The 100,579-nt window shown below is 37.9% G+C and carries 96 protein-coding genes, 3 pseudogenes and 1 riboswitch; of the genes and pseudogenes, 36 read left to right on the top strand and 63 right to left on the bottom strand.

Features of this window, described 5'->3' with window-relative positions:
- Positions 1 to 102: 102 nt before the first annotated feature.
- Together speB and speE are read right to left on the bottom strand one after the other, a co-directional pair.
- Complete coding sequence (gene speB, locus ACIQYS_RS15420; RefSeq protein WP_402981837.1) at positions 103 to 975, bottom strand: agmatinase; 873 nt, start codon at positions 973 to 975, stop codon at positions 103 to 105.
- 4 nt (positions 976 to 979) lie between these two features.
- Entirely contained in the window at positions 980 to 1,813 is an 834-nt protein-coding gene (gene speE, locus ACIQYS_RS15415) for a spermidine synthase (RefSeq protein ID WP_402981835.1), read from the bottom strand.
- Positions 1,814 to 1,982: 169 nt separating this feature from the next.
- Here speE and ACIQYS_RS15410 point away from each other — a divergent pair, with 169 nt between their 5' ends.
- The gene (locus ACIQYS_RS15410; RefSeq protein ID WP_402981833.1) at positions 1,983 to 4,055 is read left to right on the top strand and encodes a transglycosylase domain-containing protein; all 2,073 of its coding nucleotides are present in this window, start codon (positions 1,983 to 1,985) and stop codon (positions 4,053 to 4,055) included.
- A gap of 673 nt (positions 4,056 to 4,728) precedes the next feature.
- On the opposite strand, the gene ACIQYS_RS15405 is transcribed toward ACIQYS_RS15410, so the two are convergent.
- Entirely contained in the window at positions 4,729 to 5,253 is a 525-nt protein-coding gene (locus tag ACIQYS_RS15405; protein WP_402981831.1) for a YwhD family protein, read from the bottom strand.
- Positions 5,254 to 5,320: 67 nt separating this feature from the next.
- Here ACIQYS_RS15405 and ACIQYS_RS15400 point away from each other — a divergent pair, with 67 nt between their 5' ends.
- Positions 5,321 to 5,506, top strand: a complete 186-nt coding sequence (locus tag ACIQYS_RS15400) for a 2-hydroxymuconate tautomerase (RefSeq protein ID WP_142605285.1) — start codon at positions 5,321 to 5,323, stop codon at positions 5,504 to 5,506.
- Between the two features lie 364 nt (positions 5,507 to 5,870).
- Here the strand turns inward: ACIQYS_RS15400 and ACIQYS_RS15395 are convergent, their stop codons facing one another.
- From ACIQYS_RS15395 to ACIQYS_RS15380, 4 genes are all read right to left on the bottom strand, one after another.
- Positions 5,871 to 7,286 carry a YfcC family protein gene (locus ACIQYS_RS15395; protein WP_402981828.1) on the bottom strand — a complete coding sequence of 472 codons (1,416 nt, stop codon included), beginning with the start codon at positions 7,284 to 7,286 and terminating at the stop codon, positions 5,871 to 5,873.
- 495 nt (positions 7,287 to 7,781) lie between these two features.
- Entirely contained in the window at positions 7,782 to 8,501 is a 720-nt protein-coding gene (locus ACIQYS_RS15390) for a ZinT family metal-binding protein (protein ID WP_402981826.1), read from the bottom strand.
- Between the two features lie 97 nt (positions 8,502 to 8,598).
- The gene (gene rpmG / locus ACIQYS_RS15385; RefSeq protein WP_093277745.1) at positions 8,599 to 8,748 is read right to left on the bottom strand and encodes a 50S ribosomal protein L33; all 150 of its coding nucleotides are present in this window, start codon (positions 8,746 to 8,748) and stop codon (positions 8,599 to 8,601) included.
- 171 nt (positions 8,749 to 8,919) lie between these two features.
- Positions 8,920 to 10,107 (bottom strand): GTP-binding protein, encoded by a 1,188-nt coding sequence (locus tag ACIQYS_RS15380; RefSeq protein ID WP_402981823.1) that lies wholly within the window; start codon positions 10,105 to 10,107, stop codon positions 8,920 to 8,922.
- Between the two features lie 305 nt (positions 10,108 to 10,412).
- Here ACIQYS_RS15380 and ACIQYS_RS15375 point away from each other — a divergent pair, with 305 nt between their 5' ends.
- Both ACIQYS_RS15375 and ACIQYS_RS15370 read left to right on the top strand, forming a co-directional pair.
- The gene (locus ACIQYS_RS15375; RefSeq protein WP_402981821.1) at positions 10,413 to 11,597 is read left to right on the top strand and encodes a winged helix-turn-helix domain-containing protein; all 1,185 of its coding nucleotides are present in this window, start codon (positions 10,413 to 10,415) and stop codon (positions 11,595 to 11,597) included.
- Positions 11,598 to 11,703: 106 nt separating this feature from the next.
- The gene (locus tag ACIQYS_RS15370; RefSeq protein ID WP_402981819.1) at positions 11,704 to 12,969 is read left to right on the top strand and encodes an MFS transporter; all 1,266 of its coding nucleotides are present in this window, start codon (positions 11,704 to 11,706) and stop codon (positions 12,967 to 12,969) included.
- A gap of 140 nt (positions 12,970 to 13,109) precedes the next feature.
- On the opposite strand, the gene ACIQYS_RS15365 is transcribed toward ACIQYS_RS15370, so the two are convergent.
- The 3 genes from ACIQYS_RS15365 to ACIQYS_RS15355 form a co-directional block, all read right to left on the bottom strand.
- Entirely contained in the window at positions 13,110 to 13,625 is a 516-nt protein-coding gene (locus ACIQYS_RS15365; protein WP_402981817.1) for a YwgA family protein, read from the bottom strand.
- A gap of 159 nt (positions 13,626 to 13,784) precedes the next feature.
- Positions 13,785 to 15,080 carry an HD domain-containing protein gene (locus ACIQYS_RS15360; protein WP_402981815.1) on the bottom strand — a complete coding sequence of 432 codons (1,296 nt, stop codon included), beginning with the start codon at positions 15,078 to 15,080 and terminating at the stop codon, positions 13,785 to 13,787.
- A 94-nt stretch (positions 15,081 to 15,174) separates the two neighbouring features.
- Complete coding sequence (locus ACIQYS_RS15355; protein ID WP_402981813.1) at positions 15,175 to 15,402, bottom strand: YuzB family protein; 228 nt, start codon at positions 15,400 to 15,402, stop codon at positions 15,175 to 15,177.
- A 289-nt stretch (positions 15,403 to 15,691) separates the two neighbouring features.
- On the opposite strand from ACIQYS_RS15355, the gene ACIQYS_RS15350 reads away from it, so the two are divergent.
- A complete protein-coding gene (locus ACIQYS_RS15350; RefSeq protein ID WP_402981811.1) occupies positions 15,692 to 16,315 on the top strand; it encodes an RsfA family transcriptional regulator in 624 nt (207 codons plus the stop codon).
- Between the two features lie 17 nt (positions 16,316 to 16,332).
- Here the strand turns inward: ACIQYS_RS15350 and lipL are convergent, their stop codons facing one another.
- The gene (gene lipL, locus ACIQYS_RS15345; protein ID WP_402981809.1) at positions 16,333 to 17,175 is read right to left on the bottom strand and encodes an octanoyl-[GcvH]:protein N-octanoyltransferase; all 843 of its coding nucleotides are present in this window, start codon (positions 17,173 to 17,175) and stop codon (positions 16,333 to 16,335) included.
- A gap of 167 nt (positions 17,176 to 17,342) precedes the next feature.
- Between lipL and hemQ the strand changes: the two genes are divergently transcribed.
- The 3 genes and pseudogenes from hemQ to gerQ all read left to right on the top strand — a co-directional run bounded on the left by hemQ (position 17,343) and on the right by gerQ (position 18,885).
- On the top strand, positions 17,343 to 18,092 hold the full coding sequence (gene hemQ / locus ACIQYS_RS15340; protein ID WP_402981807.1) for a hydrogen peroxide-dependent heme synthase: 750 nt from the start codon (positions 17,343 to 17,345) through the stop codon (positions 18,090 to 18,092).
- A gap of 109 nt (positions 18,093 to 18,201) precedes the next feature.
- Positions 18,202 to 18,536 (top strand): annotated as a pseudogene (locus ACIQYS_RS15335) (cell wall hydrolase).
- Between the two features lie 25 nt (positions 18,537 to 18,561).
- Positions 18,562 to 18,885 carry a spore coat protein GerQ gene (gerQ, locus tag ACIQYS_RS15330; RefSeq protein ID WP_402981805.1) on the top strand — a complete coding sequence of 108 codons (324 nt, stop codon included), beginning with the start codon at positions 18,562 to 18,564 and terminating at the stop codon, positions 18,883 to 18,885.
- A 65-nt stretch (positions 18,886 to 18,950) separates the two neighbouring features.
- Here gerQ and ACIQYS_RS15325 read toward each other — a convergent pair whose 3' ends face one another.
- From ACIQYS_RS15325 to ACIQYS_RS15310, 4 genes are all read right to left on the bottom strand, one after another.
- On the bottom strand, positions 18,951 to 19,331 hold the full coding sequence (locus ACIQYS_RS15325) for a DUF423 domain-containing protein (RefSeq protein WP_402981803.1): 381 nt from the start codon (positions 19,329 to 19,331) through the stop codon (positions 18,951 to 18,953).
- 28 nt (positions 19,332 to 19,359) lie between these two features.
- Complete coding sequence (locus ACIQYS_RS15320; RefSeq protein WP_402981802.1) at positions 19,360 to 19,614, bottom strand: YwdI family protein; 255 nt, start codon at positions 19,612 to 19,614, stop codon at positions 19,360 to 19,362.
- Between the two features lie 213 nt (positions 19,615 to 19,827).
- Positions 19,828 to 20,481, bottom strand: coding sequence for a uracil-DNA glycosylase (locus ACIQYS_RS15315; protein ID WP_402981800.1), 654 nt, complete (start codon positions 20,479 to 20,481; stop codon positions 19,828 to 19,830).
- A gap of 7 nt (positions 20,482 to 20,488) precedes the next feature.
- Positions 20,489 to 21,238, bottom strand: a complete 750-nt coding sequence (locus tag ACIQYS_RS15310) for a DUF4230 domain-containing protein (protein WP_402981798.1) — start codon at positions 21,236 to 21,238, stop codon at positions 20,489 to 20,491.
- A gap of 104 nt (positions 21,239 to 21,342) precedes the next feature.
- Here ACIQYS_RS15310 and ACIQYS_RS15305 point away from each other — a divergent pair, with 104 nt between their 5' ends.
- The 5 genes from ACIQYS_RS15305 to ACIQYS_RS15285 all read left to right on the top strand — a co-directional run bounded on the left by ACIQYS_RS15305 (position 21,343) and on the right by ACIQYS_RS15285 (position 25,119).
- Positions 21,343 to 21,600 carry a hypothetical protein gene (locus tag ACIQYS_RS15305; RefSeq protein WP_402981796.1) on the top strand — a complete coding sequence of 86 codons (258 nt, stop codon included), beginning with the start codon at positions 21,343 to 21,345 and terminating at the stop codon, positions 21,598 to 21,600.
- Between the two features lie 67 nt (positions 21,601 to 21,667).
- The gene (thiD, locus tag ACIQYS_RS15300; protein WP_402981794.1) at positions 21,668 to 22,501 is read left to right on the top strand and encodes a bifunctional hydroxymethylpyrimidine kinase/phosphomethylpyrimidine kinase; all 834 of its coding nucleotides are present in this window, start codon (positions 21,668 to 21,670) and stop codon (positions 22,499 to 22,501) included.
- A gap of 119 nt (positions 22,502 to 22,620) precedes the next feature.
- Positions 22,621 to 22,971, top strand: a complete 351-nt coding sequence (locus ACIQYS_RS15295; RefSeq protein ID WP_402981792.1) for a YojF family protein — start codon at positions 22,621 to 22,623, stop codon at positions 22,969 to 22,971.
- Between the two features lie 13 nt (positions 22,972 to 22,984).
- On the top strand, positions 22,985 to 23,671 hold the full coding sequence (gene bshB2 / locus ACIQYS_RS15290) for a bacillithiol biosynthesis deacetylase BshB2 (protein WP_402981790.1): 687 nt from the start codon (positions 22,985 to 22,987) through the stop codon (positions 23,669 to 23,671).
- Positions 23,672 to 23,778: 107 nt separating this feature from the next.
- On the top strand, positions 23,779 to 25,119 hold the full coding sequence (locus tag ACIQYS_RS15285; protein WP_402981788.1) for a YjiH family protein: 1,341 nt from the start codon (positions 23,779 to 23,781) through the stop codon (positions 25,117 to 25,119).
- 24 nt (positions 25,120 to 25,143) lie between these two features.
- Here the strand turns inward: ACIQYS_RS15285 and ACIQYS_RS15280 are convergent, their stop codons facing one another.
- Complete coding sequence (locus tag ACIQYS_RS15280; RefSeq protein WP_402981786.1) at positions 25,144 to 26,103, bottom strand: L-threonine 3-dehydrogenase; 960 nt, start codon at positions 26,101 to 26,103, stop codon at positions 25,144 to 25,146.
- 175 nt (positions 26,104 to 26,278) lie between these two features.
- Between ACIQYS_RS15280 and ACIQYS_RS15275 the strand changes: the two genes are divergently transcribed.
- On the top strand, positions 26,279 to 26,914 hold the full coding sequence (locus ACIQYS_RS15275) for a hypothetical protein (RefSeq protein WP_402981784.1): 636 nt from the start codon (positions 26,279 to 26,281) through the stop codon (positions 26,912 to 26,914).
- 114 nt (positions 26,915 to 27,028) lie between these two features.
- Here the strand turns inward: ACIQYS_RS15275 and ACIQYS_RS15270 are convergent, their stop codons facing one another.
- The 9 genes from ACIQYS_RS15270 to ACIQYS_RS15230 all read right to left on the bottom strand — a co-directional run bounded on the left by ACIQYS_RS15270 (position 27,029) and on the right by ACIQYS_RS15230 (position 34,714).
- Positions 27,029 to 28,225: a glycine C-acetyltransferase gene (locus ACIQYS_RS15270; protein WP_402981782.1), complete on the bottom strand. Its 1,197-nt coding sequence runs from the start codon at positions 28,223 to 28,225 to the stop codon at positions 27,029 to 27,031.
- Between the two features lie 83 nt (positions 28,226 to 28,308).
- On the bottom strand, positions 28,309 to 29,370 hold the full coding sequence (locus ACIQYS_RS15265; protein ID WP_402981780.1) for a hypothetical protein: 1,062 nt from the start codon (positions 29,368 to 29,370) through the stop codon (positions 28,309 to 28,311).
- 933 nt (positions 29,371 to 30,303) lie between these two features.
- Positions 30,304 to 30,798 carry a Cys-tRNA(Pro) deacylase gene (ybaK, locus tag ACIQYS_RS15260; RefSeq protein WP_402981778.1) on the bottom strand — a complete coding sequence of 165 codons (495 nt, stop codon included), beginning with the start codon at positions 30,796 to 30,798 and terminating at the stop codon, positions 30,304 to 30,306.
- A gap of 10 nt (positions 30,799 to 30,808) precedes the next feature.
- Positions 30,809 to 31,453 carry a hypothetical protein gene (locus tag ACIQYS_RS15255; RefSeq protein WP_402981776.1) on the bottom strand — a complete coding sequence of 215 codons (645 nt, stop codon included), beginning with the start codon at positions 31,451 to 31,453 and terminating at the stop codon, positions 30,809 to 30,811.
- 186 nt (positions 31,454 to 31,639) lie between these two features.
- Positions 31,640 to 32,176 (bottom strand): thiol-disulfide oxidoreductase ResA, encoded by a 537-nt coding sequence (gene resA / locus ACIQYS_RS15250; protein WP_402981774.1) that lies wholly within the window; start codon positions 32,174 to 32,176, stop codon positions 31,640 to 31,642.
- Positions 32,177 to 32,193: 17 nt separating this feature from the next.
- Positions 32,194 to 32,598 carry a disulfide oxidoreductase gene (locus tag ACIQYS_RS15245; RefSeq protein WP_402981772.1) on the bottom strand — a complete coding sequence of 135 codons (405 nt, stop codon included), beginning with the start codon at positions 32,596 to 32,598 and terminating at the stop codon, positions 32,194 to 32,196.
- Positions 32,588 to 33,229 carry a DsbA family protein gene (locus tag ACIQYS_RS15240; RefSeq protein ID WP_402981770.1) on the bottom strand — a complete coding sequence of 214 codons (642 nt, stop codon included), beginning with the start codon at positions 33,227 to 33,229 and terminating at the stop codon, positions 32,588 to 32,590. The genes ACIQYS_RS15245 and ACIQYS_RS15240 overlap by 11 nt, the downstream gene beginning before the upstream one ends.
- 219 nt (positions 33,230 to 33,448) lie before the next feature.
- Positions 33,449 to 34,297 (bottom strand): M56 family metallopeptidase, encoded by an 849-nt coding sequence (locus ACIQYS_RS15235; RefSeq protein ID WP_402981768.1) that lies wholly within the window; start codon positions 34,295 to 34,297, stop codon positions 33,449 to 33,451.
- 3 nt (positions 34,298 to 34,300) lie between these two features.
- Complete coding sequence (locus tag ACIQYS_RS15230; protein ID WP_402981766.1) at positions 34,301 to 34,714, bottom strand: BlaI/MecI/CopY family transcriptional regulator; 414 nt, start codon at positions 34,712 to 34,714, stop codon at positions 34,301 to 34,303.
- A 156-nt stretch (positions 34,715 to 34,870) separates the two neighbouring features.
- On the opposite strand from ACIQYS_RS15230, the gene ACIQYS_RS15225 reads away from it, so the two are divergent.
- The gene (locus ACIQYS_RS15225; protein WP_402981764.1) at positions 34,871 to 35,812 is read left to right on the top strand and encodes a VOC family protein; all 942 of its coding nucleotides are present in this window, start codon (positions 34,871 to 34,873) and stop codon (positions 35,810 to 35,812) included.
- 61 nt (positions 35,813 to 35,873) lie between these two features.
- Here ACIQYS_RS15225 and ACIQYS_RS15220 read toward each other — a convergent pair whose 3' ends face one another.
- From ACIQYS_RS15220 to ACIQYS_RS15190, 7 genes are all read right to left on the bottom strand, one after another.
- Positions 35,874 to 38,063, bottom strand: coding sequence for a DNA topoisomerase III (locus tag ACIQYS_RS15220; protein WP_402981762.1), 2,190 nt, complete (start codon positions 38,061 to 38,063; stop codon positions 35,874 to 35,876).
- Between the two features lie 191 nt (positions 38,064 to 38,254).
- Entirely contained in the window at positions 38,255 to 38,860 is a 606-nt protein-coding gene (locus tag ACIQYS_RS15215; RefSeq protein ID WP_402981760.1) for a flavin reductase family protein, read from the bottom strand.
- Between the two features lie 16 nt (positions 38,861 to 38,876).
- The gene (locus ACIQYS_RS15210; RefSeq protein ID WP_402981758.1) at positions 38,877 to 39,815 is read right to left on the bottom strand and encodes a ring-cleaving dioxygenase; all 939 of its coding nucleotides are present in this window, start codon (positions 39,813 to 39,815) and stop codon (positions 38,877 to 38,879) included.
- A 46-nt stretch (positions 39,816 to 39,861) separates the two neighbouring features.
- Positions 39,862 to 40,803 carry a ring-cleaving dioxygenase gene (locus ACIQYS_RS15205; protein ID WP_402981756.1) on the bottom strand — a complete coding sequence of 314 codons (942 nt, stop codon included), beginning with the start codon at positions 40,801 to 40,803 and terminating at the stop codon, positions 39,862 to 39,864.
- A 150-nt stretch (positions 40,804 to 40,953) separates the two neighbouring features.
- Positions 40,954 to 41,559 carry an NADPH-dependent FMN reductase gene (locus ACIQYS_RS15200; RefSeq protein ID WP_402981754.1) on the bottom strand — a complete coding sequence of 202 codons (606 nt, stop codon included), beginning with the start codon at positions 41,557 to 41,559 and terminating at the stop codon, positions 40,954 to 40,956.
- A 4-nt stretch (positions 41,560 to 41,563) separates the two neighbouring features.
- Positions 41,564 to 41,758, bottom strand: coding sequence for a hypothetical protein (locus tag ACIQYS_RS15195; RefSeq protein ID WP_402981752.1), 195 nt, complete (start codon positions 41,756 to 41,758; stop codon positions 41,564 to 41,566).
- A 282-nt stretch (positions 41,759 to 42,040) separates the two neighbouring features.
- Positions 42,041 to 42,433 (bottom strand): DoxX family protein, encoded by a 393-nt coding sequence (locus ACIQYS_RS15190; RefSeq protein ID WP_402981750.1) that lies wholly within the window; start codon positions 42,431 to 42,433, stop codon positions 42,041 to 42,043.
- A 232-nt stretch (positions 42,434 to 42,665) separates the two neighbouring features.
- Between ACIQYS_RS15190 and ACIQYS_RS15185 the strand changes: the two genes are divergently transcribed.
- Positions 42,666 to 43,193 (top strand): helix-turn-helix domain-containing protein, encoded by a 528-nt coding sequence (locus ACIQYS_RS15185; RefSeq protein ID WP_402981748.1) that lies wholly within the window; start codon positions 42,666 to 42,668, stop codon positions 43,191 to 43,193.
- A 115-nt stretch (positions 43,194 to 43,308) separates the two neighbouring features.
- Here ACIQYS_RS15185 and ACIQYS_RS15180 read toward each other — a convergent pair whose 3' ends face one another.
- From ACIQYS_RS15180 to ACIQYS_RS15160, 5 genes and pseudogenes are all read right to left on the bottom strand, one after another.
- On the bottom strand, positions 43,309 to 43,962 hold the full coding sequence (locus ACIQYS_RS15180) for a PadR family transcriptional regulator (RefSeq protein WP_402981746.1): 654 nt from the start codon (positions 43,960 to 43,962) through the stop codon (positions 43,309 to 43,311).
- 17 nt (positions 43,963 to 43,979) lie between these two features.
- Positions 43,980 to 45,188 carry an MFS transporter gene (locus ACIQYS_RS15175; protein WP_402981744.1) on the bottom strand — a complete coding sequence of 403 codons (1,209 nt, stop codon included), beginning with the start codon at positions 45,186 to 45,188 and terminating at the stop codon, positions 43,980 to 43,982.
- Positions 45,189 to 45,320: 132 nt separating this feature from the next.
- Positions 45,321 to 45,467, bottom strand: a complete 147-nt coding sequence (locus tag ACIQYS_RS15170; protein ID WP_402981742.1) for a hypothetical protein — start codon at positions 45,465 to 45,467, stop codon at positions 45,321 to 45,323.
- Positions 45,468 to 45,492: 25 nt separating this feature from the next.
- A pseudogene (locus ACIQYS_RS15165) lies at positions 45,493 to 45,942 on the bottom strand (DUF5643 domain-containing protein); the annotation flags it as partial.
- 132 nt (positions 45,943 to 46,074) lie between these two features.
- Positions 46,075 to 47,520 (bottom strand): GMC oxidoreductase, encoded by a 1,446-nt coding sequence (locus ACIQYS_RS15160; protein ID WP_402981740.1) that lies wholly within the window; start codon positions 47,518 to 47,520, stop codon positions 46,075 to 46,077.
- Between the two features lie 377 nt (positions 47,521 to 47,897).
- Between ACIQYS_RS15160 and ACIQYS_RS15155 the strand changes: the two are divergent.
- Positions 47,898 to 48,221 (top strand): annotated as a pseudogene (locus ACIQYS_RS15155) (cupin domain-containing protein); the annotation flags it as partial.
- A gap of 244 nt (positions 48,222 to 48,465) precedes the next feature.
- Here ACIQYS_RS15155 and ACIQYS_RS15150 read toward each other — a convergent pair.
- From ACIQYS_RS15150 to ACIQYS_RS15135, 4 genes are all read right to left on the bottom strand, one after another.
- Positions 48,466 to 49,770: a DUF4179 domain-containing protein gene (locus ACIQYS_RS15150; RefSeq protein WP_402981738.1), complete on the bottom strand. Its 1,305-nt coding sequence runs from the start codon at positions 49,768 to 49,770 to the stop codon at positions 48,466 to 48,468.
- Positions 49,763 to 50,281 carry a sigma-70 family RNA polymerase sigma factor gene (locus tag ACIQYS_RS15145; RefSeq protein ID WP_402981736.1) on the bottom strand — a complete coding sequence of 173 codons (519 nt, stop codon included), beginning with the start codon at positions 50,279 to 50,281 and terminating at the stop codon, positions 49,763 to 49,765. Before ACIQYS_RS15145 ends, ACIQYS_RS15150 begins: the two co-directional genes overlap by 8 nt.
- A gap of 115 nt (positions 50,282 to 50,396) precedes the next feature.
- Entirely contained in the window at positions 50,397 to 50,960 is a 564-nt protein-coding gene (locus tag ACIQYS_RS15140; protein ID WP_402981734.1) for an NADPH-dependent FMN reductase, read from the bottom strand.
- Between the two features lie 114 nt (positions 50,961 to 51,074).
- The gene (locus ACIQYS_RS15135; protein WP_402981732.1) at positions 51,075 to 51,833 is read right to left on the bottom strand and encodes an NAD-dependent epimerase/dehydratase family protein; all 759 of its coding nucleotides are present in this window, start codon (positions 51,831 to 51,833) and stop codon (positions 51,075 to 51,077) included.
- A 404-nt stretch (positions 51,834 to 52,237) separates the two neighbouring features.
- On the opposite strand from ACIQYS_RS15135, the gene ACIQYS_RS15130 reads away from it, so the two are divergent.
- Genes ACIQYS_RS15130 through abc-f form a run of 3 tightly spaced genes read left to right on the top strand, consistent with a single transcriptional unit; the run spans position 52,238 to position 55,074 of the window.
- Positions 52,238 to 53,242: a hypothetical protein gene (locus ACIQYS_RS15130; RefSeq protein WP_402981730.1), complete on the top strand. Its 1,005-nt coding sequence runs from the start codon at positions 52,238 to 52,240 to the stop codon at positions 53,240 to 53,242.
- Between the two features lie 47 nt (positions 53,243 to 53,289).
- On the top strand, positions 53,290 to 53,472 hold the full coding sequence (locus ACIQYS_RS15125; protein ID WP_402981728.1) for an SE1832 family protein: 183 nt from the start codon (positions 53,290 to 53,292) through the stop codon (positions 53,470 to 53,472).
- A 33-nt stretch (positions 53,473 to 53,505) separates the two neighbouring features.
- Complete coding sequence (gene abc-f, locus ACIQYS_RS15120) at positions 53,506 to 55,074, top strand: ribosomal protection-like ABC-F family protein (RefSeq protein WP_402981726.1); 1,569 nt, start codon at positions 53,506 to 53,508, stop codon at positions 55,072 to 55,074.
- A gap of 945 nt (positions 55,075 to 56,019) precedes the next feature.
- Here the strand turns inward: abc-f and ACIQYS_RS15115 are convergent.
- Entirely contained in the window at positions 56,020 to 56,568 is a 549-nt protein-coding gene (locus ACIQYS_RS15115) for an RNA polymerase sigma factor (protein WP_402981841.1), read from the bottom strand.
- Positions 56,569 to 57,507: 939 nt separating this feature from the next.
- Positions 57,508 to 58,773 (bottom strand): hemolysin family protein, encoded by a 1,266-nt coding sequence (locus ACIQYS_RS15110; protein ID WP_402981724.1) that lies wholly within the window; start codon positions 58,771 to 58,773, stop codon positions 57,508 to 57,510.
- Positions 58,774 to 58,906: 133 nt separating this feature from the next.
- On the opposite strand from ACIQYS_RS15110, the gene ACIQYS_RS15105 reads away from it, so the two are divergent.
- Complete coding sequence (locus ACIQYS_RS15105; RefSeq protein ID WP_402981722.1) at positions 58,907 to 60,304, top strand: dipeptidase; 1,398 nt, start codon at positions 58,907 to 58,909, stop codon at positions 60,302 to 60,304.
- Between the two features lie 59 nt (positions 60,305 to 60,363).
- On the opposite strand, the gene ACIQYS_RS15100 is transcribed toward ACIQYS_RS15105, so the two are convergent.
- Entirely contained in the window at positions 60,364 to 60,936 is a 573-nt protein-coding gene (locus tag ACIQYS_RS15100; RefSeq protein ID WP_402981720.1) for a nitroreductase family protein, read from the bottom strand.
- A 111-nt stretch (positions 60,937 to 61,047) separates the two neighbouring features.
- Between ACIQYS_RS15100 and ACIQYS_RS15095 the strand changes: the two genes are divergently transcribed.
- Positions 61,048 to 61,614: a glycerol-3-phosphate acyltransferase gene (locus ACIQYS_RS15095; protein ID WP_402981717.1), complete on the top strand. Its 567-nt coding sequence runs from the start codon at positions 61,048 to 61,050 to the stop codon at positions 61,612 to 61,614.
- 109 nt (positions 61,615 to 61,723) lie between these two features.
- Entirely contained in the window at positions 61,724 to 62,575 is an 852-nt protein-coding gene (locus tag ACIQYS_RS15090; protein ID WP_402981714.1) for a DegV family protein, read from the top strand.
- 45 nt (positions 62,576 to 62,620) lie between these two features.
- Here ACIQYS_RS15090 and ACIQYS_RS15085 read toward each other — a convergent pair whose 3' ends face one another.
- Complete coding sequence (locus ACIQYS_RS15085) at positions 62,621 to 63,109, bottom strand: amidase domain-containing protein (protein WP_402981711.1); 489 nt, start codon at positions 63,107 to 63,109, stop codon at positions 62,621 to 62,623.
- Between the two features lie 176 nt (positions 63,110 to 63,285).
- Between ACIQYS_RS15085 and ACIQYS_RS15080 the strand changes: the two genes are divergently transcribed.
- Entirely contained in the window at positions 63,286 to 64,308 is a 1,023-nt protein-coding gene (locus tag ACIQYS_RS15080; RefSeq protein ID WP_402981708.1) for a DUF2804 domain-containing protein, read from the top strand.
- 419 nt (positions 64,309 to 64,727) lie between these two features.
- Here ACIQYS_RS15080 and ACIQYS_RS15075 read toward each other — a convergent pair whose 3' ends face one another.
- Positions 64,728 to 65,774, bottom strand: a complete 1,047-nt coding sequence (locus ACIQYS_RS15075; protein ID WP_402981705.1) for an NAD(P)/FAD-dependent oxidoreductase — start codon at positions 65,772 to 65,774, stop codon at positions 64,728 to 64,730.
- A gap of 117 nt (positions 65,775 to 65,891) precedes the next feature.
- Here ACIQYS_RS15075 and ACIQYS_RS15070 point away from each other — a divergent pair, with 117 nt between their 5' ends.
- The 4 genes from ACIQYS_RS15070 to ACIQYS_RS15055 all read left to right on the top strand — a co-directional run bounded on the left by ACIQYS_RS15070 (position 65,892) and on the right by ACIQYS_RS15055 (position 69,675).
- Entirely contained in the window at positions 65,892 to 66,683 is a 792-nt protein-coding gene (locus ACIQYS_RS15070; protein WP_402981702.1) for an ABC transporter ATP-binding protein, read from the top strand.
- A gap of 5 nt (positions 66,684 to 66,688) precedes the next feature.
- Positions 66,689 to 67,609, top strand: a complete 921-nt coding sequence (locus ACIQYS_RS15065) for an iron-hydroxamate ABC transporter substrate-binding protein (RefSeq protein WP_402981699.1) — start codon at positions 66,689 to 66,691, stop codon at positions 67,607 to 67,609.
- A gap of 63 nt (positions 67,610 to 67,672) precedes the next feature.
- On the top strand, positions 67,673 to 68,671 hold the full coding sequence (locus ACIQYS_RS15060; protein WP_402981696.1) for a FecCD family ABC transporter permease: 999 nt from the start codon (positions 67,673 to 67,675) through the stop codon (positions 68,669 to 68,671).
- A complete protein-coding gene (locus tag ACIQYS_RS15055) occupies positions 68,668 to 69,675 on the top strand; it encodes a FecCD family ABC transporter permease (protein WP_402981693.1) in 1,008 nt (335 codons plus the stop codon). Before ACIQYS_RS15060 ends, ACIQYS_RS15055 begins: the two co-directional genes overlap by 4 nt.
- A 38-nt stretch (positions 69,676 to 69,713) precedes the next feature.
- On the opposite strand, the gene ACIQYS_RS15050 is transcribed toward ACIQYS_RS15055, so the two are convergent.
- The 6 genes from ACIQYS_RS15050 to ACIQYS_RS15025 form a co-directional block, all read right to left on the bottom strand.
- The gene (locus tag ACIQYS_RS15050; protein ID WP_402981690.1) at positions 69,714 to 71,240 is read right to left on the bottom strand and encodes a methyl-accepting chemotaxis protein; all 1,527 of its coding nucleotides are present in this window, start codon (positions 71,238 to 71,240) and stop codon (positions 69,714 to 69,716) included.
- Between the two features lie 154 nt (positions 71,241 to 71,394).
- Positions 71,395 to 72,132 carry a glycerophosphodiester phosphodiesterase gene (locus tag ACIQYS_RS15045; RefSeq protein WP_402981687.1) on the bottom strand — a complete coding sequence of 246 codons (738 nt, stop codon included), beginning with the start codon at positions 72,130 to 72,132 and terminating at the stop codon, positions 71,395 to 71,397.
- A gap of 552 nt (positions 72,133 to 72,684) precedes the next feature.
- The gene (locus ACIQYS_RS15040) at positions 72,685 to 73,539 is read right to left on the bottom strand and encodes a GNAT family N-acetyltransferase (RefSeq protein ID WP_402981684.1); all 855 of its coding nucleotides are present in this window, start codon (positions 73,537 to 73,539) and stop codon (positions 72,685 to 72,687) included.
- Between the two features lie 10 nt (positions 73,540 to 73,549).
- Entirely contained in the window at positions 73,550 to 75,370 is a 1,821-nt protein-coding gene (locus ACIQYS_RS15035) for an ABC transporter ATP-binding protein (protein ID WP_402981839.1), read from the bottom strand.
- A complete protein-coding gene (locus tag ACIQYS_RS15030) occupies positions 75,354 to 77,090 on the bottom strand; it encodes an ABC transporter ATP-binding protein (protein WP_402981681.1) in 1,737 nt (578 codons plus the stop codon). The genes ACIQYS_RS15035 and ACIQYS_RS15030 overlap by 17 nt, the downstream gene beginning before the upstream one ends.
- Before the next feature lie 95 nt (positions 77,091 to 77,185).
- Entirely contained in the window at positions 77,186 to 78,106 is a 921-nt protein-coding gene (locus ACIQYS_RS15025) for a DMT family transporter (protein ID WP_402981678.1), read from the bottom strand.
- A gap of 148 nt (positions 78,107 to 78,254) precedes the next feature.
- Between ACIQYS_RS15025 and ACIQYS_RS15020 the strand changes: the two genes are divergently transcribed.
- Positions 78,255 to 80,270 carry an EAL domain-containing protein gene (locus ACIQYS_RS15020; RefSeq protein WP_402981675.1) on the top strand — a complete coding sequence of 672 codons (2,016 nt, stop codon included), beginning with the start codon at positions 78,255 to 78,257 and terminating at the stop codon, positions 80,268 to 80,270.
- Between the two features lie 33 nt (positions 80,271 to 80,303).
- Here the strand turns inward: ACIQYS_RS15020 and ACIQYS_RS15015 are convergent, their stop codons facing one another.
- Together ACIQYS_RS15015 and ACIQYS_RS15010 are read right to left on the bottom strand one after the other, a co-directional pair.
- Positions 80,304 to 80,753: a threonine/serine exporter family protein gene (locus ACIQYS_RS15015; RefSeq protein ID WP_402981672.1), complete on the bottom strand. Its 450-nt coding sequence runs from the start codon at positions 80,751 to 80,753 to the stop codon at positions 80,304 to 80,306.
- An 11-nt stretch (positions 80,754 to 80,764) separates the two neighbouring features.
- Complete coding sequence (locus tag ACIQYS_RS15010) at positions 80,765 to 81,508, bottom strand: threonine/serine exporter family protein (RefSeq protein ID WP_402981669.1); 744 nt, start codon at positions 81,506 to 81,508, stop codon at positions 80,765 to 80,767.
- A 149-nt stretch (positions 81,509 to 81,657) separates the two neighbouring features.
- On the opposite strand from ACIQYS_RS15010, the gene ACIQYS_RS15005 reads away from it, so the two are divergent.
- Positions 81,658 to 83,127, top strand: a complete 1,470-nt coding sequence (locus ACIQYS_RS15005; protein WP_402981666.1) for a polysaccharide deacetylase family protein — start codon at positions 81,658 to 81,660, stop codon at positions 83,125 to 83,127.
- Positions 83,128 to 83,187: 60 nt separating this feature from the next.
- Here the strand turns inward: ACIQYS_RS15005 and ACIQYS_RS15000 are convergent, their stop codons facing one another.
- Complete coding sequence (locus ACIQYS_RS15000) at positions 83,188 to 85,092, bottom strand: beta-propeller domain-containing protein (RefSeq protein WP_402981663.1); 1,905 nt, start codon at positions 85,090 to 85,092, stop codon at positions 83,188 to 83,190.
- 1,190 nt (positions 85,093 to 86,282) lie between these two features.
- Entirely contained in the window at positions 86,283 to 87,446 is a 1,164-nt protein-coding gene (locus tag ACIQYS_RS14995; protein WP_402981660.1) for a saccharopine dehydrogenase family protein, read from the bottom strand.
- 277 nt (positions 87,447 to 87,723) lie between these two features.
- On the opposite strand from ACIQYS_RS14995, the gene ACIQYS_RS14990 reads away from it, so the two are divergent.
- A complete protein-coding gene (locus ACIQYS_RS14990) occupies positions 87,724 to 88,524 on the top strand; it encodes a TIGR00266 family protein (RefSeq protein ID WP_402981657.1) in 801 nt (266 codons plus the stop codon).
- 228 nt (positions 88,525 to 88,752) lie between these two features.
- Positions 88,753 to 88,950 (top strand): hypothetical protein, encoded by a 198-nt coding sequence (locus tag ACIQYS_RS14985; protein WP_402981654.1) that lies wholly within the window; start codon positions 88,753 to 88,755, stop codon positions 88,948 to 88,950.
- Positions 88,951 to 89,009: 59 nt separating this feature from the next.
- On the opposite strand, the gene ACIQYS_RS14980 is transcribed toward ACIQYS_RS14985, so the two are convergent.
- On the bottom strand, positions 89,010 to 90,206 hold the full coding sequence (locus ACIQYS_RS14980) for a M20 metallopeptidase family protein (protein ID WP_402981651.1): 1,197 nt from the start codon (positions 90,204 to 90,206) through the stop codon (positions 89,010 to 89,012).
- 167 nt (positions 90,207 to 90,373) lie between these two features.
- Positions 90,374 to 90,480, top strand: a riboswitch (SAM riboswitch).
- 83 nt (positions 90,481 to 90,563) lie between these two features.
- Between ACIQYS_RS14980 and ACIQYS_RS14975 the strand changes: the two genes are divergently transcribed.
- From ACIQYS_RS14975 to ACIQYS_RS14965, 3 genes are read left to right on the top strand one after another with little or no spacing between them, the layout of a single operon-like run.
- A complete protein-coding gene (locus ACIQYS_RS14975) occupies positions 90,564 to 91,685 on the top strand; it encodes a methionine biosynthesis PLP-dependent protein (protein ID WP_402981648.1) in 1,122 nt (373 codons plus the stop codon).
- Entirely contained in the window at positions 91,682 to 92,869 is a 1,188-nt protein-coding gene (gene metC, locus ACIQYS_RS14970) for a cystathionine beta-lyase (RefSeq protein WP_402981645.1), read from the top strand. The genes ACIQYS_RS14975 and metC overlap by 4 nt, the downstream gene beginning before the upstream one ends.
- A 1-nt stretch (position 92,870) precedes the next feature.
- Entirely contained in the window at positions 92,871 to 93,977 is a 1,107-nt protein-coding gene (locus tag ACIQYS_RS14965; protein WP_402981642.1) for a 5-methyltetrahydropteroyltriglutamate--homocysteine S-methyltransferase, read from the top strand.
- A 120-nt stretch (positions 93,978 to 94,097) separates the two neighbouring features.
- Here ACIQYS_RS14965 and ACIQYS_RS14960 read toward each other — a convergent pair whose 3' ends face one another.
- The 3 genes from ACIQYS_RS14960 to ACIQYS_RS14950 form a co-directional block, all read right to left on the bottom strand.
- Positions 94,098 to 94,661 (bottom strand): class D sortase, encoded by a 564-nt coding sequence (locus ACIQYS_RS14960; protein ID WP_402981639.1) that lies wholly within the window; start codon positions 94,659 to 94,661, stop codon positions 94,098 to 94,100.
- A gap of 15 nt (positions 94,662 to 94,676) precedes the next feature.
- Positions 94,677 to 96,311, bottom strand: a complete 1,635-nt coding sequence (locus ACIQYS_RS14955) for a hypothetical protein (RefSeq protein WP_402981636.1) — start codon at positions 96,309 to 96,311, stop codon at positions 94,677 to 94,679.
- A 316-nt stretch (positions 96,312 to 96,627) separates the two neighbouring features.
- Positions 96,628 to 97,398, bottom strand: coding sequence for a hypothetical protein (locus ACIQYS_RS14950; RefSeq protein WP_402981633.1), 771 nt, complete (start codon positions 97,396 to 97,398; stop codon positions 96,628 to 96,630).
- Positions 97,399 to 97,556: 158 nt separating this feature from the next.
- Here ACIQYS_RS14950 and ACIQYS_RS14945 point away from each other — a divergent pair, with 158 nt between their 5' ends.
- Positions 97,557 to 97,859 (top strand): hypothetical protein, encoded by a 303-nt coding sequence (locus ACIQYS_RS14945; RefSeq protein WP_402981630.1) that lies wholly within the window; start codon positions 97,557 to 97,559, stop codon positions 97,857 to 97,859.
- Between the two features lie 56 nt (positions 97,860 to 97,915).
- Here the strand turns inward: ACIQYS_RS14945 and ACIQYS_RS14940 are convergent, their stop codons facing one another.
- Genes ACIQYS_RS14940 through ACIQYS_RS14930 form a run of 3 tightly spaced genes read right to left on the bottom strand, consistent with a single transcriptional unit; the run spans position 97,916 to position 100,297 of the window.
- Positions 97,916 to 99,199 (bottom strand): diguanylate cyclase domain-containing protein, encoded by a 1,284-nt coding sequence (locus ACIQYS_RS14940; RefSeq protein ID WP_402981627.1) that lies wholly within the window; start codon positions 99,197 to 99,199, stop codon positions 97,916 to 97,918.
- 51 nt (positions 99,200 to 99,250) lie between these two features.
- Complete coding sequence (locus ACIQYS_RS14935; protein ID WP_402981624.1) at positions 99,251 to 99,871, bottom strand: nitroreductase family protein; 621 nt, start codon at positions 99,869 to 99,871, stop codon at positions 99,251 to 99,253.
- 3 nt (positions 99,872 to 99,874) lie between these two features.
- Positions 99,875 to 100,297 (bottom strand): MarR family winged helix-turn-helix transcriptional regulator, encoded by a 423-nt coding sequence (locus tag ACIQYS_RS14930; RefSeq protein ID WP_402981621.1) that lies wholly within the window; start codon positions 100,295 to 100,297, stop codon positions 99,875 to 99,877.
- Positions 100,298 to 100,579 lie beyond the last annotated feature (282 nt).

Below are 100,579 nucleotides of genomic sequence, written 5' to 3'. Positions count from 1 at the left end.
TTTTTTTAATGCCTAAAAACAAAGCCCTGGAAATTTTACTGTTCGTAAAATTTCCAGGGCTTTTCATTTTTCAAGGTGGGTTTTGTCCCAGCCTCTTCCTAATTACTTAACCCAACCTAAAATCATTTCACGTAGTAACTTCGATGCAGTATTTGCAGTTTGCTCTGATGAATCGTAAATCGGAGCAACTTCTACTAAGTCGAAGCCGACTACGTTCACGCCAGAGTTTGCAATTGCATGAATAGAAGCAAGTAACTCACGGCTAGTGATTCCACCGCAATCCACTGTTCCAGTGCCAGGTGCATGTGCTGGGTCTAATACGTCAATATCAATCGTCACATATACTGGACGGTCATCAAGCGTTGGTAGCACTTCTTTCAATGGTTCTAATACGTCGAACTTCGAAATATGCATCCCATTTTCTTTCGCCCAATCGAACTCTTCTTTCATTCCAGAACGGATTCCAAATGAATAAACGTTTTTTGGACCAATATATTCGGCAATTTTACGAATAGGTGTCGAGTGAGAAAGAGGCTCTCCTTCATATTCCACACGTAAATCTGTATGTGCATCCATATGAATAATCGCAAGGTCTTTATAGTTGTCCGCCACTGTTTTCATAACCGGCCATGACACTAAATGTTCGCCGCCCATGCCGACTGGAATTTTCCCATCTTGCATTAACTGGCGAATAAAACCTGCGATCAAATCCAAACTTTTCGATGCATTTCCAAAAGGAAGTGGAATATCTCCGGCATCAAAGTAATTCACGTCATCTAGCTCGCGATCTAAGTACGGACTGTACTCCTCTAGACCAATCGATACTTCTCGAATACGCTGTGGACCAAAACGTGAGCCCGGACGGTAACTTACTGTCCAGTCCATTGGCATTCCGTAAATAACTGCTTGCGCTTCATCGTAGTTTTGCTTGCTTTTAATAAATACATTTCCTGAATAAGCTTCGTCAAATCGCATCGGCTTATTCTCCTGCTAAGTCTTTCACAAATTTCGGCAATACGAATGCTGCTTTGTGAAGCTCTTTTGTGTAATATTTTGTGTCGATTTCATGGAACTGCTCGTCCGGCACTTGAAGTGGATCGTATTTTTTCGATCCAATTGTAAAGCACCATAGTCCACTTGGGTACGTAGGAATATTCGCTAAGTACATATTTGTAATAGGGAAGATTTCTTTTACATCTTTTTGTACTTGTCGGATTAAGTCCGCTTTGAACCAAGGGTTGTCCGATTGTGCAACGAATAATCCGTCTTCTTTTAAAGCTTTTGAAATTCCAGCATAGAAACCTTTAGTAAATAAGTTTACTGCAGGACCTACTGGTTCAGTAGAATCTACCATAATAACATCGTATTCGTTTTCGGATTCTGCAATATGCATGAAACCGTCGCCTACTTGTACATCGACGCGTGGGTTTTCTAATTCACATGCAATTTCCGGTAAATATTTCTTCGAATACTCGATAACTTTTCCATCTATATCAACAAGTGTTGCTTTTTTTACTTTCGGGTGTTTCATAATTTCACGAATTACGCCACCGTCTCCGCCACCAACAACTAATACATTCTCAGGGTTTGGATGAGTAAATAAAGGTACGTGTGCCACCATTTCATGGTATACGAACTCATCTTTTTGAGACGTCATGACCATGCCGTCTAAAAAGAGCATATTCCCCCACTCTTCTGTTTCTGCCATTTCTAATAATTGAAAATCCGTTTGTTCTGTATGAAGTGTTCGTTTTACCTTCATCGTAATTCCAAAATTCTCTGTTTGTTTTTCTGTAAACCAAAATCCAGCCATCTATCTATCTCCTTTGTGAATACGTTATATCTATAGTGTATCAAAAAATTAATACAAAAAAAGTATAGAGCTTTTTGACAAAAGTGCAATACTTTTTTCTTTTTCCGTTTAATTTGAATCTATTGTTCTCATACTAATAAAAAACATCCAGCAGGACGGAGGAGATTTTATGGGGCGTGTACAATACCGGAAAAAAGCCACTCGATCTAAACGCATGAAAAGAGTTTTTTTACTAAGTATCGTTGCTAGCTTTGCATTAATTGGTGCACTTGTTACGCTCCGAGTTTACGCTCAAATCGTTGGTGCCCCTATCATTCAAGTACCTATTTCTTCCGTCTTTTTAGATGATCAAGGAAATGTGATTGGGGATCGATTTGAAGATCAGAGACGCTATTGGGTTTCATTAGACAATATTTCTCCATTCGTGCCACAAGCGATTATTGCAGTCGAGGACCAGGAATTTTATAAGCATCACGGGTTTGATTATACACGAATTGCTTCTGCACTTTTAAAGGATATAAAAGCAAGGCGAAAAGTCGAAGGTGCTAGTACAATTACACAACAATATGCAAGAAACCTATTTTTGACGCATGAAAAGTCTTGGACTCGGAAGATTAATGAAGCATTATACGCTTACCGTTTAGAAGTTTTTTATGAAAAAGATGATTTGCTGGAAGGATTTTTGAATACCGTTTATTTTGGGCATGGTATGTATGGTGTGGAGGCAGCGAGTCGGTTTTATTTTGGAAAAAGCGCAAAAGATTTAACGCTTGCAGAGTCTGCTCTATTAATGGGTATTCCAAAAGGTCCTACTTATTATTCCCCATTAGTCGATGAACAAAAAGCGGTAAACCGGCAACAACTTATTTTAAAATTAATGGAAAATCAACAATTTATCACGGCAGAGCAACGAGAACGTGCCGTTAAAGAGCAATATGTTTTAAAAACAGAAGATTCGCTTGTTACGAAAAAAACAGCCCCTTACTTTTTAGAAGAAGTTTGGAAAGAAGCAACCGATATTCTTCAGAAAAAGGGTCGTAGAATTGAAGAAGGTGGATGGACTATCGAGACGACTTTGAATAGAAGTCATCAACAAATAGCTGAAGAGGTCATCGATAAGTGGATGCCAGAAGGAGAGTTACAAATTGGGTTCGTCAGTATCGAACCGAAAACGGGATACGTAACTGCAATGGTTGGAGGACGTGATTTTAGTGAAAGTCCATTCAACCGCGTAACCCAAGCAAAAAGGCAACCTGGTTCGACGATCAAACCTTTACTATTTGCTGCAGCGTTAGAAAACGGATTCACTCCCCTTACGTATATGAAAAGTGAACGAACTATTTTTACGTATGATAATGGGCGGCAAGAATATGAGCCGAAAAATGTGAATGGTGAATTTGCGGAACATCCTATATCGATGGCCCAAGCACTTGCTATTTCTGATAATATTTATGCTGTAAAAACGCTTGAACAAATTGGATATAAGCCATTCGAACAACTGATTAAGAGATTCAATATGGAAATGGATGTCGACGAGACGCCCGCAACAGCGCTCGGCACATCGGAAGCTTCTTTGTTAGACATGACAAAGGCATATAACACGATTTCCGCAAAGGGGATCCTGAGAGAACCTACTTATATTACGAAAATTACAGATAATAATGGCAAGGTGCTTTATGATTTAAAGACGGAAAAAAGGAAAGATAAAAAAGTGTTGTTGGAACAAGATGCATTTTTGCTATCTCATTTGCTAACTGGTATGTTCGATCCCACTTTTAATGATTACTCTCCTGCAACGGGCATCAGTATTCGTGCAAAACAAACGAGACCATATGCAGCAAAATCAGGAACGACGATTTCCGATCAATACTTAATCGGCTTCACCCCTCAATTGACTGCGGGTGTTTGGAATGGATATGACCAAGGAAAACAGGTGAGTGAAGCCGAGGCAAGACAGGTAACAAAGCAAGTGTGGATTGAATTTATGGAAAAGGCACATCAAGGTTTACCGTCGGAACCATTTATCGCTCCTCCTGGGGTTCGCGGAGTAATTGTGGATATTGAAACAGGTGGAATTGCCACTTCTGCTTGTGAGAAACAACGACTTGTCTATTTAAAAGAGGAGGACGTTCCAACTAAACTTTGTACGGATCCAACTTTGAAGCAGCAAACATTTGAAGCAGCTGAAAGCGAAGACACAACACCATGGTCGATTTTTCCCTTTTCGTTTTTCGGAGAATAAGTGGAAATAGATGGATTAGGGCAACCAATTAGGGACGAAAGCAACCAATTTCATAACCAGAGCAACCAATCCCCGACGAAAGTAACCAATTCGCCACAGAGAGCAACTAGATCTCATTGTAAAGAGTTAACTTGCCTGTAAAATACGACCTATTGGAAATAAACGGCTTAGGGCAATCAATTAGGGATGAAAGCAACTAGTTGCTCCGTGGAAGTAACCAATTTCATAATCAGAGCAACCAATTCCCGACGTAAGCAACCATTTCACCACGGAGAGCAACTAGTTCTCATTGTAACTAGTTAACTTGCCTGTAAAATACGACCGATTGGAAATAAACGGCTTAGGGCAATCAATTAGGGATGAAAGCAACCAGTTGCTCCGTGGAAGCAACCAATTCCCAACGTAAGCAATCAGTTTCCTAATCAGAGCAACCAAAACAAAATAAAAAGCTTTCTACTACCTAAAAAAGGTAATAGAAAGCTTTTTCTTAGTGTTGCGTTCTGCCAAAAGTATGTAATTATTGGATTGGGTTGTCACAATGATTACAATTTCCTAGCCTACTGACGACTCCTAAGTGTCCTAGCATTACTGTGAAGTAAGCTTTAAGTAAATTGTACTGTCTTTTCCATTTGAATTCAACCTCATAACATAATTATCCCAAATTATTGACTTGTTAATTGGAAGTTACAAGCAAGTCATTATGCAACTGTTCCTCGCTACGCTCCCACATTTCACGGTTATGCGTTTGTAAAAAATCACGTAAAATATTTTTGGAACGATCATCCATAAAATCTACCATAATATGGCGTTTCATTGATTTGTCCATTCGATTTACATGGTCAGCAAGTAATTTGTAACCTCTTCGTTTTTCGCGGTTTACAACCATTTCGCATGCTGTAACCCCTGCATAATAAGGTCCTTCCGCTTTATAATCGATTGTCACCCAAACTAGCCAATATGGTTTTCCGCCTTCCGAGTCTTCTCTGTTCGTCGTAAACTTGATGCCTCTTTCTGTATCACTTCTCGCGTGCATCGCGCCAATTTCAATTCTTGCAACGTCTTCTTCTACGTCGATAATAACTGGTGACACGTTTTCCAAAGATAGTGAACCGATCCCAAATCCTTTGTGTCCATCAGTTGGATCATTTTTTATAATGGTGAAGCCAATTTTTTGTTTTGGTTTTTCTTCATTTGCCATTCGAAAGTTCCCTCCGTTCTGTTATGATATCTAGTATACAGAAAATTTTAGGAAAGGAGGAAATGAAATGCCATATGTAACAGTAAAAATGCTAGAAGGTCGTACGGAAGAACAAAAAAGAGCTTTAGTAGAAAAAGTAACAGCTGCAGTATCCGAAACAGTAAATGCACCAGTTGAGAATGTTGTCGTGTTTATCGAGGACATGCCAAAAAATCATTACGCGGTTGCCGGGAAATTATTTAGCGATAAATAATTTCTAGTATGGAAAGGTGTCTTTCTTTCGATTTATGGGAGGAGGATGCCTTTTTTTGTCTCGTTCAAGATTCGTTTTCTATCCCTATTTTATTCGATGTAGGGCAGGCGTCATCATACCATTTTACGATTAATCAACCTTTTCTTTTAACCATAACCTTTAAAAATAAAATAAGCCCCCTGCAAAAAAAGTTGGGGACTCATGCTTTTCATACGTTCAAATATCAACGTTCAACCCGAACTAAACAACGCACTGCATTTTTCCACAAAAAAAAAACCTCCTCCACGAATGGAAAAAGGTTCAGATTTACATCTCTACTTCAGTATTTTGTCCCAGCTTTATTCATGTTCAAATCAAATGCTCTTTAGCCTGTGTACTGAATCATCTGAGCGATAACTAACGTGACAATCCCAATTCCTGAAAATACAAGGAATAATGGCATATAGAAACGAATCCATTTTTGCCAGGCTACGCCAGCGATAACGAGTGCAGCCATAAAGTAACCAGAAGTCGGGAATAGAATATGGGCAAAACCGTCTCCGAGCTGGAACGCAAGCACAGCTGTCTGTCTGGTCACCCCGATAATGTCTGCAAGCGGCCCCATAATCGGCATCGTTACTAAGGCCTGTCCACTTCCGGACGGGATAATAAAGTTAATGGTCAGCTGTACCAGATACATTCCTACAGCACCAAGGACAGATGGCATCTCACCAACCAGTGAACCCAGGTTGTAAACGATCGTATCCATAATTTGACCGTCTTCAAGCACAACAGCGACCGACCGGGCAAGACCAATAATAATTGCTCCCATGAGCACATCACGGAATCCTTCCGTAAAGGCGTTAGAAATCTGGGTTGCGTTCAGTCCGGCAATCAGGCCGACAACGATCCCCATAAAGATAAACAGACCTGCCATCTCTACCATGAACCAGCCGAGCTGAAGCACACCATACACTAACATTCCAAGGAAGAGGAGAGCAACAACCGAAGCATATTTTTGTCTTGTGTTCATGCTTTTTGCTTCAATTTTTTCTTTCTGCTTGTAAAGTTCTCTTTTTTCTTGGTCATCTTCATAAACATAGCTGTTTAAAGGATTTTGCTGTACCTTTTTTGCATAGCGCATGATGAAATAGATTCCAACCGATATACAGACAATAAAAAGAATTAGACGCAGTTCCAATCCTGAAAAAACCGGGATACCTACAATTTTTTGCGATAAGCCGACGTTGATCGGGTTTAAAACTCCGGTAGTAAACCCGACAACCGTACCGACAAGAGCAATCGCAGCAGCCACAATGGAATCATACCCTAAAGCAATGATTAATGGCATAATAACAGGGATATAAACTAGAGAAAGCTCAGGGGTTCCGATTAAAGTTGCTCCAATCGCAAATACTGTTGTTAAAATCGGGATCAGCAAAATACTTTTTTTTGCAAAACGGTTGGCCAGCCTGTCAACAACTACTTCAATTATTCCCGTTGTCTTCAGCACCATAAACATACCGCCGATAATAAATGTGAAAAATACAATTTCTCCAGCATCAATCAGTCCCCGCGGAATAACAGTAAGGAAATCGGCTATACCAATTGGTGCAGATTCCACATGTGAAAATGAGTTCGGATCAATCGCTGTTCTTCCGTCAGGACCTGGCACACGCTCAAACTGACCTGCAGGAATAAAGTAAGTCGAAATGGCCGCCAGAGCACTGAATATAAATAGGATGACATAAATATGCGGGAGTTGAAACCTCTTCTTTTTTACATTTTTTTCTTTTTCCATTTGAAACCTCCATTAAGTTAATTCTCGCTTCCAGTTGTTAACAATGCTTATTATACAAGCTTATTACACTTGAGTCGTTAGACCTTATAGCCAATTTAAACGTAGTTTCATTGTTAATGACACACAATGGAAAAAATGGATTTGTTAACACTGCACAACCAACTGTACACTAATACCAGTTAATTATGGCAATTCATTTTTTTAAAATAATTTAGAATTTAAAAAAAGCCGACCCTTACCAGATTATATTAATCTGAAAGAGTCAGCCTCTCACACTATATAGTCTTTACTTACTTGAAAAATCCGCCTTCTGCTGCGCTTAAGGCATTAGCCCTCTCGATTTACTAACATTATGAAGCTCAATCGCTTCAACCATTTGGCTTTCGGCACGCGTAGGCTCGGCCGTACAAGCACCCGTTAGATTAATACGAAAAATAACTAAATTTTAGTTTCAAATTTACTATTTCAAAGTAAAAACATTATTACGCTTAAAATTTAATGCACCATCATTTCGTGTGCAATATCATGTCCATCCATTTCAGATGGATAGTAGGTAGGCCAATTTGTGACTTCATCAAGTAAAGCCTTACGGTCGTCACCCCAATACAAATGGTAGTGGCCAGATAGATTCTGTTTGATACTATGATCACTAAATTGAATAAATTGAGGAAGCCCTTCACTTTTTTCTACTAGTTTAAATATGTATCTTACCCCTCTATTTCCAGCATCATATGTTAGGATTTCGTATCCATCATAAATATACTCACCTGAATTTTCTTTTCCATTTTTGAAGAACGTTACATTATCACCTTGAATCATGATTCGGTCAACATCTGTTTCATACCCTTTATTATAATACTCCTTGTACTCTTCAGATGTCATGGCATCTTTCTGTTCGGCTTTATAAGCAAATACCTCGTCAAGTGTACCATCCTGTAGGTATGGATATACTGATTGCCAGTCGCCTTCCCAATCAATAAGTGAACGATCACTCACTTGGCTGTCTTCAAAAAAGCCGTCATAAATTTGTTTTGTTTCTTCATCATGTGCATGGCTATGTTCGTGTTCGTGATCACTTTCACTTACAGGTGTGTGACTTTCAGATGTTTTCTCTTTTGTTTCAGTAGAGCCTTCAGCTGGTTCTGAAGTCTGACACCCTACTAGTAGTGAACTAATCGCTAATACACTTAGCCCTGTTGCAAATGAAATTTTCATTAATAGCACTCCTTTTTACAAATGGTAATTATTACTATTTGCAGTTATAAACATATCCTATTTGAACGTCAAGAATCATTTATTATAAGTAAAATTTTTACTTTGTTTCTCTATGCAAAGTCACTTTTCTTAATCGTGGACAATATTTCTTCAATTCAATACGTTCTGGATTATTTCGTTTATTTTTCTTCGTAATGTAATTTCGGTCACCTGTCTCTGTGCAGGCCAATGTAATATTTACTCTCATTAGTATCCCTCCTTATATTTTCAAATTATTCCAGGTGTGTTGTGAAAATTCTAACTGCCCTTTGAATGACTTTTCTTAGTTGGATAATTAACTAAACTATTGGTTTCAAAAAACAGACTTTCTAGATAGCTGTTCAACTGTCTACAAGTAACATAAAGACTAGCCTAATTTTCAATTTGCTTCAATAAAAGGAGGAAGTGGATCGGACAGCTTTGTCCAGTCACTTTCCATTTCTGCATCAGTTAACAAACATTCATCAAGCTGGGACTCGATTTCATCCCGATTCATATCAAGTCCTATCCATACCATTTCTGTTTGTCGGTCTCCATGAACATCATCCCATCTTGATTTCAAAGAAGAATCTTCTTGAAAAATCATTTCTTGCTCAGATTTTGGCAGTGATGCAATCCAATGACCAGCACCCTGGATTTGGAGTGAAGAACCAGCTTGAGAAAGTAAACCTGCCATGTTATTTCGAGTTGCGAGCCAAAAGAATCCTTTGGATCGAACAATTTCTTGTGGAAAAGTATTCAACCAAGCGTACCAACGTTCTGGGTGGAATGGGCGTTTTCTTCTATAAACAAAAGATGTGATTCCATACTCTTCTGTCTCCGGGACATGTTCCTCATTTAATTCTTTAATCCATCCAGCTCCTTGACTAGCTTTCTCGAAGTTAAATAGACCTTGGTCTAGGATTTCTGAAGGTGACACTACCCCATTCTCTATCGTTATGATTGTGGCTTCGGGATTCATTTTAACTAAAAAGGATCTAAATGCTCTTATGTATTCAGGTGTAACTAAATCCGTTTTACTTATCAGTAAAATATTTGCAAATTCAATTTGATCAATTAATAAATCCGAAACATCCCGATTGTCGAGAACATCGTCCGTTTGTTTACGTTCAAGGAGGGTTTCTCCGCTCTCATAGTCACTCCAGAATCGGAAAGCATCTACTACTGTTATCATGGAATCTAATCTACAATATCGTGATAAATCTATACCAACTTCTTCATCGATATATGTAAACGTTTGTGCAACGGGAATCGGTTCAGAAATACCGGTTGACTCAATAACTAAATAATCGATATTTCCTTGCTTAGCGAGCTTTTCCACTTCAATCATCAAATCTTCTCGAAGTGTACAACAGATACAACCATTTGTAAGTTCAACTAATTTTTCTTCTGTGCGTGAAAAACCACCATTCTGAATGAGTTGAGAATCAATATTAATTTCACTCATGTCATTTACGATAACAGCTATTTTCCTCCCTTCTTTATTTGCCAATAAGTGATTTAACACCGTAGTTTTTCCTGCACCTAGGTATCCACTTAAAACGGTAACCGGAATCGATTTTTTCATACATTCCCTCCAATTTTTATTTTGTAAATAGTAATCATTACGATTTAAATGATACAATGAATTCTAATATAGTGCAACATTAAATTAAAATGATTAGTTGAAAATGAGTTTGAATGACTTCCAGCACAAGCACGCTTTAGTTTATTTAAAACAGAGAAACACTATAATAATGTTTCTCTGTTCAACTTTTGCCCCTGTTAGTTCAACAGGTTCAACAAAAAGGACATCAATTTCTTTCGATTAACGACACCGTTCTTTTAAGGTATATTTAATGAGAAAGAGGCCCCCATTAACTATCTGTTAAAATGAACTATAAAAAATTATTCCATTTTGTTGAGGTGAAAAGAATGGAGAAGATCAAGTTTTCCAACACAGGTTATAAAGTAACATATCGTTCCGAAAAAATATTTTTTTTACCGAGGGAATATCAATTATTTAAATTTTTATATCAAAATCCTTCACGAATTTTTTCAAGGGAGGACCTCTTGGACGCTGTTTGGCCAATGGAAGATCCAGTCGATAGAACTGTAGATGACCATATTTATCGAGTTAGAAAAAAAATTGAACCCCTTTCATCCATGGTTAAAATTGAAACGATCAGAGGCCAAGGATACCTTCTGTCAACGAAAGAGGTACATGAAAGTCCATTATTAAAGGACAACGAAGTATCCACACAAGTCAAAAGCCTTTTTCACAAATATCATCTCTACGGACAGGGTGATGCTCTAAAGCTTTTAGAAGAAAATCAGAATGCGTTTGGCTTCCAAATCGATTTGCCTAACCTTCTTTACCTCCATTTCATGAAAGGGAATTTCAGTTGGTTCCTTGAAGAACCGGAAATCTCCTTTTGGGAAAAATGCTTTTATTTATTACACATCTATTCATTTATTGAATCAGATAAGATGCAATGCCTTGATTACTTTACGTGTGCTTTATCTGCCGAAGAAATACCTGAATATTATCGATTAGAAATGAAGTTGTTAAATCGGCTATACCTTTTGATTTTCACAAAACAACTCGATGAAGCAACTACCCTTCTTCATCAATCTAAAAAAGAGATAGAGGAAAAAAACATCAAAGGATTCGTACCGTTGATCTTACTTTCAGAACTATATATTGCCTTACTTCAAAAGAACTTTCAGAAGATAGAGGAAAGGATGGAAGAAACGAAAAAAGCCCTCGTAAATTATCCTTATCTTAGAGAAAATGCGGATTTTTCAATTATTAAAGGTATTTATAGCCTTCTCAAAAAGAATGAATCGAAAGCCGAAGATTATATTGATGAAGGATTTCAGCTACTCCAGGAAGCTAAATTCATACCTGGTATGATAATAAATATAAATATGATTCTGTTTTATTTAGAGGAGTTTGGAATGAATGGTAGACTGCAAACTTACTATCAAGAATTAAAGAAAAAGTATATACAAGAGTACAAATTAAATGAATTACATAGCAAAATTGAAATTCAGTTAAAATATCACTTAAAATAATTGCTAAAATTTTTTTATTTCTGTTTCCTCTGATATTCCTCTGATATTCCTCTGATAATTACTCGTTATGCTCGGTATTAGAGACACTAACGTGGAGGGATTATTTATGAACAAGGAAATATCAATATGGCGCAATGGCAATTTTATTAAATTCTTTACTGCTAATACTTTAGCCAACTTAGGAAACTGGTTTGATTTTGTTGGGGTACTTATCTTATTCAGGTATACATGGAAGGCTGACCCGATGCTGATTGCTCTAATCCCTATCATGTATGCCATTCCTAGTATACTTTTAGGACAATTTGCAGGTGTATTTGCAGACCGAAGAAATAAGCGGAAAATCCTTATCTATTCTGACTGGTTTCGTGCAGTGTTAACTTTGTTGCTTGTCTTTACGCCTACCCCCTGGCTAGCTTTGCCAATCCTGTTTTTAAGAAACACTGCGGGAGTAATAAGCCTTCCTGCACAGCAGGGATTGATGAGAAATATCATTGACGAAAAAAACATTATACAAGCAATCACTATTAATGGAAGTCTGTTTCAGTTGGTAAAGGTGATTGGTCCGCTCATGGGAGGTTCAGTGGCAGGAATATTTTCCCCGAACGTTTCCATTGCATTAAACGCTATAGCTTTCACTTTTTCCGGAATACTCCTAACACAAATCAAGGTACAAGAAATCGAAACAAGTGTAGAAATAGGAGACACACAATCAGGATTTCTACGTTCTTGGAAAGAAGGTTGGCAGATTGTTTTAAAAAGCAAAATCCTTTTTTCGAGTATCATATTCGGGATATTCAGCACCTTAACAATACAAATGATTGACTCACAGATTGTAACTTTGTTTAGTGAGGTGTTCCCTAACAAACCCGGGTATACTGGCTGGGCAATTTCAGCTATTGGAATCGGATCGCTCCTTGTGGTCATACTTCTAAACAGACTTAAAAAAATCTCTAAACTTGGTTGGTTTTTCGGTACCGGAAGTCTTCTAATCGGTGTAATGACTGGAGGTTTTGGATTCCTATTGCATTACAATTTCATAGCACTTGCAATCTGTCTTTCTATTATTGGTGGAATCGGAAATGGGTTAACTTTTACTACCGTAAATTACCTCATTCAAACTGAACCACCTAAAGAAGCTATAGGAAGGGTTACCGGTATAATAGATTCCTTAATGAGTATCCTTTTTATTGCCGGACCCCTTCTCGGTGGACTATTAATAACACAATTAGGGGTACTGACCGCCTTTAAAACAATCGGTATCGGACTATCCATTATTGGTATGACTGGTATATTCCTGCAAAGCATTATCTGGAAGCAACACAAACCGGCAAAAGTACAAACTAAAGTTAAAGGGGGAAATGAATCGTTTTGAAGTGAGACGTATTTCTGTTATAGCCACATAATGGCATTATAAATAAATCCCAGAGTGGCAACAAAAAAACGACTATCAAATTGATAGTCATTTTAGATTATATTTTTAATGTTTGCGGGTAGGTAACGAAACCCGTTACCCTATTGGACAGTTCTCAGGTTCATTAGATTCATGACGAATTCATATGCCTCGTTAATTTCTTCTTCTGTGAAATTTAATTTCCCTTTCACAGCATGAAGCTTTTCGATTTGTTCTTCTTTTGGAAGATGGTCGAAAAACAATAGAGTCGACACTAGCTCCAGAAAGCGGGAGCTTTTGTTTTTCATTTGTGTAATGCATGTGATAAGCGCTGGAGTTGCTTCTTCCACTTGTGCCATTTGTGTAAAATGCTCACCTGCATCCGTCATTTGATATTTGTACTGTACGTATGACCCTTTATCTTGTCTTTCCTCTTGCAAAAAACCCATATTACATAGTTCTTCTATTCGCAATGTGAGCTCATGCGAATACGGACCATACACATGAAACTCGTATTTTTCTTTATATGGATAGTCTAACTTTTTAGCGATGTACACCATTTTTTGCAGCTTTTTTCTGCCAGTTATTCCGTCTGCTACCCCGATAAATTGTATAATCTTTGCATGTTCTTCTAGCAATTCTAGCCCACCTTATTTAATCAAATTCGCCTTGCACCATACGAAAGCTGTGACATCCGTCGGAGGTTTTGGCCAACAGGATGTTGGTCGCTTGGCGTTACCGCAGGACGCGGCGATCTTAGACAAAGTCCCAAAATTCAATATCGACTTTCTGCTGAATTATTTTAATAACTGTAATATTTGCTTCTTCAATGCTTTTTTCTTGCCGTCTTCTGTTAAAAAATCTTCTGGAAAATATAATTTATGATCGGTTCGACGTTTTCCTGAAATAGCTTCTACTACTTCTGATTCACGGGAAAGTTCTCTAATTTCACCAGATGGCTTGAGTAAATGGATAGGAATTCGTTCTCCTTCTTCACCCGGTCGATAAAAATCGTACGGCAAGTCCGATGACGAATCAAATACTAAATAATACTCTGGATCTATTCCTGCTTTTTTGAATAATAACTCCAACTCTTTCATTTTCATATAATCTTTTGCAAGATCAAACTCAATATATTGAAATAGCTTACGATTGACAAAACGATAACTCAAGTCAGCTAAAATCGGATCTTTCTCCGTCACCCAAAGTTGGAAATACGTCAATAAAACCCCTTCGTCTAAAGCTAAATACTCTTTTAATGTAAACGTACCATCGAAAAAGCCTTGGAAGTGCGTTGGTTGCTGCGCAAAATCATATCCGTTTTTACTTAAAGCCTTTGCACGATGCAAAATCTTCGTTAAAATCACTTCTGCACTTCTCGAAACGGGATGAAAGTATACTTGCCAGTACATTTGATATCGACTCATAATATAGTCTTCCACCGCATGCATACCGCTTGACTTGATAACGATTTGGTCTTCCCGGGGACGCATTACACGCAGAATTCGCTCCATATCAAAATGACCGTAGCTTACCCCTGTAAAGTACGCATCTCGTTGCAAATAATCCATGCGGTCTGCATCGATTTGACTGGATATTAAACTAACGACTTGTTTATTTACATATGTCTTGCCAATAACATCTGCTACTTTTTGCGGAAAATCATTGCTTACTCTTTTTAATATTTCATTTACTTCGGTATCCCCAAGTAATATTTTTCTTGTAAATTCCTCATGATCTAGATTAAACACATTTTCAAAAGCGTGTGAAAATGGTCCATGCCCTAAATCATGTAAAAGGGCCGCACATAAAACTAATAGCCTTTCGGAAGCATCCCATTCTGGTCGACCGTCAAAACTATCATCCACAATGCGACGAACAATTTCATAAACTCCTAGAGAGTGACTAAAACGACTATGTTCTGCACCGTGAAAAACTAGATATGTAGTTCCAAGCTGTTTTATGCGTCGAAGCCGTTGAAATTCCTTCGAGCCAATGACATCCCAAATTACTTGGTCTCGAACATGGATATATCGATGTACTGGATCCTTAAACACTTTCTCTTCTGCTAATTTCTGCGTTGCATAGCTCATTTGTCCACCTCCGTGAAGTTAGATGTTATTTACTCTATATTATAAAGAAAAAAACCGCTCATTGTAAGGCGGTATAAGTTCTTCTTGTAAATGTTTAGTCTTCTAGTTTGGCACGTATTTTTTCCATTAATTCGTCTTCAGTTAAAGCAGCAACTGGACGATTATTGACAAATGTGAATGTCTTTTTACGTCCTGGTCCGCAGTAAGATTGACATTCTTTAATTTCAATTTCTGCTTCTGGATCTATTGTTTTTAGCTTTGGAATTAATGTTTTTAAATTAACAGCCTGACATTCATCGCAAACTCGAAAATGGTTTGCCATTTGTCCACAACCCCTTTCATTAATTACGTCTCGACGTAATTGCGTCCAGATTTTGAATTGTGCTCGCACAATTGCCTCCTTTCAAAATCTATGACATCCGCCTGATGCATTAACATAATTCAGTTGGTGTACGAACACCAACTGAATTATGTTAATGATAATAGTCTACACGCCATTGTATCTTAAAAGATATATTGCTATCAAGTGTATTTTACGTGAATAAAAGAGCGCTATGTTGTCCATGATGTTAATAGAATAACGAAACTATGAACAAAGTAGGAGGACCAAAATGGTAAAAATAAGACAAGACGCATGGATGACAGAAAATGATGAAATGTTAGCGGAAATGGTGTTGCGACACGTCCGCGAAGGAAGTACGCAACTAAATGCATTCGAAGAAGCAGGAGATGAATTAAATCGAACTGCAGCAGCATGTGGTTTTCGCTGGAACGCAGTTGTTCGCCATCAATATGAAACAGAATTAAAAGAAGCGAAAAAAGAACGAAAAGAAAAACTACGTATTTTAGGGAAAGATTATCGACGAAGAGGAAACGGTATTTATCTGGCGAAGCCTCAAGAAGAAGGCGAACGCACTACATCAGTTCCCGTTTCTGCTTTATCGATTGATATCATTATTGCATATCTCGTTCGATTACAGCATAGCGACTCGGATATATCCAGATATCGCCATTTAGCTTCTATATCTAACGAGAAAATTCGCAAACTAGAAAGCGAACTTGCAAAACTCGAAAAAGAAAATGCGGCGATTAAACAAGATTACGAGCAGTTTGTACAAATCATGAATCGCGCACGACGACTCGTTACATTGAATGATGAAGAATTACCATCAGTACCTGTTTTCCAAATGGAGAAGAACGGAAACCTTGTTTCAAAAGAACCACCAACTATGTAAGCAGTTGGTGGTTTTTCTTATTCCTGCGTAAGCATCTTTTTGTTTCGATCGACAACCCGTTGCAAATAAAACTGGTAAAGCTCCATTTCATCTTGCGTGACGGATTGCGATACTATTTTTGTAGATAGTTGCTGCAGTACTTGCTGAACCCGAATCACGATGTCTTGAACGGTAAAAGATGCGTTTAACAGTTCACTCAGCGAAGCCATAACTTCTGGTTTAATGACGGGGTAGCTGAATTTTGTTTCCTCTCCTTGCACGCCAATTTCATAAAACTGGCGAATCAAATCTGCCCGTTCACTTCCACTTCCTTCAATACATAAGTACACTTGCACGGCGATTCCTTGGCGGAGTCTACGCTGTGAAATACCAGCAAACTTCTTCCCATCGATACTTAAATCATATGAACCTGGGCAATACGAACCGACAATTTCATAAGCTTCTATTTTCCCTTCTGCTTCTGGAAATAGGAGCTGGATAAAAGCAAACATCACATCGTAACCTGCTGAAATATCAATCGACTGCGCTCGTTCGGACAATACGATTGAAATATTTAGCACCCCATCATCCAATACTACCGCAAGACCACCTGAATTACGCACAATCGGTGTATATCCTTGCGTACGTAGAAAATCTTGTGCATCTTCTACGAATGGTAATCGGTGGTCTTGAATGCCTAATACGACAGTCTGATCATGTACCCATGTTCGAACAGTTGCTGGCGACAAACCTTGTCCAACTAAATGGCAAAGAAGATCGTCCGCTGCAAAGGATTCTAATGCGGAGCGATTTTTTCCACTAAGTGATTGATCCCAAAATCGCCAAACTTTTTGCTGTAATAATGATTCTATTTGTGACATGCAACTTACTCCTTAATCTAACGCTTGCGCTACTGTTTTCATTAGTTCAAGCATACACGACTTTGTCACATATTGTCATGTCATATCGAAGTCATTACGAGATAAGAATCTTTTCTTATGATACACTGAAGATGTAAATTTCTTATATAAAAGGAGTGCCTGATAAAATGAATGAAGCAGCAATTACATTAGACGGTTGGTACGTTTTACACGATTTTCGCCAAATGGACTGGGCGTCATGGAAACAAGTGGACCCAGAACTTCGCAAACAAGCAACGGATGAATTTATCGCATTTTTAGACGAACTTCAACAAGCAGATGACGCAAAAACTGGCGCACATGCTTTTTACACAATTGTTGGTCAAAAAGCAGATTTCATGTTAATGACTTTACGTCCAACAATAGACGAACTTCAAGAAATCGAAGCGAAATTCAATAAATTAACGATTGCAGACTTTACAATTCCTGCGTATTCTTACGTATCTGTTGTAGAATTGTCTAATTACTTAGCTGGAGAATCGACGGAAGATCCATATCAAAATCCACATGTACGTGCTCGTTTGTATCCGGAACTTCAACGTTCTCAATATATTTGTTTCTACCCAATGGACAAGCGTCGTAACGGCGATGATAACTGGTATATGCTGTCGATGGAAGACCGCCGTGCACTTATGGCAAGTCACGGAAAAATTGGCCGCGGCTACGCTGGTAAAGTAAAACAAATTATTTCCGGTTCTGTTGGATTTGACGATTTCGAATGGGGCGTAACATTATTCGCAGATGACGTACTTCAATTCAAAAAGTTAGTATACGAAATGCGTTTTGACGAAGTAAGCGCTCGTTATGCAGAATTTGGTTCTTTCTTCATCGGTACAATTCTTGCAGGTGACAAACGCGGAGAATTTTTCAATATCTAAATAGATAATTAAGGAGACTGCAGTTGCGGTCTTTTTTTCTTTCCCTCTCTCCTATCAATATGTATCATTTATCTATTTCAAACATAGTGTATATATAGGAGGTGGTGCATTGGCAGCAATTCAATCCAATTTAAAACAACTAGATCTACTTGCTATGCTAATGCGTGCAGAAGCAGAGGGTGATGGTCAGCTTGGCATGCTATTGGTTGGTAATGTTGGACTGGACAGAGTGCTTGCCGATTGCCTAGATTTTCGTGATAAACGTAATTTGGAAGAGACGGTATTCCAAAGACCAGGTGATTTTGAAGCAACAACCAAATCGTATTTCTATCAACGAGCCCGTGAATCCGATAGAAAGTTCAATGGTATAACCAGTAAAACACCGGACGTCTAAAACCACTTTGTTTTTATTCTCCAACCGTTGCCGATTGCCCAAGCGTGTAATTTCATTTCTAGGAAGGATGTATGAATGGTTCAATATTACTGGCACCCTGGAGGTTACCCACCGCAACAACAGCAAATGACTCCTCCCGCTCAACCACCAAGCCCAGGCCGACGAACAGAAGAATCTTATATTGAGAACATTTTAAGAATGAATAGAGGAAAACTAGGTACATTCTATTTCACCTTCGAAAATAACAAAGAATGGAATGCAAAAGTTATTAAAGGCTATGTAGAAGCAGCGGGTCGCGATCACGTCATTATTAGTGATCCAAATGGGAAAAGATACTTAATGTTAATGATTTATCTAGATTACGTAACATTTGATGAAGAAATTAACTACAATTTATAAACAAAGAGACTTATCCGATTTCAGAGGATAAGTCTCTTAGTTTTAGCTACTCACTATTCACTTCTTTAACTCGCAAACTTCACTGCGGCAACAATAATCATAATCCATCCAACTAAAAACGCTACGCCGCCGATCGGAGTAATGGCTCCTAAAATGCCGATTCCTGTTAAACTCAATACATACAAGCTTCCCGAGAACAAAATAATCCCTGCTAACATTAAATAACCTGCTGTATTCAGTGATGAAACAGGCCCAATTAATTTACTACTCATTAAAATGCCGATCGCAATTAATGCAAGCGCATGAAACATTTGATACTGAACAGCCGTTTCCCAAATAGCTAAATATTTTTCAGACAATCTTTCTTTTAAAGCATGTGCTCCAAAAGCTCCAAATGCTACTGCTAAAAATCCGTTGATAGCCCCTGCAATGATAAATAATTTCACAATCATTCCTACTTTCTAATCTTTCTATTTAGAAATCAAATAATGACTCTCCGTTTGCATCGTCTTCCTTCAGCGCTACTGGCTGTTGTATAGTTGGTGCTATTGGCACAGTTTGTACAACTGACGGGGCTTGTGGTGAAGATGAAGGCACTGACTCTAGCGCTAAATCGCATAATGCCCGAATTGCAGCGAGCGCTTCTCTTTTTGTGTTTTCATTGCCAGTTGTTTTTGCTAATACGAGTTGTTTATCTATTTGCATGAAAATATGTTCATTCGAAATCATCGTCTTTGCCCCTCTTCTTGCTTTTGTTCGAATTTCAAGCATTCCACGCCAGAGGTACGCTTTACGAATGCCGCTGGGAGCTCTTTCGTTTTAAATCCGTAAGCTTTGCATCCACGTGGATGACGGGCATCCCATGTAGTATAAAAGTGGCGGCATTTAAAACAGTTTACAGCCAATTGACTCCCTCACTTTCCATTCCATATAATAGCATAATTATAAGCAAAAATCGATCGGCGCCTCACCCCAAGCTTCGAGTTGTGCATTTATTTTCGAATACGGTTTGCTGCCGAAAAAACCTCGATGCGCACTAAGTGGACTTGGATGGGGAGCTTCAATAATCGTATGCTTCTTTGTGTTAATTAGCTTTTTCTTCAATTGTGCAGGTCTGCCCCACAATACAAAAATAATCGGCGTTTCTCTTTCGGATAACCGCTTGATCACTTCATCCGTAAACGTTTCCCAACCCATTCCTTTATGTGAATTTGCTGCTCCTGCCCGAACGGTTAAAACTGTATTAAGCAATAAAACTCCTTGCTTCGCCCATTTCAATAAATAACCGTTTGAAGGAATCGGACAACCTAGGTCATCATCAAGCTCTTTCAACATATTACGCAAACTTGGCGGCACCCTAACACCTGGCTTCACTGAAAAACTCATCCCATGTGCTTGTCCTTCTCCGTGATACGGATCTTGTCCTAAAATTACTACCTTCACTTCGTCAAAAGGCGTTTCAAGAAAAGCACTCCCAATATCAGATCGAGCAGGATAAACCGTCTGTTCTTCGTATTCTTTGTCTAAAAAAGATTTTAACTCGATAAAATATGGCTTTTCCCATTCATCTGCTAAAACTTCTTTCCAACTTGGCAATGGCCTATCACTCCTTAAACTCAACCTTCACGTCGTAATCTACTAATTGGAACATTTCCTTTACAGATTTCGCAGCATTTTCTTCCGCTAACTGGAGAATACCTTGTCCCATCGTTTCTTCGATCATCATTTCTTTCGCTGTTTCTGCCAGTTCATATGCTTCTGTTATATCCGCTTTTTCACGAAATAATCCTTCATAGGAAAATACTTCTACTTGATCGAAGAAAATTTCCGGTCCACCTAGAAATTGTGGCATCGGTAATGTAAGTGTCGCCGTCTTATTCTCGTCGTCTACTTTTATATCCGATTCCGTCACTTGTGAAAAATCAATTCCTGCTCGAACAGCCCCAGGCACTACAACGAGAAGCTGTCTTTTTGTCCCTGGTAAGTCTATGCCGATTTCTTTGCCGAATATTTGGTTATCTTGTCGTTCGATAATTACTTTCGTATAGGCTTCAGCAGTCGACAATTCATTTAGCGCCTGTACTCGTTCGACGATTGAGCCTTTGCTCTCTGTAAACGTGCTGCCTTGAATAGCCCAATAAGCGGCAAATGGTAACGCAGCTAATAGGAGCAGAACAATTATTGCAATAACGATTAATGATTTCACTCGTAATCTATATAAAGCTCGTGGCATTTTCCAAAAAGTAAATCCCTGTTTAGAAGGACTTTCTACAATCGTTGCCGCTGTTTCGTTTTGCGCTTTTAATTCTTCTAGTAGTTTTTCCATTTCACGAATTTTGTCATCTTTTCGCATATCTTCCCTCTTTTCCTCTTATTCTACTACGTTAACAGTACAAAAAAATTGCCCGTTTCACAACTATTCTATATCTGTTACGATGAAAAAAAGGGGATATGCTTATGGCTGATTTACATTATCGGGAGAAACTAAGAAAAATTGAACAAGCTGCTAGTAAGAATGAAGTTCCAAATTCCGCTAAAAACTTTGGACTCGGCTGTTTTACATTGGGGATGCTTCTATTCATTGGCTTGCTTCTATTTTTAGCAATCTCCTTGTTTATACATAATATTATATTCGGTTCCGTTGTCACTTTTGTCGTCGCTGCTGTTTTCATTTTCATCCTGATGAAGTTATTAACTGCACCTAAACTTCCTTAATGTAAGTTTCGATTATTGTTTGATATAATAAGTAATATTAACTTTTTTCAAAAGGGGACACGCTAAAATGTCGATAAAAAAAACACTAACAATTGCAGGCTCTGACACTTCAGGCGGAGCTGGTATACAAGCAGATTTAAAAACATTCCAAGAGCACGGTACATATGGTATGAACGTTTTAACGGTCGTAGCTACAATGGATCCCGATAACGGATGGAGCCACGGTGTCTTCTCTTTACCTGTTGAAGAGATTAAACGACAAGCAAAAACAGCATTATCGACAAATGTCGATGCGATTAAAACAGGCATGTTAAGTACAGAAGAAATTATCGAAACTGCAGGAAATATAATAGAAGAATCTGGTACGAAGAGCGTCGTAATCGACCCTGTTATGGTTTGTAAAGGGGAAGATGAAGTGTTAAATCCAGGCACAGTAGATGCAATGATCACGCACTTACTCCCACGCGCTTTAGTCGTTACTCCGAACCTTTTCGAAGCTGGACAACTTTCGGGACTAGGAGCACTTAAAACAATTGACGATATGAAAGCTGCGGCAGAAAAAATTCATGCACTTGGCGCAAAAAATGTCGTGATCAAAGGCGGAAAACAATTAGCACATGAAAAAGCAGTTGACCTTTTCTATGATGGACAAACGCATACGCTATTAGAAACAGAAAAAACAGATACTACATATAACCACGGAGCTGGCTGTACATTTGCTGCAGCAGTTACTGCTAACTTAGCAAACGGATTTACGGTTGCAGACTCCGTTTTAGAAGCAAAAGAATTCGTTTCTGCTGCAATCGCACACGGTTGGAAACTTAACCAATACGTAGGACCAGTTCTTCACGGAGCAAAAGGTAAGTTTGGCGCTCCAGAAGTTACCACTACAACTGTATAAGAAAATTTCTACTCGTAAAGTCACGACGACTTTACGAGTTTTTTCATCTCAATCATTCGCTTCCAAAACTTATTTTCATTATACTTATAAAAGACAGTATGTTAGGAGGCTATAAATAGATGGAACTTGTTAATGTTGAACAATTACAAGTACTTTTGAATAAATTTGCAAACGAAGATGTATATATCCATTTAGAAACGACGAATGGTGCATACGCTTCGCATTTTGATGAAAAAGTATTCAATGCAGGTGCTTTTATCCGCAATGTTATGCTCCGTTATGAGCTCGGGAAAGTAGCTGGCGAATCACCGCATCGTGTTGGTCTTAAATTACCGCACGGATGGGTATACGCGCAAGGCGTTACCCATTTCGAATTAGATGAACATGATCGTTTATTAATGGCGGGACATGACCAAAATGGAAAACTGGCAGTAGCATTACAAATTAGTAAAACACCATTCACTTATTAAGGAGGACAAACAAATGACTTTACCAATGGAACGACATGTACTTGTTGTATTCCCTCACCCAGATGACGAAGCTTTCGGCGTTTCCGGTACGATTGCAACGTATGTAAAACAAGGAATTCCAGTTACATATGCGTGCCTAACGTTAGGCGAAATGGGAAGAAACCTAGGAAATCCTCCTTTTGCAACACGCGAAACACTCCCACAAATTCGAAAGGAAGAGCTGCTCGCTTCTGCAAAAGCAATGGGCGTAACCGATCTTCGAATGATGGGGCTCCGTGATAAAACAGTCGAATTTGAAGACGATGAAAAAATGGTAGGAATGATGGAAAATCTAATTGCGGATACGAATCCATCGCTTGTCATTACGTTCTATCCGAACTACGCAGTGCATCCTGATCATGATGCGACTGGACGTGCAATGATTCGCGCTATTCGCCGCATGCCGGAAGAGTCACGCCCTACTATTTATGCACTAGCGTTCTCAAACGATTCAAAGGAAGTTTTAGGAGAACCAGATATTGTGCATAATATTAAAGAGTCTAGAGAAGAAAAAATGGGATCGATGCGGGCACATATTTCGCAAACTGCATGGATGCTAGAAGAAATGGAGAAACGCTTAGCAGACGGTGAGCCAGAAGCGGAAAATTGGCTACATTACGAACGTTTCTACACATACGACTTCAATAAAGATTTCGAATAATAGAACATCACGTGTTTATATAGACTTCTCTATGTAAATGAATTAGTATGTATAAATGATTTAACAACACGCATAATTATTCATTTGCAGAAAGTGGGTCTATATTTTTGAAGAAGTTCTCTTTATCTACATGGCTTTTATTCCTGCTTCCATCCATCGCAGGAGTCATTATGTTTATGATACCCCTTCCTACTTCGGAAGGTTTTAAAATTCCAATTGCGTTATTTTCCAATATTTTATCTGCTGCAATTGCCCCATTCGTTCAATGGGTTGCGCTTGTTATGATAGGGATTGCAGCAATTGGGTCGATTGTGTTTTTGTTTTTACCAAGACAAAACACGTTTATCAATCAATTATTTAAAGTCTCTCTATTTTGGACGATTACTCGTGTAGTTGGTGCTGTGTTTGCAGTATTAATCATCTTCCAAGTAGGACCTGAAGCCATTTGGAATGAAAATACGGGCGGAATGTTACTTAGTCCAGACGGTTTAGTATCCTTCTTATTCACTATTTTCCTATTTGCCGGGTTGTTATTACCGTTTTTATTGAACTTTGGATTACTGGAGTTTTTCGGTACGATGGCGGTAAAAGTAATGCGACCACTATTCAAATTACCCGGGCGCTCTGCAGTAGATGCACTGACTTCTTGGGTTGGCGATGGAACAATCGGAGTTTTACTAACAGCGAGACAATATGAAGAAGGGTACTATACGAAAAAAGAAGCTGCTATTATTGGCTCTACTTTTTCTGTAGTATCCATCACATTTTGTATTGTTGTACTCGATGAGGTTGGTCTTTCTAATTATTTCTTACCATTTTACTTTACTGTTTTACTTTGTGGTCTTGTATTAGCATTCATCATGCCTCGCATTTATCCATTACGCGGTAAACCAGAAGTGCATATTGATGGTCGTCCTCTTGATTTAAAAGCAGAGGATTTCCCTGAAGGCTATAATGCTTTTACACATGGTTTAGAAAATGCACTTGTGAAAGCCAATGATAATCGCTCTATTAAGAAGTTTTTCGCGGATGGCATTAAAAATGTAATCGATTTATATATCGGTGTCGCACCAGTGGTACTTGCATTTGGTACGGTCGCACTTATGCTTGCGGAGTTCACGCCTATTTTCACTATATTAGGAAAACCATTTGAACCATTATTAATGCTATTTGGTATTCCAGAAGCAGCAGAAGCGGCTCAAACACTGGTTGTTGGATTTGCGGATATGTTCCTTCCTACGCTACTTACTGGAGGCATTGAATCAGAGGTTACACTATTCTTTATCGCCGCTATGTCTGTAACGCAGCTTATTTATATGTCTGAAGTTGGCGGTCTGTTACTTGGTTCGAAAATACCGGTTAACTTTAAAGATTTAGTCGTTATTTTCCTACTACGTACACTTATTGCATTTCCGATTATTGCAGCAGCGGCACATATTATATTCTAATGAAATCAAAAACAGCGAACCCTTTTATAAGGTGTCCGCTGTTTTTTTAGTTGCTAGCTTTTCTAGCATATCTCTTGTCATCGCATCTAAATCATATTTATACGTGAAGCCCCACTCATCTTTTGCAGAAGTAGCGTCAATCGAATCTGGCCAACTATCCGCAATTGCTTGACGTACCGGATCCACATCGTAATCCATTGTAAATGTTGGGAATACTTTTTTAATAGATGCAGCAATTTGCTCTGGCTCAAAGCTCATCGCTGTTACATTAAATGCATTTCGGTGAATCAACTTCGAAGCATCTGCTTCCATTAAGTCTACAATTGCTTGCAGTGCATCTGGCATATACATCATATCCATATACGTTCCTTCTGCAATATACGATGTGTACTTGCCTTCTGCTAAGGCTTTGTAATAAATATCCACCGCATAATCGGTCGTTCCCCCACCAGGTAATGTCTCGTTCGAAATCAGTCCTGGGAAGCGTACACCACGAGTATCTAAACCGAATTTGTGGAAGTAATAATCACAAAGAAGCTCCCCTGCTACTTTGTTCACGCCATACATCGTAGTCGGACGCTGTAAAGTATCTTGCGGTGTATTTTGTTTAGGAGTAGAGGGTCCGAATGCCCCGATTGAGCTTGGTGTGAAAAATTGCATGTTCAATTCACGTGCAGTTTCGAGCGCATTCATGAGTCCACCCATATTCAAATTCCACGCAAATTGCGGTTTTGCTTCCGCTGTTGCAGATAAAAGCGCAGCCATATGCATTATCGTATCTGCTCCAAAATCTTTTGCAATTTGGTGCATTTTCTCTCCGTCTGTTACATCAAGAATTTTAAATGGTCCGCTTTTCGTTGTTTCTGATGAGATATCTCTAATATCGGTTGCAAGTACATTTTCTGCACCGTATTCTTTACGTAGTTTTGTAATTAGTTCAGAACCAATTTGGCCTAAAGCTCCGGTAATCATGATTTTTTTCATGTTGTCTACTCCCTTTGAAAACAATTGTATTTTTGGAAAGAACACTCTATATTCGTTAACATTGTTTTAATGGCGTTTATTTTTTTCTATTATATGCTGTTCTTTCTAAAAGTACAATATGAGTTTTGTAGGAGGATTTGGTATAATAGTAATAAAAGAGGTAAAAGAGGTAAACATGAAAATTTTACGATATGTTTTAATAATTTTACTAGGGATAGTACTTACAGTTGTAATGAGCTTTTTGGAACTTCCGTTTTGGCTCATTTATTTGAGTATCGTTGTACTCTACATTCTTTTATTAGTTGTTCCCCAGATGTATATTGTGTACAAATCTAATAACCTAGCACGTATCGAACGCTATTTAGAAGACAATCAAAAGAAGCCTATTTTTACATACGCACTTGCAGTAAAAACAGGGAATCGAGAGGCAATTATCCAAGCGATTAATGAAATCTTGAAGAAATATAAACAACCATATATGCAACAAGTGTATAAAACGAATTTAGCACTACATGAAAAAGATGTTGCTTCTTTTGTCATACTCGCTAAACAAATAAGTAAAGAGCCATTACGTACATATTACAAAGCGTATTCCGAAGCACTGCAAGGAAACTATGAGGAAGCATGGACTTTAAAAGCGGACTTGCCGGTGGGTTGGATGCCATATGCGATTGAGGCAATTATTGCTAAGGAACTTGGGGATTTGGAGACTTTTCGAGATGTAGCGGAAGCTAGTGTTGAGAGTGCGAGAGGTGTTCAGAAGTTTAATTTGCTTTATGCGTTTCAGCATATGGAGAAAGACTTTTCGTAAAGTAAAGCAGCCATAATCGGCTGCTTTTTTGGTTGGGATATTACATTAATCAAGATAGTTTAATACGAAATCGGAAAACTACCCCGGCACTATGTGCCGAGGTAGTTAATGAGTTTATGAAATTACCCCAAGCTCTCGTCCAACTTTCTCATAAATCGCGAGTGCTTCGTCCAGCATCTCTTTCGTATGCGCAGCAGTTGGCATGTTGCGGACGCGGCCTGTGCCTTTTGGTACGGTTGGGAAGACGATGGATTTTGCATATACGCCTTCTTCGAATAATCGTTTGGAGAATTCCTGTGTAAGCTTTTCGTCTCCGATAATACATGGAGTAATTGGTGTTTCAGATGCACCTATATCGAAGCCAAGTTTTGATAGACCCGCTTTCAAATAGTCTCCGTTTTCCCAAAGTTTATCATGTAGCTCTGTTGAGTCGATGATCATTTGAACCGCTGCAGTAATTGCTGCTACGTCCCCTGGTGGTAATGCTGTTGAGAATAAAAATGGACGTGAGCGAACTTTTAGCCAGTCGATTAAGTTCTTTTTCCCCGCAACGTATCCACCTACGACACCGATTGCTTTCGATAAAGTACCAATTTGAAAGTCGATTTCTTTTTCTAAACCGAAGTGCTTCACTGTTCCTTTTCCTTTACCAGTAACACCTGAACCATGTGCGTCATCTACGTAAGTGATAAGGTCGAACTCTTTTGCGATTTCTACGATTTCTGGTAGTTTGGCAATGTCGCCATCCATCGAGAATACACCGTCTGTGATGACCATTACTTTATTGTATTGACCAGATTCCGTAGCTTGTTTTGCTTTTGCGCGTAGATCTTCCATGTCGGAGTGGTTGAATGGAATGATTTTTGCTTTAGAAAGTCGGCAACCGTCGATAATTGAAGCGTGGTTTAATTGGTCCGATAATATAGCATCGTTTTTATCCATAACGGCTGAGATGGCTGCCATGTTACAGTTGAATCCGGACTGATAGGAAATGGCTGCTTCTGTTCCTTTGAATTCTGCTAGTTTTTCTTCTAGTTTTACGTGAAGGTCTAGTGTTCCGTTAATCGTACGGACTGCTCCTGCTCCCACACCATACTTGTCCACTGCATCTTTCGCAATTTGTTTAAGCTCGGGATTGGTTGCAAGTCCTAAATAGTTATTAGAAGATAGGTTGATAAGTTCCGAACCTCGAACTTGGATCTTTGCACCATTTGCTCCCTCTACTGGATCGATTTCATTGTATAAGCCTTGGTTTTTTAGTGCATCTAAGTTTTCCGTTAAGAAGTTGTTTAGTACATTTGACAAAGTCATCTTCCTTTCAAGCGAAATAGTCTTCTCTAGTTTAACATGTTCCCTGCAAAATACGAAAAAAAGAGCAGGATGATATTCCCTGCTCACTCGATAGTTGCGATCATTTCATTTTGGAAAGTTGTCCATTTTTCTTCATCTATTGTAGAGTCATAGAGCATTCTGATTGTTTTGGATTCACTAGCATACGTAGAAATATAGTCTTGGGCAAGCTCCATTTCGTATGCGTATCGTTTTCTCACTTCTACAATCATTTTCTCATCGAGTAATTCCTCTTTAATATGTGGTAAGAAATCGACAATCTCGTCTCCCTCGCGTTCTGGGTCGTATATATGTGGACTTGTCGCGTCTACCATGCATAGTTGCAATTCAGGGACGACGACTCCATCTACACTATTTGCATCTAGTCCGCACCAGATAAAACGAATATCTAATCCTTGTAACTTTGCAGCTTCTCCAAATTTTTTCATAAAGGAGGATTTTCCGCTTCCAGGTAATCCTTTTATATACAATCTGGACTTTAAGTTTTTAGAGATGGACTTCAACGTATCTTGTGCGCCTGTTGGAGTGAGGGATCCCATTAATCGATGTGTCACGTCAGACTTTTTTTGAAGTTGCACGTTGCCAATACATTTCTTTTTGATTGTTTCTAGCAATGCGTTTATGCCGTCCCAATCAATTGCTGGTTGGATTAGTTGCTCCCATTCATCATGGATAACTTTAGCTCTTGATAATGTTTGCAGCCCTTTCGTTAACCATACTTCATTCGCAATTTGTTTATCGCGTATTAACGGAGCTAAATCGTGCAGTTTCCGATCATCGTACGTTTCATAATACGGAAGCCATATATGCCCAGCTCCATAATATATCGGGTCAACGGCATCTGTGTGTAAGTAAAGCGTTTTCGAGTTGATAATATATACCGCTTCTAAAACTTCCTCATGAAGAGGATCATAAAACCATTCCATATCTTTGCCTCTGCGAATAGCAGCATATCCTATTTCTTTCAATACTTCTGTTAGCCGATAAGAAGTCGGTCCTTTAAAGAAATATACTTTTTTCGCTTCATGAATCAGTTCTTTATAAAAGTTTTTCACACCTTGCCCCGTATACGATTTCCCCATAAAATGTGTAACTGTCCCGCCCAAATTATCACCCTTTCAATCTTTTCGTTCAATGGATACTATATGCGAACGAATTGAAAAAGAGAACATGATGAATGGAATGTCACACATAATAGGAATCATGCGTTTTAGCAAGTTGAATAAAGTGTCTGCAATGATTTTCGCTACAGGGCGGACGCTTTCCGTGGGGTGAGCGATGAACCTTCACCGACGTTACGCGTGCGTTGTGAAGGTTCACCTGTCTCACTTCATCCCACTGGAGTCGCCACCCTTCCGTGAAAATCAAAGGAGCTTGCTGACTAATTAGTTTCTCGCTTTATAAAGTTTTATTTGAATTAAGAGGAAAATCTATTATTAGTAAGTATCTCATGAAAACTTATCCAGTATATGGATAAAAGCAACAAACTAATCATTGAAAGTAACTAGTTCTTTAAGGGAAGCAATCATTTCCCATATCAAAGAGTTTACTTAATAGGAGACGACCATTAATATTACGAAAATATACATTAATGATTTAATTCATAGCATAGTGAAGCTTATGTTCACTGATTGATAAGCAAAGCAATTTTTTCATTTAGTGATAGCTGCAACTTTTACATTCCTGCAGCGGTTCTAATATTTCTGATTGATTTGTTTAGCTAGGCGCTAACTAGCTAGTATATTTCGTTGATTGAAGCGGAAGGCGGCGACCCCGGCGGAGGCCAACAGGATGTTGGTCACGAAGGCGTTGCCACACGATGTGACGCTCTTAGCCTTTGTTCCTATGTGAGCGTAAGCGTCGGCAATGGCTCATCGCTCACCCGGGTGAAAGCGTCCGCCCAGCAGCGGAAGTCCTAGCGGTAAATTTCTTTCGAAGGATTATCCCTATATCGCGGTCGATATAAAACCTAGAGTATGAAAAAAAACACCGAAAATCATTCCTAATTTTTCCGCGCTCTTTTTTGTATAGACAACCATTCATTCATCACTTTCCGATTTACAAATCGCTGCAATTTGCCCTTTTGTCATTTTCAGTAAATCAGCTACAGCAAGTTTCACTTGAAGCCCTATTTTTCCACCACTTACGATGATAAAATTATTGTTTTCCGCACTTATATCTACTACTGTTGGAAACAGCTTTTTCATCCCAATCGGAGAACACCCCCCACGGATGTATCCGGTAGTTGGAAGTAAATCCTTTAGCGGAAGCAATTCTACTTTTTTCTCTCCTACTACTTTTGCGATTGCTTTTAAATTCAATTCGTTACTAACCGGGACAATACATACATAATACTTCCCTGTTCCAGCAGTCACGAGCAGTGTTTTAAATACAACAAAAACAGGGTAGCCAATTTTGTTTGCTACAGTTACCCCGTCCACTTTGTCACCAGACAATTCATATTCAATTAGCTCAAACTCTATTTTTTGCTGCTCTAATATTCGAACAGCATTTGTTTTTTGCTTTTTCGCCATTTTTTTACTCCTAAGCTATACGGAAGAAACTAGGCTTTAGATCATCAAAACCGTATCTTTTTAAATGTACTTGATATGAATATTTTGCAATCGCTTGTTCTTTCCATCTTTTTTTCTGTATATTCTTTAAGACCTCTTGTGACACTTGAGGAGTTTGAAAATCCGATGGAACAGAGCGATTAGAAACAGACGCTTCATCTTCTAACTGTTGTTTTACTTCTAGCGAAATTTTCCGATTTGCTTCCATATTTAAAGATATTTGTGCATTTACTCGTTGAATTTTAGCGGATGCACTAGCTGCAACTCGCAGGTCCGCAGGCGTCGGCTGTGCCGGAGCAAGCGCGGTACTTCTCACTTTTTCTAATAGCTCCACTGTTTTTTCAAGCGTTGGACCACCAATTGTTTGTACCGGAAGGCTCGGCCCTTTAATATCGAGTATATCGGTCGATTGACTCTTTGAGCTATCAGTTTCTATTTCTTTATTCCCTAGTAACAACTCTTCTAGTTGTGATAGGGTTGGTACTTTTGGTTGGAAATATTCCGCTTGTCTTCGGTAAGCATCACCAGCATTATGACGTTGTAACGCCCGTTTTCTTTCTTCAAAATCTGCCCATTGTCCCAGCATGCCGTTACCCGTAGATCTCACTAAACTCATATAATTCACCTCTTACACGCAAGTCTATTATAGAATATTTTACCACATTATCAGAATAATCAAACGTACAAAGGTCACAGAAACAAATACAAGAAAAACTATAACAAAATAAGCCCTTTTCTCCATACAATAGTTCTTTTCACCTGCACCATAAAATAACGCCCATTCGAAGGAATGGGCGTCGTTTTAGTTTGGCATAATTTGTTCCATATTGCTCTTAATTGCTTCATCACTCATTTCCCCAGTAATGATTTTCTCTATTTTACCTTCTGGGTTTACAAGCATAGTGGTTGGTAATGGATTAATATTATATGTCTCCATGACACTTTTATTGTTATCGATTAAAACTGGAAAAGTTAAGCCTTTTCTATCTACATATTTCTGTACGGAAAAATTGGATTCTCCAATATTAACAGCGAGGATTTGAAGCCCTTGATCTTTATAATCTTGATAATGTTTGTCCATCAGTGGGAATTCTCTTTCACATGGTTTACACCAAGTTCCCCAAAAGTTTAAAAAGACCCCTTGCCCTTTATAATCGGATAATTGATGCTTTTCTCCGTTCATATCAATAAGTGCAAAATCCGGTGCATTGTCCCCTACTTGCAAGAGCGCCGTTTTTTCTTTCGTTAAGTTAGAGTAAATAGTGAAAACGATTGCCGCGACTAATAGGCTTAAGATGACTAAGCGCATATAAAACCGTTTTTTCTTTTTATTTTCCATTGCTACATATCTCCTTCCTACTTACGTTTCCAAAGTATGAACATCATGATTGTAATAAAGATAAAAGCAACAAGCGCTAAAAAAGGAATGGTCACAAATCCAAACCAGTTAATATATTGTCCAGAACATGGGACACCACTTGTACAGCTACTAAATTCATGCATGGAAGGAATCTTTTGAAGCGCATAATGATAACTAGAAACAACGATACCAAAAATCGATATTGGCAATACATACTTATAAATATCCCGGTCATTTCGATAAAAAGCGATGCCTAAGAAAACAACAAGTGGATACATTAATATCCGTTGATACCAACAAAGCGTACAGGGGATAAACCCCATGCGCTCACTGAAAAATAAACTTCCTACCATTGCAATAATAGAGGCGATCCATGCAAATAAAAGTGGCTTATTTACCATTTGCAGCCTCTTCTACCATTTTCGCAAAATCATCCATCGTTCCTCCTATGAATTCCTTTCCGCCAATGTAGATCGTCGGTGTGGAAGCGACGCTTAGATTATTTGCTATATTCATATCTATCTGCCATGCATCTTTTCCTGCATTTTCACTATATGCAAGATTTACTTTTTCCACTTCCTCAGCAGTTGCAACTTCCGCTAAAACTGCTTGTAAAAACTCTTCCGTCATTAAATTCGCTTGTCCAGATTCTGTTGTCTGATTTGCGAATAATAAGTGATGGAATTCCCAAAACTTTTCATTGCCAAGTTCTTTGTACACTGTTTCCGCAAATTGTGCAGAGGTCGTTGAGTCTGGTGCTATAAATGAATAGTTTATAAAGTAAAACTTTGCTTTTCCTGTTTCGACAAATTGCTCGTTAATGATTGGAAATAGTGTGTTGTTGAAATCTCCGCAATGCGGGCATTTGTAATCCCCGAATTCGATGATTTCAACTGGTGCAGATTCTTCTCCTATATACGGTTGACCTGCATAGTCAATGTCTACTGTTTCTTGTTTTGCGTCTGTTAGTACGATGATTCCTATTATACATACAGCGATAATTCCGATGATCCAAAATATTTTTTTTGACAATTAAAACACTCCTAGTTCAGACTACGTTATGTAGTGTAATGGGGTAAAATAGAGCCAAGCTAACTATAGCCACAAGCCACATATTGATTTCCGCTTCAGGCGGACGCTTTCCGCGGGCGTTGCCGCCTTCCACTCCAATCAACAGAACTTGCTGTCTAAAAATGATTTAAACTAAACATAGTGTTTCTTTATATGTGGCTATCTAATGTTTTTAAAATTTTATGCTAATGCGTATATAAAAATGGCGCAAATCATGCTAAAAATAGCGAATGATATTAATGCTACTTTCAAAGGGATTTTCATTTGAATATTTTTTAATGGATTCAATATATATTCAATCCGGTAGTTAACGGATGTGTCCGCGAATGATGCATAGGCGAAAGGCATTTTTTTAGACATTCCTACTTTTAACATTTTCAAAAGAGCGCTGCCTAAGTGGACGGATGTTTCTTGTTTTTTAATAGCAAATTCATCTGCCAGCACTTCTTGAATAATTCTATATTGCCCATTAAACCACTTCAAAATTGGGATATACCCGATCGTGGACGCACAAAGTGATAATATGAATAACTTTAATGGGTCGTGATTTGCTTTATGGTACTTTTCATGTGCGATAACTGCTTCAAGTTCATCATTTGTTAGTAAGTTTATCAAACCTGTTGAAATAACGATTTTAGGTTGCACAAATCCCATCGTAATCGCAATTGGTGCAGGATGCGATATAACGAGAATTTCTTCTTTTTCATTGCCATCTGTTTGGTTCAATCTGTTCGTGAGCATATTCTCTCTATATTGCTCTAATCGTTTTTTCATACGTGCAGTGTGAATCAATTGTGAACCAATATGCCAAATCGTAAAAATTAACGTAAAGATAACGAGCGCATCTAAAGTAAACTCCAACGAAGATAACCCTGCCGCCTTCAACCAGCTATGGCATACTACCACAAGGTTAAACTTGGCATTCCAACCAGCTATCATAGAGACTGCGTATATCGCCATCTGTAAGAAAATGGTACCTGAAATAACTAGTGCTGCGAAAAATAGAAACGATGATTGACGTTTGGACATAGGCTACTGTTCCTTTTTCAATTGTTTAATTTTTTGCTCTAGTTTCGCAACGAGGTCATCATCTACATCCTCGAGTGCATCCAACATATGACTGACGACAACGTTTCCGAATTCATCCATCAACTCGTTAGTCATTTCTTTCGATTGCGCACTTAAAAACTCATCCCTCGTTTGAACCGGTTTGAAAAGAGAAGATCTTCCTTCTACTCTCTTTTGCAAAATCCCTTTTTCCACTAATCTGTTCATGACGGTCATCACTGTGTTAAAATTCGTTACTTTTTCCTTGTCGAGCAGCTGTTGCACATCTTTAATCGTCATTTCCACGTCGTTCCATAAGATATCCATAATTTTTGCTTCAAGAGGTCCAAAAAAGCGATTTAATCCACTTTCATTCATTTTAAATTTTCGAATTTTCATAGTTTAACCCCCTCACATTACACATTGTAGTTTAAACAATTTTTCCGGTCAAACATATTTGCTCGTAATAAAATCTATGAACAAAATAGCTGTATTTTATAAAGCTTTCTTGTTACACTACGTATTGTAGTTTATATGAAAAAGGAGAATTATGCAATGAAAAACAAACGATTGATCATTATAGGTATCGTCTTTGTTATAGTGATTATTTCACTTTTTGTTTTATTAAAAAAGGATGAAACCGCTTATGAAGCATATAGTACTGACTCTCCTAATAGAGTTGGAGAAGTGCATTTAGTTGTTTCTAATGCAGAACAAATCGCAGCGTTTTATGAAGAAGTGATTGGCTTTAAAGTGTTAACTTCAGAGTCTAGTAGAGTCACACTCACTGTTGATGGAAGTTCTCCCCTACTCGTATTAGAGGAACAAGATGGTACCGTGGAAAGACCATTCGGCACGACAGGACTTTATCATTTTGCCATTCTAGTACCTGACCACGGAAGTTTAGGAAATATGCTATTGCATTTGGCTGAAACTGAATTTCCGATGCAAGGTGCTGCCAATCACCAGTATAGTGATGCGCTTTACTTGGCAGATCCAGATGGCAATGGGATAGAAATTTATGCGGATCTACCTCCCAACACTTGGAAAAGAGACAAAGACGGTGGTTATGAAGGTGGATCTTACCCGATTGATTTCGAGAAATTGATGGCAGAAGCTACACCTACTTGGAACGGACTTCCGGAAAACACAAGTATTGGCCATATGCATTTGCAGGCTACAGAACTAGCTATTACGGAAAAGTTTTATGTAGACGGACTTGGGCTTAATGTAACGAGTAAAGATAGTAGTAGTTTATTTTTATCCAAAGATAACTACCATCATCATGTGGCCCTAAATACATGGGCTGGTACTGGAATCCCTGCTCCACCAGATAATTCTAGGGGGTTAAAAAACTTTACGCTTATTTTTTCAAAGGAAGAATTAGATGAAGCAAAATCGCGACTTACGGACTTGAATTTTCATTTTGAAGAGAAAGATAGCTCGATTATCGTTCAAGATCCTTCGAGAAATACGATTGAAATCATAAGCAAGTAATGAATAGTTAAATAGAAAAATGGGTTGGCCAAATATGGCACAACCCATTTTTTTATTCCCATTAATCAAACTTCATGCCTTTTAATAGATCCGCAAAGGCGTTATTAATTGGTTCTTCCTCTTTTTCCTGCTGTTTCAAATACTTTTGCACAGAGCGTTTATCTACTTTACCATTACCTTCTTTTTTACGACGAGCTTCAAAGGCAGATAACTTCTCGCGATAGCCGCATTTACAAGTAAAGATTTGACCTTCGCCTTCACCACGCAGTTCTAACTTTTTCTTACATTGTGGACAGCGAGCATTCGTTACACGGGCCACATTCTTACGGTGACCACATTCACGATCTTGGCAAACTAGCATTTTGCCTTTTTTACCGTTCACTTCGAGCATTGGTTTTCCACAGTCTGGGCAAGATTTAGTGGAAATGTTGTCGTGTTTATATTTCTTATTACTGCTTTTAATTTCAGAAACGATTTCTTTCGTATATTTCTTCATCTCTGCAATGAAAACTTCTTTTTTCAGTTTGCCGTTTGCGATAGCTTCAAGCTTTTGTTCCCATTCACCTGTTAAAGTAGGTGATTTTAATTCTTCCGGTACTAAATCAAGCAACTGGCGACCTTTTGAAGTGATGTGAATGTCTTTACCACGCTTCTCGATTAAGAATGAGTTGAATAGCTTATCGATAATGTCAGCACGAGTTGCTACAGTACCTAATCCACCTGTCGATTTTAATGTGTCGGCAAGCTGCTTATTTTGTGTTTCCATATACTTCGTAGGATTTTCCATTGCCGTTAATAAAGTTGCTTCGTTAAAGCGTGCAGGTGGCTTCGTTTGTCCAGACGTTTGAGCAATTAATTTCACGTTTAATGTATCGCCTTTTTCAATGCGTGGTAAAATCTGTTCTTTTAAATCATCTGCTGTATCGTCATCTTCAAAGTGATTTTGGTATACCTCTTTCCAACCACTCACTAAAATCGTTTTTCCTCTAGCTACAAAGTTCTCATCATCAATTTTTGCACGTAACGTTAATTGATCATACTCAAATGCTGGGAATAGGACTGCTAGGAAGCGTTTTACGACTAAGTCATAAATTTTACGTTCTTTATCATTGAAGGCAGAGAAGTTTACGTATCCTTCAGTTGGAATGATCGCATGGTGATCGGATACCTTGCTGTCATCTACAAATGATTTAGATGTTTTGATAGGCTTATTCAAGATTTTATTTGCTAAAGAGCGAAATTCACCTACCCCACAAGCTTTAAGTCGCTCAGGAAGTGTACCTACGATGTCCGATGAGATGAAGCGTGAATCTGTACGAGGATACGTTAATACTTTGTGCTGCTCATACAGTTTTTGCATAATGTTCAATGTTTCTTTTGCAGAGTAACCAAAGATTTTATTGGCATCACGTTGTAGTTCCGTTAAATCATACAGACCAGGTGCAAATGACTTTTTCGGCTTTTTCTCTATTTCTGTTACAGTAGCATTGCCTTTACCTAGTTTTTTCACGGTAGCATCCATTTTTTCTTTATCGAAGCTACGACCGTTCCCTTTCACATCTTGCCATGTTAGCTTTAAGTTTTCTATTGTTTGCGCTTCAATCCCATAGTAAGTTTGCGCTTTGAAATGCTTGATTTCATCTTCCCGCTTGGCAATAATTGCAACTACTGGTGTCTGAACTCGTCCACAATTTAATTGGGCATTGAATTTTGTTGATAGCGCACGACTAGCGTTGAGACCTATATACCAATCGGCCTCGGAGCGAGCTACTGCAGACGCATAAAGGTTTTCATACGCTTTCCCTGGTTTTAAGTTGTTAAAGCCATCTTTGATCGCTTTATCCGTTACAGATGAAATCCAAAGCCGTTTAATTGGCTTATTCACTTTCGCTTTTGCGATAATCCAGCGAGCAACTAGCTCTCCTTCACGACCCGCGTCGGTTGCAATAATAATTTCATTAATATCACCACGTGTAAGTTGCGATTTCACCGCATTGAATTGTTTACCTGATTGTTTAATCACGGACAATTTAAGGTTTTCTGGAAGCATCGGTAAGTCTTCTAAATTCCACGTTTTATATTTAACATCATAGCTTTCCGGATCTGCTAATGTTACAAGGTGGCCAAGCGCCCAAGTCACCACATAATCCTTGCCTTCCAAATAGCCATTTCCTTTTTTATCACATTTAAGTACACGCGCAATATCGCGTGCAACAGATGGTTTTTCTGCTAATACTAAGCTTTTTGCCATACATAACATCCTTTCGTAAATCCATATGCTAAATATAGCATACGTTTCATTTAGATTCAGTTAGTAGGATAGAAGAAATATACCTAACAGAATAATCAAAAAGCAGACACAAAAAACATATCGTTTTTTGGTCTGCTTTCATATCAGCCTTACTTCCTCTGTTAAAGTTGCCTTGTGATTGGGATAAATTCTTATTTCGGTCTTTCAATGGAAAAAATTTCACCAATTGTTGCATAACTAGAACCAGCTAAACGACTGACAGCGTTTAAACCTCTCGACTCAATACGACCATTTTCATAGATTGCTTCATCTATATGAAATCTTACAATTTCACCGATAAACAAATCGCTTCCAGGTCCGTCGCCACCTAATGGAATAGCTTGTACAAGTCTGCATTCCATTCGAACTTTTGCTTCCTTTACACCCGGTACAGAAACATTCTCACTTGGTACAGGCGTTAGATTCGCCAATTCTATTTCGCTTTCTGATGCAGGTAATGAAGCCGCTGTTTCATTGATTTTCGCCACATTCTCCTCATCCACAATATGCACAACAAACTCCCGATTACTGTAAATATTTCGCGCAGTATCTTTTAGTTGGTCATTGGGTCTTTGGATAGCAAGGGAAACCATCGGCGGGTTTGACGAAACAATATTAAAGTAGCTGAATGGTGCTCCATTCACGATACCATCCTCCGATTGGGTAGTAACAAAGGCAATAGGTCTTGGAATTATAGAACCAATTAGCAGTTTGTAATTATCCCGCTCACTATTTTGTTTTGGATCGATTGAAATCAATTTCTTCTGCCCCCTATTAGTCGATTGGACGCACTTGAATTGGTATAAGTGAATTGACTAACCGTTCACGATGTTGTTCGTATTGTACAGGTAACATCAACTGAGTCCCCATTGTTTCAGGTGTTTCATCATGTGCAAATCCTGGTGGGTCGGTTGCAATTTCAAACAAAATTTCTCCAGATTCACGGAAGTACAAGGCGTTGAAATAGTTCCGATCTTTCAACTCCGTTACATGTTGACCAAGATTCATTGCATATTGTTGCCATTCAAGATGATCTGCATCATCCTTCGCACGCCATGCTATATGGTGAACTGTACCAACACCCATCGAGCCACGTTCACCAGTGACCATTTTTAAATCAATGATATTACCGATATCAGCTGGAGCCTTAAAACGTGTATAATCACCTTCAGTTCCTACCATTTCAAGCCCCATTACTTCCGTTAATGTTTTAGCGGTTTCTTTTGGTCTGCTTGAGTAAAGTGTTGCACCACCAAAACCTTTAATAGCGACTTCCGGTGTTACCCCTCCAAAAGTCCAGTTGTTTTGTTCACCTTCTGCACGTTCAACAAGTTCTAAATGTAAGCCATGTGGATCATCAAATTGAATCACTTGTTCACCAAAACGCTCCGCTTTTTTAAATGGAATCGCCAATGTTGCAAGACGGTTGACCCAAAAACTGAATGATCCTATTGGCACTACATACGTTGTAACTCCGACTTGCCCATCCCCAATTTTTCCTTGATAAGCATTCGCCCAAGGAAAAAAGGTAATAATTGTACCTGGTTTCCCTCCACCATCTCCAAAGTATAGATGATATGTGCCCGGATCATCGAAGTTCACTGTTTGTTTGACTAAACGTAAACCTAATACCCCTGCATAAAAATCAATATTTTCCTGTGGATGACCTACGATTGCAGTAATATGGTGAATACCCGCTGTTTGTTTTTTCATTATTATCTCCTCCTTAGTTGAATTTAACAAATTCCGCGTCTTAACTTTACTCAATCGGTTCTAATTTTGCCTCGATTTCCGCGCGCTTGCTTTCTAGAAATGGTGGTAAGTCTAGCTCTTTACCTAGGGATTCAATGGTCGAATCTACTGTAAATCCAGGCCCGTCTGTCGCTAGTTCAAACAAAATTCCGTTTTTTTCTCTAAAATATAAACTCTCAAAATAGTAACGGTCTGTTATTTTCATTACGTCAAATCCAAAATCTTGAATACGTTGGTGCCACTTCCTTAGCTCCTCGCCATCTTTCACACGGATAGCCACATGATGCACACTGCCTTTTCCAGGCTTTTCTTTTGGACCATCTTGCTCCACAATGACAATCTCACCAAAAGCCTGCCCTTTTACGGACTGGTAGATAGCTTCGTTGTCTTTCTGCGAAGCAAGTTCATAGCCAAACAGATTCTCTAATACATTCGCTAGGCTACGAAGTGATTGCACAGTCATTTCCACAGCACCCATTCCTAAAATACGATGTTCTTCTACAACAATTGAATCATCCCAAGACTGCCAAAATGCTGGTACTTCCTCCCCATTATTATTTAGAAGGACAAGTCGTAATCCCTCGCAATCTTCAAAGTGGAGTGCATCACGTCCTGCGTAAATGGTCAGCTCCCCATGTCGTACATCGAGTAATTCAAATCTATTCTTCCAATATAGTAAACTATCATATGATGGGACGAGTAAAGCAATTCGCGTAATAGCATTCGTTCCTCTTTTTGTACTTCCGACCATGGGTATTTCAAAAAAAGATAGCTCTGTTCCGGCACTTCCCGTTAAATCTCCATAAAACAGATGATACATGCTCGGATCATCTTGATTGACAGTTTTTTTCACTCTACGAAGTCCGAGCACTTTTTGATAAAACTGATTGTTTTGTTGCCCTTTTTTCGTAATCATGGAAATATGATGATGTCCTGCTATCTTGTTCATCATGCTTCCTCCCTTTCTTTGTTTGTATAAATTCTGAGCAAAACCTTCAAAATACTTGATAGTTTTGCTCAAAATTTATTTATATTTATCACAAAATGTACATGCGCTCATGCACATTTTGTGACTTGTAAAGAATTACATATGATAAATTTATTTACGTACTGTATTTAATGCAGTAGTCCAAGGAATAACTTGGTCTAACATTTGGTTTACTGAATCCGCTTGAACAGCAGCTGGTTTGAAGTCTGTACCGTTTTCGAAGTCAGTAAATAGTGATAATGCAGGATGTACACGTACATGTGCTACTAGTAATTCACTTAAAATACCACGTAAATGTTCTGTTGCACGAGCCCCACCTACTGAACCGTATGATACGATACCTGCTGCTTTGTTGTTCCATTCCTCACGTAAGTAATCCAAAGCATTTTTAAGTGCTCCTGTAATCGAGTGATTGTATTCTTGAACGATGAATACGAATCCGTCTTGTTTAGAAATGATTTCTGACCATGCTGCTGCACCTGATGCGTCGCCGCCTGCTTCACCTAAAAGTGGTAATTTGTAATCTGCGATATCGATAATAGTGTAATTTGCATCTCCACGTTTATCTGCTAATTCTTTTACCCATGCCCCTACTTGTGGACTTACGCGTCCCTCACGTGTTGATCCTAAAATAATACCTATATTTGATTTTGTCATTGTTTTTTCCTCCTCTGATTGTTGTTCTTGTGTTCCAAATAATTTATTTAAAAATCCCATTTTTCTATTTCACCTCCTTATAAGTAGTATTAATTTTTTCCAATATTTCTTTAAAGTAATCAAATTGAGCAATACGAATATGATTAAATGCTATTCCTCTGATCGCACCCCCAATGGTAATGGTGCATTTTCCAGGATATACCTGATTTGATCCCCTGTTAAATTCATCAGTAACCAACATAGTGTTGGCCTTTTCCATCTCGTTTTTATCTCCAATTAATGATTCTCTATTTCAAGATATTAATGAAAAAAATTTATTTTCTCTGGATGATGTTCAATTTGTTCATAATAATCAATCAGATTAATATTCAGTGTATATTTAATTAAGATATCTTTAATTCAAAGTAATAGTATCATACACGGAAGTTCATTGTCAATGCATTTATCCTATTATTAATACTTAGTTTATAGGTTCCTTCAAGTAAAAAAACTAGCCAATTTTTTGCATGAATTGACTAGTTTTGTTTGATTCAAAATTGTTTTATTTAAAAAGGACTTCGTCAATTGATAGAAACTTACTCCCATTTATCGCTAAAAATAGAGCAATAACTAAAAATGCTAGGTCTAGTTCATAACCTGCCATCTCAGGTGTCCCTAAAAATCCGATAGCAAATTTTACTTTTACTATGGCACCGATCATTAATACAATAAATAACGCCGAAAATACACGAGTTCCAATTCCTAATATAAGTGCAATTCCACCAACCAATTCCAATGTAGCTACTGCATAAGCAAAGAAACCAAAAATTCCAATGCTGTCAAACCATCCTACAATATTAGCGATACCATCTTTAAATTTTACAAGTCCGTGTATAAAAAAGCTGATTCCTAACACAAGTCTTAATAACAATGTACTAATTCCTAATTTGTCCATTTCATTTCCTTCTTTCGTCGTTAACTTTTTATTCGTTTAAAAATATTTTATTCATATAGGTGAACAATTTGAGCAAAAAAATATTCCTTGTTTTCTATTGGGCCCATTCAACGAAATAATAGTTTTCTATTAAGAATATTTATTTCTTATAAGATAACATCGTATTATAGATATCGTCAACAATTTTGTGTTACGATATATGCACTATAAAACTATTTAGGGAGGGATACACATGGAAATCGGCTCCAAAATCCGCGATATACGGAAACGAAAAAAGATTACCATTGCGCAAATGAGTGAACAAATCGGGCTGTCAAAAGGATTTATCAGTAACATCGAAAACGATAATACTTCCCCTTCCCTCAATACGTTACAAACAATAGCAAACTATTTGGATGTTCCATTGCCATATTTACTACTTGAAAAAAAGGAACATATGAAAGTAGTAAGGAAGTCCGAGCGAGTGTATACGACACATAATGATATTAAAATAGAACATCTTACGTCCCAAAGTGGACTACGAATGATGCACGTGGAATTAGCACCCGGTGCATCAACCGGTGAAGCAATTGCGCACGAAGGAGAAGAAAGCCATATTGTCCTTAAGGGAATTGTCCTTGCAGAACAAGGAGAAGATTCGGTTATTGTGCATGAAGGCGATTCATTCAGTTGGAATGCTAGCGTACCTCACTTTGTAAAAAATATTGGGGAAGACGTTGCTGTATTACTCATTGCGGTTTATAAGGAAGATAATCGTTAAGAATAAAACAAAAACGCCATGGAATAAGATTTCCTTGGCGTTTTGTTATTTTGGGATTTCAACTTGTCTAGCTATTCTCTCTAAAATAAAGCTCTATCATTAGCCTTATCACAAATCAGTTCTTTAATTCATCCAAGTCTTCTACTTCAAAGTATCGATAAAATGCTTCCTCTACTTCATTAATTGTTGCGCAATCATTACTTTCTTCTAAATTCCATAGATACTCAAGCGATTCAACAAACTCTATTGTTCGTTTGCACCAAAGAATATATTCTTCTTCTTGATCCAGCCCTCTCTTTAACACAGCTGAACTCATTAACAATCGAGTAGAGAACTCGTTTTTTTCTTTAATCATTTGCCACTGTTCATATAACGTTTGTTTTAACTTTTCTAACCTTGCTTCTCGTTGCTTTTGGTAATGTTTTAATTGGAAAAGAACGTCTTCTAGCGAGAGATTATCCATGAAGAATGTCTGCATCAAAAAAGAGTCTTTTACATTCGGAGTTTCTGATGGAGCCTCTAACCATTGATATAACTCTTTTCTCCCTGCATCTGTTATAGAATATAATTTCTTATCTGGTTTGCCGTTCTGTGGGATCATTTTACTCTCAATCAATTTTTCTTTCTCTAATTTACTTAACTCTGGATATATTTGAGAAAGATGAGTATGCCAAAAAATGCTCATAAAATCATCGAATTCTTTTTTAATATCATAACCTGTTGCTTCCCATTTACTTAAAAGCCCTAGCATTCCATATTTTAAGGACAATTTTTCCCGCTCCTCTTTTATGATGGTATTTCTATCTCTCCTTTGCCAAGAGCAGGTATTGTAAAGCAACTTGCGACTGCTAAAAGCAAGAGAGCACTAACCATTATTATAATTGAATTCAGCGTGCCTAGTTTATTTAAAAATAACCCCATCAAGATTATCCCAGGTAATGCCGTTGAACTGGTAATCATATGAAACAAACTAAAAGTTCTCGTATAGTTTTCTTTTGCAACAACGTCCTGCAAATAGGTAACAAACGTTACTTGATACAAACCTACAGCTATTCCTTGCATCGTGAATAGAGGCAGGATGAACCACCAAGTCTTTACAAACAGAAGAGCACCTAATATAAAGCATATAGCAAATAGGGATGGAACTATAAGATTTTTCCTATCTACTTTACGATACAATTTTGGTGTAATACTTGCCCCTATAACTATACCTATCAAAGAAGACGTTCCTATAAAACTTAAATTTTCTACTCCAACTTTTAAATGCTCTGTTAAAAAAGAAATTAATACAAGATCGATAGACGACACAATAAGCATTGCAAAAGCGAGTAGTAGAAAAAGTGGCTTTAACGTCTTGTGAGTTGCTATATAACGTATTCCATCCTCCATCATTCTCCATTGGCCTTTTGTCTCTGAAGCCTCTTTACGAAACCATGGCTTTACGTTCCAAATATATAATAACGATAGCAATAAGCAACTGGCAACAATCATCAATAGAACAGGGATTGGAATTCCAAGTTTTATAAGTGCAGCTGTAGTAATTTGTCCAATAATTCTTACGACCGTAAATCCTAGTTGAAATAAACTATTTGCTTTTGGACGTTTTTCATGCTTTACAACAAATGGTAATATGGACTGACTTGCCGGAACAAAAAACAAGCTTAATAGACTAACGATCATTAATAACAAATAAGTCCATTCTACCTGGATGAAGCTCATCGTTAATAAAAATAGTACTATAATGAAAACGCGAATACCATCCGAAAACACCATGACTTTTTGAAGCGTTTTATCCTCTAACCAAGCTCCTATTGGCAGGGCAAATATGGTCATCGGTAAATAAAACGCAATATAAAACCATGTAAAAGAATTTGAGCTACTTGAGTAAAGTTCAATCCATTTTAATAAAGAAAAAAACATGATCGAATCCGCAAATATACTAAGCACTCTACCAATAAACAAATTTCTAAAAGCTTTTTCACGAAGTAATTGCATTTAAAAACCTCCACTACTTTTAAAAATAGTTTACTCCAATACTTTTTATATGTAAATATTTATATATAAATATTTACATATAAAATATTCATAAAAAAGTGCCTAGCTTATAAAAAGCTAGGCACTTACCTCTTATTTAATCTGAATGGACACAGAACCCTCTAAATAATTCGGATATGCAGAAAAACAAAGCTTGATTGGGTTTACAATATTTTGAGAATCCAAACTAATCGTTGAATAATTATATTTTTCATCTTCATGCATACTTTCTGATGGCATATCGATACTTTCTCCATCTGCGTTTTCAGCATCTGCAAAAAGAAAGAGAGTACATATGATTTTCTCTTATTTGAGGGATTTTTATTTCAACTGAATTGTTGCTTATGTTCGTTATTTCTATTTTGCCATCTGATGGTTTTTTCATTATTTTTTTCTTACTCAAATCAATTAGTAAATAACTTTCCTCTTTAGGCAGTGCCTGCACTTTATCGAATCTAAAATACAGCTTCTTTGGTTCTTTAAAATAGTTACTTTGTAGAAAATAAGTTCTTTCCTTGTTGTTTACTCCGCCAAAGCCACTTGTTCCATTTTGAATGGAACTCCATACTTCCCCGTTTTCATCTTCAATACGCATGTCTTCAAATTGTAAAATTTCCATATCATTTTGTTCGTCAAATTCTATATTTACTGCCACACGAAGTGGATAAACCTTAACTTCTTTCACAAGCATTTTTTGTCCATCCATCTCTACTTCTTGATTTAATGTATTGTATTTTTAAATTACTTTTATTTACTTCTTTAAAACAAACATAACCCCATTCTAGTTTTAGAACGGGGTTAAAATAAACTAATTTAGTGTTTAATGGATACTACTTTTCTTAAACGATTATCCTGATTGACGAACAATATGATCTGCTAGCCGTATAGCTAAAGCTACATTGGAAAGGACAGGTCCAGCGGCAGTTAGAGTTGGAAGAACACTGTTGTCGGCTACAAATAAACCTTGCATACCATGTATTTGACCGTGGCGATTTGTAGCTGAAGTATTTGGATCGTCACCCATTCTGCAAGTGGAAGCCTCGTGCATGTCACTGCCAGGTGGACGAAGAGTTAGAGTAGAAGTATCTAAAGTAACTCCCATAGCTGCAGCAGATTGGATAATTCCTTGCTTAACTTGTTCAGCTACTTGACGGTCTCTATTACTTAAAGAATATTGAACTTGTTGTAACGGTACACCGAATTCATCCTTTGCAGATGGATCAATGTACACTTTATTCTCCGCCTGAGGTTCAACTCTTCCAAAGGCAGCGTATGCGACCCCAAGAGTATCTTTTAGCACTTTGTCTTCAAATTGCTGGTATGAAAAATATTGATCTGGACCCAAGATCTGAATTTGATATGGAGACTCCCTTGTTTCAAATTTCAAAATAGATAAGTTGCCAAGTTTATCAGAAAACTGACCTATACTTATTGTTCCTACAGCGATGATGGACACATGCCCTGTTAAATAACGTCCAATAGCAGGTCCTTGGATTCCAGAATTGAGCAAGAGACGTGGAGTCTCTAAAGTACTCGCAGACACTACTACATTTTTTGCCCGAATAATGTGAGCTTTCTTATCTAGAGAAAATACTTCCACACCAGCTGTTTTTCCATTTTCAACAATTACTCGGGAAACATAGGAATTTATAGCAAGATCATATGGTCGATCAAAAAGGGCAGCTGCAAGAGCATTGATCGAACTGAACCAAGGATTTGAATGGACTTCTCCTTGTCGTGAAGGTGTCATGTCAAAAGCAACTGGCATATCATTCGCTTCGAGTATACCTTCTGCATGGAGCCTTTTTAGAAGATTGTTTTGCATCGATGAACCTTTTGCATAATCCGTTGTCACATGCATCAATTTCTCAGCCATCCGATAATACACATTCAATTCCTGAGGGTGAATAGGCCATTTATTGAGCTCTTCTCGAATAGGCCTCGGTGTCGCTGCATTCCAAAATAATGATCTTCCCCCAAGTGCATAAACCATTCTGGCTCCTGAAAATTGAGGCAATCGTTCACCTACAACGGTTGAATTATCAGGAAGAAGTTGATCTCTTGAAGTATTAACATTCTGTGTGGGAATATTAAGGGAATGAGAATGGAATAACTTATCTCCCATTTCAAGAATTCCAATTTTTTTTACCCCTTGATTTTTCCACAATTCACAAAGTCTCTGCAAGGTTGCTCCTCCACCAGGACCACTTCCCACAATGAGGACGTCATAGTCTACCACTGACATTTCTTCAAGTGTCTTTGTTGGAATCCAATTATTTTTATATTTCACCACAGTAGAAGTCCACTCTCCTCTTCATAAACATCCTTTTAAAATATGCACTACTGTTTGTCCTAAATAATAAGTTATTTCAAATATGTACAAAAATAGTTGAAACACAAAATAAACAAGAAGAGCCTGTGAATAATGCATTAGCAGAAGCTACGAAGAATTTAAAGTTGTAGATTTAGCAAGAAAAAAAGAGTCTTCACGTCATTTTTTTGACATGAAGGCTCTTTTAAATTTATTACATCATCTTCTAATATTAATCATTCACTATTTTATTTAAAAAAAGTTTCGTCAACTGATAATAACTTACTTCCATTTATCGCTAAAAATAGAGCGATCACTAAAAATGCTAAATCCAATTCATAACCACCCATTTCAGGTGTAAAGTAGTAAGGAAGACCGAACGGGTGTATACAACATTTAATGATATTAAAATAGAACACCTTACTTCTCAAAGCGGTCTCCGAATGATGCATGTTGAATTGCCTCCTGGCGCATCAACTGGAGAAGCTATTGCGCACGAAGGAGAAGAAAGCCACATCGTCCTTAAGGGCACTGTCCTCGCAGAACAAGGAGAGGATTCCGTAATTGCTAATGAAGGAGACTCATTCAGTTGGAATGCCAGTGTGCCCCATTTTGTCAAAAACATCGGGGAAGAAGATGCCGTCTTACTAATCGCGGTTTACAAGGAAGATAGTCGATTATGAAATTATTGCAAAACGCCAAGGAGCAAGATTAAGCTCCTTGGCGTTTATTTGTTTTGGGATTTAATCGTGCTTGTGGATAGTTTTGTCGTGTTCGAAGGAGGTTCTATCGCGTTAGCTGTGTAGTTTGTCGTGTTCACGGAGTGTTTTGTCTCATTCAGGATTATATTGTAAATTTCGTCATATAAAAGAGGTTGCTCACAAAGTCATTTTCAACGACATTTTGGGGGCAACCTTTTTTTAACTCTTATTTAATCTGAATCGACACAGAACCCTCTAAATAATTCGGATATGCAGAAAAATAAAGCTTGATTGGGTTTACAATATTTTGAGAATCCAAACTAATAGTTGAATAATTATATTTTTCATCTCCACGCATACTTTCTGATGGCATATCGACTCTTTCTCCATTTGCGTTTTCAGCATCTGCAAAAAGAGAGTACATATGATTTTCTCTTATTTGCGGGATTTTTACTTCAACTGAATCGTTGCTTATGTTCGTTATTTCTATTTTACCATCTGATGGTTTTTTCATTACTTTTTTCGTTTCCAAATCAATTAGTAAATAGCTCTCCTCTTTAGGCAGTGCCTGTACTTTATCGAATCTAAAATACAGCTTCTTTGGTTCTTTAAAGTAGTTACTTTGTAGAAAATAAGTTCTTTCCTTGTTGTTTACTCCGCCAAAGCCACTTGTTCCATTTTGAATGGAACTCCATACTTCCCCGTTTTCATCTTCTAGACGCATATCTTCAAATTGCAAAATTTCCATATCATTTTGTTCGTTAAATTCTATATTTACCGCTACTCGAAGGGGATGAACAGTAATATTTTTCACCAACATTTTTTGACCGTCCATCTCTACCTCTTCATTTAAGCTATATACTTTTCCTTGTTGTACTGTATTTTTAAGAGTAAATGGAACTTTGAAGGTCGTTTCTTTATCATTCTCTATTTGAAAAATCAATTCAAATTGTTGAGAGGTAAATTGCTTTGCTTTTCCAAACGTAAAGCTAAAGCGTTCAACTATTCGATTTGTTTTTTCACCAAAATGTCCAAACGAATAGGCTGAATCCTCACTAAGATTTTTCCCATTATTCCATACCTCTAGATTCCCATATTGAATATCTTCCATAGAAAACGGTGCTTCTAGCGTGTAAAAAATTTCCATTCCTGTTTCATCTAATATAATTCCATCTATCGTGAACGTCATATTGTCCTTCATCTGACTGACGCCTACCGCCTCATAATAGTCATTTTCTATAATTGCTTCTAGCCCTTTATCCAACTGTATTAAGTCAACAAATCTTTCCATACCTGGTATAGATGCAACCGCGTTTGCAAATGCAGGTGACACTCGAATGGAAGTGATAAATGTAAGCATCAATATGGCAGCGACTGATATAGTCCAAAGTGTCTTTTTACGCTTGCTTCTTTTACTATTAGCTTTGTAAAAACCTTGCTGAATGGCATCATTTATCTGCTGTTCGGGTATTGCTAGGTGCTCCAGTTGCTCTTTTGATTCATTTAGCATCTCTTCTTCTTTTTCATACATGATCTACATCTCCTTTCTCTGTCAAAAAATTTCGCAGTGACTTAAGTGCTTTATGGAGTCTTGATTTGACCGTGCCTTCTGGTATTTTTTCGAGTTCGGCTATTTCTTTAATTTTTGTATTTTGGTAGTATTTAAGAAAGATAAGCTGCTGTTCCGCGTTTGATAGAGAGGCAATTGCTTCTTCTATTACAAGTTTCGAATCATCCGAGCAAGTTCCGATTTCGGCCAGCATTTCATCCGAAGTAAATCGCTTCTTCCTTTTCAACTGATCTTGGCAATAATTTATCATAATTCGAATAAGCCATGTCTTCATATACGTCGGCTCTTTTACTGTATGTATTTTTTGATAGGCTCTAAATGTTACTTCCTGCATTGCTTCGATTGCATCATGTTCATTTTTTAAAAATGCAAAAGCTGTCCGATAAAGAGCGTTTTTATGTAGTTGCATTAGTTGTAAAAATGCTTGTTCATCATGCTTTATCGCTTTACTAGCAAGCTCCTCTTGCTCCACCCCGTCACCCCATTCCACTTGTTATTATCTATTAGACATCTGAGTTAGCAAAAAGTTCATTTATTTTAATATAAAAAAGGATATCCCTAACCAAATGGAATATCCTCTCACTTATTTAATGCGTATCAATTGGCTCTTTGCAAAGACCTTTGCTCATTTCCGCATATTGGACGAATACACGTGCTAGTTCGCGTAGACGATTATGTACATCTTCGTCCGCAATCTCATTGCGCGCATCAAAATGACTCATATGCGTGTATACATAATTAGGTGTCACAAGACATCTGAAGTAATCCAAAATAGGCTTCAGCTGATTTTCGATGACTAAGTGATGCTGATATGTCCCACCGTTAGCAACAATTGACACTGGTTTGTATCGCATCGTTTTCGGATGTAAAAAATCAAACGCGTTTTTTAACACACCAGGAATAGATCCTTGGAAAATAGGCGTTGCAATTATATAGCCGTCGGATTGCTCGAACTTACTGACAAGCAGCTTCATATCGTCATTGTACTGATCCATTGGCCTGCCATCTACAAATTGATGCTCATAATTGGCAAATCGAATGATTTCTAATGTATGTTCTGTACTGATTTCCTCTATATAGTCTTTCACTTTTTCAAGAATGACACTTGTTTTCGTGCCGATAATCGTTCCGTCTACGAGTAGAATTTTCATTGTTGTAGAACCTCCTTTACCCGTACTTTATTGTATCAAAGAAGAAGCTCACTTGTGAGATAATTGGTATAGTTCCAATAAATTTCATTCTTTAGACTGAGATGGCCTTCCCTTTTATTCGTCCAGTTTTTCCGGTTCTACAAAAATATTTTTCCGCTTACTCCAATCAAATAGTTCTTCTCTTGGAATCGGTCTTTCCTCTTTTTCTTCGATCGCTCTTGCATTTTGAATATCTATCGATTTATATATTCGGACATGATGCCTGCTTCCTGAAATTGCATAATGATACATGGCAAATGCAAGTTGTTCCCCTTTAATTGCCCGCAGCCCTCTAGATGGACCAATCAATATCGGATTTATTAATTGAAAAACGCCTTCAGCTAATCGCTCGCCTAATCGAAATTCTGCTCGTTCACCTGTTAATAATGAAGGACGGAAAATGGATAGATGGGGTAGCTTTAAGTCGATAAGACCCTGTTCCATTCTTCCTTTTACACGGCTATAAAAAAAAGGCGATTTTTTATTGGAACCTGCTGCTGAAATAATGTGAAAGTTAGGGATACCACGTTTTTTAGCTAACGAAGCTATTCGGAGTGGATATTCTAAATCTACTTTTTCGAAGTTTACTTTTGATTTTGCTTTTTTCATCGTCGTCCCTAAGCAGCAAAATAAATCATCTGCAATTTCCAAGTCGTTTTCTTCTAGTTTATCCAATTCCCTTATTTTCACATCTAACTTAGCATGCATGTATGTAAGACTTCTTCTAGCAATTACTGAAACTGCAACATATTCTTCACTTTCGCATAACTGTTTGACTAAAATTTGCCCTGTAAATCCCGTTGCCCCAATTACGATGGCGGTTCGTTTTACCATACCAATCCCTCCTCTTCCGCTTTTCTTGTTGTCCAGCTGCAGCGCCTAGCCCCTCGGGGTCAAATGGGAAAAAGCTGCGGTGGCTGAAGAGCTGCCTCCTGGGCCCGCACGATGCGGGTCATGTCTGCTTTGCCACAGGATGTGGCGCATTTTGCAGACCATCCCCATCCCCATTTGCCTGTCGGGGCTGACATAGGCGCTTCCGCTTTTCTTGTTGTCCAGCTGCAGCGCCTAGCCCCTCGGGGTCAAATGGGAAAAAGCTGCGGTGGCTGAAGAGCTGCCTCCTCGCTTTTCCCCATTTGCCTGTCGGGGCTGACATAGGCGCTTCCGCTTTTCTTGTTGTCATATCCCCATTTCCTTTTCCATACACTATAAAGAATATGCACCGGAAAGGAAGATGAAAAATGAGACTAGCTTACCTTTTAAATACATTTCCACACCGCGGTTTATACCCTGCTGATCGGGCAAATGCGCTATTACCTGCTTTAAAAACGTCCGACTATAAAGTTTTCGTCCCTAGCACTAATACAAGCCTTCTAAACTATTTAACAAAGCGAAATATTAGTACTTGTGCATTTAATAATAATGCACAGTTACTAGCAGAATTAAAATTATTTAACCCAAATTGTATGATCCATGATAGCGGCAATTCCGAGAAAGATTTAATTCGCCGTTTAAAATCATTTAATTGTCCTCTTGTCCATTTTGACGACCATGGGGACGGCAGTGCTTTAGCTGATCTTGTTTTTCAAACATTGTATGAAAATCCAAAAGACCTTTCCAAAGAGCATTTTGTTTATGGACTAACCGGATATATTCCAGCAGAGACCATTCTTCCTAAAAATAATAGCACGACACAGGATCCACCACATATTGTTGTAGCTTTTCCCCATGAGGATCCAGAAAATTTAACGTATCGAACGCTAAGACATCTTGTTCAACTTCATATTCCCTTACAAATTAGTGTTCTAGTCGATGAACATTACAAACATGATATTCTTGATCTCAAACGGTTTGCACTCACTCGCAAATCGATTAAAGTGATCTCGACAACTGAACAAGCATCTTTCTTTACTACTAGTGATATCGTCATAACTTCCGGTTCTTATATGCCCTTCTTAGTGGCACAGTTCCAAATTCCTTGTATTATTCTTTGTGCTCATGAGGAGGAAGTAAATTTTGCTTTTCCTCAAGAAGGACATGGTTTCGCTAATTTAGGACTTGGTAGGAAAATAAAACAATCGTACTTGCAAAATGCAGTTATGGAGATTATCTTGCATGATAATCGAAGAAAAGCATATATCCAGAAACAAAAAAACTTTGACTTTACTACTAGCTTAAGTGAAGTAGTGGAACTAATCGAACAAACAATTGCAAATAAAAAAGCCGAAGAAGAAATCGCACGTTAAGCGCATTTTTATGCTACAATAATGCAAAAAGCTGAAGGTGATTATTCATGACAAAAGATCAACTACAAGCGGAAATTGCTGAGTTAAAAATGGATTACATCCGATTACAAGGTGACATGGAAAAACTAGAGTCCAATGGCCACCCCACTCAAGTAGAAAACGCCGAACGTAGATTAGCCAAAATGGAAAAAGACCTTGCAGAACTAAACAAACAGCTCGCGGACCTGTAGTCCGTAGAGCTTTCTTTTTGGAGGAAATAATACATGAGCTTATTAAATGTAGAAAATTTGGGACATACATTCGGAGATCGTACGCTTTTTAAAGAGGTTTCGTTTCGCTTGGTGGAAGGTGAACATGTTGGACTTGTTGGGGCAAACGGTGTTGGAAAATCGACATTGATGAACATTTTAACAGGGGAAATTATTTACGACGAAGGCCGTGTGGAATGGTTACCCGGTACACATTACGGTTATTTAGATCAACATACTCGTCTGCAACAAGGACGTTCGATGTTCGATACATTACGTGATGCATTCTTGCCTCTTTATAAGAAAGAGGAAGAGTTAAATGAAATTATTGCAAAAATGGCAGATGCAACGCCAGAAGAATTAGAAGTGTTACTAGAAAAAATGGCAGAAATACAAGATGTACTTGATGCTGGTGATTTTTATTCATTAGATATGAAAGTAGAAGAAGTTGCCCGTGGACTCGGACTAGATGCAATTGGTTTGGATCGCCCTGTTGAAGCACTTTCAGGTGGTCAGCGTACGAAAGTTCTATTGGCAAAATTATTATTAGAAAAGCCAAAAGTACTTTTATTGGATGAACCTACCAACTATTTAGACGAAGAGCATGTTAATTGGTTATCGAATTATTTGAAAAACTATCCATATGCGTTTTTATTAATCTCGCATGATACAGAATTTATGAATGGCATTGTAGATGTTATTTTCCACTTAGAATTCTCGAAGCTTACACGCTACACAGCGTCTTATGAAAAGTTTTTAGAACTTGCCGAGTTGAATAAACGACAACATATTGACGCTTATGAGAAGCAGCAAGAATTCATTAAAAAACAAGAAGATTTTATCGCCAAAAATAAAGCAAGATACTCTACGACTGGTCGTGCAAAATCTCGCCAAAAACAACTGGATCGCATTGAACGAATCGACCGTCCAGAAACGGCTGCTAAACCGGAATTTAGTTTTAAAGAATCTCGTAGTTCCGGACGTTATGTAGTGGAAGCGGAGCATTTACAAATTGGGTATGATAATCCACTGCTCCCACCACTCACGTTTACCATCGAACGAGGGGAAAAAATTGCGCTTGTCGGGATGAATGGTATTGGTAAATCTACCTTGCTTAAAACGATGTTAGGTAAGATTCCTGCACTAGGTGGAAAAGTGATACGAGGAGATTTTTTATATCCTTCTTATTTCGAGCAAGAAGTAAAAGCTGGTAATATTACACCAATTGAATCCATTTGGGAAACTTATCCTAGTATGGAACAAAACCAAGTACGTGCTGCATTAGCTCGCACTGGTTTGAAAAGTGAGCATATCTCTCGCCCACTTTCATCTTTAAGCGGTGGCGAACAAGCAAAAGTGCGTTTATGTAAGCTTATGATGGAAGAAAGTAACTGGTTAATTTTCGATGAGCCGACAAACCATTTAGACATTCACGCAAAAGAAGAATTGAAGCGTGCGATGAAAGAATTTAAAGGGACCATTGTCCTTGTCAGCCATGAGCCTGAGTTTTACGAAGGTTTAGTAACGAAAGTGTGGAATGTAGAAGAGTGGTTTTCTACTGGTAAAGAAGTTATTGAAGAATAATATCTTGTTGACCCTAAGCATTATGCTTGGGGTTTTTTAGTTGGATATGGTTATGTGCGGATAACCGAGGGGATTGATCGCTCCCAACCTTCTTCCCAAAAGAACAAAAGTGCTAGTATCTGTCTCTTCCCTGATATAGCAAAAGGGAACGGTGAATGGAATGATGCGCATAATAGGGATAATGCGTCGTAAGAAAGCTCTATTAAGTGTCCTCTGGGATTTCCGCTTCAGGGCGGATGCTTTCCGTGGGGTGAGCGATGAGCCTTCACCGCCGCTTGCGCGTACGTTGTGAAGTCTCACCTGACTCACTTTATCCCACTGGAGTCACCGCCCTTTCGCTCCAATCCAAAAGGAATTGCTTATTTATCAGTACCGACTCGCTAAGACTAAATATTATGCAGTTTTTCACATATGTGCATCCAGAAAATGACTTTGGGTAATAAATCAGTCATGGAAAGCAACCAATTCTTGAAATAACAAGTTTACTTGGAATGAGACGCCGATGAATAAGGTGGTTTATCCCAACAAATGGTTGAGTTAATTAGGCTTTTATCCAATTCCTTTTATGTAGAGACAGCATTTTCTAATTAGGTTTACTAAATAGCACACAGTGAACCTGAGCAATTTACATCTCCGAACTGCAGACACTAAATTAGAAAGAAATTCTCATGGATTGAAGTGGAAGGGCGGCGACTCCTGCCGGATGAGTGAGACAGATGAACCATCGCAGGCGAACGCGCAGCGTCGGCGATGGTTCATCGCTCACCCGGCGGAAAGCGTCCGCCCTGCAGCGGAAATCCCAGCGGTCACTAAGACGCATTATCCCTATATCAAGTACAATATAAAAATGCCATACCTTACGTTACTTAAAAAACGTCATCCGAATTTCTCCTAATCAAAAAAAGCCTCCCCAGCTATTTCAAACGGGGAAACTTTTACACATTATTATGCTAAAACTAAAGAATCTTTCGCAATTTCATCATTCATAATAAGCTCTTTTAAACGTTGCTTCGCTCTAAATAGTCGTGATTTTACTGTACCAATGGACACTTTCATCACTTCTGCAATTTCGATTAATGAAAACTGGTGCACATAAAAATACATAACTGTTTTTTGGTAAATGCCATCTAACTCAGCAACTTTCGAACGAATAATTTCTCCGACATCTTCTTTCTCTAACTGCTCTTCCACTGATAAAACATCCGCAGCGATTAAATCTAACAAGGATATATCTAGTTGTTCTGGTTGGTTTGCAACGTATTTGCTGCGTCTTACTTGCTTACGGTATTTGTCACGGAATGTATTCATACAAATTGTCGTTAACCAAGCTTTTACATGTTCCACTTCTTTCATATATGATTCATATCGTACAACTTTCATCCATAATTCTTGCATTAGATCTTCTGCATCTATTTGATCTTTCGTTAGTTTCAAACATAAATAATATATGTAACGGTTATATTCTTCATAAATCTCTTCAATTTTAACTTGCATCATTTATTCCTCCGCTCGGCTTTTCTTTATAACTATATAATGCCAAACCCGAACCTTACCCTCCATCGTATTCTCTTTCAATATAATTACAATCGTGTAAGTTAGAAAAGCGAAAGCACCTATGTCTGCCTCGATATGAGAAATGAAAATTAGTAATAAAATTGGTATGTCACGCATAATAGGGAAACTACGTCGTAAGTAAGTTACCACTAGGATCTCCGCTGCAGGGCGGACGCTTTCCGCCGGGTGAGCGATGAGCCATCGCCGACGCTACGCGTTCGCCTGCGATGGCTCATCTGTCTCACTCATCCTGCAGGAGTCGCCGCCCTTCCGCTGCGATCCAATAGAGCTTGCTAGTAAATAGCTACACTGTTTACTTATATATAATTTTCCATAAAGGAATCCAATAAATGGTTAAGGGCAATCAGTCAACTGGTGAAAGCAATCAATTCTATCCTGAAAGCAACCAATTCAGCACGAGAGCAACCAAATTGCTGGCGAAAGCAACCATTTGTTCACCTAATAAGTTTACGTAAAGTGAGACGGCATGCATACGAGAGGTTATAACACTAAATAGCTAAATGAAACGTACTTTATTCGAATAAATGCTCTCCTTATTTGGAGACAGCAATTTATAGAATAAACAGTGCAAGTACCTGATCAATTTATATCTCTGATAACTGCAGACGCTAAATCAAGAAGCCTTTCCAATTGATTGAAGCGGAAGGCGGCGACTCCAGCGGGAATAGCATGAGCTGAAGACCCCGCAGGAGCGCAAGCGACGAGGAGGCTGAAGCCATGCCCGCGGAAAGCGTCCGCCTGCAGCGAAAATCGTAGTGGTCACTTAATAGAGCTTACTACGACGCAGTATCCCTATACTTATCGACAAGCCATAGAGCTTATAATTTCCTAAGCTAAAAAAAAGCGCAAAAGGAAATGCTATTCCTCTTGCGCTTCATGTTCTTCTGGTTCTTCTCTTTTCGTAATCGTTAACGTCACAATTCGACTACGATCCATTTCATTAATTTCAAATAATAAATTCTCGTAAGTAAATTGCTCGCCTTCTTCTGGTACATGCCCTAGCTGGTCTAGTACGAAGCCTCCGATTGTTTCATTTTCGTTTACAATAGATAAATTAAACAGTAAATTTACTTCTTCGATTTCCACGCGACCTGCACAGATCAGACGACTTTCCGTCATTTCATGAATTAATATTTCTTCATCATCATCTGTTTCATCTTCTATTTCTTGCCCGATCATTTCTTCGATTAAATCTTCGTGGGTGACAATTCCAAGCGTACCCCCATATTCATCTAAAACGATTGCCATATGCTTTTTATGTGTGAGCATCAGCTCAAATACTTTCTCCACGCTCAATGTTTGTACGACAAACAGTGGTTCTATATCAATAAGCGTTTCGAGTGGAAGTGATGGATCCATGGACCATTCTATTAGCTTTTTCGAATAAAACATCCCGACAACCGTGTCTAAGTTTTCATTATATACAGGATATCTCGTATAGGAGTGCTCGAGTATAGTATCCCGCACCTCTTCATACGTAGATTCTATAGGCAATGCAACCATTTCAGTCCGATGTGTAAATAAGACGTCCGATACGTCTTTATTTGGAAAATCGAGTATGCCTTTTATCCGTTCGGATTCTTCGTCTTCGAATGTACCGTTCGTTGATGCTATATCGACCATATTCATAAATTCTTCTTTCGTAATGATCGTTTCCTTTATAGCCCCTTTAGACCCGATGCGGATAATCGTGTTGATAAATTTAGCAACTAAAAATGATAATGGTCTTAATAATCCGATCAATAATCGAATTATTGGCGCAACGATATACACGATTTTTTCCGAAAAAGTTGCGGCGATTGTTTTTGGGAGTACTTCCGCAAATAAAATAATGATTACGGTCAGTACGATAACAGACCAAACAATATTCCACTCATAATGTTCAGCAATGAGGATGACTAAAACAGTCATTGCCACATTGGCAATCGTGTTGCCTATTAATATGGTAACAATCATTCGGTCCGACCTTGTTAATAGAACGAGCAAGTCTTTGGCAGCTCTATCTCCTTGTTCAGCACGCAGTCGGACCTTCATCCTATTCACTGTCATTAAAGCGGTTTCACTTCCCGATAAAAAGAATGAAACAAGTAATGCAACTGCTAATAGTACAAATTCTATGTACAATTTTGTATCCTCCTAAAATAATAACATCGTTCCGTATTTCTTTTTATTACTATAGCATATTCGGATTTTAGTTGTCACAATTCTTATGCTATACTATTTCTATTCACGAAATTTTATGAAAAGAGGAATTCAAGTGAGCCATTTGACAGCGTTAAATAATTACTTTACAGAAAAACGAGAAGTACATTTAAATGAATTAAAACAATTTTTACGCATACCTAGTATTTCTTCCTTATCTGAGCACAAAGAAGATATGCAAAAAGGGGCTGAGTGGCTGGCAGATTCTTTCTCGAAAGCCGGCTTAGAAAACGTAGTCATCGATAAAACAAAGGGCCATCCCGTAGTATATGCGGACTGGCTACATGCAGATGACAAACCAACCATTCTTGTTTATGGACATTATGATGTGCAACCTGTTGATCCACTAAATCTTTGGGAGTCAGAACCGTTTGAACCAGAAGTGCGTGACAACAAATTATATGCTCGTGGTGCGAGTGACGATAAAGGTCAAGTGTTCATGCATGTGAAAGCAGTGGAAGCACTTCTTCAAACAGAGGGATCCCTTCCTGTGAACGTAAAATTTTTAATCGAAGGCGAAGAAGAAGTTGGTAGTCCAAACTTAGAAGCTTATATTGAAGAAAATAAAGAAAAGCTTGCTGCAGATGTAATCGTCATTTCCGATACAGGCATGCAAGGACCGGGACAACCCGCTGTATGCTACGGGTTACGCGGACTTTGTGGCGTTCAGATTGACGTAAAAGGAGCTAAAGGAGATCTGCATTCGGGTCTTTATGGTGGTGGCGTTCAAAACTCTATCCACGCCCTCGTATCAGTTTTAGATTCTTTCCGTGATGCAGAAGGTACAATTCAAGTAGAAGGATTTTATGAAAATGTACGTCCGTTATTAGATGAAGAACGTGAAGCATACAAAGCACTTGGATTCGACGAGGAAGAATTGAAAAAAGAAGTTGGGGTTGACGAGCTATTCGGTGAAAAAGGCTTTTCTCATTTAGAGCGTGTTTGGACTCGCCCGACGCTTGAAGTGAATGGTGTGTTCGGAGGATTTTCTGGTGAAGGCATTAAAACAGTATTACCGAGTGAAGCTGGAGCCAAAATTACTTGCCGTTTAGTACCAGATCAAGATCCAGAGGAAATCGTAGCAAAACTAAAAGCGCATATTGAAAAAAATAAACCGACTGGTGTTACAGTTACTGTCACTGAATTTGATAAAGGAAAACCTTTTATCACACCATTTGACCATCCTGCGATTCAAGCGGCCGGCCGGAGTTACGAAAAAGTGTATAATGTTCCAACTGCCTATACGCGTGGTGGTGGTTCTATCCCAATCGTAGCTGCATTTGATGAAATTCTTGGCTTGCCAGTAGTATTAATGGGCTTCGGATTATCATCTGAGAATTTCCATGCACCAAACGAGCATTTCCATTTAGAAAACTTTGACCAAGGTCTACGAGTTATTGGTGATTATTACTACGAACTAGCCGATTTATCCAAAGAACAACTAAAAAAATAACAAGTTATGTACCGGAAAAAAATAGAGCTATCCCCCTCGCTGAGGAGATAGCTCTTCTTTTATTCACCGAATATCGTGACTAGTTCATCCACATGTTTACGTTCTTTCGGTTTTGGCATTTCGTCAAAATAGCCAACTTGTAACATACTGATGATGCGTTCTCCTTGTTTAACCCCAAGCGCTTCACGGAATTTAGGATTATCTAAATAGCCTGGTGTTTTCCAACATGAACCAATGCCACGGTCCCATGCAAGCAATTGGATATTTTGAATAAGCATACTGGCAGCAGCATAATCTTCTAAACGCTCTTTTTGACGTGCATCTTCCGGGACAATGACAAAAATATAGCCCCCCGGATTTGTAAACTTTTTCATTTGTTTTTCTAATTCTTCATTCGTCAGCTCTTTCCACTTTGGAATAGCGAACTCTTTTAACATATCATATAAATCTAAAAGTTCTTTGCCACAAGCAACGACAAATCTCCACGGTTGTCTATTTTGATGGTTCGGTGCCCAAATGGAATCTTCCATAATAGAAAGTAATATATCTCTTTCCACGGGTTGCCCATTAAATGCCTTGATGGACCTTCTTTGAACAATTGCATCTCGAATAGTTAATGATTGTTGCATCATTGTATGAAAAACTCCCTTTTCTTTAGCATCAATTATTACTAACATCATACCAAGTTAAGCATTATATTAAAAGGGTTGCTATTTTACAACCAAACAATTTGAGGTGATCATATGCTCCTTTATTGGATCGTCAGTTATTTTATCGGTACTTTTCTTACTGCTTGGTGGATTGGAAAATGGAAAAAAACAGATTTACGTACCATGCGTAGCGGAAACTTGGGAGCTAGAAATGCCGGTGCAGTCCTTGGAAAAACTGCATTTCTATTAACATTTTTAGGAGATGCGCTTAAAGGTGTACTCATCCTATATATCGGTTTTCATTTCCATTTTTCTTTAGAGATTATTGCCATTGCGGGCTTTTGGGGAATTGTCGGCCACATGTTTCCTTTTTGGCTTCAATTTAAAGGTGGGAAAGGAATTGCTACTTTTATAGGAGTCGCGCTCGTTTTAAATCTGTCGTTATTCGGCATCATGGCTGCATGCTTTATAATGATGATCGCATTATTAAGAAGTGCCACATTAAGTATGTTAATCACCTTTAGTACATACGCTATTTTATGCTGGATAATCCCTGCATATACGTATTCATGGCCACTTTCTATTGCAATCCTGCTCATTCTATATCGTCATCGATTGGACGCTTTAGAATCATGGGAAGCACGCTGGTGGAAAAACTAAACAGTTACTATTCCACAAATAGTACTTTTTACTATTCACATGCATAACGGATTATTTAATATGGTATAATTACTATTAAATAAATAATGTATGAGATAGGATGTCTAACATGACTTTGAAAAAAATTGCTTGGGTTGTCGATAGTAGCGCCTATATAAATTCTCTATTAAAAAACCATTCAGATGTTTATGTAATTCCGCTTAATATTCATTTCGGGCAACAACAGTATGTAGATGGTGTCGATTTAACGTCTGAACAGCTGTATGAGCATATTCGCAACGAGACGAATCCCGTAAAAACTTCCCAACCATCCGCTGGTGAATTTGCAGAACTTTATACAAAACTAAGTGCGGAATATGAATCGATCATTGCTATTCATGTGACAAGTAGTTTGAGTGGGACTATAGCTTCTTCTTTAAGTGGTGCCGAGCTAGCGGAAGTTCAAATAGAATGCGTCGATTCTCTTTCTTTGTCTGCTGGTATTACAGGTCTTGTTGAAAAAGGTCTTCAGCTGCAGACCCAAGGCATACCCTTCGACGAAATCGCAGCTCAGTTACGAATAGAAGCATCAAAATTTCGAAACTATATTTTAATTGGCAACTTAACGCAGTTATACAAAGGTGGAAGATTGAGTAGTGCTCAGTTCTACTTAGGTAGTTTATTGAAAATAAAACCAATCGTTCAGATTAATGACAAAGGACAATTGCAAGAACTGGATAAAGTTCGTTCCGAGAAAAAAGCAGTACAATATTTGATCAATAAAGTAGTAGAATCGGTTGAACAAGAAGATGCCAAATTAGTGAATATTATGCATGCAAATGCACTAAACAAAGCAGAAAGTTTGAGAGATGCAATTTTACTACAAGCACCTCATATCGAAATAGAGATTGGGGAAATTAGCACAGCTTTAGCGGTACATGCAGGCGAAGACACATTAGCAGTGCTTTGGTATATACCATAATAAGAAGGGTAACTAACGTATGAGCGTTTAGTTACCCTTCTTCTATTAGAATTGGTCTTTAACATGAAAAAAGACATATTTCGTATTTGGTGTATGTGCATAGGAATCTGCATAACTCCAATGTCTGTTTCGACTATTATTCGTATGCGCATTTACATAAGGAATGCCATCTTGAACGCTCGTAACAATCGTCGAATGGTCGTATCTCCCATCCCCTTCAAAGTCATAAAAAATCAGATCGCCTAGGATTAGTTTTGTAGGTGAATCCACTTGAGTTGCCTGTAATCCTTTTGTAGAACCTGCCAAATACCAGCGTAAAGAATGAGGCGTACTCCAACTATAACTCCAAGTGTTATTCCCTAACCACCATCCTCTTCCTCGATTATATTGTCCTCTCATAGGGGCACCACCGGCAAATAAGCATTGTGAAATATAATTGGTACAATCCACATCAAAAATAGGAAACTTGGGATTGTGGCTATTCCACCACTTTTGGGCATAAGCTACCGCAGCATCGCGGTTATAAGTTGCCAATTTTCAACCTCCTTCTATTTGTTTATATGATTTCAAGGGAATTATATGCTAGTATTGAGTCAATGAATTTAATTTTTTCAACAAAAATTAAGCCTCCAGCGGATGTCACAGATTATGCCAAGGCGTAATTGATTTTTTTGAGATGGTAACCTACTTTTCAGAAAGGAAGATGGCTAGTGATACAGCATGCAGAAAAAGAAATTACCGAGTCGACTTTACTATGCGATGAAAAGGGTAATTTGAATCCAAAGGCAATTGGATATGCCAAAAAACCAATTATTGAGAGCAATTTAAAAGGTCATTATATGCGGAAGAAAAAGTGGAATTATTGGTGTGTCTTTGGAGATGATATACTCTTTTCTGCAACCATTAGTCATTTAGATTATGCCGCAATTTGCTATGTATATTTTCTAAATTATGAAACACAACGATTTGTAGAAAAAACAGTTACCATACCTTTCGGCAATAAAGTAAAAATGCCTACGAACGTTTTAGAAAGTCTTCATCTCCACTCGAAGGAGATGTCTATCCAACTATTATATATACAAAACGAAACGCATATGACTATTACAATACCTGATTTTGATGGAGACTTTTTGCATGCTGATTTACATATTTCACATCCTTTAGAAGATGATTCTTTGAATGTAGTGATCCCTTGGAATCGAACACAATTTCAATTTACAGCAAAACATCATATATTGCCCACTTCTGGATTTGTAAAAATGGGCGACTCTCGTTATTCCTTTCAAGCGGAGGATAACTTTGCCGTACTCGATTACAGTAGAGGGGTTCTGCCTAGAGAAGCAGCGTGGAATTGGGGGTTCGCTTCTCAACGTATTGGACTTAGACGTATTGGGTTAAACTTTGGCGGGAAATGGACAGATGGTACAGGCATGACCGAAAATGCAATTATTATAGATGGAAAACTAACGAAAATACATGAGGACTTATTGTTTACCTATGATACAAAAGATTTCATGTTACCTTGGCAAGTGAAAACCAAATTTTCAAAAGAAGTAGATTTAACATTTACCCCCTTTTTCCACAGAACTGCAAAAACGGATATAAAACTCGCCTCTTCTGAAATCCATCAGATGATGGGTTACTATAATGGCAAAATTCAATTAGAAAACGGCCCTCTTTTGCATATCCGTGAAATGTTAGGTTGTATCGAAGAACGCAAAGCGAAATGGTAGCAAAAAATACCCTTAATAGGAATAATGCGTCTTAAATAGCTCTATTAAGTGACCGCTACGATTTCCACTGCAGGCGGACGCTTTCCGCGGGCGTTGCCGCCTTCCGCTTCAATCAATGGGAAGTTCTTGCTGATTTGGCATCTGCAGCTATCAAAGATCTAAATTGTTTTTATGGGATTGAAGCGAAAGGGCGGCGACTCCAACGGGATGAGTGAGACAGATGAGCCATCACATCGTACGCGTAGCGTCGGTGATGGCTCATCGCTCACCCCGCGGAAAGCGTTCGCTCTGTAGCGGAAATCCAAGCCGTAACTTCCTTATGACGCACTGATCCTAAAACGCAATATCTCTTATTTATTCACCCATTAATGGTTGCTCCCTTGTAGATTATTTTACATGGGAGCAACCTTTTCTCTTTATTACCTATATATTAGCTGCTTGATCAACTGTTTATTTTTTTCTTTAAACACATCATTATGCGAAGAGACCATCGCCATTTTATGCGCATCTGGTTGTAGGAATTGTTTCGCTTTGTTTACTGCATTTGCTGCATCATGAAATGTACCTGCTATTAGATGCAATTTTCCGGGATGTGCTAAAATATCACCTGCTGCATAAATACCTTCCACAGACGATTCGCTCATACTTGTGCCGTCCACATAGAAGTCCTCTACCATCGCAATATTCACTTCACTATTTTTCAGAAGCTCGGCTTCCCTTTCGTATCCATGATTAATAACCACTTCATCTATTTCTAAAAAAGTTATTTCTCCAGTTTCATGGTTTGTTAGAGCTACCTTTTCAACTACATCATGACTTTTAGAGGCGATTAGCTTGGATATGGAAGTATTAAAAAAACATGTAGCTGAGCTTGATAATAATTGGCTAACCTGTGCTTCATGTCCATTCAAACCATCTTTTCGATATGTCACATAAACTTTCTTAGCGATAGGCTCTAATTCATTTGCCCAATCCACTGCTGAATTTCCTCCTCCAGAAATAACAACAGTTTTATCTTTAAATCGTTGAATAGACTTTACGGTGTAATGTAAATTGCTTACTTCGAATCGCTCTGCACCTTCGATATCTAACTTCAAAGGATTTAGGATTCCCCCACCTACCGCTAAAATAATTGTTTTAGAATAATGCATTTGACCCGAAGCTGACTTTAAACAAAAAATACGTTGTTCGTTTTGTGTGATAGACTCCACTTTCTCATTTAACACAACTTCTGGATCAAAAGTAAGACCTTGTTGTACTAATTGTTCAATTAATCGTTCTCCAGAAATTGGCGTTTGCCCACCTACATCCCAAATCATTTTCTCAGGATAAACATGTATTTTCCCACCTAAATGAGGTTGAAACTCGATAATCTTTGTTTTCAATTCCCGTAACCCACTATAGAACGCAGAATACAATCCAGCTGGTCCACCGCCAATAATCGTTACATCAAATATATCATTCATTTTTTAGTCTCCTAAAATTTATTGTTGACATTATGCTTTTATTTAAATATAGTTGCTTATATGATAATGATAATCGTTATCATTGATAAATGCAATATTAAGTTTGGAGGTTTCGGCATGGTCCGTCTTTACACAGATGATTTATCTATTGGCTACGGCGAGCGTTTAATTGTGAAAGAGCTGTCTGTACAAATTCCAGATCAACAAATTACAACGATTATTGGACCTAACGGCTGTGGAAAGTCTACCCTTTTAAAAGCTATTACACGAATCATCTCTCACCAGTCTGGCTCGATTGTGTTAGATGGAAAAAGTGTTACAAAAGAAAACACGAAACAACTCGCAAAAAAAATGGCCATTTTACCACAGACACCAGAAAGTGCCGCGGGTCTCACAGTCGGAGAACTTGTTTCCTATGGTAGATTTCCTTATCAAACTGGTTTTGGGCGACTCACGACAAAAGACTACGAAGTGATTGACTGGGCGCTTCAAGTTACCGGAACGCATGAATTCAAATACTATCCAGTAGATGCACTCTCTGGAGGGCAACGCCAGCGCGTTTGGATTGCAATGGCGCTAGCCCAAGAAACGGAAATCATTTTTTTAGATGAGCCTACTACCTATTTAGATATGGCCCATCAATTGGAAGTGCTAGAACTTCTGCAAAAACTTAACCAAGAAGAAAAACGCACAATAGTAATGGTATTACATGATCTCAATCAAGCAGCGCGCTTTGCAGACAACATTATAGCCTTAAAAGCTGGTCAAATTGTGAAAGCTGGTAGTTGCGAGAGAGTAATTACAAAAGATGTACTACGGGATGTGTTCCAAATAGATGCGGAGATTGGATTGGACCCAAGAACAAATAAACCTATGTGTATTACATACAACTTACTTAAAGGAGAATAACCATCATGAAAAAGTTCTTATTACCAATATTATTTTTATTTGTGCTAGCTTTAGGTGCTTGTAATAACGAGTCCAGCGCTAAAAAAGCGAATGATGAAAAAGACGAACCGACAACTATTACATATCAATCAGAAGAAGGCCCAATTGAAGTACCCGCTGACCCACAACGTGTAGTTGTTGTATCCGGTTATGCAGGTAACGTTGCTGCTCTTGGTGTTAATTTAGTTGGAGTAGATTCGTGGTCAAAACAAAACCCGCTATATGATAACTTTTTAAAAGATGTGGAAGAAGTGTCTGAAGAAAACATAGAGAAGATTGTCGAGCTAGATCCAGATTTAATTATTGGATTTTCTACAGCACAAAATTTAGACAAGTTAAAAGAAATTGCACCTACAGTAACGTTTACTTACGGTAAGGTAGATTATTTAACACAACATTTGGAAATCGGTAAATTACTAAATAAAGAAAAAGAAGCGCAAGATTGGATTAATGATTTTGAAAAACGTACGAAAACTGCTGGAGAAGAAATTAAAGCTGCTATAGGCGAAGATGCTACTGTATCAGTAATTGAAAACTTTAATAAACAACTATATGTCTATGGCAATAACTGGGGTCGAGGGACAGAAGTCCTTTATCAAGCAATGGGATTAAAAATGCCTAAAAAAGTAGAAGAAATGGCTTTAGCGCCTGGTTATTATGCATTGTCTTTAGAAGTGCTTCCTGAATTTGCAGGAGACTATGTAATCTTTAGTAAATCGGCTGATACAGATAACTCATTCCAAGAGACAGATACTTATAAAAATATTCCTGCTGTAAAAAATAATCGTGTTTTTGAAGCGAAAATGGAAGAATTTTATAATAATGATCCAATTGCATTAGATAATCAATTAGAATTCTTCAATGAACACTTTTTAAACGGGAAATAATGATCGAGGAGGAATTCGGAATCTTGGATTCCTCCCTTCTTTATGATAGAAAGGATACGAAAGATGAAATTTTCTATTCGTTTTAGTATAAAATTCATAATCGGATTATCTTTACTGTTTGCTATGTTTATCGTTGCGATGGGTTTTGGGGCTGCAGAGACATCCTTTCAAGATGTCTGGAATGCTATGTTTTCTAACTTGAAAAGTGATCAGATAAATATACTTCGAGAAATTCGTTTTCCTAGAGAGGTTGGAGCTGTCGTTGTAGGAGCTGCACTTGCTGTTTCAGGAGCTATTATGCAAGGTATAACAAGAAATCCCCTTGCTGACCCAGGGCTACTAGGACTTACCGCTGGAGCGAATGCAGCCCTAGCAGTAACTCTAGCAGTTCTTCCTGCTACAAACTATTTAGGAATCACCATTGCTTGCTTTATTGGGGCTGCAGCAGGGGCCATTTTAGTATTTAGTATTGGTACTCTAAAAAAAGGTGGGTTTTCTCCTTTACGGATTGTACTTGCAGGGGCTGCAGTTTCTGCGTTTTTATTTGCAATCGCAGAAGGAGTAGGGATCTATTTTAAAATTTCAAAAGACGTCACCATGTGGACTGCTGGAGGTCTCATTGGGACAAATTGGATGCAATTGAACATTATTATTCCTTTTGTTAGTGTTGGTATTTTAGTAGCGCTATTACTTTCCCGACAATTAACTATTTTGAGTTTAAATGAAGAAGTGGCTGTAGGATTAGGTCAGAAAACCGGTCAAGTAAAAACAATTCTATTTATTGTTATTATCTTACTTGCTGGTGCTTCTGTGGCTCTTGTTGGGAATATGGCATTTGTGGGCTTAATGGTTCCTCATATTGTTCGAGCTATTGTGGGAACTGATTATCGTGCTATCCTCCCTATGTCAATCATAGTTGGAGCTATTCTTATGCTAGTTGCCGATACGCTCGGAAGAACGATTAACATTCCTTATGAGACACCGGTTGCAGCAATTATTGCGATCATGGGACTGCCTTTCTTTCTACTCGTTGTTCGTAAAGGAGGAGGTGCATTCCAATGATACAAAAGGAACTCATCAAAAAACAAAGAATAATCGTTATAATATTAACTTTCCTTATTTTAGCTACCGTTATTATTAGTGCTGGAATTGGATACTCTTCCTTATCGTTTGATCGCTTATTGCCTACTCTATTTGGGTATGGCACATTCAAAGAAGAGTTTGTACTCTTTTCCGTTCGTTTACCACGAATAGTTATTACTCTACTTGCTGGAATAGCATTAGCTTTATCTGGAACGATTTTACAAGGTATTACACGTAATGATTTGGCTGATCCAGGTATTATCGGTATAAATTCGGGTGCCGGGGTAGCAATTTCTTTGTTTTTCTTATTCTTTCCTATTCAACCAGGATCATTTGTATATATCCTTCCTTTTGTGGCATTTATCGGCGCTGTTATTACGGCATTTTTCATCTACATATTGTCCTACAATCGAAAAGTAGGTTTACAGCCGGTTCGTTTAGTTCTTGTTGGTATAGGGGTTTCCATGGCTTTATCTGGCTTGATGATTGTCATAATCTCTTCAGCAGAACGTCAAAAAGTTGATTTTATCGCCAAGTGGTTAGCGGGGAATATTTGGGGGGCTGACTGGCCATTTATTTTAGCGTTACTTCCGTGGCTAATTGTTCTCATTCCATTCATATTTTATAAAGCCAATAAGTTAAATTTACTCGGTTTAAGTGAACCAGTTGCTGTTGGTGTTGGAGTATCTATTGAAAAAGAACGAATTGTTCTCTTGCTTGCTGCAGTTGCACTAGCTGCTTCTGCAGTTTCTGTTACAGGGGGGATTGCATTTATCGGATTGATGGCCCCACATATTGCAAAATCTTTAGTAGGCCCAAGACATCAATTATTTATACCTGTTGCTATTTTAATCGGTGGGTGGCTTTTACTTTTTGCGGATACAATCGGCCGAAACGTTGTTGAACCAAACGGACTTCCCGCTGGAGTAATGGTTGCTTTAATAGGCGGTCCTTATTTTATGTATTTATTGTTGAAGAAATAAAAGGAGGATGCCCCAAGCTGTAGGGCATCCTCTTTTTGTTATTCTATTTCTATCTCCTTAGAGACTTTGCTCATGTTTTCTGAAAGATGTTGTAAAGAATCTGATAGGCTTACGAGCGACTCGAAAGAGGTTAATTGTTCTTCGGTAGCTACTGAAATTTGTTGAATATTTTCCTCGTTCCTTCTTAGTAATTGATGGATATGTTGAATACTTTTCGTTAATACTTGTGAAGACTCATCCACTTTTGAAATATATTGTGCGGAGTTGTTTAAATAGTTGGATGCATCAATTGTTTCTTCTGTTATTTTACGGAATGTTTCCTCTGATCTATCCATATAATCTCTACTAATATTTAATTCGTTCAATACGATGGCAATATCATTTAATATAGCCGCAGAATCCTTACTAATTTTCGATACAACTTGCTGAATTTCAGAAGATGTATTTTCAGATTGTGTAGCCAGTTTACTAACTTCACTAGCTACTACAGCGAATCCAGCCCCATATTCTCCAGCTCTCGCTGCTTCAATAGAAGCATTTAAAGCTAATAGCTTTGTTTGATCAGAAATACCGATAATGGACGTGGCATGTGTACTTATCTCGTCTACTTTTGACTGATAAACCTCTAACCGATCCGCTAAAACGTTAACCATCTGTTCTGTTTTCCCAAATTGAAACTGTGTCTTCCCAATTAATTCTTTGCCATTAATCGCATTTTCTGATACATACTGAGATTTATCTCTACTCTCTTCTGCAAGATGTCGGACCTGAGTCAAATTATGAGTCAGCGCTTCTATTTGTCTTTCGCTTTTTTCTGCATCTTGCACTTGCTCAATAATTGATTCACTTAACTTTTGGATGGATGATTGAATATTTTTCGTTCCTTCATTTGACTCACTAGAACCTGCCGCTAACTCTCCGGATGTGTTTTGCAAGTTTTGGATTGCTGAAGTTAATGTATGTATGATTGCTTTTTTACTATTATCATTGTTTTTCTCACGTTCCATTACTTTTTCTTTTTCTAAATTATTTTTTTGCAATATTAAAGCTATATTCGCACCACTTGTTAACAGTAAAAATAGGGCATGAATCAATAAAAGGGAAAATTTATAATCCGTCGTTCCGCATAGTAATTGGGGGAATAAAAAATACCCCAAAACATGTTGCATTGCAAAAATGACTGTACTTAAAACAACCTGCTTTATAGATCCGAAAAACGCAATCATTGCGATAACCATAAAAATAGAGAAATGATATTCTACAAGACCGTCTCCTCCAGCGATTATCGCAATCGACCCAAACGTAAGTGTTAATGTAATAAGCGTTGGCAATAATTTATGCTGTGCATTTTTTCTATACACAAATGCAGAAATGGCCCATAAAATAAATGGAATAATCATAAACACATACAAAAGGATCGTTATACCTTCTGTAACTGGCTGTACTCCTACTATAAATCGATAATCAGACAAAAATCCAACTAGCTGATGAAGAACAAATACAACGATCGATATTACAACGACTAAACCTGATAGTAATATCATTAGAAAGTTTCCTTTTAACATCCGTAATGCTCCCTTTATACTAATAATTATAAGCACAAAGCATTAGTGTTGATATATATATAAAAGTCGATGAGTCCTATCGATCATATAAACAACCATTACTTTGTACACTAATTATTCCCTACATCACTCAATTGCGCAATCATTAACTCTTTTAATTATTCGAAAATGATGTTCGATTAAAATAGTTATACATTTCTTGCGGGTAATCTGTAAAAATGGCATGTACCCCAACAGCTTGAAGTATATTAGCATAAAACTCCTCATTTACTGTAAAAACACGCAGCTGTTTTCCACTTGCAATGACCTCTTTCCCCATTTTCCGTAATGCGGTTGGAAAAAAGGCATGCAGTGCATCAGCTCCTACTACACTCGCATAATCTTGAGGAGCAACCATCACTTCCATAAATAAGATAGCCGTTTCAATATGTGGAGCTCGTTCTTTTACCAGTTGAATCATTTCATGGTTGAAAGAAGAAATAACGACCCTGCCTTCTAGTCGATACTCTTTCAACATTTCTAGCACTTTCCACTCCATCCCTTCATATGGAAAAACATCTGATTTCAATTCAATATTTATATGGTGATGTGTATCTTTAAAGACATATAACGCCTCTCTAAGAGTGGGTATTTTCTCACCTCGGAAGCTATTTGAAAACCACGCTCCGAAATCGTAATATTTAAGTTCGCCGAGCATTAAGTCTTTCACAAAACCTCGGCCATTCGACGTCCGGTCAATCGACTCGTCGTGAATGACAACCAGTTCCCCGTCTTTTGTCATATGCACGTCAAACTCTACACCGTGTATCGGCAATCGTGCGGCCGCTTTAAATGCAGCTATCGTATTTTCCGGATATGACCCTGAGCAACCTCTATGTGCATAAATTTTCATGAAAAAAGCCCCCTTTATAATAGATATGAAATTATAAACCTTTTTACTAAAGCATCGATCCAGCTTTGCGCAGGAGCACCACGATGTCTTGAACTTAGACTGAATTCCATTAACATAGGCACTTGCGCTTTTCTAGTTCATTATACTTTTTTCCAAATGGAAAACGCCATCTCTAACTGAGAGATGACGCATGTCTATTTACTTCCTCGGTGGAAGTGGAATGTATTTATGTCGCGGGGGTCTAGCTTTTTTCATAATGAACCATCGCAAGCTCGTATGTACTTTCTTTCTGATAGAACTAAATTGTAAAGTATTCAACCGGTTATTCGAAACTTTCATCGTCACATTGCGTTCATTCAAACCCAATAAGTATCTCTCCTTTTCGATTGAACGATCTCTTCACCATTCATCCTATAGAAAGTTTATGTAGGGAATATTGAAATTATGTTAGAAGATTGTAAAAAGTTGTCTCATTTCCGCTTGCATTCTACTTTCTTACCCTTCATGATTTGACTAGAATTATATTTCACAAAAAAGGTGATCCAAATAGGATCACCTTTTTCGATAGAAATGAGTATGTTGCGTCGTTTCGAAACCTGCTTTTTCATAAATGGATAATGCATGATCGTTCTCTGTCTCTACGTCTAAGTAAACATTCATTTTTCCAAGAAGATGGGCTTCATTTTTCGCCCATTTTAAAATAGCAGTAGCAATTCCTTTTCCTCGTGCACGCTCATGTACACCGAGTCCCGTGACCCATAAATTATCGGAATCATCCACCATCGTAACTGTGCCTACTACTTTATTTTCCATTGTAGCGACCATCAATTTTCGATTAGGTGTTTGCGTATTAAATGCTATAAAGTTTAGGATTTCTTCTACTGTATCGCCAAAAGAGCTGATGAGCACTTCGATCAACTCAGACTCCTCCGAACTGTATTGAATGATTTCTAAATCATTACTTGTTAGCATTGCCTCTGCCTTTGCCACCATAGTTCGTTCAGTAAAATCATGTACATAGTAAAAATTCCCCAACCATTCTCGTCCAACTTGTGATTCTTCTGGTACTAAAGCCAAATCGAATGTTGCTCCGCGAAGTACTAAGTTTCTCTCTAACTCTTTGATAAGTCCAGTTCCTATTCCCTGCTTACGCCTCACCGGCGAAACAACTGCACTCCACTCGTATTCTCCCGTCGCTAGTCGATCAATGGATGATAACACGCCAACTAATTTATCTGATTCATCGTCATACGCAAGTACACAAAAGCCTTTTAAATAGTAATTTGTTAACTCTTCAACGCTTATAAGCGTAGCATAATCTACTGTATCTTCTTGAAGTAATTCCTTTACCTCTTGCATCGTATCGGCATCTAGCGGTATCGATACAGTCATTATAGAAACATCCATAAAATCCTCCTTAAATCTTCGTATCCGTTAGCATATTATAATACCGTCCTTGTTTTTGTAGCAACTCTTCTTGCGGACCTGATTCTATCAGCTTTCCATTTTCCATTACAAATATTAGATCTGCTTTACGTACTGTATTCAAGCGGTGCGCAATGACGAAGCTCGTCCTGCCTGCCATTAACCGTTCAAGCGCTTCTTGTATTTTCAGTTCTGTAACCGTATCAATACTTGATGTAGCTTCGTCTAATAGTAAAATGGCTGGGTCTGCAACAAGTGCTCTCGCGATAGACAATAATTGCTTTTGTCCTTGGCTAATCTCTCCTCCGTCTGCCTTTAAAATCGTGTCATATCCATTTGGCAATTTCATAATAAACTCATGCGCATTTGCTTCTTTAGCAGCTTCCACTATCGCTTCGTCCGTTGCACTTAATTTACCGTACCGTATATTTTCTCTTACAGTCATTTCAAAGAGAAATGGATCTTGAAGAACAAATGCTGTTTGACTTCTTAATGTATGCCTTGGCAAACTATCCAGCGGAATACCATCTATTAAAATTTTCCCTTCGTTTATTTCATAAAATCTAGCAAGAAGCTGCATGATCGTCGTTTTCCCCGCACCAGTAGCACCTACTAAAGCAGCTGTCTTTCCAGCTTCTACACGGAAAGAGACATGCTCAATCGTCGGGCTTTGATCGTTTTTATCGTACCAAAAAGTAACGTCTTCAAACGTTACATTTCCTTTCAGTCTATAATCTTGATAATGATTTGCTACATCTATTTCTTTCGGTTCATCGATAATTGCAAATACACGCTCTGCACCTGCAATGGCAGATAACACAGTATTAAACTGGTTAGCTAAATCATTCAGCGGTCGGGTAAACTGACGGGCATATTCGGTAAAAATGACAATTTCTCCAATGGATATATATCCATAAAACGCAAGTATTCCTCCAGCTGCTGCTACAAGTGTAAAGCTCATATTATTTAAAAAGTTCATCACTTTTGGGATAAACCCTGAATAAGTAAGTGCCCAAAAACCAGTTCTTTTTAAACGCTCACTTTTCACTGCAAATTCCTCTAACATGCGGTTTTCTTGGGAAAATGCTTTGACGATTCGTTGACCGGAAACAGTCTCCTCAATCATTCCATTTAGTTCTCCAAGTGCTTTTTGTTGTTCTTTAAATAATTTCGATGTGCGTCTCGTTATCCAACGCATTGCAAAAAACATAAAAGGCACAATCACTAATGTAATAACGGTCATTAATGGACTTAATAGAAGCATGACAACCGTTGTTCCTACTAAAGTTAAAATACTTGAAAATACTTGTATAAAAGAAGAATTCAACGTTTGACTGACGTTTTCAATATCATTCGTCACCCGACTCATCAATTCTCCGTGTTGACGTTTATCAAAAAATGATACAGGTAGCTTTTGTAAATGATCAAACAATCCAGTTCTTAGTCTATAAATTGTTTGCTGAGCGATCCCAATCATCCAATAACTTTGTAAATACATCGTGACAGATAGAAACACATAGACAATAATTAATAATCCTATTATATTCACAAGTCCCGCAAAAATACTTTTAGCAATATATTCATCGATTATAACACCGATTAAATACGGTCCAAATAAAGCTAATGCAGAACTAGCTACTACAAGTAATAGTACAACGATCAATAAAAAACGCTGCTCATCTACAAGCTTCCATATACGACGTAGAACCCCTTGCCAATCAGATGGCTTCTCCACTTTTTTCTTATAATCTTTCTTCAAGTCTTCCTTAGTCACAATTGGTTCATATCCAAAAGGTTTACGAATGAAGTTCATCATGTCCGCCCCCCTCCTGTTGTGATTCCGCAATCTCTCTGTATAAAGAAGAACTTTCCATTAACTGTTCATGCGTTCCGTATGCCGAAACTTTTCCTTCTTCTAATAAAAGAATTTGATCTGCACCTTTTGCTGTTCTTATCTTTTGCGTAATGACAAGCATCGTTGCATTTTCTTTTTCTAAAGCTTCCCATAGGGCATTCTCAGTCGATACATCTAAAGCACTTGTACTATCATCCAATAATAGGATCTCTGGTTTTCGTACTAATGCACGCGCAATGGACAATCTTTGTTTTTGGCCGCCAGATAAATTGACTCCTTTTTGACCAACTCTCGTATCATATTGTTCTGGAAATTGTTCAATCGAATGATGAATTTGCGCTTGAATTGCTGCTTCTTTAAGACTTTCTCCCGAAGCGGTCGAGTCTCCCCATCCTAAGTTTTCTTCAATACTTCCTGTGAAAAGGATGGATTGTTGCGGAACAAGCCCAATTGTTTGTCTTAACTCTTTTAGTGGCCATTCTTTTACTTCTACCCCGTCAATCCATATTTCTCCTTCTGTCGCATCAAAAATGCGAGGTATCAAGTTTAACAGTGTCGATTTCCCGGAACCTGTAGCTCCCATAATCGCAAGCTTTGCTCCTGCTTTTACAGAAAATGAAACATCCTTTAGAACAGGTATATCGGTTGTAGGATAATGAAAAGAAACATGCTTAAACGCAATTTCTCCTATTTTAGGAACGGATTCTATAGGATCTTTACTTATTTCTTCAATTCCTTCATCGACTACTAAAACCTCTTCCATCCGTTCAGCGGATGCTTTCGCTCTAGAGAAAAATATGATGATGAAAGAAAACATGGAAAATGCGCCCGTCATACGCATCGCATAGTTAACGATTGCAACAAGATCCCCCATCTTTGTATCCCCTGTTTGTATTTCTTTTGCCCCAAACCAAAGAACGGCCATTAAGCTCACATTCATAACAAATAAGAGAACGGGTAAAATGAGCTCCATAATACGGAATGCTTTCACATTATCAAATTTTAATTCGTCTGCAACAGCTGCAAAGCGAGTTGATTCAAAGCTGCCGCGTAAATACGCTTTTATGAGGCGAACGGCTTGCAAATTTTCCTGCACTTTACGTGTCACGCTGTCAACACTTCTTTGAACTTTACCAAAAAGCATAAGTCCTTTTCTACTCATAATGAAAAGAAAAATGATTAAAACTGGCGCTCCCACAACTAAAAACATAGCTAAGTAAGCATGAACAAAAAAGGACAGAATAATGCTTCCAACAACTAATAATGGTGCTCGAAGCATTATTCGAAGGCCCATGAATATTAAGTTTTGCGTAATCGTCACATCATTCGTTAGCCGTGTTATTAAGCTTGAAGAAGGAAACGTTAAAAAAGTTGCCATCGTAAATGATTGTACTTTCTTAAATAGTGCCTGACGAATGTCATACCCATAACTTTGCACTACATGGGAAGCGATAAATGTATTAATGATTCCCGCTAATAAAGCAATAGCTGAAATCCCAAGCATAATAATTCCCAAAAAAATAATAGTCTGCTGGTCTCTTGCTAATATTCCATCATCAATAATAGTTGCGATTAACAATGGTTGCACAAGCTCTACAGAAAGTTCGACTAACATAAGTAGTAATGCAATCACAACAAGCCACCTATATGGTGATAAATAAGAAAAAATCGTCTTCACAATCAAAACACCCCTATATTCTTCGCCACTCGAATTATTTCTATATACAGTCTATTATGCCATAACACGTACACAACATATAGAAAAAGATGGCCTCAATTAGCCATCCTTTCTTTTCGTTTCCATTTAATTTCGCCAGCGATTGAAAGCCATGTGACAAACAAGATCATTACTACTATGCCGACATATTGCCAAGCTCCAAAAACTTGTCCTAACCAAATAACCGAAATTACCATAGCAGTTAATGGTTCCATACTGGACAGAATGCTAGTTTCTACTGGGGATATGTACTTCATACTTGTTAAAAAGAGTATAAATGCAATTGTTCCAACAAAAATAATGATAATGGTCATTAAGTTAATTGGGTAATTCGTGAACTCCCCCCATTCATCCGAACGCCAAATCTGAGAGATGACAGCTAGCACTACTCCTCCAATTAACATCCCCCAACCAACGACGATAAGCACTCCCCACTCTTTCATGAGACTTGCTGGGTACACCGTATAAATAGCAAACGCAACACCGATTGCTAATCCCCAAATTAGCGCTTCATTACTGATTAATAATTGATCCAATTTGGCGTTTGTTAGTAAAAAAAACAACCCGACGAGCGTTCCGATAATACCGATGATTTGATACTTAGGAGGAAACATCTTGCTCTTCCACGAAACAAATACCACGATATAAATAGGCCCCAAAAATTGCAGTAATGTTGCAATAGACGCATTACTCGCCTCAATTGCCGCAACAAATGTATATTGAACACCGAGCATCCCAAAAATACCAAAAATGATCAATTGCTTTAACCAACTCTTCTCTTTCCATATAGTAAAGATAGGCTTTCCTCTTATCCTTAAAAAGGTTAGTAGACATGCCCCCGCTACCGTTAAACGAACCGTCAGAAAAAATGGAACAGATAAGTTACTTTCTTTTAACACCCACTCCATCATCGGTCCGGAGGCTCCCCACAACATTGAACCAAAAATGATTAATACAATACCTTTCCATCGTCCCATTTTCACATTCCCTCTTCTCTCCCTATATATATATAACTATTACTTTATACCCTAATATTATTTTTCAATGAATAAATTGCTCTATTTTAATGACTAATTTATGTATATTTTATATAATGAATATAAATTATTTAAAGGGGCCGTTAATATGTACCTAAAAGACGAATTATTTGATTTAAGTAACACTGTTTTTAGTCATTTGCCATTTCCAACCTTTATGACAAATAGAGACGGTCATATTATTTGGTGGAGCAAGGAGGCAGAAAAGCAATTTGGATATCATTTAGATGATTTACAAGGACCTAAAGCGCCTTTGTTTAATGAGCATACATACGGGCATTTAACTGCTAATTGGGAATCAATCCTACATCAAGATGATCCAATTCGCTTCAGTCCCGTCATCCTCTATTCCAAAGATAGACGCCCCACGAAAACATCTATTGTCGCAAAATCGATCTTCATGAACGATGAGTACTATGTTTTCTTCCAGATTGAATCTAATACAATACAAGATACAGAAGCATCTTCTTTTTCAGAGTTACAATTATTAAAAAAAGGATTATCTAAATCATTTATGGTTGCTTATTTAGACAAAGAAGGACTAATCCTACATGCAAATGAAATGTTTTTAAAAAGAAGCAATTGGACACCAAAACGAATTGTAGGAAAAACTTTTTGGCAACTATTCCCTAATACCGATCACCATATTGCCATTGCAGATAAAATTATCAACACATTACAAAAAGGACAAGTTTTCCAAGGTACGGTCGAAAAAACAACAAAAGACGGAGAGAGCTATTGGGTTGATTTGATCGGTCTCCCCATTACTAATACGGAGAATAATACACTATATCATTTGTTATTGGAAGAAGAGATTACAGAAAAGAAATTAATACAAACGCGCCTTGAACAAATTGCTTATGTAGATACGGAAACCGGTCTAATGAGTAGACATCGTTTAGAAGAAATGGTGAATGAATATATCCAAGATGACAAATACTTTTCCTTTGTTTTCCTTAGTATCGATCAATTTTATACGTTAAAAGAAATATTTAACGATCAAACAGAATCTCAATTATTAAATGAGTTTACGAAAAGATTGAAAATCTATTTTGAAGAATCGATTATTGCTAGAGCAGGCAGGGATGAATTTGCGGTCCTTACAACTTTAGGTGAATGGTATATACAGGGTTTTATCCATTACTTAAAACAAAACCCGATTTATCTAGACAATAAAGTTGTTCCTATTACAGTCAGCGGAGCAATTACTAGATACCCTGAAGATCAACAAACCTATTTGCACTTATTGAAAGCTACTGATACGAAAATCCAAAAAGTGAAATTAGAAGGTGGTGGCATGATTGCAAGCCTTTCCCCATCTGACCATCACAAACTTACTCGTCGTGCACAAATTGAAAAACGATTGTTAGAAGCTTTAAACCACCATGATCTTCATGTTCTATATTTACCACAAAAAGATGTATTAACTGATCAGATTACATCAGTAGAAGCGCTCGTTCGATGGGAAGATGATGAGCTCGGAATCGTTTCTCCCGAAGAGCTAATACCTATCGCCGAAGAAACCGGATTAATCAATAAAATTGGCTCTTTTATGCTCGAAAAGGTCTGTGAACAAGCGGCTATTTGGGAGCAAAAAGGGATACCGGTTAAAGTAAGCTTTAACTCATCCGTCCGGGAATTCCGTGATAAAAATATGGTAAAGACAATTCGCAACATGTTAGATAAGTACAATTGCTCTCCGAAGCTTTTACAAATTGAATTTACAGAAAAGTTTGCACTCGAAGCGGAAGCCGAAAAATCTATTATTCAGCAAATGCAGACATTACACCAAGACGGAGTTGCTTTTGTTTTGGATGATTTTGGAACTGGATATGCATCGCTTAGGTATTTACAACTTCTTCCGATTAGCAAATTGAAAATAGATAAATCGTTTGTGAGTTCTATTATGCAGCAAGAGAAATTACAAAAGCTTGTCCAAGGATTAATCCAGTTTGGGCAATCTTTAAATGTAAATGTTGTTGCAGAAGGTGTAGAAACAGAGGAACAATATGAGCTGTTAAAACAAATGGGCTGTGTTTCCGCTCAAGGATACTACATAAGCCGCCCGATCCCAGCAGAAGAAGTTGAAGCACTTTTAAAATAGGAAGAAAAAAAACCGTGGAGATAATGCTTATCGTCACGGTTTTACTCTGAGTCTTCCTATTACTTTTACCGATAATTGCGTAATAATCTCTGCAAAAACCAAACCCATCGCAATTGAACCTGAGACGATAAGGGCAACGGATCCATAATCCACTGCTACACTATAATCCTTCTCTATTACATTTCGCATCGCATTATAGGCAGATCCACCCGGAACTAATGGAATAATACCTGCTACACTGAAAATAATCATAGGCATTTTAAACTTTTTGGCCATTATATGTGCAACAAAAGCAACCGAAAATGCACCGGCGAATGATGATTTCGCAGGATCGTTACTTAAATCATTTACGTAAGAATATACAAGCCAACCTATCATACCAACAAGTCCACAATAGAAAAGTGATTTTCTCGGAGCATTAAATATAATCCCAAATCCAGCTGCTGCTGCAAAACTTAATATTCCTTGCATTAAATACGACATAACTAACCCTCCTAAAATGACAATCCTAATGCAACCCCTGCGCCAATGGCAAAAGCTGTAAGAAATGCTTCTGCTCCTTTTGATACACCGGAAACAAAATGACCTGCCATTAAATCACGTACAGCATTCGTTATGAGCAACCCTGGAACAAGCGGCATGACAGAACCGATAATGATTCTATCGACTTCATATCCCAACCCCCACGTAACCGATAAAATAGCGATTAAACAAATAAATAATGCTGCTAAAAACTCCGCAAAAAACTTTACTCGCGTTTTCATTTCTAATAGCGTTGAAATAGAAAACCCTACGCCTCCAGCTATTAATGCAGTGGGAACATCTTGGAATGTACCGCCGTATAATAACTGAAATGCGGCAGACGCAACGGATGCGGCAACTATTTGTATCCATAACGGAAGCGTTTTATGTTCTTTTTCGATGCTAACTAGCTCCGAATACGCTTCTTGCAGTGTAATTTCCTTGTTAACGAGTTTTCTGGAGACGCTATTTACGAGCGCTATCCTTTCTAAATCCGTCGACCTATTGCTAATTCTTACTAGTTTAGTTGGAAGGCTATTACTTCCTGCAAAAATGATGCCAGTTGGTGTCACAAAACTTTGGGATTGTGTTAGTTGCTGCGAAATCGCCATCCGATCCATTGTATCCTCCGCTCGGTATGTCTCCGCTCCACTTTCCATCATTAAACGTCCCGCAAGTAAACAGCATTCTACGGTTAATTCGGAGTCTGGCGTCAATAGGAACCCCTTCCTTTCTATAGTGAAATTCAGCTACGATTATCTTATCGAACGTTGAAAATAAAAACAATGAAAACTAAAACTTTATTACCTATTCATCCGTCTAATCTAATATAATAGATAAGTACTAGAAAAGGAGAATCATCAATATGTCCACGCATCCAAAATCCAAAAAAAGGAGACGTTGGATTGATATTACGTTTATTTTTACTATTCTTACATTAAGTAGTTTAATGATTTTTCTTCTGATGCTTCTCAATCCTGCAAAAAAAGAAAAAGTAGTAGTATCGGCTAACTTCCCAACTGTTCCTAAAGAACAAATTAATGAAAGCGATTCGGCTTATCCAGGAATTCGTATTATTACGGAAACGTCTAATGACAAAAAAACTCCGTATGCAATTCAATTTCCACAAAGTAATGTTCCAGAATTCAATGATATCGTAAAGGCATATACAAATAATATAAAAACATTGTATTTAAACGAAACGAATTATTTAACTGAATCGAATATGTATCGTAAGGGCGAATTGAATATTTCCTTTGAAGTTTTTCAGCATACTACAGGATACTATTCATTTGTTATTCATTCGTACATGAATACAGGTGGAACAGACGGATTATCAGAAACGAGAATTTTCCGCTTACATAATCAGTCCGGTCACATGCTTACGATAAATGACTTGCTCGCAAACAATGAAAAAGCACTTATAAAACTGGCTACAATAGTAAGGGAATACATCATCTCTGATGAACAATTGAATTCCCACTTACTTCAAAAGCAATTTACAGAAAAAACAATGCCTACTTGGGATAATTATTCTAACTTTTCCTTGAAGAAAGATTCGATCGAATTTTACTATGATGAGTATGAAATTACTGCTGGTCCGGCAATTTCTCCGATTGTTTCTATCCCACTAGAGGATTTGAACGATATTATCGCCGACAATTTTAAACTTCCAGAAGTGACTATCCAGCCATCACCAACGACATCGGTAAAGGAAGAGGAAAAACCTTCAGGTGAAATACAGACTGAAGATACGACAGTGAACCCTTCCACAAAATTAGTTGCACTTACATTCGATGATGGACCGAATCCAGAATCAACTACATTGATTCTCGACACACTAAAGAAGTATAATGCAAAAGCTACGTTTTTTATGCTTGGAAGTCGTGTTTCTTTCTATCCTGAAATTGTAAAGGAAATGAAAGAGGCAGGACATGAGTTAGGCAACCACACTTGGAATCATTTAGATTTAACAAAGGCTTCTTCTGAAAAAATTGCTTTAGAGATTAATAATACGAGTGATGCGATTGAACAAGCAACTGGTAGCAAGCCAACTGTATTCCGTCCCCCATACGGCGCTGTAAATAGTAAGGTTCGTGATCAAACTTCCCTCCCGGTCGTTTTATGGGATGTGGATACGCTCGATTGGAAATACCGTAATGCTAATCATTTACTTGCACATGTGAAAAATCATGTAAAGGAAGGTTCTATTATTTTAATGCATGATATACATATGTCAACTGCAGAGGGACTAGATGAGGTTCTTGCCTACTTGCAAGGAGAAGGATATTCGTTTGTCACTGTATCTGAGTTGAAAAGCAGCAACGCCAATTGAATTACTTTTTTTACTAAAGAAAACTCCAAAAGCTTTGTGGCTTTTGGAGTCTTTTTTGTTTTAATATGACATTTTACTCAATTGTTCAAACGAGTTTAAATTGTAGCTTTTGATTTCTTTCATCGCAACAGTAAATAAAGAACCCTCTACATAAATCATTCGTTGGATACTGCTTTCCCATTCTTCGTATTGCTGATTAGGGTTTTCAGGGTTTAATAAGTCCCCTTTTAACACAATTCCATTTTCGGGTGTAATTTCATATACTAATGCTCCATCCTGCTTAAACTCTGCATATTCTTTCCCTTTTTTATAAATGGAAATTGGAAATCCAAACAACCCTTTTTCTTGGTGCTGGAACAACGCATGGTGATCATATTGAACCTGCGAATATGTTCCTTGATCACCAATTATTTCTGTATCCAATTCTTTTGGGTTCGCAAAATCACTTACATCGAAAAGGGAAACTTTCATTCCCCCTGTCATAATAAGCGGTTCTTTACCACCAGACTGGGTATCTACTATTGTTTCATAGCCAAAACCAATTAAATGATTTTCATCTAACGGATGTAGGTAATTACTAAATCCTGGAATCTTCAGTTCCCCTAATACTTTTGGTGCAGTTGGTTTTGCTACATCAATAACAAATAAAGGATCTGTTTCTTTAAACGTCACCATATATACTTTATCTCCCATAAACCTTGCTGAATAAATGCGCTCGCCTTTTGCTAAACCTGTTACCTGGCCTACTGTTTTCATCTGTTCATCGAGTATAAATAGATTATTTTCAGATACTTTATTTTCACCCCAGTTATTCCCTTTTGTCGTTACTGTGCGGAAATAACCGTTATGCTCATCCATCGAAAACTGATTTAATATCGTTCCCTTTATACGACTCGATGCGATGAATTGTACGGATGTTTTGTTTAATGCAAACTTAAAAACTTTTGTATCCATTTCCCCAGGATTCCATATCATTTTTTTCGCATTGGAATTGTCCTGTTCATAAATAGTAGAGGTTAAATATAGACTATCTTTTGACATATATAACTGTTCACTACAGCCAAGATACCCCTTTGTTTGTACTTCGTTTTCTACAGGATTGGATACATCGATAGCCGAAATAATACTATAATTCCCTTCTATAGAGCTAGGAAGGATTGCGATACTATTAAAGGACATCGGTTTTGCTTCATCATCGGTTTGAGAATCATAAGTAAATGGACGTAACTCAGCATCTACATTTTCTTCCATTATCCAGAATTTCGGATAAACTGTCGTCACATAATATAATATATTATTTGTTAGACGTGCACCGTTCATAAATCCTTCTGTCGCAATTTCCCTCATTAGTTTTGGTGATGCGGGATTTGAAATATTATAGAAATACACAGTCGTCATCGAATCCATCGGCATCGCAATGTCCATAGATTGCTTACTTTCCATCTCTAGTGTCCGAAAAACGTTTTTCTGACCGATAACCATTAAGGTTTGATCTGATAATAGTAGTTGTGTTGGATAAAAATCATTTGCAAATGGGATTTTCTTTACTTCTTTCATATGTTTTGGATTTTCTACGTTTACGATTACCACGTTATTTTCACTAATTGAAAATATATGCGTACCATTTGTTTTTACGATATCCCCTTCATCCACTCCTTCTACTTGGTTATTCGTAGTTGAATAATCTCCTCCTTGGCCACCAGAAGAACTTTTAGCATCCATCGTAGCGGATTCTTCTGTTACCGCTGCTCCATTATATTGTTTCCCTTGCTGTTTTTTAACCTTTTCAAAATAGGCTTTTAATTGTTCTTTGGATTGAACGGTTTGAATTTCACTACTCTCTTTAAATGGTTGATCACTTAACACATTGCGCTCGGCACTTATCTCAATTTCAGAAAAATAGAATGCGCCTGCCATTCCAATTATTAAAACGAAAGCAATAATGGATATCAGCCATTTTTTCATATTAATCATCCTTTCTTATTTTCATTGTTAATCCATTAGACTGAAAATTCACCTTTTGGTTTCATGATTTTTCAATAAAATTAGAAGTACCTTTAAGTATTTAACAGTTACTGCTAGGATTTCCGCTGCTGGGCGGACGCTCCAATCCATGAAACTTGCTGACTAATCAGCATCTGAATTTAACATAGTTCTAGATTTATCAAAAGGTGCACCGCGCTAAATCCCAATATTATGTATTTTTACGATGTATGAATCCAGTAAATGGCGATGAGCAACAGACGGGTCTTTGAAAGCAACCAATACTATTCCGTAAGCAATCAATTCTATTTGAGAGCAACCAATTGGTTATCGAAAGCAATCAACTCTCAAAATAAAAGGTTTACTTAGAGTGAGACGACGGCAAACTAATGTTTTCCATACAATATTTGTAATTATTAAACGTTCTACTATTCTTTTTCCATCAAAATTGAGTGCGGCAATATATCCAAAAAAATTATGTGTTTGTTTTTTTATTGTTTGAAGGAGGAGAGCAACCAAATTGCTGGTGAAAGCAAATAGTTCATAAAACGACAAATTTACTTGTAGTGAGACAATGTTGAATATGAAGGGTTATCTCAACAAATGGTTGAACAGAACGAACTTCACCTTAGAAAATGCTGCACTTATTCTAAGACAGCATTTTCTAATTAGGTTTAATAAATATTGCGAAGTGGACCTGCTGAATTTAGATCTCTGATAACTGCAGACTCCAAATTAGTAACAAATTTCTAACGATTGCAGCGGAAGGCGGCGACTCCAGTGGGATGAGTGAGACTAATGATCCATCACAACGGACGCGTAGCTACGGTGATGGATCATCGCTCACCCCATGGAAAGCGTCCGCCTGCAGCGGAAATCATCGCGGACACTTAATCGAGCTTTTTAGTTCGCAGTATCCCTAAATAATAACTTTCCTTGTATTGTCAAGAGAAAGTCATCCACATGCTCGGATTTTTGTCCTTTCCAAAACAATTAAAAACGCAAGAAGAAAAGGAAGTAATTTTCTTCTTGCGCTTTATTTTAGAAACCTAATATATAGCTCCAATCAGCTATTATTTATCAAACGACCATTTGGGTAGCATATGGGAAGCACTTTATCAATTGCCTGACGGTTTTACGAAGTATTTGTTGTTCCCCTGAGAATTCAATGTTCAAACGCGTTCACCTCTTAATACTGTTTCCACAATATTTACATCTCTGGCAGCCATTTCTCTTATATATAACTCCCCTGGTACAATTAGTTCTGGAGGATAGACACCTCGTTTTGTAATGACATTATTCCCAATCATTTGTGCAACTGCAGAAATTGTGTTGGCTGTCGCCCTTGCCATTGCAGTAGTTCCAGATATTCGATCTTTTTTTGTAGCCAATTCATATGTGTACGTAACATTTTCTCCATTTTCTATGCCCATTACAATGACCCTTAGTAAAACTGCATCGTCTTTATCTCCTAATAATAATTGCGGCGTTAATACTTCTTTTAATACATCTCGAGCCCTCACCAAATTACCTTTCACATTTACGACTGTGTTTTTATTCGTCAATCCTAAGTCTACTAGCAGTTTAAATTTCTCGGCATGTCCTTTATAACGAATCGTCTTATACTCTAGCGTATCTACATTTGGGAAAGATTTGCTCAACGTAGATGTTCCACCAGCAGTATGAAATGCTTCTAGCTCCCCGTAATTTTTAAAAAAGATTGGTTCAATTTCTGAAAGGGATTCTACTTCTTGAAGCTTCCCGTTTCGAATTACATGAGAACGATCCGTATAATGGTCGAATACTCCTTCTAGAGAAAAGACGATATTATATCCGAAAACTCCTTCTGGCGCTACTGGAATTCCACCAACATATAGATGAATTCCTTCCACCTCATCCAGTTTACTTGCTCCGTAACCAGTGAGAATATTAATCATACCAGGGGCTACTCCTAGATCTGGGATAAGAGTAATTCCTTTTTCTCGCGCTGCTGTATCAAGCGCAAGCACTGCATCCGTTGCCCCACCTATATGTCCACCTAAATCGATGGAATGTACACCAACCTCTACTGCAAGCCTTGCTATTTTTTCATTAAACGTATAAAAGAGGGCATTGATGACAACATCGGCCTTTTTCATAATTTGTCGTATATTATCATCGTCATTTGCATCTAATCTGCATACTTCAATCTTAGCGTTTTGAAGTTTTTCTCGAAACATATTAGCTTGTCCCACATCTAAATCACATAATAATACTTTTTCCACATTGGGGCTTTTCACTAAATCACGTGCTGCTTCTTTCCCCATTAAACCTGCTCCCAATACAGCAACCTTCATATTGTTCTCCCCTTTTTATGAACTTGTTCTTTTTGCACAAGAAGCATGATTTCTTACTCCCTCTTTACATCCTTATGCACAATCACTCGACTACATTCCGCACACTGTCGCTCCATTGCTCCAAATGTTTTCCATAAAAAATGCTTATACCTACTACATTCTATAGTCACTATTAAACTCCTTCAAATAATTTCTGAAAAATGAAAACTTTAATATCGAAACTTTTAACTCTCTTTTTCGTATACTTAAATAGTTATTACTAAGGAGGAGATTGAACATGAATAATCATGAAATTGACTACAAATTATATGGAGATGACATGCAATTTGTAGAAATCGAATTAGATCCACAAGAAACAGTAGTTGCTGAAGCAGGTAGCTTAATGATGATGGAAGATAATATTTCGATGGAAACTATTTTTGGTGATGGTTCAAGTTCTTTAAGTGGTGCCGGACTCATGGGAAAATTAATGGGTGCAGGCAAACGAATGCTAACGGGGGAAAGTTTATTCATGACTACGTTTACGAACGTTGGTAGCGGGAAAAGACATGTTTATTTTGCTTCACCGTATCCTGGAAAAGTTATTCCGATGGATTTGAGCCAATACAACGGCAAAATTATTTGTCAAAAAGATGCATTTTTAGCTGCAGCGAAAGGGGTTTCCGTTGGCATCGAATTTCAACGCAAGCTAGGAACTGGATTCTTTGGTGGAGAAGGATTCATCATGCAAAAACTGGAAGGTGACGGCCTCGCTTTTATTCACGCGGGCGGAACTATTCATCATAAAAGCTTGCAAGTGGGGGAAACGCTACGCGTAGATACAGGATGTTTAGTAGCGATGACATCTGATGTGGATTACAATATTGAAATGGTAAAAGGAGTAAAAACAGCATTGTTTGGTGGAGAAGGTTTGTTTTTTGCAACACTTCACGGACCAGGTACAGTTTGGATTCAATCGTTACCATTTAGCCGTTTAGCAAGCCGCGTGTTTGCTGCTGCACCTCAAACACCAGGCGGTGGCTCCAAAGGAGAAGGTAGTATCGCAGGTGGAATTTTTGATCTGTTAGGCGGGAAATAATGTGAGACGAAAGGTATAAGTTCGATTGCTTGTACCTTTTGTTATGTTCGTAGATGTGTTTTGGGAATAGAGGGTCTTTTTTATTGGCCAAAAAAAGCTATTATTCTATGATTTTCGTCCAAATTGTTTATTACTTATAGCCCCTCCCTTCATATACTAGTAAAAAGAACAATCATGTCGATTTTTAGTACTTTATTGTTCTTTCCATTAGTAAAGGAGGTGTTTGTGATGAAAGCTTCTTTAGGTAGTTGGATCGGCTGGGTGGGAATTGTATTAGCAATCGTTGGGTTCTTCTATTACCCACTATGGTTTGGCGGTGCTGCGGTAATTTTAGGCTTACTCGGCTTAACATTCCCTCAAAAATTCTTAGCTTGGTCTTCCATTGTGCTTGGAGCAATTGCATTCTTTCTTCCAATGTTGATGTAACTAAATTCTACATTTACGGCATGTCCGGAGTACTTTCCGCACATGCCTATTTTTTAATATTAAAACAAGTAATGTGCGACAATTTTAACAAATGATTTTTCAATGTTTAACAACGCTCTTTCATCAAAGTCAAACTTTGGATGATGATGTGGATACTGCGTATTTTGGTCTTCATTTTGAGAGCCTACTTTGAAATAAGTACCTGGCTTTTCCAATAAGAAATAGGAAAAATCTTCTGCACCCATAGATGCGTCCATATCAATCACGTTTTCTTCACTAAACACGTCCGACAACAAATTTTGGACGAGCGCGCTTTCCTCAAGATGATTGTATAGTGCAGGATAACCGTGAAGATAGTCGATTTCAAAATGAGCATGGAATCCTTTTGTAATTCCCTCTACAATCGAATAAATCTCCTCTTTTACTTGTTTTCGTACTGATTCACTAAATGTACGGACAGTTCCCTCCAATTTAGCCGTATCAGCAATAATATTAAAAGCACTCCCTGCATGGAATACACCGATTGTAACTACGGCAGATTCTAATGGATCAATTCTACGGCTTACTATTTTTTGAAGCGAATTGACGATTTCACTTCCAATGACTATAGAATCGACTGAGTCTTGAGGTCTTGCTCCGTGTCCACCAATTCCTTGGATCTTAACCTCAAACTTGTCTACTGCCGCCATTTTATATCCCGCCCCAACAGAAGCTTTTCCAATGGGGACTTTTGAATCGAGATGTGCAGCAAAAACATAATCGACACCATCTAGCACGTTTTCTTCGATCATGAACTTTGCCCCACCTGGAGGCTGTTCTTCAGCCGGTTGAAAGATGAATATGATTTTACCTTTAATTTTTTCTCGATATTTACTTAACGTTTGTGCTGTTGCAAGAAGAGCTGTTGTATGCCCATCATGACCACAAGCATGCATTACACCAGGATTAAGCGATTTATAAGGCACGTTTTTCTCATCTTCAATAGGTAACGCGTCAAAATCTGCTCTTAAAGCAATCGTTTTTCCAGCTTGTGCACCGGTCAAAATTCCGATTAGACCATGTCCACCAATGTTCTTCTTCACTACTAATCCAAAGTCTTCTAATTTGTCTGCAATATATTTAGCTGTTTCCGTTTCTTCAAAAGATAACTCAGGATGTTGGTGTAAATATCTTCTCCAACTAACAATTTCGTCAAAACTATTGTCTATTTCAGTGAAAATAGACTGTAGATCCGTTTCTTGTGTAACCGATTCCATTTTCTTTCCTCCATTCTTCATTTTAAATTCATACTAAACATATTGGATTATATACTTATCTGAATTACTTTTCAACAGACAAAAGTTTTACAAAAATGATGTTGTATAAATATTCAACTCATGATACCATTACTTCAATAAAACTTTTAGAAAATTTCATATTTTATTTCTTATCCAGAGAGACGGAGGGATTGGCCCGAAGATGTCTCAGCAACCAGCCACATGTAGGTATGGTGCTAACTCCAATAGACAGCAATTGTCTAGAAGATAAGAAGACTAACTTCAATTTTTTTGAGGATTCTCTTCTTATAGGGAATCCTCTTTTTATTTTAATTTATTGGTAGAGGATGATTATTAATGACAAAAAAGTGTTTAGAAACCGAATTAGTGCAATTAGGAAATCATAGTGATCCGCGGACAGGTGCCGTCAATCCCCCTATTCATTTATCAACAGCTTATAAACATGCAGGGGTTGGTCAATCCACCGGTTACGACTACACGCGTACAAAAAATCCAACGCGCACAATTTTAGAAGAAGGAATTGCGAAGTTAGAAGGAGGGGATGCTGGTTTTGCCTGTAGTTCTGGTATGGCCGCAATCCAGTTAATATTGTCTCTTTTCCGATCTGGGGATGAAATCATTGCGCCTGAAGATCTTTACGGTGGGACATATCGTTTGTTCAATCAATACGCAGATTCCTACAATATTCGTACTTCTTATGCCACGTTTGAATCCGTAGAGGAAGTAGAAGCATTAATAACGGAAAACACAAAAGCACTTTTCATCGAAACACCTACTAATCCACTCATGCAAGAAATTGACATTGCACAATACAGTGATTTAGCAAAAAAATATCAATTACTACTGATCGTGGATAACACGTTCTTAACTCCTTACTTACAAAGGCCAATTGAGCTAGGGGCAGATATTGTGATGCATAGTGGCACTAAATATATTGGTGGGCATAATGATGTCCTTGCTGGTCTCGTTGTAACTAAAGGGAAAACACTTAGCGAAAAATTGATTATTAATCATAATGCTGCAGGAGCAGTTCTCTCCCCTTTCGATTCTTGGTTATTAATTCGGGGACTAAAAACGCTACACTTGCGCATGAAACAACATGATGCGAATGCGAAGAAAATCGTGGAGTTTTTACAAAATGAAACTGCTGTAAAAGAAGTATTTTACCCTGGAATTGGGGGTATGCTTTCTTTCCGCTTACACAAAAGCGAATGGGTTGGACCATTTTTAGAAAACCTTCAATTAATCGTTTTTGCGGAGAGTTTAGGTGGCGTTGAAAGCTTCATCACGTACCCTACTACACAAACCCATGCGGAAATTCCAGAAGAAGAGCGGATTGCAAGAGGTGTGGATAATAGTTTGTTACGCTTTTCTGTTGGTGTAGAAGAAGCAGAAGATTTAATTGCGGATTTGAAACAAGTTTTTGCGAAATTAGAAAGGGATGTGATTCACTCATGAGTAACGTGAACGAAAGCTTGGAAACTAGCTTAATCACAGCCTCCACACGTGGAAATTACGAACAAAAAACAGGCGCAGTCAACGTACCAATCTATTTATCTTCTACATTCCACCAAGAAAGTTTTGATAGTTTTGGACCATATGACTATAGTAGATCCGGCAACCCGACTAGAGATGCCTTAGAAAAAACGATCGCTGAGCTAGAAGGTGGCACAAGAGGCTTTGCTTTTGCTTCTGGTATTGCGGCAATATCCTCTGCTCTAATGTTACTTTCTTCAGGAGACCATCTTGTTGTAACAGAGGAAGTTTACGGTGGGACATATCGTTTCATAACAGAAGTTTTACCGAGATTCGGAATTGACCATTCGTTTGCAGATTTTACAAATGTAGAGGCAATAGAAAAAGCCATTCGACCGAATACTAAAGTCATTTTTATCGAGACCCCTGCAAACCCACGATTGGGAATTACAGATATCGAAGCAGTTGTCGCACTTGCAAAAGCAAATGAGTGTTTGACTTTGCTAGATAATACATTTATGACTCCCCTTTATCAACGTCCGATTGATCTTGGCGTGGACATTGTGTTACATAGTGCTACGAAGTTTTTATCTGGCCATAGCGATATCATTGCAGGGCTTGCTGTTACGAAAGATGCAGAACTTGGAAATCGACTAGGATTTATCCAAAACTCTTTCGGTGCCATTTTAGGTGCACAAGATTCTTTTACATTAATTCAAGGCATTAAAACACTAGGTGCGCGCTTGAACCAATCTACGGAATCAGCACAAAAACTTGCGACGTATCTAACTAGTCATCCTTTAGTAGAGGAAGTGTTGTACCCTGGCTTATCCACACATCCTGGATACGAGATTCATGCTAGTCAATCGAAAAGTCCAGGAGCAGTTTTATCTTTACGTCTTCCAAACAGAGAGACAGCGAAAGCTTTTGTAGAAAGCATCCAAATTCCGGTTTTTGCAGTAAGTCTAGGAGGGGTCGAATCGATTCTTTCCTACCCTGCTACTATGTCTCATGCTGCAATACCGAAAGAAGAACGTGAAAAAAGAGGAATTACAGATGGTCTTCTAAGGTTCTCTGTTGGTCTAGAGCATGTAGATGATCTAATCGCAGACTTCGACCAAGCACTTAAAGTAGCATCTAAAATCAAACAGAAAGTTGGAATTTAACATGACAAAACAATTAGTTCAAAAAGCGCCATTTCGAGCAGATCAAGTAGGAAGTTTTTTACGTCCAGCACGATTAAAAAAAGCACGTGCACAATTTGAAAATAATGAAATCACTGCAGATCAACTAAAACAAATTGAAGACGAAGAAATTACGAAGCTTGTTGCTAAACAAAAAGAAGCTGGTCTACAATCAGTAACCGATGGGGAATTCCGTCGTAAATGGTGGCATTTTGACTTTCTCGGCGGCTTAGACGGTGTCGAATTTTATGAAACAGACAAAGGACTTTCGTTTAAAGGTGTCCAAACTAGAGCACATGGCATTAAAGTAACTGGAAAAATAGGATTCAGTACGCACTACATGACTGATCACTTCAAGTTTTTGCAAAGTGTGGCTGGTGACGCTGTTGCTAAATTCACAATACCAAGTCCGAATATGCTTTTCTACAGAGCAACGATTGAAGATGGAGTTTACGGTAGCGATGAGGAATTATTTAATGATTTAATCACTGCTTACCAAGGGTTTATTCAAGCACTGTATGATGAAGGCTGTCGCTATCTTCAAATTGATGATACATCATGGGCAACTTCTTTCTCGGAAGAAGGAATTGTTGGACTGAAAGAAAGAGGATTGAATGTAGAGGAAGCGTTAAAACTGTCTGCACGTGCGATTAATGAATCGATTGCGAAAAGACCGAATGATATGCTTGTCACGATGCATATTTGTCGTGGGAATTTCCGTTCTACTTATATTACAAGCGGAAGCTATGAACTTGTTTCGAAAACTATTTTTGGCGGGTTAGATGTAGATGGTTTATTTCTAGAGTTTGATGATGAACGCTCTGGAGACTTTGAACCGCTTCGTCACATTAGCCGTCCTGATTTATATATCGTCTTAGGATTGATCACTTCGAAGCATGGGCTACTTGAAAACGCAGATGAAGTGAAAGCAAGAATTGAAGAAGCTACTAAGTATGCTCCACTTGAGCAACTTTGCTTAAGTCCACAATGTGGTTTTTCTTCGACGGAGGAAGGAAATATTTTAACAGAAGATGAACAATGGGAAAAAGTTCGCCATGTAGTGAAAATTGCTGAGAATGTTTGGAATTAACCTCCTAAAATTAGCAAAGAGCTACTGTACTGGATAATAAGGCAGCCAATTCCATAGTAAGTGCAACTAAAAACCCAAGCAGAATAATGGGCTATTTTCTGCTTGGGTTTTATTAGTAAATCAATTATTAATTTGCTTTGCTTGAACGACTAGTCTAAACTGATTGGATCGTTCTGGATAACATGTAACCAAGGATAGAAGCGAAATGCCTTTTTGGCTTTTTAATATATCCACATCTTCTGGCTTTACAACCACTATATCAAATATTTCATATTGGAGAGTTCCCGATATTGTATCCATTTCAAATTGATCACCTATTTGTAGCTCGTCCAACCGATTGAAAAACTGTCCAAATATATGGGATTGATGGCCTGCAATCGCAGTAGTTCCATTTACGGTTCCCGGTTCATCTAGTCCGTCAATAGTTCCCAATGCTTTATTCAATTTTTCTGGTGCTGCTCCTCTCACAACAGGTGCTTTTAAATCAATAGAATCGATATTCAAAATGCCCGCCACTTCATTTGATCCTTCTATCGCTTTACTAGTAGCAGCCTCTGTTTTTATGCCAGCAAAGGATTGAATCAATTGTTCTTGGTGCTGTTTGTTTTTCAACATTCCGTGCCCAACAACGATTAACATGGAAATAGCTACTAAAATCAGCATATTTCCAATGAGCTTTTTCATAATAGTATGCCTCCTTTATGCGAATTTACGTAGTGTGAATCCACTTGCTAAAAGACAAGCAGCTACTAAAATTAGCAACATACCATCGAAAAATCCACCCGTTTTTGGTAGCATGGAAGTTCCTTGCATTCTGTTTCCATTAGATGAAACATCATTCAGATTACCAAATATACTATCATCGTCTTTATTCTCCTCATTATTTAAAGCATTTCCATTTTGGTTATCGTCTACAATCACTTCTGTGTTTTTATTTGTCTCATCGCTCATGTTCTCGCTTCCACTTGCATCAGCGTAAACGTCCTCTCCTCCTTCATTAACAAGACCTGGAATTTCACTTTCCATAGGAGTGTCATCTTCCACAGGAGCTTTATCTCTCCATGGAGTTTCATCAGTACTTTCTACTACGTTTTCAGTTGAATTCTCTACCGGTTCTTCTGGATTAATAGTAGGTTGAGCAGCAACAAATTCTTGACTCCCAAGAATTCTCATGTTTGTATTTTGTAATAGCTCATTATCTGCGCCTAGGGAAAGACCATGATTTATTTGAAGAGAACCATCACTATTTGTGTAATTATCGTTTGTCAGTACATCGACAGTCAAATGATTCAATTGATTAGATAATACATCTAACTGCAATACACCCGCATTACCATAATGTTCATTCTCGACATTCATTTCGTGATGATCTAGTATTCCAATATGCATTTGATCCGCAATTAGGAATTGATCGCTCACTACTTCGACTACACCACTTTCAATCATATACGCATCTTCCATACTAGCTGATCTTGATAGCAATACATCTGCCGACAAATCACCTAATATACCATCTGATGTCTCGAGAGATGCAACAGCATAGCTGCTTTTCTCTATAGTCGCTTCCTTAGAATCGCTCATTGGTAAGACATCTAGTTTTAGATTATCCAATAAGGAATTATCATTTTCATCTTCCGTTTCTACACTTAGCAGGTTTGAATTTTCTATATATCCTTTATCAGAAATTGATGTTTCACTTTCTAAAACTCCTATATGAGCAGTTTTTACTATTGGTACATTCGTAAGCTCTAAATGTACCCCCTCTTCAATGTCCGTTATTTCTTGTAGTGTGCCGCCACTTGTTATATGCGTTTTATCTGCAAGTACATCAAGTTCTATTTGGTCGGCTATAATAATTGGTGCAAGTTCTGCATCTACTACTGCCGCTTCACTTGAATAAGTAGTGTCCGTTGCAGTTTCCCCACTTGCCAATACTTTCATATCTACGTCATCGACAATTACCAAGTCTTCCGTTGTGATATCCACTACAGCTTTTTCAATTGATGTAGCTGATTCTTTCTGTGAAAGCACATCGACTTCCATATTACTAATTTCTTTATCTGTAACGGATAGATTTACGAGTTTCTCTTCCGCTTTACCTTCTTCATTACTACTATTTGGAATCTCCATTTCTATTTTGTCAATTCCAAGTAAACCATTCACTTCTACATCCAAAATAGCAGCTTTTTCTGGGTTATCATTCAATACATTCACCTCTAGCTGAAGCGGCAAGTTAGAATCATTTTCCTCTGCTGCTGCCAAAGATGGTGTTAGTAACATTAACACAAAAAAACCAAATACAGTCCAAGCGAAATTTTTGCTAATAGTTTTCATACTTTTTCTCTCCTTTTTATTATGATCTATATCATGTATAAAAAGGAGTGAATTCCGGTGGTTTCCTCAAAGAAGTATGAATCCACTGAATAATCGCATAGTGGTTTTTGTGATACCACTTTTTACGGACCAATTCCTTCATCGGCTCCTGCGTTGCTAATAGAGCAAATTGGATATCACCACTTTGCATTAGTACGGAATTTGATGAAGAACTTGGATAACTTGCTGAAGTCACAGGAATTGATGTTACAATAACGTTTTTCTTTTGTTTATCAGGATTCGTCGGTAAAACGGTCATACCTTTGTTTGTTGAATTTTATACATCTACTTTTCCTTTTATCGCTTTCTCTTGGTTCACATGTGAAATTTCAAATAATTCTTTTTCTACAATCTCTATACTCTCTTCCACAGTAGGCTGATTTTGTTGGGGAGATTCTTTTATAGCTGTTACTGCTTTTTCCGGTTTAGCTGTTGGAATAGTATACTTTTGCGGTACTTTATTTTCCTCCGCTTGAGGTACTGTATCAACCTTACCCGGTTCTTCCACCTTCTCCAGTTGCTTTGTACTAATTGGACTTTTTTCTTCGGGTATTAATAGATCTTTCTTATCAATTACTGCTAGCACTGTGTCCGTTCCTTGCTCAACTACTTCTTCCACACTATTTGTCACCTTTTTTACACTACCGATGACTTCTGTCAATACAGGTGTAACAATAGGTACCTCTGGAACAATTTCTACCGTTTCATCTACTAAGTTCATTACTTCTGAAACGATGGATTCCGTAGTCGAAGGTACTTCTGTAATCGCATGCGCGACTACTGGACTTGTCTTTTCTTCGACTTTCTTCACTATTCCTACCGCTGGTTCAACGACTGTGGTTATCTCTACGATTTTCTCAACTGACAGTGTATTATCTAATGTCGAGTTGACCTCTTCTGTAATAATTTCTGTTTTTTCGACTACCTGTGTAATCGATTCACTAAGAAGTCCTCTTTTTTCATTATCCGACTCTTCCCCGTGTACTTCAGAGGGGTACATTATCAATGTACTAATTCCTAATAAAAACACAAACCAACCTTTACTCATCTTTTCACCTCCTACCAGCACGTATATTTGACTGATAATTGCGTGTTTTAATTCTATTACCCCTTTCATAGAGATTTAAATCATTTTTGCAATGTTTGCAAGATTAATAGACGGGTAAACAATTACTGTACGTTAATATGTGAAGGAGGAAATATGATATGGAAAATTTGTATGAACACCAAACAGATGACGTTGTGCAAGAAACCGGAGATTATACATGCGAAGAGGGTATCACGAAAAAACTTTATAAAGGGGATAAATTCCCTTCCTGTCCACAAACAGAAATGGCGACGTCTTGGAAACACGCGGAAGGTCATACGCATAAAACGGGGGAAGTAGTACCTGAATCTGGTACGTATATCGATACAAATGGACATGAAATGCCATTAGTAAAAGGCGATGTTTTTCTAACTTCTCCGAAAACAGGGGAAGAAATAGAATGGCGACATGCAGAAGAATAGCGATAAGTTAAAAGAAATGACAAAACCTCAGTAGTCCGAATACAAATGTATTCAGTCTACTGAGGTTTTTTATTGAAGTATTGAAAATGATTCCGCAATTCTTTTGCCTTATAAAGTGCTTCATCCGCAAAACGCATTAATTTATCCGAACTAATAGCGTCTTCAGGATACAATGCAACACCCATACTGGATGTAGCAATAATTTCCTTCCCACCGATTACATATGGCTCGTTAAAATTAGCATGCATCCTCTTCATAATATGATTCATCTTGTTCTTATCTATATCCTTTAATAAAATTAGAAACTCATCTCCACCGATTCTTCCAATTATATCTTCATGTCGAACATTTTCTTTCATCCTTTTTGCAAACTGAATAAGCAGAGTATCCCCTATTCCGTGACCTAGTGTATCATTTACCTCTTTGAACTTATCCAAATCAAGAAATAATAAAGCGAGCATTTCTTTTGTCACTTTTGCTTCTTCTATTCTTTTATCCAACTCTTCCATGAATGTGCTTCTGTTCACTACACCCGTCATTGGATCATGGGTTGCCATATACGTTAATTGGTCTTCGTAATACTTCCTTACAGTAACATCCCGAACGATTGCTTGAATGACCATTTCTCCTTCAAACTCTACTGGAATTGCAATGATTTCAACCCAAATGCCCGTCCCGTCCAACCGTTTCAATCGTTGAATGGTCGGCTCTATTTTGAGCATTTCTTCTTGTTGAAATAGCCTAATCAATTCACTTTCGCCATCCATGTCCTCTACATCCATATAATCCAATAGGGACGTTCCTATTATTTCCGTGTCTTTCCTTGCTCCCATAATATGAAGTGCTTCAGGGTTAACAAAAGCGATTTTGCCACTACTTTGAACGATAATAGCATCGGGGGAATATTCGACTAATGTTTGATAGCAATTTTCGGCTAATCGAAGCATGCGCTGTGTTTTCTTTTCCTCCGTAATATCTTTATACATAGCAACTGCCAGTATATCCTTTTTATTTATCGCTCGGTAGGATGCTAGAATATCCTTGGTCTGGCCATTTTTATGCTTTCTTTTCGTTTCAAAATAAGGAATGCTTTCTCCGCTTCTTAATAGGTCGAGCTGTTTCTCATGGTCTTTTGAAGTAAAATCGTCCTCAAAAAAAGGAATATCCGACAAGTTTACTACCTCATCTAAAGACCAGCCCAATATTTTGGTGAAAGCAGGATTAGCTTGTACAATTGCACCATCTTTTCGCAAAATAAAAATGGCATCATTTGTATTTTCCCAGATTAATAAATATTCCTCTAAGGTAGGATTGGATTTCATGTTATTTAGTGTATTCAATGCATCTTCGCTTCCTTTCCTTATGATGAAAGAATTATTACTCCTGTCTATCTAAATAAAAGATACGAATTCACTAATTGGTTTACGGTAGCCTCTTGGTTTTCTACTTTCTATCTTTTCTTTACCAATCGTAATCATTAATGCAGGCTCATATTGATCACTTATATTTAATATATCCTTCACTTTGGCTGGATCGAAGCCAATCATCGGACAAGTATCCCAGCCTTTTTCTTTCGCTACGAGCATGAACATCATTGCGGAAAGGGAAGCATTTCGAATGGCTTCGTCCCGTTGGAAGCTTTCCCCTCTTGTTTCATACAACGAAACGGTATCTTCTACCATAAAATCATATTCTTGTTTATTGACGATTCCAAGCATGAGCAAGCCTTCATTAATAGCTGCCGTGTTTTTATACGCTAGTTTGTCTCCAAGCACGATAATGACAGCTGAAGCGGAATGTACTTTATATTGCCCATTTGCAGCAGAGCGTATTTGTTCCTTTACTTCCGGGTTTGTGACTACTATATACTTTGAATGTTGAAGATTGAATGCAGATGGAGCCAGCTTTACCATTTCAAATATTTCATTTAAATCTTTTTGCGGAATTGGGTTTTCTTTTAAAAAGTTACTTGCCGAGCGACGTGCTTCTATTAATTCTCTAAACTCCGTCAATGCCTACTCCTTCTTTCCCACTCTTTTTAATAAGTCGATAAATACTTCTTTTTCCTGATCTGTAATGCAGGAGAAAATTTCTTCAATTACTAATTGATGCTTTGGAAAAATCTCATCCATTAATAATTTTCCATCTTCCGTAAGTTGAATATATACAACGCGACGATCTTCTTTGCAGTCAATTCTTTCTAGTAAGCCCTTAGCCACTAATTTATCCATAACATATGTGATCGATCCTGAGTTAATAAGTACTGCATCTGAAATTTGCCGAACTGTTTGTTTTCCTTTGCTGTATAATGCTTCTAACACCATAAATTCGGAAGTATGCATGTTATAATTACTAATGTCTTTCTTTGACCGCTCCTGTACTACTTTGGCAGCTTTCATCAATACAATAAAGGATTTTAATGATAAATTTCCCGCCACAAGGACCCCTCCCTTTTCACTTGAATTTAATTATCTCAAATTAAAGATATTATAACTTTTATTTCAAGTTCCGTCAAATAGATAAGAACAAAAGCGCAAGTGCCTGTCTCTGCCCCAATATGGCAAATGGAAACGATGAATGGAATGTCGCACATAATAGAGATAATGTGTCTTAAAGAATTTACCGCTAGGATTTCCGCTGCAGGGCGGACGCTTTCCGCGGGGTGAGCGATGAACCTTCACCGACGCTACGCGTGCGTTGTGAAGTTTCATCTGTCTCAC

Origin of the sequence: Psychrobacillus sp. NPDC096426 (assembly GCF_044762745.1) — a bacterium.
Lineage (GTDB): Bacteria > Bacillota > Bacilli > Bacillales_A > Planococcaceae > Psychrobacillus.
Note: the sequence above shows the minus strand (reverse complement) of the source record. Positions and strands in the feature narration are given on the sequence as shown.

Excerpts from the sequence above, each read along its gene's own strand:
- ACIQYS_RS15195 (WP_402981752.1), bottom strand. The coding sequence starts at position 41,758 with ATGGAAAAGGCCAACACTATGTTGGTTACTGATGAATTTAACAGGGGA.
- ACIQYS_RS15390 (WP_402981826.1), bottom strand. The coding sequence starts at position 8,501 with ATGAAAATTTCATTTGCAACAGGGCTAAGTGTATTAGCGATTAGTTCA.
- ACIQYS_RS15070 (WP_402981702.1), top strand. The coding sequence starts at position 65,892 with ATGGTCCGTCTTTACACAGATGATTTATCTATTGGCTACGGCGAGCGT.
- ACIQYS_RS14985 (WP_402981654.1), top strand. The coding sequence starts at position 88,753 with ATGAAAGCTTCTTTAGGTAGTTGGATCGGCTGGGTGGGAATTGTATTA.
- ACIQYS_RS15280 (WP_402981786.1), bottom strand. The coding sequence starts at position 26,103 with ATGAAAAAAATCATGATTACCGGAGCTTTAGGCCAAATTGGTTCTGAA.
- ACIQYS_RS15210 (WP_402981758.1), bottom strand. The coding sequence starts at position 39,815 with ATGAAAAAACAAACAGCGGGTATTCACCATATTACTGCAATCGTAGGT.
- ACIQYS_RS15175 (WP_402981744.1), bottom strand. The coding sequence starts at position 45,188 with ATGCAATTACTTCGTGAAAAAGCTTTTAGAAATTTGTTTATTGGTAGA.
- ACIQYS_RS15060 (WP_402981696.1), top strand. The coding sequence starts at position 67,673 with ATGAAATTTTCTATTCGTTTTAGTATAAAATTCATAATCGGATTATCT.
- hemQ (WP_402981807.1), top strand. The coding sequence starts at position 17,343 with ATGAATGAAGCAGCAATTACATTAGACGGTTGGTACGTTTTACACGAT.
- ACIQYS_RS15170 (WP_402981742.1), bottom strand. The coding sequence starts at position 45,467 with ATGCCATCAGAAAGTATGCATGAAGATGAAAAATATAATTATTCAACG.
- ACIQYS_RS15095 (WP_402981717.1), top strand. The coding sequence starts at position 61,048 with ATGCTCCTTTATTGGATCGTCAGTTATTTTATCGGTACTTTTCTTACT.
- ACIQYS_RS14960 (WP_402981639.1), bottom strand. The coding sequence starts at position 94,661 with ATGAAAAAGCTCATTGGAAATATGCTGATTTTAGTAGCTATTTCCATG.
- ACIQYS_RS15135 (WP_402981732.1), bottom strand. The coding sequence starts at position 51,833 with ATGGTAAAACGAACCGCCATCGTAATTGGGGCAACGGGATTTACAGGG.
- ACIQYS_RS15200 (WP_402981754.1), bottom strand. The coding sequence starts at position 41,559 with ATGGGATTTTTAAATAAATTATTTGGAACACAAGAACAACAATCAGAG.
- ACIQYS_RS14955 (WP_402981636.1), bottom strand. The coding sequence starts at position 96,311 with ATGAAAACTATTAGCAAAAATTTCGCTTGGACTGTATTTGGTTTTTTT.
- ACIQYS_RS15270 (WP_402981782.1), bottom strand. The coding sequence starts at position 28,225 with ATGACTTTGTCAAATGTACTAAACAACTTCTTAACGGAAAACTTAGAT.
- ACIQYS_RS15005 (WP_402981666.1), top strand. The coding sequence starts at position 81,658 with ATGTCCACGCATCCAAAATCCAAAAAAAGGAGACGTTGGATTGATATT.
- ACIQYS_RS15350 (WP_402981811.1), top strand. The coding sequence starts at position 15,692 with ATGGTAAAAATAAGACAAGACGCATGGATGACAGAAAATGATGAAATG.
- ACIQYS_RS15000 (WP_402981663.1), bottom strand. The coding sequence starts at position 85,092 with ATGAAAAAATGGCTGATATCCATTATTGCTTTCGTTTTAATAATTGGA.
- ACIQYS_RS15065 (WP_402981699.1), top strand. The coding sequence starts at position 66,689 with ATGAAAAAGTTCTTATTACCAATATTATTTTTATTTGTGCTAGCTTTA.
- ACIQYS_RS15130 (WP_402981730.1), top strand. The coding sequence starts at position 52,238 with ATGAGACTAGCTTACCTTTTAAATACATTTCCACACCGCGGTTTATAC.
- ACIQYS_RS15370 (WP_402981819.1), top strand. The coding sequence starts at position 11,704 with ATGAACAAGGAAATATCAATATGGCGCAATGGCAATTTTATTAAATTC.
- ACIQYS_RS15035 (WP_402981839.1), bottom strand. The coding sequence starts at position 75,370 with ATGAACTTCATTCGTAAACCTTTTGGATATGAACCAATTGTGACTAAG.
- ACIQYS_RS15355 (WP_402981813.1), bottom strand. The coding sequence starts at position 15,402 with ATGGCAAACCATTTTCGAGTTTGCGATGAATGTCAGGCTGTTAATTTA.
- ACIQYS_RS14950 (WP_402981633.1), bottom strand. The coding sequence starts at position 97,398 with ATGAGTAAAGGTTGGTTTGTGTTTTTATTAGGAATTAGTACATTGATA.
- ACIQYS_RS15090 (WP_402981714.1), top strand. The coding sequence starts at position 61,724 with ATGACTTTGAAAAAAATTGCTTGGGTTGTCGATAGTAGCGCCTATATA.
- ACIQYS_RS15205 (WP_402981756.1), bottom strand. The coding sequence starts at position 40,803 with ATGAACAAGATAGCAGGACATCATCATATTTCCATGATTACGAAAAAA.
- bshB2 (WP_402981790.1), top strand. The coding sequence starts at position 22,985 with ATGACTTTACCAATGGAACGACATGTACTTGTTGTATTCCCTCACCCA.
- speB (WP_402981837.1), bottom strand. The coding sequence starts at position 975 with ATGCGATTTGACGAAGCTTATTCAGGAAATGTATTTATTAAAAGCAAG.
- ACIQYS_RS15395 (WP_402981828.1), bottom strand. The coding sequence starts at position 7,286 with ATGGAAAAAGAAAAAAATGTAAAAAAGAAGAGGTTTCAACTCCCGCAT.
- ACIQYS_RS15185 (WP_402981748.1), top strand. The coding sequence starts at position 42,666 with ATGGAAATCGGCTCCAAAATCCGCGATATACGGAAACGAAAAAAGATT.
- ACIQYS_RS15400 (WP_142605285.1), top strand. The coding sequence starts at position 5,321 with ATGCCATATGTAACAGTAAAAATGCTAGAAGGTCGTACGGAAGAACAA.
- speE (WP_402981835.1), bottom strand. The coding sequence starts at position 1,813 with ATGGCTGGATTTTGGTTTACAGAAAAACAAACAGAGAATTTTGGAATT.
- ACIQYS_RS15055 (WP_402981693.1), top strand. The coding sequence starts at position 68,668 with ATGATACAAAAGGAACTCATCAAAAAACAAAGAATAATCGTTATAATA.
- ACIQYS_RS15140 (WP_402981734.1), bottom strand. The coding sequence starts at position 50,960 with ATGAAAATTCTACTCGTAGACGGAACGATTATCGGCACGAAAACAAGT.
- ACIQYS_RS14965 (WP_402981642.1), top strand. The coding sequence starts at position 92,871 with ATGACAAAACAATTAGTTCAAAAAGCGCCATTTCGAGCAGATCAAGTA.
- lipL (WP_402981809.1), bottom strand. The coding sequence starts at position 17,175 with ATGTCACAAATAGAATCATTATTACAGCAAAAAGTTTGGCGATTTTGG.
- ACIQYS_RS15380 (WP_402981823.1), bottom strand. The coding sequence starts at position 10,107 with ATGAAAAAATCGATTCCGGTTACCGTTTTAAGTGGATACCTAGGTGCA.
- ACIQYS_RS15225 (WP_402981764.1), top strand. The coding sequence starts at position 34,871 with ATGAAAAACAAACGATTGATCATTATAGGTATCGTCTTTGTTATAGTG.
- ACIQYS_RS14995 (WP_402981660.1), bottom strand. The coding sequence starts at position 87,446 with ATGAAGGTTGCTGTATTGGGAGCAGGTTTAATGGGGAAAGAAGCAGCA.
- ACIQYS_RS15230 (WP_402981766.1), bottom strand. The coding sequence starts at position 34,714 with ATGAAAATTCGAAAATTTAAAATGAATGAAAGTGGATTAAATCGCTTT.
- ACIQYS_RS15275 (WP_402981784.1), top strand. The coding sequence starts at position 26,279 with ATGAAAATTTTACGATATGTTTTAATAATTTTACTAGGGATAGTACTT.
- ACIQYS_RS15245 (WP_402981772.1), bottom strand. The coding sequence starts at position 32,598 with ATGGTAAATAAGCCACTTTTATTTGCATGGATCGCCTCTATTATTGCA.
- ACIQYS_RS15115 (WP_402981841.1), bottom strand. The coding sequence starts at position 56,568 with ATGCAAGTTAAAATTGAAGAGATTTATGAAGAATATAACCGTTACATA.
- ACIQYS_RS15040 (WP_402981684.1), bottom strand. The coding sequence starts at position 73,539 with ATGGATGTTTCTATAATGACTGTATCGATACCGCTAGATGCCGATACG.
- metC (WP_402981645.1), top strand. The coding sequence starts at position 91,682 with ATGAGTAACGTGAACGAAAGCTTGGAAACTAGCTTAATCACAGCCTCC.
- abc-f (WP_402981726.1), top strand. The coding sequence starts at position 53,506 with ATGAGCTTATTAAATGTAGAAAATTTGGGACATACATTCGGAGATCGT.
- ACIQYS_RS14975 (WP_402981648.1), top strand. The coding sequence starts at position 90,564 with ATGACAAAAAAGTGTTTAGAAACCGAATTAGTGCAATTAGGAAATCAT.
- ACIQYS_RS15045 (WP_402981687.1), bottom strand. The coding sequence starts at position 72,132 with ATGAAAATTTATGCACATAGAGGTTGCTCAGGGTCATATCCGGAAAAT.
- ACIQYS_RS15190 (WP_402981750.1), bottom strand. The coding sequence starts at position 42,433 with ATGGACAAATTAGGAATTAGTACATTGTTATTAAGACTTGTGTTAGGA.
- ACIQYS_RS14945 (WP_402981630.1), top strand. The coding sequence starts at position 97,557 with ATGGAAAATTTGTATGAACACCAAACAGATGACGTTGTGCAAGAAACC.
- gerQ (WP_402981805.1), top strand. The coding sequence starts at position 18,562 with ATGGTTCAATATTACTGGCACCCTGGAGGTTACCCACCGCAACAACAG.
- ACIQYS_RS15020 (WP_402981675.1), top strand. The coding sequence starts at position 78,255 with ATGTACCTAAAAGACGAATTATTTGATTTAAGTAACACTGTTTTTAGT.
- ACIQYS_RS15075 (WP_402981705.1), bottom strand. The coding sequence starts at position 65,774 with ATGAATGATATATTTGATGTAACGATTATTGGCGGTGGACCAGCTGGA.
- ACIQYS_RS15320 (WP_402981802.1), bottom strand. The coding sequence starts at position 19,614 with ATGATTTCGAATGAACATATTTTCATGCAAATAGATAAACAACTCGTA.
- ACIQYS_RS15375 (WP_402981821.1), top strand. The coding sequence starts at position 10,413 with ATGAACTATAAAAAATTATTCCATTTTGTTGAGGTGAAAAGAATGGAG.
- resA (WP_402981774.1), bottom strand. The coding sequence starts at position 32,176 with ATGGAAAATAAAAAGAAAAAACGGTTTTATATGCGCTTAGTCATCTTA.
- ACIQYS_RS15255 (WP_402981776.1), bottom strand. The coding sequence starts at position 31,453 with ATGAGTTTAGTGAGATCTACGGGTAACGGCATGCTGGGACAATGGGCA.
- ACIQYS_RS15360 (WP_402981815.1), bottom strand. The coding sequence starts at position 15,080 with ATGAGCTATGCAACGCAGAAATTAGCAGAAGAGAAAGTGTTTAAGGAT.
- ACIQYS_RS14980 (WP_402981651.1), bottom strand. The coding sequence starts at position 90,206 with ATGGAATCGGTTACACAAGAAACGGATCTACAGTCTATTTTCACTGAA.
- ybaK (WP_402981778.1), bottom strand. The coding sequence starts at position 30,798 with ATGGCGAAAAAGCAAAAAACAAATGCTGTTCGAATATTAGAGCAGCAA.
- ACIQYS_RS15220 (WP_402981762.1), bottom strand. The coding sequence starts at position 38,063 with ATGGCAAAAAGCTTAGTATTAGCAGAAAAACCATCTGTTGCACGCGAT.
- ACIQYS_RS15305 (WP_402981796.1), top strand. The coding sequence starts at position 21,343 with ATGGCTGATTTACATTATCGGGAGAAACTAAGAAAAATTGAACAAGCT.
- ACIQYS_RS15050 (WP_402981690.1), bottom strand. The coding sequence starts at position 71,240 with ATGTTAAAAGGAAACTTTCTAATGATATTACTATCAGGTTTAGTCGTT.
- thiD (WP_402981794.1), top strand. The coding sequence starts at position 21,668 with ATGTCGATAAAAAAAACACTAACAATTGCAGGCTCTGACACTTCAGGC.
- ACIQYS_RS15015 (WP_402981672.1), bottom strand. The coding sequence starts at position 80,753 with ATGTCGTATTTAATGCAAGGAATATTAAGTTTTGCAGCAGCAGCTGGA.
- ACIQYS_RS15235 (WP_402981768.1), bottom strand. The coding sequence starts at position 34,297 with ATGTCCAAACGTCAATCATCGTTTCTATTTTTCGCAGCACTAGTTATT.
- ACIQYS_RS15125 (WP_402981728.1), top strand. The coding sequence starts at position 53,290 with ATGACAAAAGATCAACTACAAGCGGAAATTGCTGAGTTAAAAATGGAT.
- ACIQYS_RS15025 (WP_402981678.1), bottom strand. The coding sequence starts at position 78,106 with ATGGGACGATGGAAAGGTATTGTATTAATCATTTTTGGTTCAATGTTG.
- ACIQYS_RS15405 (WP_402981831.1), bottom strand. The coding sequence starts at position 5,253 with ATGGCAAATGAAGAAAAACCAAAACAAAAAATTGGCTTCACCATTATA.
- ACIQYS_RS15410 (WP_402981833.1), top strand. The coding sequence starts at position 1,983 with ATGGGGCGTGTACAATACCGGAAAAAAGCCACTCGATCTAAACGCATG.
- ACIQYS_RS15295 (WP_402981792.1), top strand. The coding sequence starts at position 22,621 with ATGGAACTTGTTAATGTTGAACAATTACAAGTACTTTTGAATAAATTT.
- ACIQYS_RS15100 (WP_402981720.1), bottom strand. The coding sequence starts at position 60,936 with ATGATGCAACAATCATTAACTATTCGAGATGCAATTGTTCAAAGAAGG.
- ACIQYS_RS14990 (WP_402981657.1), top strand. The coding sequence starts at position 87,724 with ATGAATAATCATGAAATTGACTACAAATTATATGGAGATGACATGCAA.
- ACIQYS_RS15310 (WP_402981798.1), bottom strand. The coding sequence starts at position 21,238 with ATGCGAAAAGATGACAAAATTCGTGAAATGGAAAAACTACTAGAAGAA.
- ACIQYS_RS15150 (WP_402981738.1), bottom strand. The coding sequence starts at position 49,770 with ATGTATGAAAAAGAAGAAGAGATGCTAAATGAATCAAAAGAGCAACTG.
- rpmG (WP_093277745.1), bottom strand. The coding sequence starts at position 8,748 with ATGAGAGTAAATATTACATTGGCCTGCACAGAGACAGGTGACCGAAAT.